We start from the raw sequence: 89,748 nt of genomic DNA, 5'->3' as shown, positions 1-89,748 counted from the left end.
CAGAAACGCAGATGCTTTCATTGCCTTCTTGGGAATGGATTTGCGAGTGTCGAAATCAGGACAAAAAGACGGTCGCCGCAGCTTGAGTAAACGAGGCGACCCGGAAGTACGCCGGCTTTTGCACAATGCCGCCATGTCGGCTAGTCGCACATCTGCTTGGAAAGGCTTCTATGAAAAGCAAAGAGCTCGCGGTTTCACTACCACTCAGGCGTTGGTAATGCTGGCTCGCAAGCTTGCCCGGATCGTATTCGCTCTGCTGAAAGGGCAAAGCGAATACCAACCAAAAGCGGCTTGAGGGCTTCCCCTCAACCATAGAATCTCCCACAGTGGATTGGTGTTGTTCACAGAACTTGTGATCCACACCCTACCCTGTGGGAGCGGGCTTGCTCGCGAAGACGTCATCCCTGACGCTACCAAACTTAGGGATACTTACGCTTATCCGGCGCCGGCGGGAAGTACTGGTACAGCCAGGTCTCGCTCAAGGTCCGGTCCTGGGTGCGCAGGAACAGGCGCATCTCCACCGGGTCCACGCGGTCGTCGGTCGGGTACCAGTCGAAGGTGATGCGGTAACCCTTGATCGCGTCCAGCACCAGCACGTTGAAGTCCTTCACCTCGCCGTGGGAGCAGGTCACGACCGGTTCGATACCGGTGCCGGGGGGAAGCTGGTCGAGACCGCCGCCGTTGAAGTCCACGGCAAAGCGTCGCGCCCAGACGGTGGGGTAGTGCTCGCCCGGTGCCCAGCCTTCGATGAAACCGCCCATGCCTGAACGGGTCGCGTTGACCTGGGCCAGCTCGGTGCTCACCGGTGGCAAGGCGCTCCAGTAGAGCTTGTAGCCGTAGTTCAACGACTCGCCGGCAGCGACCGGCTTTTTCGGCGTCCAGAATGCGACGATGTTGTCCAGGGTTTCACCGGTGGTAGGAATCTCCAGCAGATCCACCGAGCCTTCGCCCCAGGCCGTTGTCGGTTCGACCCACAGGCTTGGGCGCTTGCTGTACCAGTCCACGGTGTCCTGGTAGCTGGCGAAGTCGTGGTCGGTCTGCACCAGGCCGAAGCCTTTGGGGTTGTTGTCGGCGAAGGCGTTGAACTGCAGGGTGGCGGGGTTGTTCAGCGGGCGACAGACCCATTCGCCATTGCCGCGCCACATCGCCAGGCGGTCGGAATCGTGAATTTGCGGGTGGATGGTGTCGCACATGCGCCGCTCAACCGTGCCGCAGCTGAACATGCTGGTCATCGGTGCGATGCCCAGTTGCTCGATGGCGGTACGCGCATTGATGTGCGCATCGATCTCCATCACGACACGGGTGGGCTGGCAATCGATGTCAAAGCGATAGGCACCGGTGGCGCTGGGGGAGTCGAGCAGGGCGTAGACCACGAAACGGGTGCTGTTCTTGTCCGGGATTTCGAACCAGAACTTGGTGAAGTCCGGAAACTCCTCACGCTTCTTGGCGTACGTGTCGATGGCCAGGCCCCGGGCCGACAACCCGTACTGGCCGGTGTTGTCCACGGCGCGGAAATAACTGGCCCCCAGAAACGAAACGATATCGTGCCGGTCCAGCTCCGGCGCCTTGAACACCCTGAAGCCTGAGAAGCCCAGATCACCGGTCAGTTGCGAAGTGTTGACCGTGGTTTTCTCATAGTTGAACAACTCCGGGCGGAAGTGCACTTCACGGGCCATGCGGGTCTTGGCGTCGACACTGTACATGCGCACCGGTTGCTTGAAGCCCATGCCGACGTGGAAAAACTGCACGTCCAGCTGACCGTCCAGCTCATTCCATAGCGAGTGGTTGGCGTCATAGCGGATGGCGTTGAATTGCAACGGGGACATCATCGCCAGTGTCGGCGGCAAGACTTGCTTGGTGTCGACGTAACGGCTCTTGGCCAGTTCGCGGGCCTGTTCTTTCAAACCATTGAAATCGAAAGGACGTGCCTCGCCGTCGGCGGTCCGGTCAGCAGCCCAGGCGCGTGCGGCCATGAGTCCTGAGGCCGAAAGCCCGGTGTAGGCAGCGAAAGCCATGGAGGCCTTGAGCAGATTCCTGCGGTGCATAAATACAACCTTTCTGGAGACAATCCCGAGCCTTTCCTGGCAACAGAGACTGGTAAAGAAGTTCGGACATGCCTTTGGCCAAACGCGACAGACGTTAGAACAGATGCCTGAGAGCTGGATCGGTTCACCGAGGCGCAAAATCATAGGGGATACGCAGGTCGGGCGAGAGAAGAAAGCGTGATTTGGTTAAATTTCCTTACAGATATTTCCTTTTTTATCGGCTAACTCTGCTTTTTTTGACTAATTACTCTAAAACTCTCTTTCCACGGCGTGAATCATCCCTATCCTTTAGCGTGATAGACGTTGAACCGCGGATTCAGCAGGCGTTATCAGGTCAATTCGACGTACCAGAAGGACATGGCTCAATGACAAAAATACAGGGCATCACCCAATTGCTGGGGATCCTTCCATGCTTGACGAACGCGCGCAGGACACGGCCGCTCAGCATGGACGAATTAAGGCTGGTGGAACGCTATCGGGAGCTGTCGGAAAACGACCGGATCGCCATGCGTTGCCTGATGGATGCAATGCGCAGTGTTTCGAGGTTTTGAATAGTTGCGGATCAGCGGCGGTTGCACCCCCAGGCATGAAGTATTACTTTTCAGGCAAAGGTAATACTTCAAAGGAGAACATTGTGTCGACAACGATGACGAGCAAGGGGCAGGTCACCATTCCTAAGCCAATTCGCGATGCGCTGCATTTGATTCCGGGTTGTGCAATCGAGTTTAGTGTCAACGCGCAGGGTGAGGTGGTGCTCCATGCCGGTAAACCCCAAGCAGCGAAGAAAACAGTCCATGATCGTTTCGAGGCTGCCCGTGGTAAGGCGGATATCAAATGGCGCACGGATGAGCTGATGGCGCTCTTGCGTGGTGAAGATTAATGATACTGGTCGACACCAACGTTTTGATTGATGTCCTGGAAAACGATCCCGTTTGGGCTGATTGGTCTATCCAGCAACTGCGGGCCCAATCGCAAGCCCATGACCTTGTCATCAACCCGATTATCTATGCCGAACTGTCTCAGACTTTTTCCACCTTTGAAGCGTTGGATGAGGTTGTTGCTGAGCTCGGGCTGCTGATGCAGGAAGTACCTCGACCGGCATTGTTCCTCGCAGGGAAGGCTTTTGTGCGTTACCGAAAGGTAGGGGGCGGAAAAAATAACGTGTTGGCCGATTTTTTTATCGGCGCCCATGCTGCTGTGAATGGCCTGCCCTTGCTCACCCGCGATGCCAAACGTTACCGAAGCTATTTTCCTTCAGTGGCGTTGCTAGTGCCGTCATGACACTTGAACCGCCACGACCAGACTCTGCCGTCCGGCCATGGTAGTCGTTCTTTGGCTCAATGCTTGAACATCACATGCCGCACCACCGTGTAGTCCTCCAGCCCATACATCGACATGTCCTTGCCATAACCAGAACGTTTCTGACCGCCATGGGGCATTTCGCTGACAAGCATGAAGTGGGTATTGACCCAGGTGCAGCCATATTGCAGGCGTGCCGCGAGGCGATGGGCGCGGCCGATGTCGGCGGTCCAGACTGAAGACGCCAGGCCGTAGTCCGAGTCGTTGGCCCAGGCCAGCACCTGCGCTTCGTCGATGAACGGCGTGACGGACACCACCGGCCCGAAAACCTCGCGGCGCACGATTTCGTCGTCCTGCTGGGCGTCGGCCAACACCGTTGGTTCAAAGAAGAATCCGTTGCCGTCCACGGCCTTGCCACCGGTAATCAGGCGAATATGCGATTGGGCGATGGCCCGTTCGACAAAGCCGGCCACGCGGTCGCGGTGCTGGGCAGTGATCAGCGGACCCATCTCGGTGTCCGGGGCGGTTTGCAGGCCGTACTTGATGCTGGCCACCGCCGCGCCGAGTTTCTCGACGAACCGGTCATAGATGCCTTGTTGGGCATAAATACGGCAGGCAGCGGTGCAATCCTGGCCGGCATTGTAGAAACCGAAGGTGCGGATGCCTTCTACGGCCGCGTCGATGTCGGCATCGTCGAAAATGATCACCGGGGCCTTGCCGCCCAGTTCCATGTGAGTGCGTTTGACGCTGTCGGCCGTGCTGGAAATGATGTTCGCGCCCGTGGCGATGGAGCCGGTCAGTGACACCATGCGCACTTTTGCGTGGGTGACCAACGGTTGGCCGACGGTCTGCCCACGCCCGAACACCACGTTCAGTACGCCAGCGGGGAAAATATCCGACGCCAGTTCCGCCAGGCGCAACGCTGTCAGCGGGGTCTGCTCCGAGGGTTTGAGCACCACGGTATTACCGGCGGCCAGGGCCGGGGCGATTTTCCAGGCGACCATCATCAGCGGGTAATTCCACGGCGCGATGGAGGCGATCACGCCCACCGGGTCGCGGCGGGTCATCGACGTGTGCCCCGGCAGGTATTCGCCTCCTGCCGAGCCGCTCATGCACCGGCTGGCGCCGGCAAAGAAACGGAACACGTCGGCAATGGCCGGAATCTCGTCGTTGAGCACGGCGTTCAAGGGCTTGCCGCAGTTGTCCGATTCCAGCTTCGCCAGTTCTTCACCGTGGGCTTCGATGGCATCGGCCAGCCTGAGCAGCAGCACAGACCTATCCTTGGGCGGAACCTGAGACCAGTTTTCGAAGGCATTGTCGGCCGCGCGCACGGCGGCATCGACCTGGGCTTCGCTGGCTTCGTTGATTTCCACCAGCACCCGCCCCAGCGCGGGGTTGAACACGGCTTGGCCGGGCCCGTCGCCGTTCACCAGTTGGCCATTGATCAGCAGTTTGGTTTGCATGTCCAATCCCTCGTCAAAGCTGTTTTGCGGCGGTTTTTCAGTTGATTCGAGTCTATATCGTTTTATCGGGTTCGCCGCAGCCACATGAAAATCGGCAAGCAACATCTCGAAGCACTCTCACCGACAGGCGCGGGCACTTTCGAACTAGGCTGATTGCCTTAATGATCCGGTTACCCGAATGCGTGGAGGCAGCAAATGAACACCCGTGGATTGCTCGATCAGCTTCTCAAGTCCGGTCAGGAAATGTTGCAGAACAAGGCTGGCGGTGCCCAAGGCAAGTCATCCGGCGGCCTGGGCGGTTTGCTCGGCGGTGGTGCTGGCAATTTGGGCGGGATGCTCTCCGGCGCGGGTGGCGGGGCGCTGGCCGCTGGCGCCATGGGCCTGTTGCTGGGCAACAAGAAGGCTCGCCAGTTTGGCGGCAAGGCCCTGACCTACGGTGGTCTGGCGGCATTGGGCGTGATTGCCTACAAGGCCTATGGCAATTGGCAAGCCCAGCAGGGCAGTGCGCCGAAAACTGAACCGCAGACGCTGGATCGTCTCCCCCCGGCCCAGGTTGAGCAGCACAGCCAGGCAATCCTCACGGCCCTGGTGGCCGCCGCCAAGGCCGATGGCCACGTCGACGAGCGTGAAAAGCAGTTGATCGAAGGCGAATTCACCAAGCTCGACAACGATCAGGAACTGCAACACTGGCTGCACGCCGAGCTCAACAAACCCCTGGACCCCACCGACGTCGCCCGGGCCGCCAGCACGCCGGAAATGGCCGCCGAGATGTACATCGCCAGCGTGATGCTGGTGGATGAGGAAAACTTCATGGAGAAATCCTACCTCGATGAACTGGCGCGTCAGCTCAAACTGGAGCCGGGCTTGAAGACCGAGCTGGAGAAGCAGGTACGTCAGGCGTCTCTTTGAGTCAGGCCTGACCCCAGGGGAACCATCCTCCCTTGTGGGAGCGAGCCTGCTCGCGATAGCGGTATGTCAGTCGACACTATTATTGACTGATGCACCGCAATCGCGAGCAGGCTCGCTCCCACACAGCTTTTGCATCGACTGCCGTATCGATTGAGCTGTTTGAACAATTGGGCGAATCGCCAAACTCTTCCCACACCGCCATACAGACGCCACACCGCCCTCGGCTATACTCCCCAGCATTTCAAATGCCTGAGGTTTCTCTGTGAAGAACTGGACGTTGCGCCAACGCATCCTGGCGAGTTTTGCGGTGATCATCGCCATCATGCTGCTGATGGTGGTCGTCACGTATTCGCGGTTGTTGAAGATCGAGGCCAGTGAAGAAAAAGTGCGCGTCTACGCGGTGCCGGGGGTGTATTACAGTTCCATGATTCGCGGTGGCTGGGTCGACAGCTACGTCAAGACCCAGCAGATCGTCGGCCTCTCGGGACAGCGGGAAATCACTGCCGAGAACAAGGCGCTCTACCAGGGTTACGAGCAGCATCTGCGCGAGGAAATCCAGCACTATCAAAAGCTGATCCAGGACCCTGCCGACCAAGTCTCCTTCGACGAGTTCGAGGTCAATCATCAGGACTTCAACAAGGCCCTGGCGAAGGTTCTGGACCTGTATGAACGCAAGGATTATGACGGGGCACAGCTGGCGCTGGAGAAGGAGCTGACCCCGGCATGGCTCGACGGTCGCGGGCATTTGAACCAGATCATCGAACGCAACCGGGAGCTGGCGGAAAAAGCTGCCCTGACCATCAGTCAGTCGGTGAGCGCCGCTGAGGTTGCCATGGGGTTGTCGTTTCTCGTGGCGGTGCTCATTGCCATGCTCTGCGGCCTGTTGTTGATGCGTGCGATCATGGCGCCGATGAATCGCATTGTGGAAATCCTCGGCGTCATGCGCAGCGGCGACCTGAGCGGACGCCTGAACCTGGCGCGCAAAGACGAGTTCGGGGCCGTGGAAACCGGCTTCAACGACATGATGGCCGAGCTGACCTCGCTGGTCTCCCAGGCCCAGCGTTCTTCGGTGCAGGTCACCACATCGGTGACCGAGATCGCTGCCACTTCCCGCGAGCAACAGGCCACCGCCACGGAAACCGCCGCTACCACGACGGAGATCGGCGCGACCTCTCGAGAAATCGCCGCCACGTCCCGGGATCTGGTGCGCACCATGACCGAAGTTTCCAGTGCTGCCGATCAGGCTTCGGTGGCCGCCGGTTCCGGCCAGCAAGGCCTGGCGCGCATGGAAGAAACCATGCACTCGGTGATGGGCGCCGCGGATCTGGTGAATGCCAAGTTGGCGATCCTCAACGAGAAGGCCGGCAACATCAACCAGGTGGTGGTGACCATCGTCAAGGTGGCCGACCAGACCAACCTGTTGTCCCTCAATGCCGCCATCGAGGCCGAGAAGGCGGGTGAGTACGGTCGCGGTTTTGCCGTGGTCGCCACTGAGGTGCGGCGCCTGGCGGATCAGACGGCCGTGGCAACCTACGACATCGAGCAGATGGTGCGCGAAATCCAGTCCGCCGTATCCGCTGGCGTGATGGGCATGGACAAGTTCTCCGAAGAAGTGCGCCGTGGCATGGCCGAGGTGCAGCAGATCGGCGAGCAACTGTCGCAGATCATCCATCAGGTGCAGGCGCTGGCGCCGCGGGTGTTGATGGTCAACGAAGGCATGCAAGCCCAGGCCACCGGCGCTGAGCAGATCAACCACGCCCTGGTGCAACTGGGCGATGCCAGCAGTCAGACGGTGGAGTCGCTGCGCCAGGCCAGTTCCGCCATCGATGAACTGAGCCAGGTGGCCGTGGGGCTGCGCAGCGGCGTCTCGCGTTTCAAAGTCTGATGAGCGAGTTCGAGGCCAGACGTGGCGCCGTGCCGGCGGCCCGTCAGTCGTTGTTCCTGGTGTTTTGCATCGGCAACGAACGCTACGCCCTGCAAGCCATCGATGTGGTGGAAGTGCTGCCGCGCCTGCCCCTCAAGCCGATTGCCCGGGCACCGTCCTGGGTGGCGGGCGTGTTTGCCTGGCGCGGCGCGGTGGTGCCCGTGATCGATCTGTGCTGGCTGACCTTCGGTCAGAGCGCCCAGGCGCGTACCAGTACGCGGCTGGTGCTGGTGCATTACCGCCCCGACGCGCAGCAGGCGGGGCAGGTTCTGGGGCTGATTCTGGAACAAGCCACCGACACCCTGCGTTGCGATCCGGCGGATTTCCGACCCTATGGCTTGGATAATCCACAGGCGCCGTACCTGGGGCCGGTGCGCGAAGACGCGCAAGGCCTGTTGCAATGGGTGCGGGTCAATGACCTGCTCGACGAGTCGGTCCGTGCCGTGCTGTTTCCCACGCCGCCCTTGAGCTTCGATGACATCGAGGGTCGGCCATGAGCAACGACCAGCGGTTTTTCGATTTTCTCAAGGAGCGCATCGGCCTGGATGTCACCTCCGTTGGCACCGCCATCATTGAGCGGGCCGTGCGCCAGCGCATCATTGCCGTGCCTGGGCGAGCCGCAGATGAGTACTGGCAGTGCCTGCAACATTCGGCCCAGGAGCAACAGGCGCTGATCGAAGCGGTGATTGTCCCGGAGACTTGGTTCTTCCGTTATCCCGAGTCCTTCGCCACCCTCGCCAGGCTGGCCATCAAGCGCTTGGCCGAGATCAAGCACCTGCGCGCGCTGCGCATTCTCAGCTTGCCGTGCTCCACCGGCGAAGAGCCTTACTCCATTGCCATGGCCTTGCTCGACGCGGGCCTGGGGCCGCATCAGTTCAAGGTGGACGCGCTGGACGTCAGTCCGCTGTCGATAGAGCGTGCCAGGCAAGCGCGTTATGGCAGAAACTCTTTCCGTGGCGCCGACCTTGGTTTTCGCGAGCGACATTTCAACGCCGAGGCAGAGGGTTATCGCCTCAGCGAGCGGGTGAGTGAACAGGTACGTCTGCAAGTGGGCAACCTGCTGGATCCGACCTTGCTGGTGAATGAGGCCCCTTACGACTTTGTGTTCTGCCGCAACCTGCTGATCTATTTCGACCAGCCAACCCAGCAGCAGGTGTTCGAGGTGCTCAAGCGCCTGACCCACCAGGACGGCGTGCTGTTTATTGGTCCCGCCGAGGGCAGTTTGCTGGGGCGGTTGGGCATGCGTTCGATCGGGATTGCCCAGTCTTTCGCTTTCAGTCGCCAAGGCGCCCCGGAGCCACAACCGCTCTCCGCGTTGATGTCGACTCCGCTGCCGGCCCCGCTGCCGCTTGGTCAGGTCGCGTCTCGCGTCATCCCTCCAGTGGTCCGGCCCCGGCCGTTCGCAGCAAGGGTAACCCCGATCACTGAGCCGAAAAACAGCGACGCCGCTACCTTGCTGGCCAATATCGCCGCGCTGGCCAATGCTGGCAAAAGCGCCGAAGCCCGTGCTGCCTGCCAGCAATACTTGAGCAGTCATGCGCCGGCGGCCCAAGTGTTCTACTGGCTGGGACTGCTCAGTGACATGGCCGGTAGCGCACTGGAGGCCCAGGGTTTTTATCGCAAGGCGCTCTATCTTGAACCGCAACACGCCGAGGCCCTGGTGCATCTGGCGGCGCTGCTGGCTTCCCAGGGAGACGCGGCCGGTGCCCGTCGATTGCAGGACCGCGCCGCTCGTAGCGGGCGCATGGCTGACAGTGAGCGTAAACAATGAGTGGTTCGGCTAATGACAAACTGACCCATGACGATGCCCAGGCCATCGACGACTGCTGGAATCGCATCGGGGTGCATGGCGATAAATCCTGTCCATTGCTGGCCGAGCATATTCACTGCCGCAACTGCTCGGTGTATTCGGCGGCGGCCACCCGCTTGCTCGACCGCTACACTTTGCAGCGCGACGACCGGGATCTGACCCTCGTGCCGCTGGACAGCGATATCGTCACCCGATCGCTGTTGATGTTCCGACTGGGCGAAGAGTGGCTGGGCCTGACCACCCGCAGTCTGGTGGAAGTGGCGCCGTTGCAGCCGATTCATTCGCTGCCCCACCAGCGTTCGCGGGCCTTGTTGGGCGTGGCGAATGTGCGCGGGGCCCTGGTGGCCTGCCTCTCGCTGGTGGACCTTTTGGACCTGGAGCCCGGCGGGGCGGTGGTTGCCGGTGCACGGGTCATGCCGCGCATGTTGATCGTCGCGGCCCAGGGCGGTCCGGTGGTGGTGCCGGTGGACGAGGTGGACGGCATTCACGCCATCGATGAACGCGTCCTGAGTGCAGCCTCGCAATCGGCGGCCAAGTACACCCGTGGCGTATTGAAGTTCAAGGGCCGCAGCCTGCGCTGGCTGGACGAAGAACAGTTGTTGTCCGCCATGACCCGGAGCCTGTCATGACCCCTGATCAAATGCGTGACGCCTCGTTGCTGGAGTTGTTCAGCCTGGAAGCCGAAGCCCAGACTCAGGTGCTCAGCGCCGGCCTGCTGGCCCTGGAACGCGACCCGACCCAGGCCGATTATCTTGAGTCGTGCATGCGCGCGGCTCATTCCCTCAAGGGCGCGGCGCGGATCGTTGGGGTGAACGCCGGGGTCAGCGTGGCGCATGTCATGGAGGATTGCCTGGTCAGCGCCCAGGAGCGCCGCCTGGTCCTGCGCGCCGAGCATATCGATGCCTTGCTGCAAGGCACCGACCTGTTGACGCGAATTGCCACGCCTGGCAACAGCATCGCGGCCCAGGACGTCGATACATATGTGGCGTTGATGGGGCAACTGCTCGATCCCGCCGCTGCGCAGACGCCTGTCGTGCCACCGCGAATCGAGATGCAAGCCGAGGCCTTACGCGTTGAGCCGGCCGAGGCAGAACCGCTGGCGTCAACGGAAGCGGTCCCCAAGGGGAAACGGGTCACCGAAGGGGGCGAGCGGGTGTTGCGGGTCACCGCCGAGCGCCTCAATAGCCTGTTGGACCTGTCCAGTAAATCCTTGGTGGAAACCCAGCGCCTCAAGCCCTGGCTGGCGACGATGCAACGGCTCAAACGCCAGCAGAGCAACGGCTTGCGGGCCTTGGAAGAGCTGAATGTGCACCTCAAGGAGCACGCGTTGAGCTTGCAGGCCGAGGAAGCGCTCAACGACGCCCGCCGTTTGCTGGCCGAAACCCAGCAACTGTTGGCGCAGAAAACCGCAGAGATGGATGAGTTCGCCTGGCAGGCCGGTCAGCGAGCACAGGTGTTGTACGACACGGCGCTGGCCTGTCGCATGCGACCGTTTGCCGATGTGTTATCCGGCCAGGCCCGCATGGTCCGAGACCTGGGCCGCAGCCTGGGCAAGCAGGTGCGCCTGGAGATTGAGGGCGATAAAACCCAGGTCGACCGCGACGTGCTGGAAAGGCTCGAAGCACCGCTGACCCATCTGCTGCGCAACGCCGTGGACCATGGCATCGAATCCCCGGAGCAACGGGTGCTCGCCGGCAAGCCCGCCGAAGGTTTGATCCGCTTGCGCGCGTCCCATCAGGCGGGCCTGCTGGTGCTGGAACTGGCGGACGACGGCGCCGGTGTGGACCTGGAGCGGGTGCGGCGCAGCGTCGTCGAACGAGGGCTTTCCCCTGAGCAGACCGCCGCCAACTTGAGCGAAGAGGAACTGCTGACGTTCCTGTTCCTGCCCGGCTTCAGCCTGCGCGACACCGTCACTGAAGTGTCCGGGCGCGGCGTCGGCCTGGACGCCGTCCAGCATATGGTCCGGCAACTGCGCGGCGCGGTGGTGTTGGAGCAGACAGCGGGTGAGGGCAGCCGCTTCCATCTCGAGGTGCCGCTGACACTCTCGGTGGTGCGCAGTCTGGTGGTGGAAGTCGGCGGTGAAGCCTACGCCTTTCCCCTGGCTCACATCGAGCGCATGTGCGACCTCGCTCCTGAGGACATTGTGCAGGTCGAAGGGCGCCAGCACTTCTGGCACGAAGGGCGGCATGTCGGACTGGTCGCGGCCAGTCAGTTGCTCAATCGCCCGGCATCACAGAACAACAACCAGGCGCTCAAGGTCGTGGTGATCCGTGAGCGCGAGGCAATCTACGGGGTGGCGGTCGAACGCTTCATTGGCGAGCGCACGCTGGTGGTCCTGCCCCTGGACGAACGCCTGGGCAAGATCCAGGACATCTCCGCCGGGGCCTTGCTGGACGATGGTTCGGTGGTGCTGATCGTCGATGTCGAAGACCTGCTGCGCTCGGTGGACAAGTTGCTCGACACCGGGCGCCTGGAACGCATCGCCCGCCAGAACCAGACGCAGACACCGCGTAAGCGGATCCTGGTGGTGGACGACTCCCTGACCGTGCGCGAGCTGCAACGCAAGCTGTTGCTCAATCGCGGCTATGACGTGGCGGTGGCCGTGGACGGCATGGACGGCTGGAACGCGCTGCGAGCGGAGGATTTCGACCTGCTGATCACCGACATCGACATGCCGCGCATGGACGGCATCGAGTTGGTGTCGCTGTTGCGGCGCGATAACCGTCTGCAGTCGCTGCCGGTGATGGTGGTGTCCTACAAGGATCGTGAAGAAGATCGTCGCCGTGGCCTGGACGCCGGCGCTGACTATTATCTAGCCAAGGCCAGTTTCCATGACGACGCCCTGCTCGATGCCGTCGTCGAATTGATCGGAGGAGCACGCGCTTGAAGATCGCCATCGTCAATGACATGCCCCTGGCGGTCGAAGCCCTACGCCGTGCCCTGGCCTTCGAGCCGGCGCACCAGTTGGTCTGGGTGGCCGCCAACGGTGCCGAGGCGGTCCAGCGTTGCGCCGAATACACCCCGGACCTGATTCTGATGGACCTGCTCATGCCCATCATGGATGGCGTGGAGGCGACCCGGCGAATCATGGCCGAAACCCCGTGCGCCATTGTGATTGTCACCGGTGACAGCCAGCAGAACGTTCACCGGGTGTTCGAAGCCATGGGGTATGGCGCGCTGGATGTGGTTGATACCCCCACCTTGGGGGTCGGCAACCCCGCGGACGCGGCGGCACCGCTGTTGCGCAAGATCACCAACATCGGCTGGCTGATCGGTGAGCGCAATCACCGTGAACGCGCGGCACCGGCTGCGCAGCGTGTTTCGTTGTCACGCAACAGCCTGGTTGCCATCGGATCGTCGGCGGGTGGGCCGGCGGCGCTGGAGATCCTGCTCAAGGGCCTGCCACGGCATTTCGCCCCGGCCATTGTGCTGGTCCAGCATGTGGACGAGGTGTTTGCCGCAGGCATGGCGCAATGGCTCAGTAGTGCGTCAGGCCACAAAGTCCGCCTGGCCCGGCACGGCGAGCCGCCGCAAAGCGGTACGGTGCTGCTGGCCGGCACCAACCACCATTTGCGCCTGTTGAAAAACGGCACCCTGGCCTACACCGCCGAGCCGGTCAACGAGATCTACCGACCCTCCATCGACGTGTTTTTCGAGAGCGTCGCCCACTTCTGGAATGGTGACGCGGTGGGCGTGTTGCTCACGGGCATGGGCCGCGACGGCGCCCAAGGGCTTAAACTCATGCGCCAGCAGGGCTATCTGACCATCGCCCAGGACCAGCAGAGCAGCGCGGTGTACGGCATGCCCAAAGCGGCTGCGGCCATCGACGCGGCTGCGCAGATTCTTGCGCTGGACCAGATAGCGCCACGGTTGGCGGAGATTTTTACCCCATGAAGAACCCCGGCAACCTTGTCCACAGCCGTATTCAGGTGAGCTCCCATGAATGATTTACAACTCGACGATTTCAAGCGCGATGAGAATGCCGCCATGGTCTTGCTCGTCGACGACCAGGCGATGATCGGCGAGGCGGTGCGGCGCGGGCTGTCAAAGGAAGATAACATCGACTTCCATTTCTGCGCCGACCCACACCAGGCCATCGCCCAGGCGGTGCGCATCAAACCAACGGTGATTCTCCAGGACTTGGTGATGCCCGGTCTTGACGGCCTGAGCCTGGTGCGCGAATACCGTAACCATCCGGCGACCCGGGATATTCCGATCATTGTCCTGTCCACCAAGGAGGATCCGCTGGTCAAAAGCGCGGCGTTCGCCGCCGGGGCCAACGATTACCTGGTCAAGTTGCCGGACAACATCGAACTGGTGGCGCGCATTCGCTATCACTCGCGGTCCTACATGATGCTGCTGCAGCGCGATGCGGCCTATCGCGCCCTGCGGGTCAGCCAGCAGCAATTGCTCGACACCAATCTGGTGCTGCAGCGACTGATGAATTCCGACGGCCTGACCGGGTTGTCCAACCGCCGGCACTTCGATGAATACTTGGAGCTGGAGTGGAGAAGGGCGCTGCGGGACCAGTCCCAGCTATCGCTGTTGATGATCGACGTGGATTACTTCAAGTCCTTCAACGACAATTTCGGCCATTTGGAGGGGGACGAAGCCCTGCGCAAGGTCGCCACGGCGATCCGTGATGCGTGCAGTCGTCCGTCCGACCTGCCGGCCCGTTACGGCGGCGAGGAGTTCGCCCTGGTACTGCCCGGCACCTCGCCTGGCGGTGCCCGATTGATGGCCGAAAAGCTGCGCCAGAGCGTCGTGGCCCTGAACATCCCCCACATCACACCTCATGAGGGGGCGAACCTGACCGTCAGCGTTGGCGTCTCGACCTTCACGCCGCAACAAGGGGGCGATTGCCGGCAGCTGATTTCGGCGGCGGACAAGGGGTTGTACATGGCCAAGCACAATGGGCGTAATCGGGTGGGGATCGAATAGGCCTCGGCCTAGCAGAGGTTTCTTTATGGCAAAGGGATTTATTTGTGGCGAGGGGATTTATCCCCGCTGGCTGCGAAGCAGCCCTTGGTAGCCAACTCAATTTGCCTGGCACACCGAGTTGTCGGGTTTTAGGGCTGCTTCGCAGCTCAGCGGGGATAAATCCCCTCGCCACAGGTTAGGTGGCGGACTCATTACCCCTAAAGCCGCCAGGCGGGCTGCCGCTGGCGCTTGATTACGTTATACTCGCCGGCTTTCAAAAGTTCGCCAACGAGTGCTGCCCGCCATGGAAATCAACCCGATCCTGAACACCATCAAGGACCTGTCCGAGCGCTCCGAAACTATTCGGGGGTATCTTTGACTACGATCAAAAGCATGAGCGTCTGACCGAAGTCAATCGCGAGCTTGAAGATCCGAATGTCTGGAACAACCCGTCGTATGCCCAGGAGCTGGGCCGCGAGCGTGCCGCGCTGGCGCAGATCGTCGAGACCCTGGATGAAATGTCCAGCGGCCTGGCCGACTGCCGCGACCTGTTGGACATGGCTGTCGAAGAAAACGATGAAGGCGCCGTCGGTGATGTCGTCGCCGAGCTGACACGCCTCGAGGAGGCGTTGGCCAAGCTGGAATTCCGGCGCATGTTCAGTGGCGAGATGGACGCCAATAACGCCTACCTGGACATCCAGGCCGGTTCCGGCGGCACCGAAGCCCAGGACTGGGCCAACATCCTGCTGCGCATGTACTTGCGCTGGGCCGACAAACGCGGCTTCGACGCGACCATCATGGAACTGTCGGCCGGTGAAGTCGCCGGGATCAAGGGTGCCACCGTGCACATCAAGGGCGAATACGCCTTTGGCTGGCTGCGTACCGAAATCGGCGTGCATCGCCTGGTGCGCAAAAGTCCGTTCGACTCCGGTAACCGTCGTCACACGTCGTTCTCGGCGGTGTTCGTTTCGCCGGAAATCGATGACAACATTGAAATCGACATCAACCCGTCCGACCTGCGCATCGACACCTACCGTTCCTCCGGGGCCGGTGGCCAGCACGTTAACACCACGGATTCGGCCGTACGGATTACCCACGTACCGACCAACACCGTGGTCAGTTGCCAGAACGAACGCTCCCAGCACGCGAACAAGGACACCGCGATGAAAATGCTGCGGGCCCGTTTGTACGAGCAGGAAGTGCAGAAGCGCAACGCGGCGTCCCAGGCCCTGGAAGACACCAAGTCGGACATCGGCTGGGGTCACCAGATCCGTTCGTATGTACTTGACGCCTCGCGGATCAAGGACCTGCGCACCAGCATCGAACGCAGCGACTGCGACAAGGTGCTCGATGGCGACATCGACGAATACCTGATCGCCAGCCTCAAACAAGGGCTGTAACGCGACACCCATGCGGCGGGCAGGCACGCTTCCACCCAGGAGCGAGGCCTGGCCGCAAACTCCGGCCCGGGGCCGGGGGCAACGAACCTGTGATGGAAACCTTAAAGACATGAGCGACCTAGAACTCGACCCGCAAGCCCTGCAACAGGAAGAAAACTCCCTGATCGCCCTGCGCAAGGAAAAGCTTGCTGCCGAGCGCGCCAAGGGCCAGGCCTTCCCCAACGACTTCCGCCGCGACGCGTACTGCGACGTTCTGCAGAAGAAGTACGCGGACAAGACCAAGGAAGAGCTGGCCGAGGCCGCGATTCCCGTCAAGGTTGCCGGTCGTATCATGCTCAACCGTGGTTCTTTCATGGTGATCCAGGACATGACCGGGCGCATCCAGGTCTACGTCAACCGCAAGACCCTGCCGGAAGAAACCCTGGCCGCCGTCAAAACCTGGGACCTGGGCGACATCATTGCCGCCGAAGGCACCCTGGCCCGTTCCGGCAAGGGCGACCTGTACGTCGAAATGACCAGTGTGCGCCTGCTGACCAAGTCCCTGCGCCCACTGCCGGACAAGCACCACGGCCTGACCGACACCGAGCAACGCTATCGTCAGCGTTACGTCGACCTGATCGTCAACGAAGATGTGCGCCAGACCTTCCGCGTGCGCTCGCAGGTCATCGCTCACATCCGCAGCTTCCTGATGAAGCGTGACTTCCTCGAAGTCGAAACACCGATGCTGCAGACCATCCCCGGCGGTGCGGCGGCCAAGCCGTTCGAAACCCACCACAACGCCCTGGACATGGAAATGTTCCTGCGTATCGCGCCGGAGCTGTACCTCAAGCGCCTGGTTGTGGGTGGCTTCGAGAAGGTCTTCGAGATCAACCGCAACTTCCGTAACGAAGGCGTTTCGACCCGGCACAACCCCGAGTTCACCATGCTCGAGTTCTACCAGGCCTACGCCGACTACGAAGACAACATGGACCTGACCGAGGAGCTGTTCCGCGAGTTGGCGCAGTTGGTGCTCGGCACCACCGACGTGCCGTACGGCGACAAGGTGTTCCATTTCGGCGAACCGTTCGTGCGCCTGTCGGTGTTCGACTCGATCCTCAAGTACAACCCGGACATCACCGCGGCCGATCTGCAGGACATCGAAAAGGCCCGTGCCATCGCCAAGAAAGCCGGCGCCAAGGTGCTCGGCTTCGAGGGTCTGGGCAAGCTGCAAGTGATGATTTTCGAAGAGTTGGTCGAGCACAAGCTGGAGCAGCCGCACTTCATCACCCAGTACCCGTTCGAAGTGTCGCCGCTGGCCCGTCGCAACGACGAGAACCCAAGCGTGACCGACCGTTTCGAGCTGTTCATCGGTGGCCGCGAAATCGCCAACGCCTACTCCGAGCTCAATGACGCCGAAGATCAGGCAGAGCGTTTCATGGCCCAGGTGGCCGACAAGGACGCCGGCGATGACGAGGCCATGCACTACGATGCCGACTTCGTTCGCGCCCTTGAGTACGGCATGCCGCCGACGGCCGGCGAAGGCATCGGCATCGATCGCCTGGTGATGTTGCTGACCAACTCTCCGTCGATCCGGGATGTCATTCTTTTCCCGCACATGCGGCCCCAAGCGTAAGTGTTTCAATTAAAAAGCCGCCTCGAACAGGCGGCTTTTTATTGCCTGTCTGGTACAAACGTATCAATTGGTTACTTTTGAAATAGCGAGGAAAGACCTGTCGTGAATCGTGCAATGGCTCCAGAAGGTGCGGCGGGCGTCGCCACTGCTGTCGCTGAAAGTGTTCAGTACCAGGGTCGCAAGGCCAGCCGGCAGGGCAGTGAACAGCGTCGCCAGGAGATCCTCGACGCGGCCATGCGCATTGTGGTGCGCGATGGTGTGCGGGCGGTACGCCACCGCGCCGTGGCCGCCGAAGCGGGTGTGCCGCTGTCGGCCACGACGTATTACTTCAAGGACATCGATGACCTGCTGACCGATACCTTCGCCCAGTACGTGGAGCGCAGCGCGGCGTTCATGGCCAAGCTGTGGACCAACAACGAAGGCCTGCTGCGGGAGATGGTTGCCTACGGAGACGGCAGCGCCGAATCCCGCTCGCAACTGGCGGATGACATCGCCCGGATGACCGCCGACTACGTGCAGCATCAATTGCACAGCCGGCGCGAATACCTGATGGCGGAACAGGCTTTTCGCCAGGAAGCGCTGCTCAACCCGCGCCTGGCGGAGCTGGTGCGCTCCCACCAGCAGATCCTGTTGCACGGCACTTGTCAGTTTTTCCAGGTTTTGGGCTCGCGTGAACCCCAGCAGGATGCCAAAGTGTTGACGGCGATTATCGGACGGATGGAATATCAAGGCTTGCTCAATGGCGCCGAGCCGGTAGCGGCAGAAGAAATGCTCGGCATCCTGACCCGCTACATGCATCTGGTATTGGCGTCGGTGTAACCTTGGTGGAACACGCATTTGTGGCGAGGGGATTTATCCCCGTTGGGGCGCGCAGCGGCCCTACAACCAGACAACTCAGCGTGCCAGGAAAATTGAGTTGACAGCCTTTGGGTCTGCTGCGCAGCCCAGCGGGGATAAATCCCCTCGCCACATTTGCATAGGGAGTTCAAATGAAAGCCTGGCGTGCCGTTGTAATGGCCGTGTCGTTGCTGCTGCTCAGTGGCTGCCTGGTGTCCTTCAAGGCGCCGTTGCCCGACAGCGAAGCCGCGCCCCAAGGCCTGGTCGGCCACTGGACCAGCACCAACGCCTGGGGCGAGCCGCTCAACCTGGAGTTGGTCGAAGTGGGCCCGCGCCGTTATCAAGCCGTCACCTACTTCAGGGCCAGGCCTCTGGAGCGCGAAGCCATCCCGGTGACCGTCTCCCGTCACGGCAGCCGCTGGTATCTGTCGGCCAAGGTGCCGGCCCGCTTTGGGGGGCATTTCGTGATCGCCGGTTTTGAACTGACCGACAAGCAGGAACTGGTGATCTATAACCTGGATATGGATCAGATCAACCAGGCCATCGGCCAGAAGATTCTCAGCGGCCAGCCGAACCAGAGCGAAGAAGGTGACGGCGTGCTGGTGGACAGCGACATGAACACGGTTTTCCGTTACCTCGACGACCCGGCCAACTCCGATGTGTTCTCGGAGGCCGTGCGCTACCAGCGGTTGGTCAAATCCCAATAATTGTTGCAACAAGCGGACGTTTTTTCACAGGAGTTCCGGGTGGACGATTACCAGCAGACGATACGCACCTTGTCCGATCGCATTGTGCTGGCGCAAACGCCGATTCGCATTCTCGACGCAGTAAAGTGGGACGAAAGCATCCGCAAGGGTTTCCTCAAGGCCAAGGGCAAGGAAATGCCCGCCGTGGACCGCGACTATTACCTCAACCGGCCCCTGTCCTTCGATTCCAGCAAAGTGAAGCTGGAATTCCAGAACATCGAACGCGACATCACCCGTCAACTCGGGCAGTTCAACCCCGTCGGCCAGATCATGCGTCGCATGTGCAAGGAATACCGCATGGTGGTGCGCATGCTCGAAGCACGCGGCACCGAGGATTTCGGGCTGATCTCCCAGGAGCTGTACGGCGCCGCCTCCGATGCGTTCCATGCCGGTGATCCGACCCTGGCTGACCTGGGGCTGATGCTCTCCGATTACCTGAACAACATTGACGGCCGTGGCGACCTGAAGGATGAGCCGAAGATCCTGACCGCCCAGGACGCTGTCAGCCTGCTGCAGCATCGTCTCAACCGGGTCTTTGGCGAAGCCGAGGAAACCATCCGGGTGTTCGAGTCGGACGGGATCGTGGCCGATGCGGCGGCTGGTGCCGATTACATCAAGATTCGCACCGATGCGATGTTCAACGACCGTGACGTCCGGGCCCTGGAAGTCCATGAGGGCCTGGTGCACGTCGGCACCACCCTCAACGGCCTGAATCAGCCGATCTGCACCTTCCTGTCCAAGGGCCCGCCCTCGTCGACGGTGACCCAGGAAGGCCTGGCGATCCTGATGGAGATCATCACCTTCGCCTCTTACCCAAGTCGCCTGCGCAAGCTGACCAATCGCACCCGGGCCATTCACATGGTGGAGGAGGGGGCGGACTTTCTGCAGATATACGAGTTCTTCCGTGAGCAGGGCTTTGAGATGGGCGAAAGCTACGGCAACGCCAGCCGGGTTTTCCGGGGTTCGGTGCCGACCGGTCTGCCATTCACCAAAGACTTGTCCTACCTCAAGGGCTTCATCATGGTTTACAACTACATTCAGTTGGCCGTACGCAAAGGCAAGCTGGAACAGGTGCCGCTGTTGTTCTGCGGCAAAACCACCCTGGAAGACATGCGCACGATGCGCCAACTGGTGGACGAAGGCCTGGTCGTGCCACCCAAATACCTGCCGGAACAGTTCCGCGACATGAACGCGCTGTCGGCCTGGATGTGTTTCTCCAACTTCCTGAACCACCTGAGCCTGGACCGGATCGAAGCGGATTATTCCAATATCCTTTGAGCACAACACCGTCCAATTGTGGGAGCGGGCTTGCTCGCGAAAGCGGAGGGTCAGATAACGATGATGTCGACTGACCCACCGCTTTCGCGAGCAAGCCCGCTCCCACAGGGGACGGTGTTTCATTTATTTTTTGCGAGGTTTCACCGGATGCGAACCCTCGGCATCATTTGCCTTTTACTGTCTCTGAGCGGGTGCAGCTCGCTGCTGTTCTACCCCGAACGCGGCCTGCCTTTTACCCCCGAGCGGGCCAAACTCGAGTATCGCGACGTCACCTTGACCACGGCCGACGGTCTCAGGCTCCACGGCTGGTGGTTGCCGGTCAAACAAGGGGTGGAGGTTAAGGGCACCGTCCTGCACTTGCACGGTAACGGCGGCAACCTGGCCTGGCATCTGGGGGGGAGTTGGTGGTTGCCCGAGCAGGGTTATCAGGTATTGATGGTGGATTACCGCGGTTATGGCCGGTCCGAAGGCGAGCCGAGCCTGCCGGCGATCTATCAGGACATCGACGCGGCGTTCAAATGGCTCGACCAGGCGCCTGAGGTTCAAGGCAAGCCGCTGGTGCTGCTCGGCCAGAGCCTGGGCGGTGCGCTGGCGGTGCATTATCTGGCCGATCATCCCGAGCGTCAGCCGCAACTCAAGGCCTTGGTGCTCGATGGCGTGCCCGCCAGTTATCGCGACGTAGGGCGTTTCGCCCTGAGCACGTCCTGGCTGACCTGGGCCTTGCAAGTGCCGCTGTCCTGGCTGGTGCCCGACGGTGACAGTGCAATCGGTTCGGTGGCGCAATTGAAGGGCGTGCCGAAATTGATCTACCACAGCCTCGATGATCCCATCGTGCCTCTTTCCAACGGCATCCGTCTGTATCAAGCTGCGCCGCCGCCCCGGGTCCTGCAACTGACTCGCGGTGGGCATGTGCAGACATTCGCCGACCCGGTCTGGCGAACGGTGATGCTGCGCTATCTCGACGACCCCTGGCACTTCGACGGCTTGCGCCGCCTGGGCGAGATCCCGAATTATCCGAAATCATCCGTTGAATCTTCAGAGAGCCCGCAATGAGCGAAGAACGTAACGCCATCCCCCTGATCATCACCGGTATCTGCAGCATCCTCGGCACCGTCGCGGTGCTCTGGTACTACGGCTACCTGCACTTCGCCAAGCCCGAGGATGCGTTGCTGCTCAACGAGTTCACTATGCTCAAGACTGTGCCGGGTGAAGACTACAAAGTCGCTCTGGAACCGGCCCCACAGGTCGCCCAGTGCATCGATGGTGTGCTGGTGCTGTTCGACACCGAACAGAAAGGCCTGACCGGCGTGCTGATCAACGAGAAGAAGCGGGCGGTGCGGTGCATGGGGCAGGAGACGCCGCAGAAGCTTGAGCCGTGAGCTATTCCTAAGGGCGCCGGCAATCCCCTGTGGGAGCGGGCTTGCTCGCGAAGGCGTCGGATCAGTTACCTATCTGGAGACTGACACACCGCTTTCGCGAGCAAGCCCGCTCCCACAGGGGGAATGTGTATAGCCAATGAAAAGCCCCGCCTGATTCACTCAGGCGGGGCTTTTCAGTTGCAGTCAGCCGATCAGTTGGCGCTCATGGTCGAGCGCGGGGCGACGGGTTGGTTGTCGTTGGAGATGGTCACCTCCACCCGACGGTTCATGGCACGGCCCGAGACGCTGGTGTTGTCCGCCACCGGGAATTCCTTGCCGTAACCCTGGGTCACGATGCGGGATTGGTCTACGCCCATTTTTACCAGCTCGCGTTGTACGGAAGCGGCGCGGCGCTCGGACAGCGACTGGTTGTAGGCGTCCGAACCGGTGCTGTCGGTGTAGCCTTCGATGATCACTTTACGATCGGGGTTTTCCTGGAGGAACTGGGCCAGTTTATTCACGTTGACCAGGCCGCTGGAACGCAGCTCGGACTTGTTGGTGGCGAACAGCACGTCACCGAAAGTCACCAGCGTGCCGCGTTCGGTCTGCTTGGCGTTGAGGCTGTCTTGCAGTTGCTTGATCTGCGCATTCCGCGCTTCGAGCAGAGCACGGGCGCGTTCGTCGCCGGCGTTTTTCAGTTCGGCCTCGGCATTGCGCAGGGCGATGGTCTGCTTGGCCACTTCCACGCGCTGGTTGGTCAGATAGGCCAGTTGGTCCACCTTGGCTTCGTCTTCCTTGTCCATGTAAGCCTTGTCGGCTTTGGCCAGGAAGTCGGCGGCGTCCTTGGTTTCCAGAGCGGCAACCTTGGTCGCGGCCGGGTCGGCCTGCAGACCGTTGTAGTTGGTACGGGCCTGTTCCAGGTTCACGTTCGGATCTGTGGAACACGCGGCCAGCGAGACGCAGGCGGCCAGCAGGGCGGGGATCATCAAGTGTTTGTGCATCATAGTCTGTCGTCCTTTTATCAATGAGAAGTACGTCGCGGCGTGAACGGCTTACTGAAGCTTGTTCATGCCTTCCTGACGCAGTTCCTGAACCCCTTTCTGGGAGTCCTTGAGAGCCTGTTCGGCCTTGGCGGCCTGGGCCTTGCGCTCAGCGACACGGGCGTCCCACTCGGCCTGCTCGGCCAGACGCTTGGCTTCTTCGTAGTTCTTGTCGTGCATCGCGATCTCGGCCTGCTTGAGCTTGTCCTGGGCCGACTTCATTTCCACGGCGGCGAATTCGGTACCGCCGGCGCTGACGGCGCTGTTGACCGCCGATTGGGTCACCGCGTACTGCTCCGAAGGCGGGTTGCCGGCGCAACCGGCGAGAATGAAGCTGCTACCGATAGCCAGGGCAGCCAACTTCAGGCCGCGCAGGCCAGTGGATGAGGGTTTGGCAGTGCAGGTATTCATAGGCTTCAACTCCATTGGAAAACTCCTGAAAAAACTACAGATCCATGCTGGGACCGAAGCCGGGACGTCTGTTTCGGCGCTGGCGCCGGGGCACGTTTATTTAAACGACCGTTCCAGTATGGTTACTCGGTGTGACCTGAGGCGTTTTTCAAAAGTTCAGCGAGGATGGCCAATCGCCAAAAGTTTTACTGACTGATCGGTCAGCGCCAAAAAAGCTGAACTTTCAAGGCGCGCAGCGGTATTCCCAGCCTTTCCCGAGCATGTTTATTTTTGGCGTATACCTGTAGGAGCTGCCGCAGGCTGCGATCTTTTGATCTTCGGCTGGAGAACTGAAAAAGATCGCAGCCTTCGGCAGCTCCTACGCAAGAGGTGTATCAGTGTTTGGCTTTGTCGTTGCGCGAGGAGAGTTCGTGCAGATGACGGCGGGACAGGGCGAGAAATCGCGGGGTCGGGCCGACGTCTTCGTACAGCGGGTCACCTTCTTCATCGGTGGCCACCACTTGCGAACCCTTGATGTAAGGGAAGCTGGCTTCCAGTTCTTCCAGCGCCGCCCCGATCAATTCGCCCAGCAGTTCCTCGGGTTGGCGCTTGGGGTACATCTCGCAGATCGCCGCCAGGCGCGCGGCGGCCTCCACGTCCAGATGAATGGTGTAGCCGGTCTGAGTCAGGCGACCCTTGGCATTTTCTTCCCAATGCTGGGCGAGCTCACGGATTTTCATGATGGCCTCAATAGCCCGCGGATGGCAGGCGCGCAGAGTGACAAGCCTTTGTGTGGCTTATCCATGAGACTAGCTTTGTCCGACAAGGTTTAAAGTCTCTTCGTCGCTTGTCATAAACGACTTGCGTCGGCACTCTCTCTTGATCGTGTAACCCAAGAGCTGTCCGGACCTTTTGCTGGAGAACTGCTGATGACCGATATCGATGCACGCTTGCGCGAGGATGTTCACCTGCTCGGCGAGCTGCTGGGCAACACCATCCGCGAACAGTACGGGGACAGGTTTCTCGACAAGATCGAGCAGATCCGCAAGGGCGCCAAGGCCGATCGACGCGGCTCCATGGACGCCGAACTCAGTGCCAGCCTCAATCAGTTGGGCGAGGACGAACTGCTGCCGGTGGCGCGGGCGTTCAATCAGTTCCTCAACCTGGCCAACATCGCCGAGCAATACCAACTTATCCACCGGCGCGAAGAGTCCAAGCCGGCACCGTTCGAGGCGCGGGTGTTGCCCGAACTGCTTGCTCGGTTGCGGGCCGAGGGCCATGGCGCCGAGTCCCTGGCGCGGCAATTGGGACGGCTGGAAATCGAGCTGGTGCTCACCGCCCACCCCACGGAAGTGGCCCGGCGCACGCTGATCCAGAAATACGATGCCATCGCCGCGCAACTGGCGGCCCAGGACCACCGCGATCTCACCAGCGCCGAGCGCGCGCAGATCCACGAGCGTCTGCAACGGCTGATCGCCGAAGCCTGGCACACCGAAGAAATACGCCGCACCCGGCCGACCCCGGTGGACGAGGCCAAGTGGGGCTTTGCGGTGATCGAGCATTCGCTGTGGCAGGCCATTCCCAATTACCTGCGCAAGGCCGATCAGGCCCTGCATGCCGCCACCGGCTTGCGCCTGCCGCTGGAGGCTGCACCGATCCGCTTTGCCTCGTGGATGGGCGGCGACCGGGATGGCAACCCCAATGTCACCGCTGCGGTGACCCGCGAAGTGCTGTTGCTGGCACGGTGGATGGCGGCGGATCTGTACCTGCGCGACGTTGACCACCTGGCGGCTGAGCTGTCCATGCAAAAAGCCAGCGAGGCTTTGCGCGCCCAGGCCGGTGACAGCGCGGAACCCTACCGTGCCGTGCTCAAGCAATTGCGTGAACGCCTGCGCGCCACGCGCAATTGGGCCCAGGCATCCCTGAAAGTCACCACCCCAGCCTCTGCCGATGTGTTGCAGAACAATCGCGAACTGCTGGACCCGCTGGAGCTTTGCTACCAGTCCCTGCACGAGTGCGGCATGGGCGTGATCGCCGACGGGCCGCTGCTCGACTGCTTGCGCCGGGCCGTGACATTCGGGTTGTTCCTGGTGCGGCTCGATGTGCGCCAGGACTCCACGCGCCACAGCGCAGCCATGACTGAAATCACTGACTACCTGGGCCTGGGCCGCTATGAGGACTGGAGCGAGGAGCAGCGCATCGGCTTTTTGCTGGAGGAGCTGAACAACCGGCGTCCGCTGCTGCCCGCCCATTTCAAACCGTCGGCCGATACGGCGGAAGTCCTGGCCACGTGCCGGGAAGTGGCGGCGGCGCCGGCGGCGTCCCTGGGCTCGTACGTGATCTCGATGGCGGGGGCTGCTTCCGATGTGCTCGCGGTGCAGCTCTTGTTGAAAGAGGCCGGCGTGTTGCGACCCATGCGGGTGGTGCCGCTGTTCGAGACCCTGGCCGACCTGGACAACGCTGGGCCGGTGATCGAGCAACTGTTGCTGTTGCCGGGCTATCGCTCACGGCTGCAAGGGCCTCAGGAGGTGATGATCGGCTATTCCGATTCGGCCAAGGATGCCGGCACGACAGCGGCGGCCTGGGCACAGTATCGGGCCCAGGAACGGCTGGTGGACATTTGTCGCGAACAGCAAGTCGAACTGTTGTTGTTCCATGGCCGCGGAGGCACTGTGGGGCGTGGCGGCGGTCCGGCTCACGCGGCGATTCTGTCGCAACCGCCGGGTTCGGTGGCCGGGCGGTTCCGTACCACTGAGCAGGGTGAAATGATTCGTTTCAAATTTGGCCTGCCGGACATCGCCGAACAGAATCTCAATCTGTACCTCGCCGCAGTGTTGGAAGCGACACTGCTGCCACCGCCGCCGCCCACACCTCAGTGGCGTCATCTGATGGATGAACTGGCTGCCGACGGGGTCAAGGCTTATCGCGCCGTGGTGCGGGAAAATCCGCAATTCGTCGAGTATTTCCGCCAGTCCACACCGGAGCAGGAACTCGGCCGTCTGCCGCTGGGCAGCCGCCCGGCCAAGCGCCGGGCCGGAGGCATCGAAAGCCTGCGGGCGATCCCATGGATCTTCGGCTGGACCCAGACGCGCCTGATGTTGCCGGCCTGGCTCGGTTGGGAGACCGCCCTGAGCAAGGCGCTGGCGCGCGGCGAGGGCGAGTTGCTGGGGCAGATGCGCGAGCAATGGCCGTTTTTCCGCACCCGCATCGACATGCTGGAGATGGTGCTGGCCAAGGCCGACGCGGACATCGCGCGCTCCTACGATGAACGTTTGGTCGAACCTGTGTTGCTACCGTTGGGCGAGCATTTACGCGACCTATTGTCGCAGGCGTGCTCGGTGGTCCTGGGGTTGACTGGCCAGTCGCAGCTACTGGCACATAGCCCTGACACCCTGGAATTCATTCGCCTGCGCAACACCTACCTGGACCCCTTGCACCTGTTGCAGGCTGAACTGCTCGCCCGCTCGCGGCAGCAGGACGTTGCCCAGGGCAGCCCCGTGGAACAGGCGCTTCTGGTGTCTGTGGCGGGGATTGCCGCCGGTTTGCGCAACACCGGCTAAGGTTAAGCAGCGTACCGAAACGGCCCGTCCGGTATCCCCCAAACGGGGGCCGGGTGGGCAGGGAGGAGGTCGGGTGGGCGACAGTTTGTTGTCCGGTTGCGACGATCGCCACCTCCTCCAAAGGTCGCGTCGGGCGCGGGTTCCTTCGACTTTCGGCGGCTTGTGTGGGTCGGGCCTGCTGTGTATCTTGATCAGCCTTTGGCCGTTTGGGCGGTCACGATCCTGTTTTCCGAGATTGGCCCCACGAGGCGAATCCGAGCGTTTACATAAAAAAATTGAGGAGCACATCGATGCGCGTCATTCTGCTGGGAGCTCCCGGGGCCGGTAAAGGTACTCAGGCAAAGTTCATCACCGAAAAATTCGGTATCCCGCAAATCTCCACTGGCGACATGCTGCGTGCCGCGGTCAAGGCCGGCACCGAGCTGGGTGTCAAGGCCAAGAGCATCATGGATGCCGGCGGCCTGGTGTCGGATGACCTGATCATCGCGCTGGTCCAGGATCGTATCGCTCAAGCCGATTGCGCCAACGGCTTCCTGTTCGACGGTTTCCCGCGCACCATTCCGCAGGCCGAAGCCTTGGTTACGGCTGGCGTGGAGCTGGACCACGTTGTCGAAATCGCCGTCGACGACGAGGAGATCGTTCAACGCATTGCCGGTCGTCGTGTCCACGAGCCGTCCGGCCGTGTCTATCACACCGTTTATAACCCGCCGAAACTCGCTGGCAAGGACGACATCACCGGTGAAGCACTGGTGCAGCGCAAGGACGATACCGAAGAAACCGTGCGCCATCGCCTGTCGGTCTACCACTCCCAGACCAAGCCGCTGGTGGAGTTCTACCAGAAGCTGTCCGCCAAGACCCAGGGCAAGCCCAAGTACAGCTACATCGCGGGGGTTGGTTCGGTTGAAGCGATCACCGGCAAGGTGCTTGAAGCACTGAGCTGAAAAGTCTGCTGTGCAGCAACCAACTACGGCCCGCTTGCGGGCCGTAGTTGTTTATACTGGCGCACTTTTTCCCATCTGATTTACGGACACACCGATGAGCACCTTGCTGGCCCTGGATACCGCGACTGAAGCTTGTTCCGTTGCCTTGCTGCACGACGGCAAGGTCACGAGCCATTACGAGGTGATCCCGCGCTTGCACGCCCAGAAGCTGCTGCCGATGATCCAGCAATTGCTCAGCGATGCCGGCACCACTTTGCAGGCTGTGGATGCGATTGCCTTTGGTCGTGGGCCGGGAGCGTTTACCGGCGTGCGCATCGCCGTCGGCGTGGTGCAGGGCCTGGCGTTTGCCCTGGAGCGACCGGTGTTGCCGGTGTCCAACCTGGCGGTACTCGCCCAGCGCGCCTTGCGTGAACAGGGCGTCAGCCAGGTCGCGGCGGCCATTGATGCGCGCATGGACGAGGTGTATTGGGGCTGCTACCGCGAAACCGATGGTGAGATGCGCCTGGTGGGCGTCGAAGCGGTACTCCCCCCCGAAGCGGCGGCTTTGCCTGCCGACGCCAGCGGCGACTGGTTCGGCGCCGGTACCGGTTGGGGCTACGGCGAGCGGATTGCCGTCCCCCTGAGCGGCCAGGACGCCTCGATGCTGCCCCATGCCGAAGACCTGCTGACCCTGGCCCGCTTCGCCTGGGAGCGCGGCGAAGCCATCCCGGCCGACGATGCCCAACCGGTGTATCTGCGGGACAAGGTTGCAACACCCAAATCCGAACGGTAAACCCAGGCTGAACCGAACTCCCCAGTGGGCAGCGTTGTAGGAGCTGCCGAAGGCTGCGATCTTTCCATTGACACTTGAATCCTAAGTGCAAAATCAAAGATCAAAAGATCGCAGGCTTCGCCAGCTCCTACACTCAGTCGTGTTGAATTCTTTTGTCAAAAAAGTTATTTCCCCACCCCAAAGTCACACCCAATATTACCAGTCGTCATTTTTTCTCCCCGTTTTTAAACCTTTTTGACTTTATGTGCTCTAGTTATCACTTGCGCATTTGCGCGGCTGCGAAAGTGCCGCTAAATTGCCATCATTGATACCGAGCATTCTGTTATGCGTATAGACGGCGTTTCATCCCAGTCCTACCCCATCAAACGCAGGCCTCGTGCCGGCAAAGTTGCTGCGGATGAGTCTTTCGATGACATCGATGGCGAACTGGAATTCCCGTCCGAAGAGCAGCTGGCTGCCCGCGCTGCCAAAGCCTCTGCGCAACGCCTGAGCAATCTGCCGGCCCGTCAGCAAGACATGCTGTATCACCGCGCCATGAGCCGCAGTGTATCCGCGGCCCTGGCCAGCTACCTGAGCACAGCCGGTTTCGTTGATTGGGATATGGAAGTGCTGGGACTCGACCTCTACATCTGATGGGGTTGCCTTACTACCTGGGCTGTCCGTCCTGGAGCGAAAACGCCTGGCGCGATTATCTTTATCCGCAAGACGCCAAAAGCTCCGAATTCCTGAAACTCTATTCTCAAGTGTTCAACGCCGTGGAAGGCAATACGACCTTCTACGCCAGCCCCTCTGCGGCCATCGTTCAGCGCTGGGCCGAGAGCATGCCCGAGCAGTTCCGCTTCACCGCCAAGTTGCCCGGTGACATCAGCCACAACGGCGATTTGCGTGAGCACCTGACGGCCATCGAAACTTTCGTGAAGTTGCTCAGCCCCCTGGGCGAACGGGTTTCACCGTTCTGGTTGCAGTTATCCAAGGCCTTTACCCCGAACCGATTGCCGGAGCTGGCGGGCTTCATCGATGCCTTCGAGCGACCCCTGGCCGTGGAGGTCCGTCACGGTGACTTCTTTGCCAAGGGCGATGCCGAACGGCAGCTCAACCGCCTGCTCCTTGATCGCGGAGTAGAACGCATCTGTCTGGATCCCCGGGCATTGTTCAGTTGCACCTCGACCGATCCAGCCGTGCTCCATGCTCAATCGAAGAAACCGCGCGTACCGCCCCGGCCGACCGCGTTCACCCACTGCCCGCAGGTCCGTTTCATCGGCCATCCGATACTGGAAGCCAACGAACCGTTCCTCACGCCCTGGGTGGAAAAAATCGCCGGGTGGATCGAAGAGGGGCGCACGCCTTATATCTTTCTGCACACCGCCGACAACGTACTGGCGGCCAAACTCGCGCAACACTTTCATAGCCGATTGATGAGCCGTTTGCCTGGCTTGCCGGCCCTGCCTGAGCTATACAGAGAACCCGCCGCCGAGCAACTGGGTTTGCTCTGAGGCGAAAATTTCCTCTGCCAAGGAGTGATTTCCATGGATGCGCAAACCCGTCGAGCCCAGGCGTTCAAAGCCTTGCATGAACGCGAAGGTGCGTTCGTCATTCCCAACCCGTGGGACGCCGGTTCGGCAAAAATGCTTGCCAGCCTTGGCTTCGAGGCCCTGGCCACCACCAGTGCCGGTTACGCTTTTTCCCTGGGACGGCCCGATGGTGCGGCGGGGCTGGATGACACCCTGGCCAATGTCCGGGCGATTGTAGCGGCCACTGACCTGCCCGTGGCGGTCGATCTGGAGAACGGCTTCGCCGATGCCCCCGAGGCGTGCGCCAGCAGCCTGATCCGCGCGGCGCAGGCCGGCGCGGTGGGTGGCTCGATCGAAGATGCCACGGGGCGCGAAGACCGTCCGATCTATGGCTTCGAGCATGCCGTGGTGCGGGTTAAAGCCGCAGCCGACGCGGTGCGCAGTCTGCCGTATCCCTTTGTGCTGACCGCCCGGGCGGAAAACTTCCTCCACGGCAATCCCGATCTGGATGACACGATCCGCCGCCTGAAGGCGTTCGCCGATGCCGGTGCCGACGTGCTGTATGCCCCAGGCTTGAACTCGGCCGAACAGGTGCTCGCGGTGGTCCAGGCGGTGGCGCCGAAACCGGTGAATGTGTTGATGTCCGGGGCGCTGGACCTCACGGTCGCACAGTTGAGCGAGATGGGCGTCAAGCGCATCAGTGTCGGCTCCGCGCTGGCCCTGGCGGCGTATGGCGAGTTCTTCCGTGCCGCCGAGGAAATCCGCGAGCAAGGCTCGTTCACCTTCACCCGTCGTTCGATGCCTTTCAACCAGGCTAACCAGCTCTTCAAGGGTTGAGACCCGAGGCATTGTCGTGCGGGTTTTAAAAGGTCTTACGTTCTTGCTGCTGGTCGTTGGCGTCGCGGTGCTGGGCGTATGGCGCGGCTGGCTGGCGGTGCCACCGCAGTGGAATCCCTGGGCGCCCCTGGACGTCAACGTGCCGCCGAACCTGCTGACCCGATACAAACTCATGGCCCTGCGCAACGATCCGCAACTGTGCGACCAAGCGCTCGCGACCTCGGGGCTACGGGCCACTCGCCAGGCCGACAGCAGTCCCCAGGCCAGTTGCCCGCTGAGCAATGTGCTGAGGGTGCAGGGCGGCGAGGTGGCGTTGAGCAGCGGTTTCCTGGCCAGTTGTCCGCTGGCGGTTGCGTTTGCCTTATTTGAACGGCATGCGCTGCAGCCGGCGGCGCTGGCGACCTATGGGCAGAAAGTGGCGCGGGTCGATCATCTGGGCAGTTTCGCCTGTCGCAACCTGTACGGTCGTGAGAGCGGGGCGCGCAGCCAGCATGCCACGGCCAGTGCGCTGGATATCGCCGGCTTTCGCCTGGCGGACGGTCGCAGCGTGAGCGTGCTCAAGGACTGGCCGAAGGACAACACCCACGCCCAATTTCTGCGCCAGGTGCGCGACGGGGCCTGTGACGTGTTCAATGTGGTCTTGAGCCCGGATTACAACGCGGCGCACCGCAACCATTTTCATCTGGATGTCGGGCCCTGGTGGATTTGCCGTTGATTCAGGCGGCGATGCGCAGGTTCTGCAACACGATCGGGCGTGCCCAGCGGGTATCGAAGTCCAGTTGCTTCTGCTGTGCCACCAACTCCTCTTCCGGGAACGGTGGGAACGGCTTGTCCAGCAGGTCCAGTTCGAATTCGGCAATCGGCAGGTGCAATGGACGTGGCTGAGGCGCTGGGCCCGGTTCTGGCAGCGGTTGGCCGGCGGCAAGAACCAGAGGGCGAACCCAGTTGCTTTCGAAGGTCTGCTGTTTTTGCTGGGTGGCGATTTCTTCCGGCGGGAACGGCGGGAAGGGTTTATCCAGCAGGTCGAGTTCAAATTCAGCGATTGGCAGGAACAGCGGCTCAGGCGGTTTGACTGGGGTTTCTGTCACCTGGCAGTTGCGCTGGCTGACAATGTGCTCGAGCAATTCGGCGCCGAGGGTCGGTTCAACAGCCTCATCGAGGGCGACTGGCTGATAGCTGCCAGGCGCCGGTGCGTTTTCACCCAGTTGATCGGCCAGGGCCCGGGCAAAAAAATCCTGCCACAGGTGACTGACGCCGCTCAGGGCTTGGGTGTTGCGCAGGCTGTAATCGCCGTAAGGGGAGATGACGCCTATCGATGTGGATTGAATGTCTGACATTTTTCTCGGTCGACGCTCAGCTCTGGCAAAATGCCGTTCACCGTTGTTATCGGCCGTTTTTGCCGATCCTTAATTTTTTGAGCATGTTTCCATGAATGAGCAACCTGCGGTCTGCCGCATCCATGTCGAGGCCCTGGCCCCGGCCTTCCAGCTGCAGGCCGAGCACTGGGCACAGCGCCTTGACCTGCCGTTGCAGGTGGACGATGGCGAGTTTGCCTTGCAGGTCGGTGAGCAGGGGCTGCAATTGCAGCAACTGGGGCCGGACGCGCCGGGACCGGTGCGGGTGGACTTCGTCGAAGGAGGCGCGGCTCATCGCCGCTTGTACGGCGGCGGCAGCGGCCAGATGATCGCCAAGGCCGTCGGTGTCGCCCAGGGCGTACGTCCGCGTGTGCTGGATGCCACGGCCGGGTTGGGCAAGGATGCGTTTGTGCTGGCCAGCCTGGGCTGTGAAATGAGCCTGATCGAGCGCCAGCCGCTGATCGGCGCATTGCTTGAGGATGGCCTGGCCCGAGCAGCGGAGGATTTCGATGTGGCGCCGATCGTCGCCCGCATGCGTTTGCTCAAGGGCAACTCCATCGAGGTGATGCGCAACTGGCAGGGCGAGCCGCCCCAGGTGATCTACCTGGACCCGATGTTTCCTCATCGTGAGAAAACGGCCCTGGTGAAGAAGGAAATGCGCCTGTTCCGGCCGCTGGTGGGCGACGACCTGGACGCTCCAGCGCTGCTGGCCGCGGCCCTGGCCCTGGCCACCCACCGGGTTGTGGTCAAGCGCCCGCGCAAGGCACCGTGCATCGAGGGGCCAAAACCCAGTCATGGGCTGGAGGGTAAGTCCAGCCGCTACGATATCTATCCCAAGAAGGCGCTCAAGGCCTGAGATCGCGTCGCCTGCATCGCGAGCAGGCTCGCTCCCACAGCGGATGTGTGTCGGTCACAGAACGGGTGATCAACACCTTACCCTGTGGGAGCGAGCCTGCTCGCGATGAGGCCCGCCCAGTCGACGAAAATCTATCAGCTGATCTGCGGTCGATAAGCCCGCATAAACAACCCCACCACTTCCTCGACATGCGCCTCGGCTGCTGCGGCTTCCAACGGTGCGCCGCAGCCATACAGCAAGCGGAAATTCGCCGCGCCCTTGATCAGGCAGAAGAAGTGTTCCGCCGCATTGCGCGGTTTGTCGATGCTCAGGGCGCCGCTCTGGTTGACCTTGGTCAGCAGCCTTTCCATGCCTGAGAGCATCCGTTGCGGGCCGGCTTCAAAGAAGATCGTCGACAACTGCGGGTCCTGGCTGCCCAAGGCCATGATCAACCGATGCAGGTTCACCGATTCATCGCTGTTGATCAGTTGGTGAAAACCACGGGCAATGTTCAACAACACATGTTCGATCGGCACCCCGTCAGGCCATTCGAAGAAAAGCGGCGGCACTTGCTCTTCGCACTTGGCCACCACGGCAGCGGAAAACAGCGTTTCCTTGTCGTTGAAGTGGCTGTAGACCGTCAGCTTCGACACTCCGGCCTCGGTGGCGACCGCGTCCATGCTGGTGTTGGCATACCCCAGGCTCACGAAGAGTTTTTTTGCCGCGTCGAGGATGGCCTGGCGCTTGGCCAGATCCTTCGGACGGCCTGGGCCGTTGGGAGGTGAAAGATTGTTCGACATTATTCGCTTTTAATACTGGACTGGTGAGTTTGCTATTAATAACATACTCGCCAGTATAATTATTCCAAGCACCATTAGCGAAAGGTCACTCGCCATGTTCCGCTATGCCTTGCCCCTCGCCCTGCCAGTGAGCCTGGTTTTTTTATTGTCTGCGTGTGGTCAGGACGAACCCGTGTCCCTGGCCGTGCGCCCCGCCATGGTGGTGCAGCCAGAGCCTTCGGGCCAAGCGATGGAAAGTTACCCGGGTGAAGTCAGGGCGCGATTCGAGCCAGACCTGGCCTTTCGCATCGGCGGCAAAGTCAGCCGACGACTGGTCGAAGAGGGCCAGCGAGTCAAGGCCAACCAGCCCCTGGCTGAGCTCGATCCCCAGGATGTGCGCCTGCAGCTGGAAGCCACCCGTGCCCAGGTCGCCGCCGCCGAAGCCAACCTGAACCTGGTACGCGCTGAACGTGATCGCTACAAAACCTTGATGGAGCGGCAGATGGTCAGCCGCTCCCAGTATGACAACGCAGAAAACCTCTACCGCTCCGGTGCCGCGCGGCTCAAGCAGATCAAGGCTGAATTCGATGTCGCCAGCAACCAGGCCAGTTACGCGGTGTTGCGCGCGCCTCAGGATGGCGTGGTGGCCCGGCGTTCCGTGGAGGTAGGGCAGGTGGTGTCGGCCGGTCAAACGGTCTTCACCCTCGCCACCGACGGCGAGCGTGAAGTGCTGATCAGCCTGCCGGAGCAGGGCTTTGGCCGGTTCAAGATTGGTCAGCCGGTCTCTGTGGAGTTATGGAGCCAGCCCGATCAGCGTTTCAGCGGACGTATTCGCGAACTGTCGCCAGCCGCCGATCCCAGATCCCGCACCTTCGCCGCTCGCGTTGCCTTCACTGCCGGCAGTGTTCCGGCTGAGTTGGGCCAGAGTGCCCGAGTGTTTATCCAGACCGGCGACCAGGTGTCGCTGTCGGTGCCACTGTCTGCACTCACCGCCGAGAACGGCGCCACTTACGTGTGGGTAGTCAACGGCAATAACACCTTGAAAAAAGCCCCGGTGCGCGTCGGCCCGTTTGGCGAAAAAACCGTTCCGGTGCTTGAAGGGCTGAGCCCCAATGACTGGGTCGTCGCAGCCGGTGTGCACGTGCTCCTCGACGGTCAGCAGGTGCGGCCGGTGGATCGCTCCAACCGCGTGGTCAATCTGGCGGTCAAGGAGTAATTCCCGATGGGCTTCAATCTTTCCGAATGGGCGCTGCGTAACCGCCAGATCGTCCTGTTTCTGATGTTGCTGCTGGCAATCGTCGGCGCGCTTTCCTACACCAAGCTCGGCCAGAGCGAAGACCCGCCGTTTACCTTCAAGGCCATGGTCATTCGCACCAACTGGCCGGGGGCTACGGCCGAGGAGGTGTCTCGCCAGGTCACCGAACGCATCGAAAAGAAACTGATGGAAACCGGCGATTACGAAAGAATCGTCTCGTTCTCCCGCCCGGGCGAATCCCAGGTGACTTTCATGGCTCGCGATTCCCTGCATTCGGCGCAGATTCCCGAGTTGTGGTACCAGATCCGCAAGAAGGTCAGTGACATCCGTCACACCTTACCGCCGGGGATCCAGGGGCCGTTTTTCAACGATGAGTTTGGCACCACCTTCGGCAATATCTATGCGCTGACGGGGGACGGTTTTGACTACGGCGTGCTCAAGGATTACGCCGATCGCATCCAGATCCAACTGCAACGGGTCAAGGATGTGGGCAAGGTCGAGTTGCTGGGCTTGCAGGACGAAAAAATCTGGATCGAACTGTCGAACGTGAAGCTGGCGACTCTCGGCGTGCCGCTGGCGGCAGTCCAGCAGGCGTTGGAAGAGCAGAACGCGATATCGACCGCAGGCTTTTTCGAAACCGGCAGCGAGCGAATCCAGTTACGGGTATCGGGAAACTTTCAGACAGTAGAAGAGATCCGCGACTTCCCCATTCGTGTCGCTGATCGCACGTTCCGTATCGGCGATGTCGCGGATGTGCATCGCGGTTTCAACGATCCGCCAGCCCCGCGCATGCGCTTCATGGCCGAAGATGCCATCGGTCTGGCCGTGGCGATGAAGGACGGCGGCGACATTCTGATTCTGGGCAAGGCCCTGGAGGCCGAGTTTGCCCGTATTCAGAACAACCTGCCGGCCGGCATGCAATTGCGTAAGGTCTCGGACCAGCCGGCGGCGGTGAAAACCGGTGTTGGCGAGTTCGTTCAGGTGCTGGTGGAGGCCCTGACGATCGTGTTGCTGGTGAGCTTCTTCTCCCTCGGGCTGCGGACCGGGATGGTGGTCGCCCTGGCGATTCCGCTGGTGCTGGCGATGACCTTCGCCGCGATGTATTACCTGGGCATCGGCCTGCACAAGATTTCCCTTGGCGCGCTGGTGTTGGCGTTGGGTCTACTGGTGGATGACGCGATCATCGCGGTCGAGATGATGGCGATCAAAATGGAGCAGGGCTTCGACCGAATCAAGGCCGCCAGCTATGCCTGGACCAGCACCGCATTCCCGATGCTCACCGGTACGCTGATCACCGCTGCGGGTTTCCTGCCGATCGCCACAGCGCAGTCAGGCACCGGCGAGTACACCCGTTCGATTTTCCAGGTCGTCACCCTGGCGCTGCTGGCCTCCTGGGTGGCCGCGGTGGTGTTCGTGCCGTATCTGGGGGAGAAACTGCTGCCGGACCTGGCGAAAATTCATGCCGCCAAACACGGCACCGCTGATGGCCAGTTCGACCCCTACGGCACGCCGTTCTACCAGCGTGTCCGGCGCTTGGTGGAGTGGTGCGTGCGGCGGCGCAAAACCGTCATCGTGCTGACCGTGCTGTTATTTGTGGGCTCCGTGGCGCTGTTTCGTTTCGTGCCGCAACAATTCTTCCCGGCCTCGGGGCGACTTGAGCTGATGGTCGACCTGAAGCTGGCCGAAGGCGCGTCCCTGAGCAACACCGCCGAGCAGGTCAAGCGCCTTGAAGCGCTGCTCAAGGACCACGCGGGCATCGACAACTACGTGGCTTATGTCGGCACCGGTTCACCGCGTTTCTACCTGCCGCTGGATCAACAACTGCCGGCACCCAGCTTCGCCCAGTTCGTGGTGCTGGCCAAGACCATCGAAGACCGCGAGCCCCTGCGCAGCTGGTTGATCACTACGTTGAACGAACAGTTCCCGGCCCTGCGCTCGCGGGTCACGCGCCTGGAAAATGGCCCGCCAGTGGGTTATCCGGTGCAGTTTCGCGTGACCGGTGAGCACATCGAACAAGTCCGGGCCCTGGCGCGGAAAGTGGCGACCAAGGTTCGTGAAAACCCCTACGTGGCCAACGTGCATCTGGATTGGGAAGAGCCGAGCAAGGTGGTGTACCTGAATGTCGATCAGGACCGCGCCCGAGCGTTGGGCGTGAGTACGGCTAACCTGGCGAGCTTTTTGCGCAGCTCCCTGACCGGCTCCAGCGTCAGCCAGTACCGGGAAGACAACGAACTGATCGAGATTCTGCTGCGCGGTACGCTGCACGAGCGTAGCGAATTGTCGCTGCTGCCGAGCCTGGCGGTGCCGACCGACAATGGTACAAGCGTTGCGCTGTCGCAGATCGCGACGCTGGAATACGGCTTCGAAGAAGGTGTGATCTGGCACCGCAATCGCCTGCCCAGTGTGACCGTGCGGGCTGATATCTATGGCAAGGAACAACCGGCGAGCCTGGTACAGCAGATCTTCCCGACCCTGGACCCGATTCGCGCCGAGCTGCCGGACGGTTATCTGCTGGAAGTAGGCGGTACGGTAGAGGATGCCGCCCGTGGTCAGGCGTCAGTGAATGCCGGGGTGCCGCTCTTCATCGTCGTGGTGCTGACGTTGCTGATGCTGCAACTGCGCAGTTTCTCCCGCACGGCCATGGTGTTTCTCACCGCGCCCCTGGGGTTGATCGGCGTCACGCTGTTCCTGCTGGTGTTCCGCCAGCCGTTCGGTTTTGTCGCCATGCTGGGCACCATTGCCTTGTCGGGGATGATCATGCGCAACTCGGTGATCCTGGTGGACCAGATCGAACAGGACATCAAGAGTGGGCTCGCGCCGTGGCAGGCGATCATCGAAGCCACTGTGCGACGCTTCCGCCCGATTGTGCTCACCGCGCTGGCGGCGGTGCTGGCGATGATCCCGCTTTCACGCAGCCTGTTCTTTGGCCCGATGGCGGTGGCGATCATGGGCGGGCTGATCGTGGCGACGGCGTTGACGCTGTTGTTCCTGCCGGCGCTGTATGCGGCGTGGTTCAGGGTCAAGAAGACCTGACACGATTCTGATAACGCTGAAGATCGAATGTGGGAGCGAGCCTGCTCGCGATAGCGGAGTATCAGTCAATACAGATGTTATGGCTGATACCGCTATCGCGAGCAGGCTCGCTCCCACAGTGTTTTGTGCTGAGTCTTAGAGCGTTCCAAACACCTTCTTCGCCAAGCTGGTCGCCGCCGCCGCAGGGTTCTGGCGGATGGTGGCTTCCTGTTTACCGATCATCTCGAACAAACCGTCCAGCGCTTGTTCGGTCACGTAGTTTTCGATGTTGGCGCTTTTGGCGTCCAGCACACCGAAGGTGGCCGCCTGGCCTGCGAACGTGTTGTATTTCTGCGCCAGGCCAACCTTGTCGGTGGCTTGCTTGACGATGGGCAGGAACTTGGCGCGAATCTGCTCGCGGCTGCTCTTGTTCAGGTACTGCGTAGCGGAGTCGTTGCCGCCGCTCAAGATCCCCTTGGCATCGCTCACACTCATGTTCTTCACAGCATTGACCAGGATCGGCTGGGCCTGGACCACAGCGGCTTCAGCGGCCTGGTTCATGCTGGTTTCCAGTTGTTCGACTTGATCGCCCATGCCAAAGGCTTTCATCTTGCTGGCGACTTTACCGAGTTTGCCCGGCAGTTCGATCTTCACTTCGGGGTTGTTGCTGAAGCCACCGGGTGTGCCCAGCTGCTTGACCGCTACTTGGGCGCCCTGGGTCAGGGCGTCCTTGAGGCCGCCAGTGGCGTCCTTCTGCGAGAGGTCGGCCAGGGACAGGGCCATGGTGTTGGCGCAGAACAACAGGCCGGCGCACAGGCTGGTGAAACGGAGCGTAGAGCGGAGCATGGCAGCTTCCTTGAAGAAAATTAGAAAGAGAAATCAGCGTGCGGCGTTGACGCGGATCTTCAGCGGCTGTGGATCTTTGCCATCGAGCTGCACGGTGTGTTGTTCGGTGGTGATGAACATCAACTGGCCGTCCACTTCAATGCGCGCGCTCACGGCATAGCGATGGCCGGGTTTGACCTGGGCCGGATCATAGCTGAGGTGAAACGGCAGCGGGACCTGGCCCTTGACCGGACCGCTCTGTTCATCGAGCACCACCGCAGGGGCGTCGGCCAGGGACACATCCTGCAGGCTCACGCTCAAGACAGCGGTGGGCGGCAGGGCGATGCGCTGCAGGTAGAACACTTCACCGTCGAGACTGTTTTTGCTCGCCAGCGGTGCGCTGGAGCAGGCACTGAGTAACGTGGCAACGGCGACGAGAAGAAGCTTTTTCATTGGGGGGCATTTCCATATTGAGGGCGCCAGAGAAAACCTGGCGCCTGTGGGGTCAGTCCGCAGCCACCGGGGTGACCTGATCTGCCGCATCTTCACTGCGATGCAACGCCACCTGACGGATCGACAAACGGATCTCCGCCGGCAGGACGCGCTTGGCCGCACCTTCGGCCAGTTCACCCAGCAGCTCGTGATAGCTTAGCTTGCCCGCTTCGTCCCGGCGCAGTACGTCCAGGTCCAGCATGGTCTGGATGAAATGCCGGAACAGACTCTTGTCGAAGAATTCCGGTGCGTTCAGGCCGTGCAGGATCGACAGGCGCTGGGCCATGACCGTGCAGAGGTCTTCCAGTTCTTCAGCGCTGATGCTGTTCTGGCCGCTGTTGAGCAGCAGGGAGACGGTCATGTAGAAGCGCTGCAAGGTCTGCGCGATGCTCTTGGACAACAGGGTCAGCAGCACGAAATGCCGCGAACTCGGGGCTGGGCGCAGGTACAGGTCTTTTTCGAAACGCAGCAGGCCCTGTTCGACGAACGCGTCGAGCCATTGGTCGACCACGGCGTCCAGTTCTTCCAGTGACCAGCGAATGAACAGCTCCGATTGCAGGTAGGGGTACAAGGCGCGGGTGTAGCGCAGGAGCTGTTCGCGGCTCATGCGCGAGGTGCTCTGGAAGAAACTCGCCAGCAACGCCGGCAGGGCGAAGATGTGCAGCACGTTGTTGCGGTAGTAGGTCATCAGCACCGCGTTCTGCTCGTCCAGATACAGAATCTTGCCCAGGGCATCGCTCTGTTCTGACAGCAAGTGCATGCCTTTGACGTGCTCGATCAGCGCACGCCCATCGCCCTCGGGCAAGGTGGTGTGGGGCGAGTACGGCACTTTGCGCAGCAACGCCAGGTACAGGTCCAGCACCCGGGCCATGGCACGGTCGTCCAGGGCCAGGCGGCTGGTGGACAGCAGCGCCAGGGCGACCAGGTTGACCGGGTTGATGGCCGCCGCTTCGTTCAGGTGTCGGGCCACCCGCTCGCCGAGGCGGTGGGTGGTTGCGTTGAGCCAGGCCGGCTTGAATTGCGGGCCCAGCTCCTGTTGGCGCCAACCCGGCTGTTCGCCGTCGAGAAACTCCGCCAGTTTGATCGGCTCACCGAAGTTCACCGCTACTTGGCCGAAGCGCTGCTTGAGGGCGCCGATAACCTTGAAAATGTCGAAGATCGATTCTTTCTTCTTGCTCGCCCCACGCAGTTCACCCAGGTAGGTGCGGCCTTCCAGGACACGCTCATAGCCGATGTAGACCGGCACGAACACGATGGGCATGCGCGAGGAGCGCAGGAAGCTGCGCAAGGTGATGGCGAGCATGCCGGTCTTGGGTTGCAGCATGCGCCCGGTGCGCGAGCGACCGCCCTCGACGAAATACTCCACCGGGAAGCCTTTGGTGAACAGCGTGTGCAGGTACTCGTTGAATACCGCGGTGTAGAGCGGGTTGCCCTTGAAGGTGCGGCGCATGAAAAACGCCCCGCCCCGACGCAGCAGGCCGCCGATCACCGGCATGTTGAGGTTGATGCCGGCGGCGATGTGCGGAGGGGTCAGGCCGTTGCGAAACAGCAGGTACGACAGCAGCAGGTAGTCGATATGACTGCGGTGGCACGGCACGTAGATGACTTCGTGGCCCTGGGCGACCTTCTGCACGCCTTCGATGTGGTTGACCTTGATGCCGTCGTAGATCTTGTTCCAGAACCAGCTCAGCACCACTTCCAGGAAACGGATCGCGGTGTAGGTGTAGTCCGAGGCGATTTCGTTGCCGTAGCGCAGCGCTTGAGCCTTGGCTTTTTCCGGGGTGATTTTTTCCCGCTCGGCCTCGTCGGCAATCGCCTGTTTGACCAGCGGCTGGTTCAGCAGCCCCTTGACCAGGTTGCGTCGGTGGGAAATGTCGGGGCCAATGACCGCCGCTTTCAAGTTGCGAAAATGCACCCGCAGGATCCGCTGGGTCATGCGCACGGTGCGTTCGTGGCCCTTGTCGTGCTCGATCAGTTCGCGCAAATGGATCGGCGCAGAAAACTGCACGCGGGTCTTGCGTCCCAGGATCATGATGCTCAGCAAGCGCCGCAGGCGGCCAGTGACGGCCCAGCTGTCGGCGAACAATAGCTTCCATGGGCTGGACTCGCTGTCGGGCGACTGCCCCCAGAACACGCTGACCGGGATGATCTGCGCATCTTCGGCAGCGTTGTGGGTCAGGGCATTGACCAGTCGCGTCAGGGTCGGCGGCGCGCCGCGTTTGTCCTGCCGGCCGAGCCAGTCCGGCGCCGGGGTCAGGTAGAAAAACGCCGCCGGTTCCAACAGGTTGCCCACGGACACCGGCAGTACCGGACGGGGCAGGCCAGCCTTGGTGCACTCGGTGTCGAGCACTGCCAGGTCAGTGAGCGAAGGGTTTTGCAGGACGTAGAACACCGGACGACTGCGGTCGAGGTTGAGGGTGAAGGACGACTGGTTGATCGTCTCGGAGCGAACCCAGAGGTACAACAGTCGGCGCAGGGTGCCAAACACAAGACGGCGGAACGGGGAACGGGTCATACGGCTTCTGCATGAGTGGATAAGATAAAGCGGCGGCTAGTGTGCCGGATTCGTCGAAAATCGGCAAAAAAGCGCCGAAGTAAAGTCAGTTGAGAGTTTTTGCGTCTGTCATATACTCGGGCGGCTGACTGCCTCTGCCTTCCTCGTGGACGGCTGGACGGCGGCGAAGATCGTACGGCTTTGCCCTTTGCCGTTAATGGGAAAGGCCGACTTAAAAATAAGAAATGGGAGTGAGCAATCATGGCAGCACGCGAAACCGGCAATGTGAAGTGGTTCAACGACGCCAAAGGCTATGGCTTCATCCAGCGTGAAGGCGGGGCGGATGTATTCGTGCATTACCGCGCGATCCGCGGTGAGGGGCACCGTTCCCTGACGGAAGGCCAGCAGGTCGAGTACGCGGTGGTGGAAGGGCAGAAGGGCTTGCAGGCTGAGGATGTGGTGGGGTTGTAACCCGCGTTCAGGGCTATACAAAACCCATTGTGGGAGCGAGCCTGCTCGCGATAGCGGTGTATCAGGCAAATACATCATTGACTGCCACACCGCTATCGCGAGCAGGCTCGCTCCCACATGGGTTCTGCTTTTACCTTTTTATCTGCGGCGGTCATCGCAATGGTGGCAGGCCCTCAGATAGTTACGCCGTCTTCCAGGTAATCTCTTCTTCCCCATCAACGCTGATGCGAATCCAGCGATCGGCCGATTCCTCACCTTCTTCTTCCACCCACGAGCCGGGCGCGCAGCGCACTTCGACGTTTAGCGCGGCAAAGGCTGCACGGGCGCAGGCAATGTCGTCTTCCCACGGGGTCTGGTCGCTTTCCAGGTACAGGCTGTTCCATTTGCCCACGGCCTTGGGCAGCCAGGTCACCGGGATGTTGCCGGCCTTGCACTTGTAGGTCTGGCCTTTCTGCACCCAGTCGCTGCACGGGCCCAGGGCCTGGCCGAGCCAGGCGGCAATGGCCTTGTGATCGACGTCGGCGTCTTTGAGGTAAATCTCGATATCGGGTTGGCGCATGGATGTCCTCACTGCGGTCTTGAAAAATCCATTCGCGGATTTAACTGGCCTCTGGCGGTTGCCCGAGGCCGGGAATCAAAAGGTTATTGAAGAACGAAATAATCGTAGCGCATCGACACCGTGACCTCGAACGGCTCGGCCTGCTCGATCACGCTGGCGCGGCGTTCGGCACTGGCGCGCCAGCCATGGGGCGTCATCGCCAACAGGTTGGCGCGGTCCTGGGCACTTGTGAGCATGAGCTTGAATTCGAGGGTTTCGCTGTGATCGAGCACCATGCCCGCCGGCACCAGGGCCAGGTGTTTGTCATCGGTGTACTGGCGCACTTCGTCGTACAGCCGTTCGCGCAACTCCATCAGGTGGCCGCTGGTCGGGCCCACCTTCATCAAGCCGCCACCGGGGCTGAGCAGGCGTTTGGCCTCTTGCCAGTCCAGCGGGCTGAACACGCTGGCCAGGAACTGGCAGCAGCCGTCCGCCAGCGGTACGCGGGCCATGCTGGCGATCAACCAGGTCAGCCGGGGATCGCGTTTGCAGGCGCGTTTGACCGCTTCCCGGGAGATGTCCAGGGCGTAGCCATCGGCATCCGGCAAGGCGTCGGCAATCTGTGCGGTGTAATAGCCCTCGCCACAGCCGATGTCCAGCCAGCGACTGGGCGCGCGCTCGGCGGCCAGTTCGGCCAGACGCCGGGCGACAGGGGCGTAATGCCCAGCGTTGAGGAAGTCGCGGCGGGCTTCGACCATCGCCTGATTATCGCCGGGATCACGGCTGTTCTTGTGCTGCACCGGCAGCAGGTTCAGGTAACCCTGCCGCGCGCGGTCGAAGCGATGGCCGGCCGGGCACACCACGCCGTTGTCCACGGCGTTCAGCGGTTCACTGCAGATCGGACAGGCGAGCATCAGGCGAGCAACTTGATCAGCGTCTTGTAGTAGATCTCGGTCAGCACGTCGAGGTCAGCCGCCAGCACGCGTTCGTTGACCTGGTGAATGGTCGCGTTGACCGGCCCCAGTTCCACCACTTGGGTGCCCATGGTGGCGATGAAACGACCATCGGAGGTGCCACCGCTGGTGGAGGCTTTTGTTTCGCGGCCGGTGACGTCCTTGATGCTCGACGAAACGGCGTCCAGTAGCGCGCCCGGTTCGGTGAGGAACGGCAGACCTGACAACGCCCAATCGATGTGCCAGTCCAGTTGATGCTTGTCGAGGATATCGGCGACGCGTTTTTGCAAGCCTTCGACGGTGGACTCGGTAGAGAAGCGGAAGTTGAACACCGCCACCAGGTCGCCGGGGATCACGTTGGTTGCGCCAGTGCCGGAGTTGAGGTTGGAAATCTGGAAACTGGTGGGCGGGAAGAAGTCGTTGCCGTGGTCCCAGTGCTCGGCGGCCAACTCTGCCAGCGCTGGAGCCGCCAGGTGGATGGGGTTCTTCGCCAGGTGCGGATAGGCCACGTGGCCTTGCTTGCCGCGCACCGTCAGTTTGGCGCCGAGGGAGCCACGGCGGCCGTTCTTGACCACGTCACCCACCAGGGTGGTGCTCGACGGCTCGCCGACGATGCACCAGTCCAGGCGTTCCTGGCGGGCCTTGAGGCGCTCGACCACGGCCTTGGTGCCGTGGTGGGCCGGGCCTTCTTCGTCGCTGGTGATCAGAAAGGTGATCGAGCCCTTGTGGTCCGGGTAGTCGGCGACAAACCGTTCCGCTGCCACCACCATCGCCGCCAGGCTGCCTTTCATGTCTGCCGCGCCACGGCCACAGAGCATGCCGTGTTCATCGATGACCGCATCGAACGGGTCGAGCTGCCAGGCCTGTACTGGACCGGTCGGCACCACGTCGGTGTGCCCGGCGAAACACAGCACCGGGCCGTCATGCTTGCCATGGCTGGCCCAGAAGTTATCCACATCCTCGATGCGCATCGGTTCGAGCGTAAAGCCCGCGCTGCCCAGGCGCTGCATCATCAGTTTCTGGCAATCGGCATCCACCGGCGTCACGGACGGACGGCGGATCAGGTCGCAGGCGAGTTGCAGGGTCGGCGAGAGGTCGGCGTGGGCCGTCATGGAGAACTCCGAAAGCATGGAATAAAGGCGCGGACCTGTGGGAGCGGGCTTGCTCGCGAAGGCGGTGTGTCAGTAGCGAAGGTATTGCCTGACACCCCGCTTTCGCGAGCAAGCCCGCTCCCACAGATCCTGAGGTCAGCCATTGGGTTGTATTTGGCCAAGGCTCACAAAATGGCGGTTATCTTATAGCAAAACGACCCCCATGGGCCCCTGGTGCTGGTCAGTTGGAACACGAAACCTGTGGGAGCGAGCCTGCTCGCGCTGCGGTGGATCGGTCGACATTGATATTGACTGAACTGAAGCCATCGCGAGCAGGCTCGCTCCTACAGAGGTTTTGCTTAAATTGTTACGACAAAGCCCTATAATGCGCGCCGGTTTTTGGGGTAATGGTCATGAGTACAGAAGATCCACGGTTTGCCGGTATCGCCCGTTTGTATGGCATCGAAGGCCTGGAGCGCCTGCGGGCGGCCCATGTGGCGATTGTCGGGGTGGGCGGCGTTGGTTCCTGGGCGGCGGAAGCCATCGCTCGGTGCGGCGTGGGTGAGATCTCCCTGTTCGACCTGGACGATGTCTGCGTCAGCAATGCCAACCGTCAACTGCATGCCCTGGACAGCACCGTCGGTAAACCCAAGGTCGAGGTGATGGCCGAGCGCCTGCGCGGCATCAACCCCGACTGCACGGTGCATGCCGTGGCGGATTTCGTCACCCGCGACACCATGGCCGAATACATCACGCCGAACATTGACTGCGTGATCGATTGCATCGACAGCGTCAACGCCAAGGCGGCGCTGATCGCCTGGTGCAAGCGCCGCAAGATCCAGATCATCACCACCGGTGGCGCGGGCGGGCAGATCGACCCGACGCTGATCCAGGTCTGCGACCTGAACCGCACGTTCAACGATCCGCTGGCCTCGAAAGTGCGTTCTACCTTGCGCCGCGACTACGGTTTTTCCCGCACGGTGACCCGCCACTACAGCGTGCCCTGCGTGTTCTCGACCGAACAACTGCGCTACCCCAAACCCGACGGCAGCATTTGCCTGCAGAAGAGTTTCGTCGGCGATGGCGTCAAGCTCGACTGCGCTGGTGGATTTGGCGCGGTGATGATGGTCACGGCGACGTTCGGCATGGTCGCGGCGACCAAGGCTGTGGATAAGATTGTGGCGGGTGTTCGGCGTCCGGCTGACAGGATCAAGCCTGGGCAGTGAGCGCTTTATGTGGCGAGGGGATTTATCCCCGCTGGGCTGCGAAGCAGCCCTCAAACCTAACAATGCGCTGTGTCAGACAGCTTGAGTTGACTGCTTTAGGGCTGCTTCGCAGCCCAACGGGGATAAATCCCCTCGCCACAATCATTGAGTCAACTCAAGCATCCGCTTCAACACCGCATTCAAACCATTGCTACGCGACGGCGACAGCTGCCGGGACAATCCCAGCTGGTTGAACCAATCCGGTAAATCCACCTGACGCAACTCCACGGCAGACAACCCATTGACCCGCGCCAGCAGCAACGCCACCAGCCCTCGGATCAATCGCGCATCGCTGCTGGCGCAAAACTGCCAGTGCCCTTCATGCAAGCGACCCACCAGCCATACCTGACTCTCACAGCCGTGGACGAGATTGGCATCGCATTTGTCCGCATCACTCAAGGGCGCTAGACGCTCGCCCCATTGCATCAGCAGCCGGGCGCGCTGTTCCCAACCCGATGCGTCCTGAAAAACTTGCAGCGCTGTGGCCGCGTCGGCCGGCAGGTTCATCGGAGCACCTCCAGGGCCTGGTCCAGCGCTTCGAAGAAGCGTTCGATATCGGCGGAGTCGTTGTACAGCGCCAGCGACACGCGAATCGCCCCCGACAGCTTCAGATGCTTGAACAGCGGCATGGCGCAGTGATGCCCGGCGCGTACAGCGATGCCTTGTTCGGTCAGCAAGTGGGCCAGGTCAGCGTTGTGCACGCCTTCGACCACGAAGCTGACCAGGGCCAGGCTCGGCTTGCCCACCAGGCGGACGCCGTTGCGCGCCAGCAGCCCGTGGAGCAGGTAGTCATGCAATGCAGTTTCATGGTCGCTGACAGCCTGCTGGTCGAGGCCGGACAGGTAGTCGAGGGTCGCGCCCAGGCCGATCACACTGGCAATCGGCGGCGTGCCGGCTTCGAAGCCCAGTGGCGCAGGACGGAACGTGGCGCTGTGGTAGTCGGCTTGTTGCACCATCTCGCCGCCGAACTGCCAATGACGCAGTTGATGAAGCGCGTCGGTGCGGCCGAACAACACGCCCAGTCCTTCGGGGCCATAGAGCTTGTGGCTGGAAAATACATAAAAGTCGCAGCCCAGTGCCTCCACATCGTGACGGCCATGAACCACGCCCTGGGCGCCATCGATCACCGTCAGCGCGCCCTGGGCCTTGGCCAGGGCCAATAGCGCTGGTAAGGGCTGCCAAGTACCCAGCACGTTGGACAACTGGCTCACTGCCAGCAGGCGCGTACGTGGGCCGATCAGTTCGGCGGCGGCGCTGATATCGATCACCCCGTCGGCATCCAGCGGCAGCACCACCAGCGTCAGCGCACGACGCTCGGCCAGTTGTTGCCACGGCAGCAGGTTGGCGTGGTGTTCCAGGGCGCTGATGACGATTTCATCGCCCGGATTGAACAGATGTTCCAGCCCATAGGCCAGAAGATTCAGCGCCGAAGTGGCGCCATGGGTGAAGACGATTTGCCCGCAATCCCCTGCATTGAGCCATTGCGACACTTTGAGTCGGCTGTCTTCGAAGGCCTGGGTCGCATGGGCGCCCGGCAGATGCTGCGCGCGGTGCACGTTGGCCGCGCCATTGGCATAGTAATGCGCCAGAGCGTCCAGTAGGGCCTGGGGTTTTTGCGTGGTGGCGGCGTTGTCCAGGTAGGTCTGGCCTTGCCGTTGCAAGGCGGCGATGGCCGGGAAGTCGGCGCGCCAGGGAGAGGGAATCAACATGCTTTCGGGCCCTGCTGGAGTTACGCCGGACCTTGTGGGAGCGGGCTTTTTTGGGGGAGCCGAGCTTGTTCGCGATGGCAGCGACACGGTTTAACTGCAAGACCGCGTCATCGTTCATCGCGAGCAAGCTCGGCTCCCACACAGGCTCGCCCCCACAAGTGGTGGTGTGAAGCTTAGTTGTGGGCGTGCAGTGCTTCGTTCAGCTCGATGGCCGATTTATGGGTTTTGCATTCCACCGCGCCGGTCTCCGAGTTGCGGCGGAACAGCAGATCGGGCTGGCCGGCCAGTTCGCGGGCCTTGACCACCTTGACCAACTGGTTGTTCTCGTCCAGCAGCGCCACCTTGGTGCCGGCGGTCACGTACAGGCCCGACTCCACGGTGTTGCGATCGCCCAGCGGGATACCGATGCCGGCGTTGGCGCCGATCAGGCAGCCTTCGCCGACCTTGATCACGATGTTGCCGCCGCCCGACAGGGTGCCCATGGTGGAGCAACCGCCACCCAGGTCCGAGCCTTTGCCGACGAACACGCCTGCCGAGACACGACCTTCGATCATGCCCGGGCCTTCGGTGCCGGCGTTGAAGTTGACGAAACCTTCGTGCATCACCGTGGTGCCTTCGCCCACGTAGGCGCCCAGGCGGATCCGCGCGGCATCGGCGATACGCACGCCGGCCGGGACCACGTAGTCAGTCATTTTCGGGAACTTGTCCACCGAGAACACTTCCAGCAACTCGCCGCGCAGACGGGCTTCGAGCTGGTGCTCGGCCAGTTCGCTCAGGTCGATTGCGCCCTGGCTGGTCCAGGCCACGTTCGGCAGCAGCGGGAAAATGCCGGTCAGGTTCAGGCCGTGAGGCTTGACCAGGCGGTGGGACAACAGATGCAGCTTGAGGTAGGCCTCGGGCGTGGAGCTCAGTTGTGCGTCTTCAGCCAGCAGGGTGGCGACCAGCGGCTTGTGGCTCTCGGCCAGGCGGGTCAGCAATGCGGCTTGCGCGGCATCGACGCCCTTGAGCGCGTCAGCCAGTTGCGAGGCCTGGGCGGTGGTGAAGGTGATGGCCTGGTTGCCTTCGCTATAGCCCAGAATCGGCGCGATGGCCTTGACGATCTCGGCCGAAGGGTTGAGCAATGGTTGGGCGTAGAACACTTCCAGCCAGGTGCCTTGACGGTTTTGCGTGCCGACACCGAAGGCCAGGCTGAACAGAGTACTGGACATGAAATTACCTCTACAAAATGGACTGGGCAGGCTTACTTGATCTCTGCCGCATAAATATCTGGCTTGAAGCCAATCAGGGTTCGGTCACCGAGATCAAGCACCGGGCGCTTGATCATCGAGGGTTGGGCGAGCATCAGTTCGATGGCTTTCGTCTGGTCGAGATCGGCTTTGCGTTCGTCGTCGAGTTTGCGAAAGGTCGTACCGGCACGGTTCAACACCACTTGCCAGCCATGCTCGTTGCACCATTGGGTCAGGTGCTCACGGTCAATGCCGACGGTTTTGTAATCGTGAAAGTCATAGTTGACAGCGTGTTCATCGAGCCAGGTGCGCGCCTTTTTCATCGTGTCACAGGCTTTGATGCCGAAAAGGTGCAACGTTTTGCTTGAATCGGTCAAGGAATTGCCCCCTTTGCAGGTGCTGGAAATAAAAGGTGAAGGATTATGCCATGACCGGACAGTTGTGGGAGCGAGGCTTGCCCGCGATGAACGATAACGCGGTCTTCTGGCAGACCGAGGTGTTTTCATCGCGAGCAAGCTTTGCTCCCACAGCTTGCTCACTAAAGAGCTGCTGCGACATAGGTGTAACGGCCAAGTTAATGCTAGGCGGTTAATATGGCACTTCAACGGCAAGCTGTTGCCGGATGTGTGTGGCTGTAATTGGAAACCGTTTTATGCAAAGCGCTTATACCGTCCTGATCCTGTTAACGCTGGTGAGTGTGTCGCGGCTGATCGGACGGTTGGTCCCGCTGCCGTTGCCCTTGGTGCAGATCGGCGCAGGGGCGTTGCTGGCCTGGCCCTCCCTGGGGTTGCATGTAACGCTTAACCCGGAGTTGTTTCTGTTTTTGTTCCTGCCGCCTCTGCTGTTCTCCGACGGCTGGCGCATGCCCAAACGCGAATTCTGGCGCCTGCGCGGACCGATCCTGACGTTGGCGGTGGGGCTGGTGCTGTTTACGGTAGTGGGCGCCGGTTATTTCATTCACTGGCTGCTGCCGAGTATCCCGCTGCCGGTGGCGTTTGCCCTGGCGGCGGTGCTGTCGCCGACCGACGCGGTGGCAGTGTCGGCGATTGCCCGCGATCGGCTGCCCGGGCCCCTGATGCATATGCTCCAAGGCGAAGCGCTGATGAACGACGCCTCGGGCCTGGTGACGTTCAAATTTGCCTTGGCGGCGGCTATTACCGGCGTGTTTTCCCTCGCTAACGCCAGTCTGGCCTTCGTGCTGGTGGCAATCGGCGGTCTGCTGGTCGGCGTGGCCTTGAGCTGGCTGGTGGGGCGTTTGCGCGCCTGGATGGTCGCCCGGGGCTGGGACGACCCGGCGACCCATGTGGTGTTCATGTTGCTGTTACCTTTCGCCGCGTATGTGCTGGCCGAGCGGTTGGGTGCATCAGGCATTCTCTCGGCGGTGGCGGCCGGGATGATGCAGAGCTGGCTTGATCTGCTGCCGCGTCAGACGGGCACACGGCTGCTCAATCGCAGTGTCTGGTCATTGCTGGAGTTTGCCTTCAACGGCTTGATCTTCCTGCTGCTGGGCTTGCAATTACCGGACATCGTCAAGGCGGTGACCAGCCACGAAGCCACGTTGTGGCCGACGCTGTTCTACCGCTGCCTGGACGTGGTGGCGATTTTCCTGGTGTTGCTGGTGCTGCGGTTTGTCTGGGTGCAAAGCATCTGGCGTCTGTCTGGGTGGTTGCGCCGTTGGCGTGGCAAGGGCGAGCTGACTTTGGTGCCGACTGCGCGCTCCTGCTGGTTGCTGACCTTCGGCGGCGTACGCGGTGCAGTGACGCTGGCGGGCGTGATGTCGGTGCCGTTGCTGTTGGGCGCGGGGGGTGTGTTTCCCGAACGAGACTTGCTGATCTTCATTGCCGCCGGGGTCATTCTGCTGTCGTTGATTGCGGCCTGCATCGCCCTGCCTCTGCTGCTACGGGGCATCGAGAAGAGCCCCGACGACAAGCGCCGCAACGAAGTTCGCGATGCCTGGCGCAAAACCGCTGAAGCGGCGATCCATGCACTGGAAGTGGAGGAATCGACCGAGGCGACCAGTACCCCGGATGCAGCACAGGCGGCGCTGGCGGCCGAGGTCAAGGCGCGGTTGATGTCTGAGTATCGTCATCAGCTCGACGTATTCAACGACTCCGCCGAAGCCCAGGCGTTGGCATTCGAGATGGACCTGCTGGAGCGCCGGCTGCGCCTGAAGGCTTTTCGGGCGCAGCGCCTGGAGTTGTATCGCCTTAGTCGTCATCACCAGATTGGCGATGATGTGCTGCGTGAGGTGCTGGGGGAGTTGGATCTGGCGGAGGCGAATTTGGGGTTGGGTAAATAGTAATGATGCGCAGGACATATTGTGGCGAGGGGATTTATCCCCGCTGGGCTGCGAAGCAGCCCTAAAATCTAACAACGCGTTGTGTCAGACAGCTTAAATTGACTGCTTTGGGACTGCATCGCAGCCCAGCGGGGATAAATCCCCTCGCCATAGGAGAGATCACCACCACCTTGCGGACCTTCAGCATTTCAGGCGCAACAAAGCCCCGCGTGAAGTCGCAAAGAAGAACATCGCCTTGCTTGGGATGGTAATAAAGAGGCATTCCTTATCCTCATAAAAAAGCAAAGCCGCCCGAAGGCGGCTTCAATCGACACGCAGTTGAGCTTGCTTCGCCCTTTCTGCGCCGCTGGGTCAACCTCGAGAGGGACCCAGACTCCTGCCAGCTTTCGCTGGTGACGGGGAGGATTATGGCTACAGGGGATAGCGAATTCAAGCCAGCTTGAACCTTCGTAACAGGGTTGAATGAGATCTTTCGGTGTACAAAGTAAGCAAAATCAACGGCTTGGCGTTCGCGGTAGGTTTTATGTCTTTTCTTTTCTGATCAGACATACCGCGGTCTGTCAGACGCACCGAAGTTTCCGACAAGTTTTTAAGGTTGTCCGTCGGAAGCGAGGGCTCTAGCCTCTGGGTGTCGCTGCCAATTCAGCGACCGGACGTGAGAATCCGAACATCCTCTAGGAGCACTGGCTTCTGCACAATCCAAGTGCAGGGCTTACATCTTCAGCTCTAGGGAGCAAGCAATTCGATGAACAAAGAACCCCAAAATCCACCAAAACCTGCCTCTACTTTCCCTTATGGCGATTACGCCCCCGAAAAGCTGCAAGAGGCCGCTGACCGTGTGCTGGATCAATACCTCAAACCCGACGACAGCAAGCCAGAACCCAAGCCTTCAGTACATCTGTTCACTGTGGCTGAAGGTATCGACACCGAAGTGTTGCTGGCCAACCTCAGTGAAACCCTGGCTTCGGCCAATGCAATGCTCAACGACCTTGCCTTCGATCAGGACGGCTCGCGACGACATGTAGCATTGGGAGTGGCCCAGATGATTGAGTTGGGGATGTTGTTGGCGAACAAGTGCCTGGATCGGGTAGAGCTTCGGACTTGATGCAATAAGTGCCGGCCTCATCGCGAGCAAGCTTTGCTCCCACAGGGACTGATGTTGATCACAAGTCCTGTGAGCAACACAAATTCACTGTGGGAGCGAGCCTGCTCGCGATAAATCGAAAGACCAACACATAATCCCAGTGAACACAGAGCCCTATGTGGCGAGGGGATTTATCCCCGCTGGGCTGCGAAGCAGCCCTAAAACCGGATGATGCGGTATGTCAGGCAAATTGAGTTGACTGCCTTGGGGGCCGCTTCGCAGCCCAGCGGGGATAAATCCCCTCGCCACAACAGCAGTTCGCTCAAGTTCTGGTGCAGCCATCAACCCCGACGCTGAATGAACGCCCGAATCCGCTCCGCCGCTTCCACGCACTCGGCCAGCGGCGCGACCAGGGCCATGCGCACGCGCCCGGCACCCGGGTTGACGCCATCCACATCGCGGGACAGGTAGGAGCCCGGCACCACGGTGACGTGTTCCTGTTCGAACAGGTCCCGGCAGAATGCTGCGTCATCGCCGGCCACATTCGGCCACAGATAGAAGCTGCCATCAGGACGTTGCACGTCCAGCACCGGGCTGAGGATCTCCAGCACCGCGTCGAACTTCTCCCGGTACAGCGCACGGTTGGCCCGTACATGCTCTTCGTCGTTCCACGCGGCGATGCTTGCCAGTTGGGTCTGAACCGGCATCGCGCAGCCGTGGTAGGTGCGATACAGCAAGAAGCCCTTGAGGATGTCCGCATCGCCGGCGACGAAACCGGAGCGCAGGCCTGGCAGGTTGGAGCGTTTGGACAGGCTGTGGAACACCACGCAGCGCTTGAAATCCTGGCGGCCGAGCTCGACGCAGGCGCTGAGCAGGCCTGGCGGCGGGGTCTGTTCGTCGAAGTACAGTTCGCTGTAGCACTCGTCCGCGGCGATGACGAAGTCGTGCTCGTCGGCCAGGGCGATGAGTTTCTTCAGGACGTCCACCGGGATCAGCGCGCCGGTCGGGTTGCCAGGCGAGCACAGGAACAGGATCTGGCAGCGTTTCCAGATGTCCGGCGAGACGGCATCGAAGTCCGGGTTGAAGCCGTTTTCGTCCAGGCAGGGCAGGTAATGCGGCTTGGCCCCGGCCAGGAACGCTGCGCCTTCATAGATCTGATAGAACGGATTCGGGCTGACCACCAGCGCATCGTCGCCACGGTTGACCACGGTTTGGGTGAAGGCAAACAGCGCTTCACGGGTGCCATTGACCGGCAGCACGTTGCGCGCCGGGTCCAGCCAGCCGTTCGGCACGTTGAAGCGACGTTCGCACCAGCCCGCGATCGCTTCACGCAACTCCGGGATACCGAGGGTGGTCGGGTACACGGCCATTTTTTCCAGATTGCTGGCCAGGGCGTCGGCTACAAAGCTCGGCGAGCGGTGCTTGGGCTCACCGATGGACAGGGCAATTGGCCGCTTGTCCGGGTTTGGCGTGACGCTGCCCAACAGGGCGCGGAGCTTTTCGAACGGGTAGGGCTGGAGCTGGTTCAGAGCGTTGTTCATCGAGGGCCTCGTTCAATGTGGGAGCGGCGGAGCGGCGATCCGACTTGCTCGCGAAAGCGGTGGGTCAGTGAAGGATTATGCTGACTGACCCACCGCTTTCGCGAGCAAGCCCGCTCCCACATGGGGAAATTTGTTCGTTCAGATGCTGATGCGTGTCAGATGAGTATCAGGTTCCTGGTTGACGCTCAGCTGCCGGACAATCGCGTCCTGCAAGCGGCTGCACAACTGCGGATCGGACAGCGGCTGGTTATGCGCGTCGGTGATGAAGAACACGTCTTCCACCCGCTCGCCCAGGGTGGCGATCTTGGCGTTCTGCAGCGACAGGTCGAACTCCAGGAAGATATGCCCGACCCGCGCCAGCAGGCCCGGGCGGTCCGGGGCGCTGAGTTCCAGCACCGTGACCTGGCGCTGGGCGTCGTTGTGGATCGTCACCTGGGGCGCAAACGCAAAATGCTTGAGCTGGCGCGGGACCCGACGCTGGATGATGGTCGGGTAATCGGCCGGGTTGCGCAGGGCCTCGGTGAGACCGTCGCGGATCTGTTTGACCCGCGCCGGGTTGTCGCCAATCGAATCGCCATCGGTGTCGAGCACGATGTAGGTGTCGAGGGTGAACTGGCTGCTGGACGTAATGACCCGGGCGTCGTGAATGTTGAGGTTGAGCTGGTCCATCGCCGCCACGGTCACGGCGAAGAAGTCGTGCTGGTCCGGGGCGTAGATGAAAATCTGCGTGCCGCCCTCGAACTCGCGCTGGGTGGTTTCCTTGATCAGCACCAATGGCCCGCCATCGGCCGGTTGCTGCAAAATCGCATCGCTGTGCCAGGCGACGTCGCCGGCAGTGTGGCGCAGGAAATAGTCATCGCCCAACTGCGACCAGAGCTGCTCGACGTCGTCCGGATCGGTGCCGCCGCGCACCAGGATGTCCAGTGCGGCAGTTTGGGTGCGACGGATCTGCTCTTCGCGGTCCACCGGGTTTTCCAGGCCACGGCGCAAGGCACGCTTGGTCTCGGTGTAGAGCTGGCGCAACAGGCTGGCGCGCCAGGAATTCCACAGGCTCGGGTTGGTGGCGTTGATATCGGCCACGGTCAGCACATAGAGGTAGTCCAGTCGTGTTTCATCGCCGACGGTCTGGGCGAAGTCGTGGATCACCTGCGGGTCGGACAGGTCCTTGCGCTGGGCGGTGGTCGACATCACCAGGTGATTCTGCACCAGCCAGACGATCAGCCGACTGTCCCACAGCGGCAATTGATGGCGCTGGCAGAACGCCTCGGCATCCACCGCGCCGATCTCGGAGTGATCGCCTTGGCGACCCTTGCCGATATCGTGGTAAAGCCCCGCCATGTAGATCAGTTCGGGCTTGGGCAGCTTGCCCATGAGCTTGCTGGCCAGCGGGAATTTTTCCGATACCTGGGTGTATTGCAACTTACGCAGGTGCTTGATCAGGTTCAGCGTGTGGGCATCGACCGTATAGATGTGGAACAGGTCGTGCTGCATTTGACCGACGATGAAGCCGAACTCCGGCAGGTAGCGCCCCAGAATGCCGTAACGGTTCATACGCCGCAGGTTGCGATGCACCCCGATCCTGCACTTGAACAGCTCGATGAACAGGCTGGTGTTACGGATATCGTGGCGGAAATCGTCATCGATCAGATGACGGTTTTCCCGCAGCAGGCGAATCGTGTCGGCTCGTACGCCTTTGATTTCCGGCTGCTGGGCCATGAGCACGAAGATCTCGAGCATGGCAAAAGGTGTGCGGCGAAACACATTGGCGTTGCGTGCTTCGATGTAGCCGTCATGCAGTTGGAACCGGGAGTTGATCGGCTGAGGCGGTTCTTCGTCTTCGGGGGCGAGGATGACCTCCTCGAAGTGCTGGATGATCAGTTCGCTGAGCTGGGCGATGCTCATCACCACCCGGTAGTACTGCTGCATGAAGTTTTCGATGGACTGCTTGGCATCCTGGCCCTCGAAGCCCAGCAAGCCCGCGATGGAGCGCTGGTGATCGAACAGCAAGCGGTCTTCGGAGCGCCCGGCAAGCATGTGCAAGGCGTAGCGCACTTTCCACAGGAACTCCTGGGACGAGGCCAGCAGGGCGTTTTCGCTTTCCACCAGGAAGCCTTCGCCCGCCAGGGCTCGCAGGTTCAGGGTGCCGTACTGGCGACGGGCAACCCACAGGATCGTCTGGATGTCCCGCAATCCGCCAGGGGAGCCTTTGACGTTGGGTTCCAGGTTGTATTCGGTGTCGTTGTACTTGTGGTGGCGGGCCTTCTGCTCGGCGTGCTTGGCCAGGAAAAAGTCCTTGCTGGGCCACATGTGCGCCGTGCTGGTGACCTCGAGCATGCGTTGGCGCAGGCGCTCGGGGCCGGCGATGGTGCGGCTTTCCATCAGGTTGGTGATCACCGTCAGATCGGCGCGGGCCTCGTCGGCGCATTCCTGCACCGAGCGAACGCTTTGACCGACTTCCAGGCCGATGTCCCACAGCAGGGTCAGGAAACGCTCGATGGAATCGCGGAAAACTTCATGGTCGGCGCTGTCCAGCAGGATCAGCAAATCGATGTCGGAGTAGGGATGCAGTTCGCCGCGCCCGTAGCCACCCACCGCCACCAAGGCGATGTCGGCGTCTTCGCTCCAGTCGAACTGCTCCCAGGCCTTTTGCAGGATGTTATCGACGAACCAGGCACGGTCTTCGATCAGCCGGCGAATATCCCGGCCACTGCGAAAGCGCTGGTCGAGCACTTCGTGAGCCTGGCGGATCGCCTTCTTGAAGGCCGATATGGGGCTTGCCTTCAGGGCCAGTTCAGCCTGGAACTGGCCGCGGTCGAAGAGTTCGGGATCCACCTGCGGCATCGAATGGCTTTCCTTTCTTTCTATCTATAGCTGGGTTGTGGATCAGGCGGAAACGCGAGCGATGGTGTCATCGCTGCGCAGGGTGAAGATCTCGTACCCAGTCTCGGTCACCAGCAAGGTATGTTCCCACTGGGCCGACAGCTTGCGGTCCTTGGTGATGGCGGTCCAGCCGTCGCCCAGTACCTTGGTGTCGGCGCGCCCCTGGTTGATCATGGGCTCGATGGTGAAGGTCATGCCCGCTTGCAGCTCCATGCCGGTGCCGGCACGGCCGTAGTGCAGGATCTGCGGTTCTTCATGGAACACTTTGCCGATACCGTGGCCGCAGAATTCGCGCACCACCGAAAAGCCGTTCTTTTGCGCGTGTTTCTGGATCACTTCACCGATGTCTCCCAGGCGGCAGCCCGGTTTCACCAGTTCGATGGCCATGTACATGCATTCCTGGGTGACTTTCGACAGGCGCTGGGCCCATTCCGGCACGTTGCCGACATGGAACATGCGGCTGGTGTCGCCGTGGTAACCGTCCTTGATGACGGTAACGTCAATGTTCAGGGTGTCGCCATCCTTCAACGGCTTTTCGTTGGGGATGCCGTGGCAGACCACGTGGTTGATCGAGGTGCAGATCGACTTGGGGAAGCCTTTATAGTTGAGCGGGGCAGGGATGGCTTTCTGCTCGTTGACAATATAGTCGTGGCAGATCCGGTCCAGCTCTTCGGTGGTAACGCCCGGCTTGACGTGTTCGGCAATCATTTCCAGCACATCGGCGGCGAGTTTGCCGGCGACACGCATTTTTGCGATGTCCTCGGGGGTCTTGAGGGTGACGGTCATACAGGCTCTCTCTGCGCCCGGCGGCGCTGTTCAAAACGAAATAGGCGGCGGATGATGATCCGGGCGGCCCTGAAAAACGCAATTCTAACAGACGATCAGTGCAATGAGCTCTTCAGCCTGGAACTCTGTGGTGAGGGGATTTATCCCCGTTGGGCTACGCAGCAGCCCCAAATCAGGCAGCATGGTGTATCAAGTCGATTGAATCGCCTGGTATGGGGCCGCTACGCGCCCCAGCGGGGATAAATCCCCTCGCCACAAGAGGTTTTCAGAATCCGTGTTCCGTTTTCGCCCTTGCTGTGGTATAAAATGCGCCGCTTTCCGGGGATGACCCCGCAAGCTTAAATCCACACACGTGTCGACACGATGACCTGGGTGCCTTCGGCTTATATAGGCCGCTGGTTGGTCATTGGGATACGTGGAGGCCAAACCCGACTTATCAAGGAACTATCATGTCCCAAGTCAACATGCGCGATATGCTGAAGGCCGGTGTGCACTTCGGTCACCAGACCCGTTACTGGAACCCGAAAATGGGTAAGTACATTTTCGGCGCGCGTAACAAGATCCACATTATCAACCTTGAAAAAACCCTGCCGATGTTCAACGAAGCACTGACCTTCGTAGAGCGCCTGGCCCAGGGCAAAAACAAGATTCTGTTCGTCGGCACCAAGCGTTCCGCTGGCAAGATCGTTGCTGAAGAAGCAGCACGTTGCGGTTCTCCGTACGTCGATCACCGCTGGTTGGGCGGCATGCTGACCAACTTCAAGACCATTCGCGCTTCCATCAAGCGTCTGCGTGACCTTGAAGTGCAGTCCGAAGACGGTACTTTCGCCAAGCTGACCAAGAAAGAAGCGCTGATGCGCACTCGCGATCTTGAGAAGCTGGACCGCTCCCTGGGCGGTATCAAGGACATGGGCGGTCTGCCTGACGCACTGTTCGTGATCGACGTTGACCACGAGCGCATCGCGATCACCGAAGCCAACAAGCTGGGTATCCCGGTCATCGGCGTTGTCGATACCAACAGCAGCCCGGAAGGCGTTGACTACATCATCCCAGGCAACGATGACGCCATTCGCGCCATCCAGCTGTACATGGGTTCGATGGCTGACGCTGTTATCCGTGGTCGCAACAATGTTAATGGCGGCACCGAAGTCTTCGCTGAAGAAGCTCCGGCAGCAGCCGCTGAGTAATTGACGCCCTGGCGTTGACTCAGTAAGCAAAAAGGGGGCTTGGCCCCCTTTTTGCCACCTCGAAAACCATTTGTAAGCAGCGCAGCTACAGCATCTGTAACGTGCAGCGGCTAACAAGGGTGGCTCGGGAAGAATTGCACGCCCGTTCAATCGGGTGGAATGGTTGAAAACCTATCCAAGAGGATTTTGAAATGGCAGAGATTACTGCAGCGTTGGTCAAAGAACTGCGCGAGCGTACCGGCGAAGGCATGATGGACTGCAAGAAGGCCTTGACCAAGGCTGGCGGCGACATCGAGAAAGCCATTGATGACATGCGTGCTTCGGGCGCCATCAAGGCTGCCAAGAAAGCTGGCAACGTCGCCGCTGAAGGCGCCATCGCCATCAAGGACGACGGCAAGGTCGCCGTTCTGCTGGAAGTCAACTCCCAGACCGACTTCCTGGCTCTGCAGGATGACTTCAAGGCATTCGTCGCTGCCAGCGTCGAAAAAGCCTTTGCTGACAAGCTGACTGATGTCGCTCCGCTGATCGAAGCGCGTGAAGCTGATCGTCTGGTTCTGGTCGGCAAGACCGGCGAGAACGTCAACATCCGTCGTCTGGCTCGCGTTGAAGGTGACGTGGTCGGTACTTACCTGCACGGTAACAAGATCGGTGTTGCAGTTGTCCTCAAGGGCGGTTCTGTTGAACTGGCCAAGGACATCGCCATGCACGTAGCGGCCAGCAACCCTGAGTTCCTGCTGCCATCGCAAGTTTCCGCTGAAGCCATCGAACGCGAAAAAGCCGTGTTCATGAGCCTCAACGAAGACAAGATGAAAGGCAAGCCAGCTGAAATCGTTGAAAAAATGATCGGCGGCCGCATCAGCAAGTTCCTGGCTGAAGCCAGCCTGGTCGAGCAAGCTTTCGTCAAGGACCCGGAAATCACCGTGGGTGCCCTGGCCAAGAAAGGCGGCGCTGAAATCGTTTCCTTCACTCGCTTTGCGGTCGGTGAAGGCATCGAGAAGCCAGTCGACAACTTCGCTGACGAAGTTGCTGCTCAGGTAGCGGCTGCTTCCAAGCAATAAGACGGTTTTTCTAACTGTCGCCCAGAAGAGGCTGCCCGCTTAACGCGCGCAGCCTCTTTTTGGATGGGGATGCCGATTTATATTGGTTTCCTGTCGGAACTGGCTTACAAAGCCGTGTTTCGATGACGCTGTGTCAGCGTCAAGCTAGAGTGAACCCAGGCTGCAAACAGCCTGAAAGAATTTTCGAAAATACGCCGCAGGAGAGATTCGCAATGGCTCAGCAGGGCAGTGGTTATCAGGCTCGCTATAAACGCATTCTACTCAAGCTTAGCGGCGAGGCCCTGATGGGCTCGGAAGAGTTCGGGATCGATCCGAAAGTGCTGGATCGCATGGCGCTGGAAGTCGGCCAACTGGTCGGTATCGGTGTTCAGGTCGGCCTGGTCATCGGCGGCGGCAACCTGTTCCGCGGCGCTGCGCTGAGCGCGGCCGGGATGGATCGGGTGACGGGCGACCACATGGGCATGCTGGCCACTGTGATGAACGCCCTGGCTATGCGCGACGCGCTGGAGCGTGCCAATATCTCGGCCATCGTCATGTCGGCCATTTCCATGGTCGGTGTGACCGATCACTACGACCGCCGCAAAGCCATGCGCCACCTCAATGCCAAGGAAGTGGTGATTTTTGCCGCCGGCACCGGTAATCCGTTCTTCACCACGGATTCGGCCGCCTGCCTGCGAGCGATCGAGATCGATGCCGATGTCGTGCTCAAGGCAACCAAGGTCGATGGCGTCTATACCGCTGACCCGTTCAAAGATCCGCATGCCGAGAAGTTCGATCATCTGACCTACGATGAAGTACTGGATCGCAAGCTGGGTGTCATGGACCTGACGGCTATCTGTCTGTGCCGCGACCACAAGATGCCGCTGCGCGTCTTTAACATGAACAAGCCCGGCGCCCTGCTGAATATCGTGCATGGCGGCGCCGAAGGAACACTGATCGAGGAAGTACAACAATGATCAACGAAATCAAGAAAGACGCTCAAGAGCGCATGCAGAAATCCGTGGAATCGCTGGCACACAACTTCGGTCGCATTCGTACCGGCCAGGCGCACCCAAGCATTCTCGAAGGTGTGATGGTGCCGTACTACGGCGCTGATACGCCGATCAAGCAAGTGGCCAACATCACCGTCAAGGATGCCCGGACCCTGCAAGTCGTTGCCTTTGAGCGCAACATGCTGGGCGCGGTCGACAAGGCCATCGGCAGTGCCGGCCTGAACCTGAACCCGACCAACCTGGGTGAGTTGCTGCTGATTTCCATGCCGGCCCTGACCGAGGAAACCCGTAAGGGCTTCACCAAGCAGGCCCGTGATGTAGCTGAAGACGCTCGCGTCGCCGTGCGTAACATCCGTCGTGATGCCAACAGCCAGCTCAAGGATCTGGTCAAGGAAAAGGAAATCAGTGAGGACGAAGAGCGTCGCGCCGCTGGCGAGATTGATGATCTGACCAAGAAGTACGTGGCTAAGATCGATGCGGATTTGGCGCAGAAAGAAAAAGACCTGATGGCCGTATAAGGGTCTCGTTTTCATGGAAAAGACCAAGCAGGCCGTGCCGTTTGCGATTCCGCGTCACGTGGCGATCATCATGGATGGCAATAATCGCTGGGCCAAGAAGCGCTTTATGCCTGGCGTGGCCGGGCACAAGGCGGGGGTCGATGCAGTTCGCGCGGTCATTGAGGTGTGTGCCGAGGCCGGGGTCGAGGTACTGACCCTGTTCGCTTTCTCCAGTGAGAACTGGCAGCGTCCGGCCGATGAAGTCAGCGCCTTGATGGACCTGTTCCTCAAGGCTTTGCGGCGTGAGGCCAAGCGCCTCAACGACAACAGCATCAGCCTGCGCATCATTGGTGACCGCTCGCGCTTTCATCCCGAGTTGCAGGCTGCGATGCGCGAAGCCGAGGCTGCCACGGCGGGTGCTAATCGGTTCGTCCTGCAAATTGCCGCCAACTATGGCGGCCAATGGGACATCGCCCAGGCCGCCCAGCGGCTGGCGCGGGAGGTCCAGGCAGGGCATCTGCGGCCGGAAGACATCACTCCCGAGCTGCTGCAGACCTGTCTGGCCACCGGTGACTTGCCGTTGCCGGATCTGTGCATTCGTACCGGTGGCGAGCATCGCATCAGTAACTTCCTGCTCTGGCAGCTGGCTTACGCCGAGCTGTACTTCTCCGACCTGTTCTGGCCGGACTTCAAACACGAAGCCATGCGCACCGCGCTGGCCGATTTCGCTTCCCGTCAGCGTCGTTTCGGTAAAACGAGCGAACAGATCGAAGCTGGAGCCCGGGTTTAATGCTTAAACAACGAATCATCACCGCCCTGATCCTGTTACCCATCGCCCTGGGTGGATTTTTCCTGCTTGAAGGTGCCAGTTTCGCGCTGTTCATCGGGTTGGTCGTGACCTTGGGGGCGTGGGAGTGGGCGCGCCTGGCGGGTTTTCCTGCGCAATCTGCGCGCGTGGCCTACGCCGTGGCCGTGGCGGCGATGCTGTTCGTCATGTACCTGGTGCCGGGACTCGCGCCCTGGGTGCTGGGAGCATCGGTGTTGTGGTGGGCCACGGCGACCTTCCTGGTGTTGACCTATCCGCAGACCACGCATCATTGGGCAGGCGCTGCCGCGAAGCTGGTGATTGGCCTGCTTATCCTGTTGCCGGCCTGGCAAGGGCTTATCTGGATCAAGCAAGGCTCGTTGGGCAATTGGCAGATCATGGCCGTGATGGTGTTGGTCTGGGGGGCGGATGTCGGTGCCTATTTCTCCGGACGGGCGTTTGGCAAGCGCAAGCTTGCCCCCAAGGTCAGTCCTGGCAAGAGCTGGGAAGGGGTCTATGGAGGCTTGGCCTTGAGCCTGGTGATCACAGCGGTGGTCGGCGTCGTGCGGGAGTGGAGTGCCGGGCAGTTGCTGATGGGCCTGTTTGGCGCCGCCCTCATCGTGTTTGTATCGGTGGTCGGCGACCTGACCGAAAGCATGTTCAAGCGTCAATCCGGCATCAAGGACAGCAGTAATCTGCTGCCCGGCCATGGTGGCGTGCTGGATCGCATCGACAGCCTGACCGCTGCGATTCCGATCTTTGCCGTGTTGCTGTGGATGGCGGCATCGTGAGTCGCCCTCAACAAATTACCGTCCTGGGGGCTACCGGTTCGATCGGTCTGAGTACACTTGATGTCATCGGGCGTCACCCGGAGCGCTATCAGGTATTTGCCCTCAGTGGTTTTACTCGCTTGAGTGAGCTGCTGGCGCTGTGCATACGCCACACCCCGCGTTTCGCCGTGGTGCCTGAGGCTGGCCTTGCCCGAGCCTTGCAGGACGACTTGCGCGCGGCAGGCTTGCCTACCCATGTGCTGGTGGGGGAGGAGGGGCTGTGTCAGGTCGCCTCCGATCCTGAAGTCGACGCGGTGATGGCGGCGATTGTCGGCGCGGCGGGGTTGCGCCCGACGCTGGCGGCGGTGGAGGCAGGCAAAAAAATCCTGCTGGCCAATAAAGAAGCACTGGTCATGTCCGGCGCGCTGTTCATGCAGGCCGTGCGCAAAAGCGGTTCGGTGCTGCTGCCCATCGACAGCGAGCACAATGCGATTTTTCAATGCATGCCGCAGGACTTTTCCCGCGGCCTGGGCGCAGTGGGGGTCCGGCGGATTTTACTGACGGCTTCCGGCGGTCCGTTCCGGCAGACGCCGCTGGAAGAGTTGGTGCATGTTTCACCCGAGCAGGCTTGTGCTCACCCGAACTGGTCCATGGGGCGCAAGATTTCCGTGGATTCGGCCAGCATGATGAACAAGGGCCTGGAACTGATCGAGGCCTGTTGGTTGTTCGATGCCAGACCGTCCCAGGTGGAAGTGGTGATTCACCCGCAGAGCGTGATTCACTCCCTGGTGGATTACATAGACGGTTCGGTGCTGGCCCAATTGGGCAACCCGGACATGCGTACGCCGATCGCCAATGCGTTGGCCTGGCCTGCGCGGATTGATTCGGGCGTGGCACCGCTGGACCTGTTCGCCATCGCCCGCCTGGATTTCCAGGCGCCTGATGAGCAGCGCTTTCCATGCCTGCGTCTGGCGCGACAGGCGGCTGAGGCAGGCAACAGTGCTCCGGCCATGCTTAATGCCGCCAATGAAGTGGCGGTTGCAGCGTTTCTCGACGGACGTGTCCGTTACCTCGAGATCGCGAGTATCATCGAGGAGGTCTTGAACCTCGAGGCTGTGGTTTCGCTCGATGACCTCGATGCAGTATTCACGGCGGACGCCAGGGCTCGTGAGCTGGCGGGGCAATGGTTGAAGCGCCACGGGCGTTGAGGCTGCGGTACGTTAGCCAGGGTTGTCCTGGACAGGATTGCGGAGAAAACAGATGAGCGCGCTCTATATGATTGTCGGCACCCTGGTTGCATTGGGGGTGTTGGTCACTTTTCACGAATTCGGTCATTTCTGGGTCGCGCGTCGCTGTGGCGTCAAGGTTCTGCGTTTTTCCGTCGGTTTCGGCATGCCCCTGCTGCGCTGGCATGACAAAAAAGGCACCGAATTCGTTGTGGCTGCCATTCCGCTGGGCGGCTACGTGAAGATGCTCGACGAGCGTGAAGGTGAAGTGCCCGCCGATCAGCTCGACCAATCCTTCAATCGCAAGACCGTCCGTCAACGCATTGCCATCGTGGCGGCCGGGCCGATAGCCAACTTTTTGCTGGCCATGGTTTTTTTCTGGGCCCTGGCCATGCTGGGCAGCGAGCAGGTACGGCCGGTCATCGGCGCGGTCGAGGCCGGCAGCATAGCCGCGCGGGCCGGGTTGGGCGCTGGTCAGGAGATCGTCGCCATCGATGGCGAGCCCACCTCGGGTTGGGCGGCGGTCAATCTGCAATTGGTGCGGCGTCTGGGTGAGAGCGGCTCGCTGCAACTGATGGTGCGTGAGCAGGGCGCCACGACGCAGTCGCCTCGCGAACTGGTGCTGGATAACTGGCTCAAGGGGGCCGACGAGCCGGATCCGATCCGTTCCCTGGGTATCCGGCCCTGGCGACCGGCGTTGCCACCGGTGCTGGCCGAGCTTGATCCGAAAGGCCCGGCCCAGGCAGCAGGCCTGAAGACCGGTGATCGGCTGCTGGCGCTCGATGGTCTGCCGGTCAGTGACTGGCAGCAGGTGGTCGATTCGGTTCGTGTACGTCCAGATAGCAAAATAGTGCTGCGCGTCGAGCGCGATGGTGCGCCAATCGACCTCCCGGTAACCCTGGGCGCCCGTGGCGAGAGCAAGGCGCCGACCGGCTATCTGGGGGCCGGCGTCAAGGCTGTCGACTGGCCGCCGGAAATGATCCGCGAGGTCAGTTTCGGTCCTTTGGAGGCGATTGGCGAGGGCGCGCGTCGTACCTGGACCATGAGCATCCTGACCCTCGATTCGCTCAAGAAAATGTTGTTCGGCGAGCTCTCGGTAAAAAACTTGAGTGGACCGATAACCATTGCTAAAGTGGCGGGCGCTTCTGCCCAGTCGGGCGTCGCTGATTTCCTGAATTTCCTTGCTTATCTGAGCATTAGCCTGGGGGTTCTGAATTTGCTGCCTATTCCGGTACTGGATGGGGGGCATCTGTTGTTTTATCTGATCGAGTGGGCGCGTGGTCGTCCCTTGTCGGATAGGGTGCAAGGTTGGGGGATACAGATCGGTATCAGCTTGGTGGTCGGGGTGATGTTGCTTGCCTTGGTCAACGATCTGGGTCGTCTGTAACGCTTCGCTGAATTGCGAATCTGCCGCATTTTGCGGCAGTTTGTTTATTGCCAGTTGGAATAAGAAAGGACTTCATGAAACGTCTGCTGCTAACTGCGGTTCTCACCGTATTGATGATCGCCGAAGTTCACGCCGAGTCCTTCACTATCTCTGATATTCGCGTCAATGGCCTCCAGCGGGTCTCCGCGGGTAGTGTCTTTGGTGCCTTGCCGTTAAACGTCGGCGAGCAGGCGGATGATCGGCGTCTGGTGGAATCCACTCGTGCGCTGTTCAAAACCGGCTTCTTTCAGGATATCCAGCTGGGTCGTGATGGCAATGTACTGGTCATCACGGTAGTCGAGCGTCCATCGGTCGCCAGTATCGAGATCGAAGGCAACAAGGCGATCTCCACTGAAGACCTGATGAAGGGCCTTAAACAGTCCGGCCTGGCCGAAGGCGAGATCTTCCAGCGCGCCACCCTCGAAGGCGTTCGTAACGAGCTGCAACGCCAGTACGTTGCCCAGGGCCGTTACTCGGCCACCGTCGACACCGAAGTGGTGCCGCAGCCACGCAACCGCGTAGGCCTGAAGGTCAACATCAATGAAGGCACCGTGGCGGCGATCCAGCACATCAACGTGGTGGGCAACACCGTTTTCCCTGATGAAGACCTGATCGACCTGTTCGAGCTCAAGACCACCAACTGGCTGTCGTTCTTCAAGAACGATGACAAGTACGCCCGAGAAAAGCTCTCCGGTGACCTGGAGCGCCTGCGTTCCTACTACCTGGACCGCGGCTATATCAACATGGACATCGCTTCGACCCAGGTGTCCATCACCCCGGACAAGAAGCACGTCTACATCACCGTCAACGTCAACGAAGGCGACAAGTACACCGTTCGTGACGTCAAGCTCAGCGGCGACCTGAAGGTCCCTGAAGACCAGGTCACGTCGTTGCTGCTGGTGCAGAAGGGCCAGGTGTTCTCGCGCAAGCTGATGACCACCACCTCCGAACTGATCACCCGTCGCCTGGGTAACGAGGGTTACACCTTCGCCAACGTCAACGGCGTGCCGCAACCGCACGATGAAGACCATACCGTCGACATCACCTTCGCCGTGGATCCGGGCAAGCGTGCCTACGTCAACCGCATCAACTTCCGCGGCAACACCAAGTCCGAGGACGAGGTGCTGCGCCGTGAAATGCGCCAGATGGAAGGTGGCTGGGCGTCGACCTACCTGATCGACCAGTCCAAGACCCGTCTGGAGCGCCTGGGCTTCTTCAAGGAAGTCAACGTCGAGACGCCGGCAGTACCGGGCGTCGATGACCAGGTCGATGTGAACTACAGCGTCGAAGAGCAGGCGTCCGGCTCGATCACCGCCAGCGTCGGTTTCGCCCAGAGCGCCGGCCTGATCCTCGGCGGTTCGATCACCCAGAACAACTTCCTGGGTACTGGTAACCGTGTCAGCGTTGGCTTGACCCGCAGCGAATACCAGACCCGCTACAACTTCGGCTTCGTGGACCCCTACTGGACTGCGGACGGTGTGAGCCTGGGCTACAACGCCTTCTATCGCACCACTGACTATGACGAGCTCGATGCTGACCTGACCAGCTATGCGGTCGACAGCATGGGTATCGGTGCGAACGTCGGCTATCCAATCAGTGAGACCTCGCGTCTGACCTTTGGTCTGACCGCCCAGGCAGACAAGATCAATACCGGCCTCTATACCGTTGACGAGATCTTCGACTTCGTAAACAAGGAAGGCGACAACTACCTGAACTTCAAGGCGTCCGCCGGCTGGTCCGAGTCGACCCTGAACAAAGGTGTGCTGGCGACCCGTGGCCATTCCCAGAGCCTGGTACTGGAAGCCACTACCCCTGGCAGCGACCTGTCGTTCTTCAAACTCGACTACCGTGGCCAGTTGTTCCAGCCACTGACCGACAACTACACCATGCGCTTACATACCGAGCTGGGTTACGGTGACGGTTACGGTTCGACTGAAGGCCTGCCGTTCTACGAGAACTACTATGCCGGTGGTTTCAACTCGGTACGCGGCTTCAAGGACAGCACCCTGGGTCCTCGCAGTACGCCAAGTCGTGGCGTAGGAGCAACGGGTAATGCCGGTACCGCGCTTGACCCGGACCAGGACCCACTGCCATTTGGTGGTAACGTTCTGATCCAGGGCGGTGTCGAGCTTCTGTTCCCGATGCCGTTCGTCAAGGACCAACGCTCCCTGCGTACCTCGGTATTCTGGGATGTGGGTAACGTATTCGATTCCAAGTGCGAGACCACCACCAACACCAACGGCACCAAGTCCAACACTCAGTGCAACGACATCGGCCTGAGCAACCTGGCCAGCTCCGTGGGCGTGGGTGTGACCTGGGTCACCGCGCTGGGGCCTTTGAGCTTCGCCCTGGCGATGCCGATCAAGAAACCGGATGACGCTGAAACCCAAGTGTTCCAATTCTCCCTCGGCCAGACGTTCTAAGCGTCTGACCCAAGATAACGACAATGGATTTTGTAGGAGTACATCGTGCGTAAGTTGACTCAATTGGTTCTCCTGGCGACCTTGATGGTCGCAGGTCCGGCTTTTGCCGACATGAAGATCGCCGTACTGAACTATCAGATGGCCCTGCTGGAATCCGACGCGGCGAAGAAATATGCCGTGGATGCCGAGAAGAAGTTCGGCCCACAACTGACCAAGCTCAAAGGCCTGGAGAGCAGCGCCAAGGGTATCCAGGATCGCCTGGTCTCCGGTGGCGACAAAATGGCCCAGGGCGAGCGTGAGCGTCTGGAACTCGAGTTCAAGCAAAAGGCCCGTGATTTCCAGTTCCAGTCCAAGGAGCTGAACGAAGCGAAAGCCGTTGCCGACCGCGAGATGCTCAAGCAGCTCAAGCCAAAGCTCGACAGGGCAGTGGAAGAAGTCATCAAGAAAGGTGGTTTTGACTTGGTGTTCGAGCGTGGCGCTGTGATTGATGTCAAACCTCAGTACGACATCACGCGCCAGGTTATCGAGCGCATGAATCAGCTGAAGTAATCCATGACAGCGACTATCAAGCTCGGCCAGTTGGCCGAGTTCCTTGGCGCCACCCTGCGTGGCGACCCGGAGAAGGTCATCACTGGGCTAGCCACTTTACAAGAGGCTGGCCCAGCTCAGTTGAGCTTCCTGGCAAATCCTCAATATCGCAAATACCTGGCTGAAAGCCGGGCCGCCGCGCTGTTGCTCAAGCCCGCCGATGCCGACGGGTTTGCAGGCGATGCGCTGATCGTGCCGGATCCCTACCTGGCGTATGCGCGGATTTCCCATCTGTTCGACCCCAAACCCAAGTCGGCCTCCGGTATCCATCCCAGCGCGGTCATTGCGGCGGATGCGGTGGTTGATCCCACGGCCAGCGTCGGTCCTTTTGTCGTCGTCGAAAGCGCAGCGCGGATCGGCCCGGGCGTCACGCTGGGTGCCCATTGCTTCATAGGCGCGCGCTGCGAGATCGGTGAGGGTGGCTGGCTGGCTCCGCGGGTCACGTTGTATCACGACGTGCGTATCGGCAAGCGCGTGGTGATCCAGTCGGGCGCGGTATTGGGCGGTGAAGGTTTCGGTTTTGCCAAGGAGAAGGGGATCTGGCAAAAGATCGCCCAGATCGGCGGCGTTACTGTCGGCGATGACGTGGAAATCGGCGTCAACACCGCGATCGACCGGGGTGCCCTGGCTGATACGGTCATCGGCAACGGCGTCAAGCTCGACAACCAGATCCAGATTGCCCACAACGTCCAGGTTGGTGATCACACCGCCATGGCCGCCTGCGTAGGCATTTCCGGCAGCACCCGGATCGGCAAGCATTGCATGCTCGCCGGTGGAGTGGGGCTGGTGGGACACATTGATATTTGTGACAACGTATTCCTCACCGGGATGACCATGGTGACCCATTCGATCACCGAGCCGGGTGCTTATTCTTCCGGCACGGCGATGCAACCGGCGGCCGAATGGCGCAAGAGCGCGGCCCGAATCCGCCAGCTCGATGACATCGCGCGGCGTTTGCGTCAGTTGGAAAAGCGTGTAGGGGACGTGACCCCTGACGGTAATGCTTCATCAGATGGCTGATACCATTTCCATATCAAGTGTGCACAGCCGCTAGACTGCCTCCTTGATTTGCTAGAGAGGCGCGCGTCGATCGTGCGCTTCCAATCTTTACATAGGCTTCCCCCCGAAATGATGGACATCAACGAGATTCGCGAATACCTGCCTCACCGTTACCCGTTCCTGCTGGTGGACCGGGTGGTGGAACTTGACGTTGAAGGCAAGCGGATTCGCGCCTACAAGAATGTCAGCATCAACGAACCGTTCTTCAATGGTCACTTCCCCGCGCATCCAATCATGCCCGGCGTGCTGATCATCGAGGCAATGGCTCAGGCTGCCGGGATCCTTGGTTTCAAAATGCTTGACGTGAAGCCTGCCGACGGCACGCTTTACTACTTCGTCGGCTCCGACAAGCTGCGTTTTCGCCAGCCGGTCACCCCGGGCGATCAACTGATCCTCGAAGCCACGTTCATTAGTTGCAAGCGCCAGATCTGGAAGTTCGAATGCCAGGCTTCGGTCGACGGCAAGCCGGTCTGCTCCGCTGAAATCATCTGTGCGGAACGCAAACTATGAGTTTGATTGACCCTCGCGCAATCATCGATCCGGCGGCAGTCCTGGCCGCCGATGTCGAGGTCGGCCCATGGTCGATCATCGGCCCAGGTGTGGAAATCGGCGAGGGTACGGTGATCGGGCCCCATGTAATTCTCAAGGGTCCGACCCGGATCGGTCGGCACAACCGCATCTACCAGTTTTCTTCGGTAGGCGAGGACACGCCCGATCTCAAGTACAAAGGTGAAGAAACCCGTCTGGTCATTGGCGATCACAACGTGATCCGCGAAGGCGTGACGATTCACCGTGGCACCGTTCAGGATCGTTCCGAAACGACCCTGGGCGACCATAACCTGATCATGGCCTACGCCCACATCGGTCATGACAGCGTCATTGGCAACCATTGCATCCTGGTCAACAACACCGCGTTGGCTGGCCACGTGCATGTGGACGACTGGGCGATCCTGTCCGGTTTCACGCTGGTCCATCAGTATTGCCATATCGGCGCCCACAGCTTCTCGGGCATGGGCACCGCCATCGGCAAGGACGTACCGGCCTATGTCACTGTGTTTGGTAACCCGGCCGAAGCCCGCAGTATGAATTTCGAAGGCATGCGCCGTCGTGGTTTTAGCGAAGAGGCGATCACGGCATTGCGGCGCGCCTACAAGGTTGTGTACCGCCAGGGGTTGACCGTCGAACAGGCCCTTGTCGAGCTGGCCGAGGCTTCGGCGCAGTTCCCGGAAGTTGCGATATTCCGTGACTCCATCCAATCCTCGACTCGCGGCATCACTCGCTAACCATGGCTAACTTGCGTATAGCACTGGTGGCGGGAGAGGCTTCCGGTGACATTCTGGGTGCCGGTCTGATGCGCGCGCTCAAGGCACAGCACCCAGCAGTGGAGTTCATCGGTGTCGGTGGGCCCTTGATGCAGGCCGAAGGGCTGACGTCATATTTCCCCATGGAACGCCTGTCGGTGATGGGGCTGGTTGAAGTGCTCGGACGCCTGCGCGAACTGCTGGCTCGGCGCAAGAAGCTGATCGCGACCCTGATCGGCGAAAAACCGGATGTGTTCATCGGCATCGATGCGCCGGATTTCACTCTCAATATCGAACTCAAGTTGCGTCAGGCCGGTATCAAGACGGTGCACTACGTCAGCCCCTCGGTCTGGGCCTGGCGGCAGAAGCGCGTGTTGAAAATCCGCGAAGGCTGCGACCTGATGCTCACGCTGCTGCCGTTCGAAGCCCGATTCTACGAAGAGAAGGGCGTGCCGGTGCGGTTTGTCGGCCATACCCTGGCCGATACCATTCCCCTGGAAGCGGATCGTGACGCGGCGCGTCAGGCGTTGGGCCTGCCCGACGGCCCGCTGGTGGCCTTGATGCCCGGTAGCCGTGGCGGGGAGGTGAGTCGCCTGGGAGGCTTGTTCTTCGACGCCGCCGAGCGTCTGCGAGCGATGCGTCCCGGCGTGCGTTTTGTTCTGCCCTGTGCCAGCCCGCAGCGACGGGCTCAGCTTGAAGCGCTGCTGGTCGGGCGCGATCTGCCTGTCACATTGCTCGATGGCCGCTCTCATCTCGCACTGGCTGCGTGTGACGCCGTGTTGATTGCGTCCGGCACTGCTACCCTTGAAGCGTTGTTGTATAAACGCCCGATGGTGGTCGCCTATCGCCTGGCGCCGTTGACGTTCTGGATCCTCAAACGCATGGTCAAGAGCCCTTACATCTCCTTGCCCAATCTCTTGGCCCAGCGCTTGCTGGTGCCTGAATTGCTGCAGGACGAAGCAACCGCTGATGCACTGGCCCGTACGCTGTCGCCCTTGATCGACGGTGGCCAGGAACAGACCCGGGGGTTTGACGAAATCCACCGTACCTTGCGCCGCGATGCCTCCAATCAGGCCGCCGACGCAGTATTGACCCTGATCGGCGCCAAACCATGAGTCACGTGAAATTGCAGATGGGCCTGGACTTCAATCTGGTGGCTGAAGTTGAAGAACTGGTGGCCGGTGTTGATGAGGTCGGTCGTGGTCCGTTGTGCGGCGCAGTGGTGACGGCAGCGGTGATTCTCGACCCGAACCGGCCCATTCTGGGCCTCAACGACTCCAAGAAGCTCACCGAAGCCCGTCGCGAAAAGCTCTACGACGAAATCTGTGAGAAAGCCCTGAGCTGGTGCATTGCCCGGGCTGAAGTGGAAGAGATCGACGAGCTGAATATCCTGCACGCCACCATGCTTGCGATGCAGCGTGCCGTGGAAGGCCTGCACATCACCCCGAAACTGGCGATGATCGATGGCAATCGCTGTCCGAAGCTGTCGATGCGCGCCGAAGCGGTCATTCAGGGGGACGGCAAGGTGCCGGCCATTGCGGCGGCATCGATTCTGGCCAAGGTCAGCCGTGACCGGGAAATGAGTGCCTTCGAGTTGATCTATCCGGGCTACGGCATCGGCGGCCACAAGGGTTACCCGACGCCCGTTCATCTGGAGGCCCTTGCGCGCCTTGGGCCAACGCCCATCCATCGGCGTTCGTTCGCGCCGGTGCGGCAGGCTTATGAAGCACGTGAAGGGCTGATGGAGCGCTCGCCCATCAAGGGAACCCCGGCCCTGTAGGAGCTGCCGCAGGCTGCGATCTTTTGATCCTGGTTTTCAAGATCAAGATCAGATCAAGATCAAAAGATCGCAGCCTTCGGCAGCTCCTACATGTTTTACCCAAGGCCCGGTACAATCCGGGCCTTGTTGTTTTCATGACTTAACGCAGGATCACTATGCCGGCTTCATTCGTTCATCTACGCCTGCACACTGAATACTCCCTGGTCGATGGCCTGGTGCGGATCAAGCCACTGGTCAAGACCCTGGTGGGCATGAACATGCCTGCTGTGGCGGTCACCGACCAGAACAACATGTGTTCGCTGGTCAAGTTCTACAAAAATGCCATGGGCGCCGGGATCAAGCCGATCTGCGGGGCTGACCTGTGGCTGTCGAACAAAGACCCGGACGCGCCGCTGAGCCGGATCAGCCTGCTGGTGATGAACGCCGTGGGCTATCGCAACCTCACCGAGTTGATCTCCCGCGGCTTTATCGATGGCCAGCGCAATGGCTCGATCATCATTGAGCGCGAATGGGTAGCCGAGGCCAATGAAGGTCTGATCATGCTGTCAGCGGCCAAGGAGGGTGAAATCGGCCTGGCCCTGCTCAGTGGCAATCCAGAAGAAGCCGAGACCCTGGCCCGCGATTGGATGGCGGTGTTCCCGGACCGCTTCTACATTGAAGTGCAACGCACCAATCGCCCCAACGACGAAGAACACCTGCATGCCGCCGTGGCCTTGGCCGACCGGATCGGCGCGCCGCTGGTGGCGACCAACGATGTGCGTTTCATCAAGCAGGAAGATTTCGAAGCCCACGAGACCCGCGTCTGCATCGGTGAAGGCCGCGCGCTCGATGATCCGCGTCGTCCGAAGAACTACAGCGATCAGCAATACCTCAAAAGCGCCGAGGAAATGGCCGAGCTGTTCAGTGACCTGCCCGAAGCGCTGGAAAACACCGTCGAGATTGCCAAGCGCTGCAACATCGAAGTGAAACTGGGCAAGCACTTCCTGCCCAACTTCCCGATCCCCGATGGCATGACCATCGACGAATATTTCCGCAAAGTGTCCTTCGATGGCCTGGACGAGCGCCTCAGCGTTCTTTTGCCCAAGGACACCACCGAAGATTACGAAGCCAAGCGTCAGGTCTATGTCGACCGGTTGAATTTCGAGCTGGATATCATCATCCAGATGGGCTTCCCCGGTTACTTCCTGATCGTGATGGACTTCATCCAGTGGGCCAAGAACAACGGCGTGCCGGTGGGGCCAGGCCGGGGGTCGGGTGCAGGCTCCCTGGTGGCTTACGTCCAGAAGATCACCGACCTCGACCCACTGGAATATGACCTGCTGTTCGAACGTTTCCTCAATCCGGAACGGGTTTCCATGCCCGACTTCGACGTCGACTTCTGCATGGACGGTCGCGACCGGGTGATTGATTACGTGGCCGAGAAGTACGGCCGCAACGCGGTGAGCCAGATCATTACCTTCGGTTCCATGGCCGCCAAGGCTGTGGTGCGTGACGTGGCGCGGGTGCAGGGCAAGTCCTACGGTTTGGCGGATCGTCTGTCGAAGATGATTCCGTTCGAAGTCGGCATGACCCTGGAAAAAGCCTACGAGCAGGAAGAGATCCTGCGGGACTTCATCAAGGTCGATGAAGAAGCCGCGGAAATCTGGGAAATGGCCCGCAAGCTTGAAGGCGTGGTGCGTAACGTCGGCAAGCACGCCGGGGGCGTGGTGATCGCACCGACCAAGCTGACTGACTTCTCGCCGATCTATTGCGATGAAGAAGGCGACGGCCTGGTGACCCAGTTCGACAAGGACGACGTCGAGGCAGCGGGCCTGGTGAAGTTCGACTTCCTCGGCCTTCGCACCCTGACGATCATCGACTGGGCGCTGAAAACCATCAACCGTGATCGGGCCAAGGTCGGCGAAGCGCCGCTGGACATCGCGTTTATTCCGCTGGATGACAAACCGACCTACAGCCTGTTGCAAAAAGCCGAAACCACGGCGGTGTTCCAGCTTGAATCCCGGGGCATGAAGGAGCTGATCAAAAAGCTCAAGCCCGACTGCCTCGAAGACCTGATCGCACTGGTGGCCCTGTTCCGTCCGGGCCCGCTGCAATCGGGCATGGTGGATGACTTCATCAACCGCAAGCACGGGCGCGCCGAGCTGGCGTACCCGCACCCGGATTATCAGTACGACGGCCTCAAGCCGGTACTGGCACCGACCTACGGCATCATCCTGTACCAAGAACAGGTGATGCAGATTGCCCAGGTCATGGCCGGCTACACCCTCGGCGGCGCGGACATGCTGCGTCGGGCGATGGGCAAGAAAAAACCCGAGGAAATGGCCAAGCAGCGCGGTGGTTTCATCGAGGGTTGTGCTAACAACGGCATCGACGCGGACCTGGCCGGTAACATCTTCGACCTGGTGGAAAAATTCGCCGGTTACGGCTTCAACAAATCCCACTCGGCCGCCTACGGCCTGGTGTCGTACCAGACCGCCTGGCTGAAGGCGCACTACCCGGCGCCGTTCATGGCCGCGGTACTGTCGGCGGATATGCACAACACCGACAAGGTCGTGACCTTGATCGAAGAAGTGCGGACCATGAAGTTGCGCCTCGACGCGCCGGACGTGAACGCTTCGGAGTTCAAGTTCACGGTAAACGACGAAGGCCGCATCATTTATGGACTGGGGGCGATCAAGGGCGTGGGTGAAGGGCCGGTGGAAGCCATCACCGAAGCCCGTCAGGACGGGCCGTTCAAGGACCTGTTCGATTTCTGCGCGCGGGTCGATCTCAAACGCATCAACAAACGTACCCTCGACGGCTTGATCCGCAGTGGCGCGCTGGACCGTCTGGGCCCGTATTTCCAGGATGAACCCAAGGCCTACCAGGCCAACATTGACCGCAACCGCGCGGTGCTGCTGGCGGCCATGGAAGAAGCGATCAAGGCCGCTGAGCAAACCGCCCGGACCCACGACAGTGGCCATGCCGACCTGTTCGGTGGCCTGTTCGTCGAGGAAGATGCCGATGTCTACGGCAATCATCGCAAGGCCAAGGAGCTGACCCTCAAGGAACGCCTCAAGGGTGAGAAGGACACCTTGGGCCTGTACCTGACCGGGCACCCGATCGACGAATACGAAGGCGAGATCCGTCGCTTCGCCCGCCAGCGCATCATTGACCTGAAACCGGCTCGTGACACGCAGACCGTCGCCGGTATGATCATTGCCCTGCGGGTCATGAAAAACAAAAAGGGCGACAAAATGGGCTTCATCACCCTCGACGACCGCTCCGGGCGCATCGAGGCGTCGTTGTTTGCCGATGCGTTCCATTCGGCCCAGTCGCTGTTGCAGACCGACGCGATGGTGGTGGTGGAAGGCGAAGTCAGCAACGACGATTTTTCCGGTGGCCTGCGGCTGCGGGTCAAGCGGGTGATGAGCATGGAAGATGCCCGGACCAACCTGGCCGAGAGCCTGCGCCTGAAGTTGCAGACCCAGGATCTCAAGGGCGATCAGCTACGCTGGCTGGGGGAGTTGTTCAAGCGCCATCGCGGTGCTTGCCCGATTACCATGGAGTACGTGCGCCCCGACGCCAAGGCTGTGTTGCAGTTCGGCGAAGGCTGGCGGATCGATCCGGCGGATGCGTTGATTCAAGCCTTGCGTGACCAGTTCGGCAAAGACAACGTCTTCCTCCAATACCGTTGACGGCCAGGTGCCACTCTTGAACCTTGGAGCGGCCCTGATCTCGACCCGAATTTTTAATCTCGACCTGAACGCGCCTCTCCCTTAAGGTAGGGCGCGAATAGACAACCGGCCGGCCCAAGCTCTCTTGGACGTCGACCCCAGACGGACGCCTATGAACCCGAATTTTCTAGATTTCGAACAGCCGATCGCCGACCTGCAAGCCAAGATCGAAGAGTTGCGCTTGGTCGGTAATGACAATTCGCTGAATATCGGCGATGAAATCTCTCGTCTGCAGGACAAAAGCCGCACGCTGACCGAAGACATCTTCGGCAAGCTGACCAGCTGGCAGATCGCCCGCCTGGCGCGTCATCCGCGTCGTCCATACACCCTGGACTACATCGAGCACATCTTCACCGAGTTCGATGAGTTGCATGGCGACCGCCACTTCTCCGACGACGCCGCGATCGTCGGCGGCGTTGCCCGTCTGGACGACCAGCCGGTGATGATCATCGGCCATCAGAAGGGCCGGGAAGTCCGCGAAAAGGTGCGCCGCAACTTCGGCATGCCGCGGCCGGAAGGCTATCGCAAGGCGTGCCGCCTGATGGAAATGGCCGAGCGCTTCAAAATGCCGATCCTGACCTTCATCGACACACCGGGCGCCTATCCGGGCATCGACGCCGAAGAACGCAACCAGAGCGAAGCGATCGCCTGGAACCTGCGCGTAATGGCACGGCTGAAAACTCCGATCATCGCCACCGTGATCGGCGAAGGCGGTTCCGGCGGTGCGCTGGCCATTGGTGTCTGCGATCAACTGAACATGCTGCAATATTCCACCTACGCGGTGATCTCGCCGGAAGGCTGCGCCTCGATCCTGTGGAAAACCGCCGAGAAGGCGCCGGATGCGGCCGAAGCCATGGGCATCACCGCTGAGCGCCTCAAAGGCCTGGGCATCGTGGATAAAGTGATCAGCGAGCCTGTAGGCGGCGCTCATCGTGATCCGGCCGAGGCAGCGGCGTTGATTCGTGCCGAGCTGAGTTCGCAACTGTCGATGCTCAAGAAGTTCGACAATGACGCGCTGCTGGCCCGTCGCTATGAGCGGCTGATGAGCTACGGCCTCTAAGTCGAGCGCGATACCCATGTGGGAGCGGGCTTGCTCGCGAAGGCGGAGTGTCAGTCGACATAATCGTTAACTGATGCACCGCATTCGCGGGCAAGCCCGCTCCCACATTTGATTGGTGTGTAGGCCAGTTTCTATGAATCAGCCCAGGATTGATCTGCCAAACCGGCTCCTCACACAACTGTCCCCCTGGCGCGCCGCTACCACCTGGCGCATCGCCTTCTCCGGTGGCCTCGATTCCACCGTCCTGCTGCACCTGCTCGCGTCTCTCTCCAAAACCCAAACCCTGCCACCGCTATGTGCTATCCACGTTCATCATGGCCTTCAGGCTGTGGCCGATGCATGGCCGGACCATTGTCACTCGGTCTGCAAGGCCCTTGGGGTGCCGCTTGAAGTCGTGAACGTGCAAGTCCCGCCCGGCGCCAGCGTCGAGCGTGCCGCCCGGGAGGCGCGTTATGGTGCCTTCGTGGCGCGGCTCCACAGCAATGAAGTGCTGCTCACTGCCCAGCACCGTGACGATCAGGCTGAAACCCTGTTGTTTCGTTTGTTGCGCGGGGCAGGGGTGAGGGGCTTGTCGGCGATGCCGAGGCAGCGTCCTTTGGGCCAGGGGTATTTGCTGCGACCCTTGCTCGATGTGTCCCGGGCGGAGCTGGAGGCCTACGCAACGCAACAGGGCTTGAGCTGGGTCGAGGACCCTTCCAACGACGATCATCGCTACGCGCGCAATTTCCTGCGCCAGCGAGTTTTCCCGGTATTGACCGAGCAGTGGCCTCAGACCTCGGCGACCCTGGCCCGCAGCGCTGCTCATCTGGGTGAGGCCCAAGGCTTGCTGGATGACCTGGCGCGAATCGATCTGCACCGAGCCATCACGCCCAGTTCGTTCGACTGGCTTGGGTTGCGGTCGCTTGAGTTGGCCCCGTTGCGAGCCTTGTCGCCGGCCCGTCAGCGTAATGCGTTGAGTCATTGGCTGGTTTCGATGACAACGCTGCCTGACAGCGATCATTGGTCTGGCTGGGATTCGTTGCGCGATGCAGCGGACGATGCCCGGCCGATCTGGCGGCTGGCCGGTGGTGAACTGCACCGCGCCGTCGGGCGCATCTGGTGGTTATCCGACCGCTGGCTGCGACCGGCCGCAGGCCCCGTAGAATGGCCGCTGACTGCTCAAGCATTGACCCTGCCAGACAACGGCACGGTGACCCTCGACGGTAAAATGCCCGACGGACCGCTCTGCGTCCGCTATCGTCAGGGAGGTGAAACCATGATGTTGCCCGGCCGTGGCCACCGGGATCTCAAGCGTTTGCTCAACGAAAGTGGCGTGCCGGCGTTTGCGCGCGGTCGATTGCCGCTGCTGTATCGGGACGAGCAATTGCTGGCAGTGGCTGGCTTACCAGGACTCGACAACGGCATTGATGGCAACTGGCAACTGATCTGGCAGCCATGAAACCAAGATCTGGGTTTGAGCTGAAAGGGGCTTTCCGGTAGACTACGCTCCCTTCTTGATACAACTTCTGTGGATTCGCCTGAATTGCAGGAGTTGCCGATTACCAAGCAGTCTTTGCTGGGCGATTCCAAAAAATGTGTAGCGAGCAACGTACCGGTGATTTCACTTCCGGTCTGTCCCAACGCGGCGGTTTTTTTGAAAGGTGCACTGTGATTAATGCAGGTGATCGGGGGCTTCGGCCTTCCTTCGCTTTCCCCGGCGGCTCGGACCGCTTTAACGCAGACTTCTAGGGTTTTTCATGACGCGCTACATATTCGTCACGGGCGGTGTTGTTTCTTCATTGGGGAAAGGCATTGCCTCGGCTTCATTGGCGGCCATCCTGGAGGCGCGGGGACTTAAGGTCACCATGCTCAAGCTGGACCCGTACATCAACGTCGACCCGGGCACCATGAGCCCGTTCCAGCACGGTGAAGTGTTCGTCACCCACGACGGCGCCGAGACCGACCTGGACCTGGGCCACTACGAGCGGTTCATCCGCACGACCATGACCCAGAACAACAACTTCACCACCGGCCGTGTCTACGAGCACGTGCTGCGCAAAGAGCGCCGTGGTGATTACCTGGGGGCGACCATCCAGGTCATCCCGCACATCACCGACGAAATCAAGCGCCGCATCATCAAGGGTGCCGGCGACGCCGACGTGGCGATGGTCGAAATCGGCGGCACCGTGGGTGACATCGAATCCCAGCCGTTCCTCGAAGCCATCCGCCAGTTGCGTTTCGAAATCGGCGCCAAGCGCGCGATGCTGATGCACCTGACCCTGGTTCCGTACATCGCCACCGCTGGCGAGACCAAGACCAAGCCCACCCAGCACTCGGTCAAGGAACTGCGTTCCATCGGCCTGCAGCCAGATGTGCTGATCTGCCGCTCCGATCACCCGATCGATATTTCTTCGCGTCGCAAGATCGCCCAGTTCACCAACGTTGAAGAGCGTGCGGTGATCGGCCTGGAAGATGCTGACACCATCTACAAGATCCCGGGCATCCTGCACTCCCAGGGCCTGGACGATTTCGTCGTCGAGCGTTTCGGCTTGCAGTGCGCCAGCGCCGACCTGTCCGAATGGGAAGCGGTGGTCGATGCCAAGCTCAACCCGGAACACGAAGTCACCATCGCCATGGTCGGCAAGTACATGGAGCTGCTGGATGCCTACAAGTCGCTGATCGAGGCGATGAGTCACGCCGGCATCAGCAACCGTACCAAGGTCAATCTGCGCTATATCGACTCCGAAGACATCGAGAACCAGGGCACCGGTCTGCTCGAAGGCGCCGATGCGATCCTCGTGCCGGGCGGCTTTGGCCTGCGCGGCGTGGAAGGCAAGATCACCGCTGTTCAATACGCTCGCGAAAACAAGGTGCCGTACCTGGGCATCTGCCTGGGCATGCAAGTGGCGGTCATCGAGTTCGCCCGTAACGTGATGGGCTGGAAGGACGCCAACTCCACCGAGTTCGATCGCGCCAGCGGTCACCCGGTCGTGGGCCTGATCACCGAGTGGGAAGATGCCACCGGCGCTGTGGAAGTGCGCACCGAAACGTCCGACCTGGGCGGCACCATGCGCCTCGGCGCCCAAGAATGCCTGCTTGAAGCCGGCTCCAAGGTGCACGATTGCTACGCCAAGGACGTGATCGTCGAGCGTCACCGTCACCGCTACGAAGTGAACAACAACCTGCTGCCGCAACTGATCGAAGCCGGCCTGAAAATCTCCGGCCGTTCCGGTGACGGCGCGCTGGTGGAAGTGGTGGAAGCTCCGGATCATCCATGGTTCGTCGCTTGCCAGTTCCACCCCGAGTTCACCTCGACGCCCCGGGACGGCCACCCGCTGTTCAGTGGTTTCGTGAAAGCCGCTTTGGCTCAACACCAGAAGAAGGCATAAAACGATGGCCCAGAAGATCATTCGCGTCGGCGACATCGAGATTGCCAACGACAAGCCCATGGTGCTGTTCGGCGGCATGAATGTACTGGAAAGCCGCGACATGGCGATGCAGGTCTGCGAGGAGTACGTGAAGGTCACCCAGAAACTGGGCATCCCTTATGTCTTCAAGGCCAGCTTCGACAAGGCCAATCGCTCGTCCGTGAGCTCTTACCGTGGCCCGGGCCTGGAAGAGGGCATGCGCATCTTCCAGGACATCAAGCAAGCCTTTGGCGTGCCGATCATCACCGACGTCCACGAGCCTGCCCAGGCCGCCGTGGTCGCCGAGGTCTGCGACATCATCCAGTTGCCGGCCTTCCTGTCGCGCCAGACCGACCTGGTGGTCGCGATGGCCAAGACCGGTGCGGTGATCAACATCAAGAAAGCCCAGTTCCTCGCGCCCCAGGAAATGAAGCACATCCTGAGCAAGTGCGAAGAGGCCGGCAATGACCAGTTGATCCTCTGCGAGCGTGGTTCGAGCTTCGGCTACAACAACCTGGTGGTGGACATGCTCGGCTTCGGCATCATGAAGCAGTTCGAATACCCGGTGTTCTTCGACGTGACCCACGCGCTGCAAATGCCCGGTGGTCGTTCCGATTCCGCTGGGGGGCGTCGCGCCCAGGTCACCGACCTGGCCAAGGCCGGCATGAGCCAGTCCCTGGCAGGTCTGTTTCTTGAGGCCCATCCGGACCCGGACAATGCCAAGTGTGACGGCCCTTGTGCCTTGCGCTTGAACAAGCTGGAACCGTTCCTGTCTCAGCTCAAGGCGTTGGACGAACTGGTCAAGAGTTTTCCGACGATAGAAACCGCGTAACGCGGTTTTCTCCGGTAAAGTACCGCTCGATTATCGCTTTGGCCCGCTGGCCGCACTGCTTTTGTGGGAGCATGGCTTGCCAGCGATGACGTCTTTCGGGACCGTCGTCGGCAAGCCTTACTCCTTGTGGCGAGGGAGCTTGCTCCCGCTGGAGCGCGGAGCGCTCCCCATCCAGGCTCTTGGCTGCATCGCAGCTGAGCGTGAGCAAGTTTTCTGCAACGTTCTAGTCAACTTTGGAGTGTTTACAACAATGGCAAAAATCGTCGACATCAAAGGTCGTGAAGTTCTCGACTCCCGTGGCAACCCCACTGTTGAAGCGGACGTGCTTCTCGACAACGGTATCATCGGCAGCGCCTGCGCGCCGTCCGGTGCTTCCACTGGCTCGCGCGAAGCGCTGGAGCTGCGTGATGGCGACAAGAGCCGTTACCTGGGCAAGGGCGTGCTCAAAGCCGTCGCCAACATCAACGGTCCGATCCGCGACCTGTTGCTGGGCAAGGATCCTGCCGACCAGAAAGCCCTCGATCACGCGATGATCAAGCTCGACGGTACCGAAAACAAAGCCACGCTGGGCGCCAACGCGATCCTCGCCGTGTCCTTGGCCGCTGCCAAGGCTGCCGCCCAGGACCAGGACCTGCCGCTGTACGCACACATCGCCAACCTCAACGGTACCCCGGGTGTCTACTCGATGCCGGTGCCGATGATGAACATCATCAACGGTGGCGAGCATGCCGATAACAACGTCGACATCCAGGAATTCATGGTCCAGCCGGTGGGCGCCAAGTCCTTCTCCGAAGGCCTGCGCATGGGCACCGAGATTTTCCATCACCTCAAGGCTGTGCTGAAGGCCCGTGGCCTGAGCACTGCCGTTGGCGACGAAGGCGGTTTCGCACCGAACCTGGCGTCCAACGAAGACGCGCTGAAAGTGATCTCCGAAGCCGTGGCCAACGCCGGTTACACACTGGGCACCGACGTGACCCTGGCCTTGGACTGCGCCGCCAGTGAGTTCTACGAAGACGGCAAGTACAACCTGTCCGGCGAAGGCCAGATCTTCACCGCCGAAGGTTTCGCCGATTACCTCAAGGGCCTGACCGAACGCTACCCGATCATCTCCATCGAAGATGGCCTGGACGAGTCCGACTGGGCTGGCTGGAAAATCCTCACCGACAAGATCGGCGAAAAAACCCAGCTGGTGGGCGACGACCTGTTCGTGACCAACACCAAGATCCTGAAAGAAGGCATCGACAAGAAGATCGCCAACTCGATCCTGATCAAGTTCAACCAGATCGGCACCCTGACCGAAACCCTGGAAGCCATCCAGATGGCCAAGGCTGCTGGCTACACGGCTGTGATCTCCCATCGCTCCGGCGAAACCGAAGATTCCACCATTGCCGACCTGGCCGTGGGCACTGCGGCAGGCCAGATCAAGACCGGTTCGCTGTGCCGTTCCGATCGCGTCTCCAAGTACAATCAACTGCTGCGTATTGAAGAGCAGTTGAACGGCAAGGCCAAGTACAACGGTCGTGCCGAGTTTCGCGGCTAAGCAGTAAATGGTAAAAAGACAGCGGATTGTGTCGAAAAGGTCGCCCTGGCGGCGGTTTTGCCTCTAATCTGATGCCTTATCAAGCACAAGCCTGGTTTTTCCAGGCTTCGTGCTATCAGACGCTTCAAAGTGTGGCATGGCTGTCTTTTTCACTGGATACCTGAGATTCGATGCGCAGTCCCAATTGGTTGTTTCTTGTCTTGCTCCTGTTGCTGGCTGGCCTGCAGTACCGCCTATGGGTGGGTAATGGCAGTTTGGCGCAAGTGGCGGACCTGACTCAGCAGATTGCCGAACAGCATGCCGAAAACGAGGCGTTGCTGGAGCGTAACCGGGTGATGGACGCCGAAGTCAGTGAGCTGAAAAAAGGCATGGAGACCGTTGAAGAGCGGGCTCGCCATGAACTGGGCATGGTTAAAGAGGGCGAAACCCTCTACCAGTTGGCCCAATGAGTATCCGTTTGCCGGCCTTCTGGGCCGTGATTCCTGCCGCGGGCGTTGGAGCTCGTATGGCCGCGGACCGTCCCAAGCAATACCTGCAACTGGGCGGGCGCACAATTCTTGAACACAGCCTTGGCTGTTTCCTCGATCATCCGACCGTAAAAGGCGTGGTGGTCAGTGTTGCACACGACGACCCTTATTGGCCGACCCTGGCCTGTGCCAGTGATACGCGTATCCAGCGTGTGGATGGCGGCGAACAGCGTTCGGATTCGGTGCTCAATGCCTTGCTGCATCTTCACGGGCAGGGTGCCGATGATCACGACTGGGTATTGGTGCACGACGCCGCCCGGCCCAACCTGGCCCGGGACGATCTGGACACATTGCTCAGGGAACTGGCGAATGATCCGGTCGGCGGTCTCTTGGCTGTGCCGGCGCGTGACACCCTCAAGCGAGTCGACAAACACGGCCGTGTAGTGGAAACCGTTGACCGCAGCGTTATCTGGCAAGCCTACACACCGCAAATGTTTCGTCTCGGTGCCTTGCACCGGGCCCTGGCTGACAGCCTGGTGGCCGATGCGCTGATTACCGATGAAGCGTCCGCCATGGAATGGGCGGGGCAAGCGCCACGGCTGATCGAAGGGCGGGCCGATAACCTCAAGGTCACACGCCCTGAAGATCTGGAGTGGTTGCGCCAGCGTTGGGCGAATCGCCATTAAGTGAAATCGCCATCGCGAGCAGGCTCGCTCCCACAAGGGACTTTGGCTGTACACAAAATTTGTAGCCGCTGAAAATCCAGTGTGGGAGCGAGCCTGCTCGCGATAGCAATCGCTCAGATAACATAAAAACCAGTGTTACCCCCGATACTCCGGCCGCTGGGCCAACCCCTCCTTCAAGTAATCCACCAACTTGCGCACCTTCGGCGACAAATGCCGTTGCTGCGGATACAGCGCCCACACCGCTGTATTCGGCGGCTGGTGAGCCTCTAACAGCGATATCAACGCCCCGCTGTGCAAATGCTCCAACACGTAATAGTCCGGCAACTGACACAACCCCACCCCTTGCAAAGCTGCATCCAGCACCGCCTGCCCGCTGTTACAACGCCAGTTTCCCTGCACTCGTTGGGAAAATTCCCGCCCGTTTTGCTCCAGTTGCCAGAGATCGGAGCTGCCGATCAGGCAGTTGTGGCGGCTCAATTCCGACAAGCTATGGGGGCGACCGTAGCGCTCCAGGTAGGACGCCGATGCGCACAGGTACATGCGCCGTGGCGCCAGGCGCGTGGCAACCAGGCGTGAGTCCTGCAAACGGCCCAGGCGAATCGCCAGGTCCAGGCCTTCGTGAACCAGATCGAGGGGGCGGTTGCTCAACTCGATGTCCACCCGCAATTGCGGATAAAGCGTCATGAACCGCGTCACCAGCGGCACGATGAACCGCTCGCCGTAGGCCACGGCACAGGTCATGCGCAACATGCCCTTGGGTTCGCTGGTGAGGTCGCCCACCGCTCGCAGTGCTTCTTCGCGTCCATCCTGCAAACGCTGGCAATGCTGCAAGAACGTCTGGCCGGCCTCGGTCAGGGTGACCCGGCGGGTACTGCGATACAGCAGTCGTGTCTGCAGACGCTCTTCGAGCCGTACGATTTGTCGACTGATGTGAGAAGACGAAACGCCCAGGCGTTCTGCGGCAGCGGTGAATTGGCTGCATTCGGCCACGGCGACGAACTCGTCAATCCCCTCCCAGCGGTTCTCGGACATGAATGATTATCCCTGTACAGCAATAATGTTTTGCTTTTGGTTGGATTATTCATCGTCCGGTGAGGGATTACACTCCCTGTCTTGTTTTTATTTGCTGGAGACTCCCATGATCAAGTCACGCGCGGCCGTTGCCTTCGAGGCCAAGAAACCCCTGGAAATCGTTGAAGTCGACGTCGCCATGCCCAAGGCGGGCGAAGTGTTGCTGCGTGTGGTGGCCTCGGGTGTCTGCCACACCGATGCCTACACCTTGTCGGGCGCTGACCCGGAAGGGATCTTTCCCTCGATCCTCGGCCATGAAGGCGGCGCAATTGTCGAAGCCATCGGCGAAGGTGTGACGTCGGTTGCGGTGGGCGATCATGTGATTCCGCTGTACACGCCTGAGTGCGGGCAGTGCAAGTTCTGTAAGTCGGGCAAGACCAATCTGTGTCAGGCGATTCGCGCCACCCAAGGCAAAGGCCTGATGCCGGATGGCACCTCGCGCTTTTCCTACAAGGGTGAGACGATTTTCCACTACATGGGGACCTCGACGTTCTCCGAATACACCGTATTGCCAGAAATTTCCGTGGCGAAAATCCCCAAAGAAGCGCCGCTGGAAAAAGTCTGCCTGCTGGGTTGCGGCGTCACCACCGGTATTGGTGCGGTCCTCAACACCGCCAAGGTCAAGCCAGGTGACACCGTGGCGATCTTCGGCCTGGGCGGCATTGGCCTGTCGGCAGTGATTGGTGCGGTGAAAGCCAAGGCATCGCGCATCATTGCCATCGACATCAACCCGGCCAAGTTTGAAATCGCCAAGCAACTGGGGGCCACCGATTGCGTCAACCCGAAGGATTTCGACCGTCCGATCCAGGAAGTCATCGTCGACATGACTGACGGTGGCGTGGACTTTTCCTTCGAGTGCATCGGCAATGTCCAACTGATGCGCGCCGCGCTGGAATGCTGCCACAAGGGCTGGGGCGAGTCGGTGATCATCGGTGTGGCCGGGGCGGGTCAGGAAATCGCCACCCGTCCGTTCCAGTTGGTGACCGGTCGCGTCTGGCGCGGTTCGGCGTTTGGCGGCGTGCGCGGGCGCAGCGAATTGCCAAGCTACGTAGAAATGGCCGAGAAGGGCGAGATTCCGCTGGATACCTTCATCACCCACACCATGGGCCTGGAAGATATCAACAAGGCGTTCGACCTGATGCATGAAGGCAAGAGCATCCGTACCGTTATTCATTTCTGAGGTCGGTCATGAGCCTTGAAAATATCTCCTGCCAGAAAAGCTTCGGCGGCTGGCACAAGCGTTACCGGCATCGTTCCGAAGTGCTTGGTTGTGACATGGTGTTTGCCGTGTACCTGCCGCCCCAGGCCGAGCAGGGCGGCAAGTTGCCCGTGGTGTATTGGTTGTCCGGATTGACCTGCACCGACGAGAATTTCATGCAAAAGGCCGGCGCCCAGCGCATGGCCGCCGAACTGGGCCTGATTATTGTTGCGCCGGACACCAGCCCACGCGGCGCCGACGTGCCGGGCGATCCGGACGGTGCCTGGGACTTCGGCCTGGGGGCGGGGTTTTATCTGAATGCCACGCAGGAACCGTGGGCGCGGCACTATCGGATGCATGACTACGTGGTGCAGGAATTGCCCGCCTTGGTCGAAGCGCATTTCCCGGCCTCGGATAAGCGCGGCATCAGTGGTCACTCCATGGGTGGCCACGGCGCGTTGGTCTGCGCCTTGCGTAACCCAGGGCGTTACCACTCGGTGTCGGCCTTTTCGCCGATCAACAATCCGATGGATTGCCCGTGGGGTCAGAAGGCGTTTTCTCGTTATCTGGGGGACGACCGCTCGAAGTGGCGTGAGTGGGATGCTTGTGCATTGATCGCCGAAGCCGACGAGAAGCTGCCGTTGCTGGTGGATCAGGGCGACCGCGATGATTTCCTGGCCAACCAGCTCAAGCCCGAAGCCCTGCAGCAAGCGGCCAGGGCCGCGGGTCATCCGTTGGAACTGCGCTTGCAGCCGGGCTACGATCACAGCTACTTCTTCATCGCCAGCTTCATTGAGGATCACTTGCAACATCATGCCCACGCTTTAGGGGGCGCTTAGTCGGTTTCCCCTTGGCGGGGGAGCTAATTGAGGGCGCTCCCTACGCTGAATGCAGGTAGAATCACGCCCTGACAAAAATCGGGGCGTTTTTTATATGCGTATTGGCCACGGCTACGATGTTCACCGTTTCGCTGAAGGCGACTTCATTACTCTGGGCGGCGTGCGTATTGCACACAGCTTCGGGCTGCTCGCGCATTCTGACGGTGACGTCCTGCTGCACGCCTTGAGCGACGCCTTGCTGGGCGCGGCCGCGCTGGGTGATATCGGCAAACATTTCCCCGACACCGACCCGCAATTCAAGGGCGCCGACAGCCGGGTGCTGCTGCGCCATGTCGTTTCGCTGATCCACGCCAAGGGCTGGACAGTCGGCAATGTCGATAACACCATCGTCGCCCAGGCACCGAAAATGGCGCCGCACATCGAAGCGATGCGTCGGTTGATTGCCGAGGATCTGCAAGTCGAGCTGGACCAGGTCAACGTAAAAGCCACCACCACCGAGAAGCTGGGTTTCGTCGGTCGCGAAGAAGGCATTGCCGTTCATAGCGTTGCCTTGTTGCTGCGCCCATGACCGAACTTGAACTATTGGGCCCCCGTGCCTACGGCGAGTCGCTGGGCAGCGCCGTACTCAAGGCCACTGCTGAAGACTTCCAGGTCGATGAAGTGCTCGACATCCCGCTGACGGGCGAAGGCGAGCACTTATGGATCTGGGTTGAAAAACGCGGTTTGAACACTGAAGAGGCGGCCCGACGAATTGCCAAGGCCGCCGGCGTATCGTTGCGCACCGTCAGTTATGCCGGTCTCAAGGACCGCCAGGCGCTGACCCGCCAGTGGTTCAGCGTCCAGTTGCCGGGCAAGGCCGACCCGGACCTGTCGGCGGCAGAAAACGAAACGCTGAAGATCCTCAAGACCGGTCGCCATAAACGCAAGCTGCAACGCGGCGCGCACTCGGCCAATGGCTTCACTCTGCGCCTGACCCAGTTCAAGGGTGACGTGGCCGCCATCGAGGCGCGGCTGCAACAGATTACGCGCCAGGGCATCCCCAATTATTTCGGCGCCCAACGGTTCGGGCATGACGGCGGTAACCTCGTCGATGCCCGCGCCTGGGCGGTGCGCAAGGCTTTGCCGGAACAGCGCAATGTGCGTTCACGGCTGTTGTCCACCGCCCGCAGTTTTCTGTTCAACCGGGTGTTGGCGGCGCGGGTTGCCGACGGCACCTGGCAGCAGGCGCAGGTCGGCGACTTGCTGGCCTTCACCGACAGCCGCAGCTTTTTCCCGGCGGGTGAAGCTGAATGCAGCGATCCACGCCTGGCGATCCTCGATCTGCACCCGACCGGGCCGCAGTGGGGCGAGGGACCTTCGCCTGCCGCCGGCGCGACCTTTGAGTTGGAACAGGCCATCGCCGAGAGCGAAGCCGACCTGCGCGACTGGTTGATAAACGCGGGAATGAGTCACGAACGTCGCATCCTGCGACTGCCCATTGGCGGCCTGTCGTGGCATTATCCCCAGCCTGACATTCTGCAACTGGAATTCGTCCTGCCGGCCGGATGTTTCGCCACTGTCTTGGTGCGCGAACTCGTCGATCTGGTGCCGGTGGGGCAGACGGACAGCCCATGCGTATTCTGATTTCTAACGACGACGGGGTGACAGCACCCGGCCTTGCCGCGCTTTATGCTGCGCTGGCGGATTTTGCCGAATGCGTGGTCATTGCCCCGGACCAGGATAAAAGCGGCGCCAGCAGTTCGCTGACGCTCGACCGACCATTACACCCGTGTTATCTGGATAATGGTTTCATCAGCCTCAACGGCACCCCGACCGACTGCGTGCACCTGGGCCTCAACGGCTTGCTGGAGCGTGAGCCGGACATGGTGGTTTCGGGCATCAACCTGGGTGCTAACCTGGGCGATGACGTGCTTTATTCCGGCACCGTGGCCGCCGCCCTTGAGGGACGTTTCCTCGGGCATCCGTCGTTTGCCTTTTCGTTTGTTTCGCGGCAAGTCGATAATTTGCCTACTGCCGCGTACTTCGCCCGCAAGTTGGTCGAGGCCCATGGCGAATTGGACCTGCCTCCGCGCACGGTGCTGAACGTGAACATTCCGAACTTGCCACTGGATCACATCCGAGGCATCCAGCTCACTCGCCTGGGGCATCGTGCCCGAGCGGCCAAGCCCATGCAGGTGGTCGATCCCCGGGGCAAGGCCGGTTACTGGATCGCCGCGGCTGGTGATGCCGAGGATGGCGGGCCGGGCACCGATTTTCATGCAGTGATGCAAGGCTATGTCTCGATCACGCCGTTGCAGCT

The 89,748-nt window shown here is 60.8% G+C and carries 82 protein-coding genes and 1 pseudogene (1 of these 83 running past the window's edge); 61 read left to right on the top strand and 22 right to left on the bottom strand.

Annotated elements, in window-relative coordinates:
- A partial coding sequence (locus BMY45_RS21770) for a transposase (RefSeq protein WP_143071683.1) occupies positions 1-295 on the top strand: 295 nt, incomplete at its 5' end.
- 124 nt (positions 296-419) lie between these two features.
- Here the strand turns inward: BMY45_RS21770 and BMY45_RS21765 are convergent.
- Positions 420-2,045, bottom strand: coding sequence for a glucan biosynthesis protein D (locus BMY45_RS21765; protein ID WP_092401336.1), 1,626 nt, complete (start codon positions 2,043-2,045; stop codon positions 420-422).
- A 365-nt stretch (positions 2,046-2,410) separates the two neighbouring features.
- On the opposite strand from BMY45_RS21765, the gene BMY45_RS21760 reads away from it, so the two are divergent.
- The 3 genes from BMY45_RS21760 to BMY45_RS21750 are packed head-to-tail and all read left to right on the top strand — an operon-like array spanning position 2,411 to position 3,326.
- The gene (locus BMY45_RS21760) at positions 2,411-2,596 is read left to right on the top strand and encodes a hypothetical protein (protein ID WP_092401333.1); all 186 of its coding nucleotides are present in this window, start codon (positions 2,411-2,413) and stop codon (positions 2,594-2,596) included.
- A gap of 35 nt (positions 2,597-2,631) precedes the next feature.
- Complete coding sequence (locus tag BMY45_RS21755; protein ID WP_189674082.1) at positions 2,632-2,925, top strand: AbrB/MazE/SpoVT family DNA-binding domain-containing protein; 294 nt, start codon at positions 2,632-2,634, stop codon at positions 2,923-2,925.
- Positions 2,925-3,326: a type II toxin-antitoxin system VapC family toxin gene (locus BMY45_RS21750; RefSeq protein ID WP_092401327.1), complete on the top strand. Its 402-nt coding sequence runs from the start codon at positions 2,925-2,927 to the stop codon at positions 3,324-3,326. Before BMY45_RS21755 ends, BMY45_RS21750 begins: the two co-directional genes overlap by 1 nt.
- A 56-nt stretch (positions 3,327-3,382) precedes the next feature.
- Here the strand turns inward: BMY45_RS21750 and BMY45_RS21745 are convergent, their stop codons facing one another.
- Positions 3,383-4,807: a gamma-aminobutyraldehyde dehydrogenase gene (locus BMY45_RS21745; RefSeq protein WP_092401324.1), complete on the bottom strand. Its 1,425-nt coding sequence runs from the start codon at positions 4,805-4,807 to the stop codon at positions 3,383-3,385.
- A gap of 195 nt (positions 4,808-5,002) precedes the next feature.
- Here BMY45_RS21745 and BMY45_RS21740 point away from each other — a divergent pair, with 195 nt between their 5' ends.
- The 13 genes from BMY45_RS21740 (at position 5,003) to BMY45_RS21680 (ending at position 20,243) form a co-directional block, all read left to right on the top strand.
- Positions 5,003-5,716, top strand: a complete 714-nt coding sequence (locus tag BMY45_RS21740) for a tellurite resistance TerB family protein (RefSeq protein WP_092401321.1) — start codon at positions 5,003-5,005, stop codon at positions 5,714-5,716.
- 262 nt (positions 5,717-5,978) lie between these two features.
- Positions 5,979-7,601, top strand: a complete 1,623-nt coding sequence (locus tag BMY45_RS21735; protein ID WP_092401318.1) for a methyl-accepting chemotaxis protein — start codon at positions 5,979-5,981, stop codon at positions 7,599-7,601.
- Complete coding sequence (locus BMY45_RS21730) at positions 7,601-8,137, top strand: chemotaxis protein CheW (RefSeq protein WP_092401315.1); 537 nt, start codon at positions 7,601-7,603, stop codon at positions 8,135-8,137. The genes BMY45_RS21735 and BMY45_RS21730 overlap by 1 nt, the downstream gene beginning before the upstream one ends.
- A complete protein-coding gene (locus BMY45_RS21725; protein ID WP_092401312.1) occupies positions 8,134-9,411 on the top strand; it encodes a CheR family methyltransferase in 1,278 nt (425 codons plus the stop codon). Before BMY45_RS21730 ends, BMY45_RS21725 begins: the two co-directional genes overlap by 4 nt.
- On the top strand, positions 9,408-10,079 hold the full coding sequence (locus BMY45_RS21720) for a chemotaxis protein CheW (protein WP_092401309.1): 672 nt from the start codon (positions 9,408-9,410) through the stop codon (positions 10,077-10,079). Before BMY45_RS21725 ends, BMY45_RS21720 begins: the two co-directional genes overlap by 4 nt.
- Entirely contained in the window at positions 10,076-12,337 is a 2,262-nt protein-coding gene (locus BMY45_RS21715) for a hybrid sensor histidine kinase/response regulator (protein ID WP_092401306.1), read from the top strand. Before BMY45_RS21720 ends, BMY45_RS21715 begins: the two co-directional genes overlap by 4 nt.
- Entirely contained in the window at positions 12,334-13,344 is a 1,011-nt protein-coding gene (locus tag BMY45_RS21710; RefSeq protein ID WP_092401304.1) for a chemotaxis response regulator protein-glutamate methylesterase, read from the top strand. Before BMY45_RS21715 ends, BMY45_RS21710 begins: the two co-directional genes overlap by 4 nt.
- 45 nt (positions 13,345-13,389) lie before the next feature.
- Positions 13,390-14,391: a diguanylate cyclase domain-containing protein gene (locus BMY45_RS21705; RefSeq protein WP_092401301.1), complete on the top strand. Its 1,002-nt coding sequence runs from the start codon at positions 13,390-13,392 to the stop codon at positions 14,389-14,391.
- 283 nt (positions 14,392-14,674) lie between these two features.
- A protein-coding gene (prfB, locus tag BMY45_RS21700; RefSeq protein ID WP_107321555.1) for a peptide chain release factor 2 occupies positions 14,675-15,770 on the top strand; the annotation gives its coding sequence in 2 pieces (ribosomal slippage) (positions 14,675-14,746 and positions 14,748-15,770; 1,095 coding nt in all).
- A 109-nt stretch (positions 15,771-15,879) separates the two neighbouring features.
- Positions 15,880-17,382 (top strand): lysine--tRNA ligase, encoded by a 1,503-nt coding sequence (gene lysS / locus BMY45_RS21695; protein ID WP_092401298.1) that lies wholly within the window; start codon positions 15,880-15,882, stop codon positions 17,380-17,382.
- Between the two features lie 102 nt (positions 17,383-17,484).
- Positions 17,485-18,201 (top strand): TetR/AcrR family transcriptional regulator, encoded by a 717-nt coding sequence (locus BMY45_RS21690; protein ID WP_092401296.1) that lies wholly within the window; start codon positions 17,485-17,487, stop codon positions 18,199-18,201.
- Between the two features lie 170 nt (positions 18,202-18,371).
- Positions 18,372-18,926 carry a hypothetical protein gene (locus tag BMY45_RS21685; protein WP_092401293.1) on the top strand — a complete coding sequence of 185 codons (555 nt, stop codon included), beginning with the start codon at positions 18,372-18,374 and terminating at the stop codon, positions 18,924-18,926.
- A 39-nt stretch (positions 18,927-18,965) separates the two neighbouring features.
- The gene (locus BMY45_RS21680) at positions 18,966-20,243 is read left to right on the top strand and encodes a flavohemoglobin expression-modulating QEGLA motif protein (protein WP_047227529.1); all 1,278 of its coding nucleotides are present in this window, start codon (positions 18,966-18,968) and stop codon (positions 20,241-20,243) included.
- Here the strand turns inward: BMY45_RS21680 and BMY45_RS28460 are convergent.
- A pseudogene (locus BMY45_RS28460) lies at positions 20,242-20,370 on the bottom strand (metal ABC transporter ATP-binding protein); the annotation flags it as partial. The gene BMY45_RS21680 and the pseudogene BMY45_RS28460 overlap by 2 nt on opposite strands.
- A gap of 20 nt (positions 20,371-20,390) precedes the next feature.
- On the opposite strand from BMY45_RS28460, the gene BMY45_RS21675 reads away from it, so the two are divergent.
- Both BMY45_RS21675 and BMY45_RS21670 read left to right on the top strand, forming a co-directional pair.
- On the top strand, positions 20,391-21,296 hold the full coding sequence (locus tag BMY45_RS21675) for an alpha/beta hydrolase (RefSeq protein WP_092401290.1): 906 nt from the start codon (positions 20,391-20,393) through the stop codon (positions 21,294-21,296).
- Positions 21,293-21,622, top strand: a complete 330-nt coding sequence (locus tag BMY45_RS21670) for a PA3694 family proteiin (RefSeq protein WP_047227531.1) — start codon at positions 21,293-21,295, stop codon at positions 21,620-21,622. The genes BMY45_RS21675 and BMY45_RS21670 overlap by 4 nt, the downstream gene beginning before the upstream one ends.
- Before the next feature lie 191 nt (positions 21,623-21,813).
- Here the strand turns inward: BMY45_RS21670 and BMY45_RS21665 are convergent, their stop codons facing one another.
- The 3 genes from BMY45_RS21665 to BMY45_RS21655 all read right to left on the bottom strand — a co-directional run bounded on the left by BMY45_RS21665 (position 21,814) and on the right by BMY45_RS21655 (position 23,771).
- A complete protein-coding gene (locus BMY45_RS21665) occupies positions 21,814-22,602 on the bottom strand; it encodes a lipotoxin F family OmpA-related lipoprotein LptF (RefSeq protein ID WP_092401349.1) in 789 nt (262 codons plus the stop codon).
- Positions 22,603-22,653: 51 nt separating this feature from the next.
- On the bottom strand, positions 22,654-23,067 hold the full coding sequence (locus BMY45_RS21660; protein WP_047227532.1) for a DUF4398 domain-containing protein: 414 nt from the start codon (positions 23,065-23,067) through the stop codon (positions 22,654-22,656).
- 359 nt (positions 23,068-23,426) lie between these two features.
- Positions 23,427-23,771: a pilin assembly protein gene (locus BMY45_RS21655; protein ID WP_092401287.1), complete on the bottom strand. Its 345-nt coding sequence runs from the start codon at positions 23,769-23,771 to the stop codon at positions 23,427-23,429.
- Between the two features lie 189 nt (positions 23,772-23,960).
- On the opposite strand from BMY45_RS21655, the gene ppc reads away from it, so the two are divergent.
- The 7 genes from ppc to BMY45_RS21620 all read left to right on the top strand — a co-directional run bounded on the left by ppc (position 23,961) and on the right by BMY45_RS21620 (position 31,367).
- Positions 23,961-26,591 (top strand): phosphoenolpyruvate carboxylase, encoded by a 2,631-nt coding sequence (ppc, locus tag BMY45_RS21650; protein WP_092401284.1) that lies wholly within the window; start codon positions 23,961-23,963, stop codon positions 26,589-26,591.
- A gap of 290 nt (positions 26,592-26,881) precedes the next feature.
- Positions 26,882-27,532 (top strand): adenylate kinase, encoded by a 651-nt coding sequence (gene adk, locus BMY45_RS21645; RefSeq protein WP_047227535.1) that lies wholly within the window; start codon positions 26,882-26,884, stop codon positions 27,530-27,532.
- 94 nt (positions 27,533-27,626) lie between these two features.
- Positions 27,627-28,304 (top strand): tRNA (adenosine(37)-N6)-threonylcarbamoyltransferase complex dimerization subunit type 1 TsaB, encoded by a 678-nt coding sequence (tsaB, locus tag BMY45_RS21640; RefSeq protein ID WP_092401281.1) that lies wholly within the window; start codon positions 27,627-27,629, stop codon positions 28,302-28,304.
- Positions 28,305-28,628: 324 nt separating this feature from the next.
- Positions 28,629-28,937, top strand: a complete 309-nt coding sequence (locus BMY45_RS21635) for a hypothetical protein (protein ID WP_047227537.1) — start codon at positions 28,629-28,631, stop codon at positions 28,935-28,937.
- Positions 28,937-29,797: a DUF72 domain-containing protein gene (locus BMY45_RS21630; RefSeq protein ID WP_092401278.1), complete on the top strand. Its 861-nt coding sequence runs from the start codon at positions 28,937-28,939 to the stop codon at positions 29,795-29,797. The genes BMY45_RS21635 and BMY45_RS21630 overlap by 1 nt, the downstream gene beginning before the upstream one ends.
- A 33-nt stretch (positions 29,798-29,830) precedes the next feature.
- Complete coding sequence (locus BMY45_RS21625; RefSeq protein WP_092401275.1) at positions 29,831-30,652, top strand: isocitrate lyase/PEP mutase family protein; 822 nt, start codon at positions 29,831-29,833, stop codon at positions 30,650-30,652.
- Between the two features lie 16 nt (positions 30,653-30,668).
- Entirely contained in the window at positions 30,669-31,367 is a 699-nt protein-coding gene (locus BMY45_RS21620; RefSeq protein WP_092401272.1) for an extensin-like domain-containing protein, read from the top strand.
- A 1-nt stretch (position 31,368) separates the two neighbouring features.
- Here the strand turns inward: BMY45_RS21620 and BMY45_RS21615 are convergent, their stop codons facing one another.
- The gene (locus BMY45_RS21615) at positions 31,369-31,989 is read right to left on the bottom strand and encodes an energy transducer TonB (RefSeq protein WP_092401269.1); all 621 of its coding nucleotides are present in this window, start codon (positions 31,987-31,989) and stop codon (positions 31,369-31,371) included.
- Between the two features lie 91 nt (positions 31,990-32,080).
- Between BMY45_RS21615 and BMY45_RS21610 the strand changes: the two genes are divergently transcribed.
- Positions 32,081-32,863, top strand: coding sequence for a class I SAM-dependent methyltransferase (locus BMY45_RS21610; protein WP_092401266.1), 783 nt, complete (start codon positions 32,081-32,083; stop codon positions 32,861-32,863).
- Between the two features lie 134 nt (positions 32,864-32,997).
- On the opposite strand, the gene BMY45_RS21605 is transcribed toward BMY45_RS21610, so the two are convergent.
- The gene (locus BMY45_RS21605) at positions 32,998-33,642 is read right to left on the bottom strand and encodes a TetR/AcrR family transcriptional regulator (protein ID WP_092401263.1); all 645 of its coding nucleotides are present in this window, start codon (positions 33,640-33,642) and stop codon (positions 32,998-33,000) included.
- Between the two features lie 94 nt (positions 33,643-33,736).
- Between BMY45_RS21605 and BMY45_RS21600 the strand changes: the two genes are divergently transcribed.
- The gene (locus tag BMY45_RS21600; protein WP_092401260.1) at positions 33,737-34,837 is read left to right on the top strand and encodes an efflux RND transporter periplasmic adaptor subunit; all 1,101 of its coding nucleotides are present in this window, start codon (positions 33,737-33,739) and stop codon (positions 34,835-34,837) included.
- A 6-nt stretch (positions 34,838-34,843) separates the two neighbouring features.
- Entirely contained in the window at positions 34,844-37,909 is a 3,066-nt protein-coding gene (locus BMY45_RS21595; RefSeq protein ID WP_092401258.1) for an efflux RND transporter permease subunit, read from the top strand.
- Positions 37,910-38,044: 135 nt separating this feature from the next.
- Here the strand turns inward: BMY45_RS21595 and BMY45_RS21590 are convergent, their stop codons facing one another.
- From BMY45_RS21590 to plsB, 3 genes are read right to left on the bottom strand one after another with little or no spacing between them, the layout of a single operon-like run.
- Entirely contained in the window at positions 38,045-38,734 is a 690-nt protein-coding gene (locus BMY45_RS21590; RefSeq protein WP_092401255.1) for a DUF4197 domain-containing protein, read from the bottom strand.
- 33 nt (positions 38,735-38,767) lie between these two features.
- A complete protein-coding gene (locus tag BMY45_RS21585) occupies positions 38,768-39,166 on the bottom strand; it encodes a YbaY family lipoprotein (RefSeq protein WP_047227547.1) in 399 nt (132 codons plus the stop codon).
- A 52-nt stretch (positions 39,167-39,218) separates the two neighbouring features.
- A complete protein-coding gene (plsB, locus tag BMY45_RS21580) occupies positions 39,219-41,720 on the bottom strand; it encodes a glycerol-3-phosphate 1-O-acyltransferase PlsB (RefSeq protein ID WP_092401252.1) in 2,502 nt (833 codons plus the stop codon).
- A gap of 240 nt (positions 41,721-41,960) precedes the next feature.
- On the opposite strand from plsB, the gene BMY45_RS21575 reads away from it, so the two are divergent.
- The gene (locus tag BMY45_RS21575) at positions 41,961-42,170 is read left to right on the top strand and encodes a cold-shock protein (RefSeq protein ID WP_003184959.1); all 210 of its coding nucleotides are present in this window, start codon (positions 41,961-41,963) and stop codon (positions 42,168-42,170) included.
- Positions 42,171-42,351: 181 nt separating this feature from the next.
- Here BMY45_RS21575 and BMY45_RS21570 read toward each other — a convergent pair whose 3' ends face one another.
- The 3 genes from BMY45_RS21570 to dapE all read right to left on the bottom strand — a co-directional run bounded on the left by BMY45_RS21570 (position 42,352) and on the right by dapE (position 44,773).
- Positions 42,352-42,729: a hypothetical protein gene (locus BMY45_RS21570; RefSeq protein WP_063322778.1), complete on the bottom strand. Its 378-nt coding sequence runs from the start codon at positions 42,727-42,729 to the stop codon at positions 42,352-42,354.
- 83 nt (positions 42,730-42,812) lie between these two features.
- Positions 42,813-43,622 (bottom strand): putative RNA methyltransferase, encoded by an 810-nt coding sequence (locus BMY45_RS21565; protein WP_092401249.1) that lies wholly within the window; start codon positions 43,620-43,622, stop codon positions 42,813-42,815.
- Entirely contained in the window at positions 43,622-44,773 is a 1,152-nt protein-coding gene (dapE, locus tag BMY45_RS21560) for a succinyl-diaminopimelate desuccinylase (protein WP_092401246.1), read from the bottom strand. Before dapE ends, BMY45_RS21565 begins: the two co-directional genes overlap by 1 nt.
- A 386-nt stretch (positions 44,774-45,159) precedes the next feature.
- On the opposite strand from dapE, the gene tcdA reads away from it, so the two are divergent.
- Positions 45,160-45,978 carry a tRNA cyclic N6-threonylcarbamoyladenosine(37) synthase TcdA gene (gene tcdA, locus BMY45_RS21555; RefSeq protein WP_092401243.1) on the top strand — a complete coding sequence of 273 codons (819 nt, stop codon included), beginning with the start codon at positions 45,160-45,162 and terminating at the stop codon, positions 45,976-45,978.
- A gap of 141 nt (positions 45,979-46,119) precedes the next feature.
- Here the strand turns inward: tcdA and BMY45_RS21550 are convergent, their stop codons facing one another.
- The 4 genes from BMY45_RS21550 to BMY45_RS21535 all read right to left on the bottom strand — a co-directional run bounded on the left by BMY45_RS21550 (position 46,120) and on the right by BMY45_RS21535 (position 49,329).
- Complete coding sequence (locus BMY45_RS21550) at positions 46,120-46,524, bottom strand: SufE family protein (RefSeq protein ID WP_092401240.1); 405 nt, start codon at positions 46,522-46,524, stop codon at positions 46,120-46,122.
- Positions 46,521-47,726 (bottom strand): aminotransferase class V-fold PLP-dependent enzyme, encoded by a 1,206-nt coding sequence (locus BMY45_RS21545; RefSeq protein WP_092401237.1) that lies wholly within the window; start codon positions 47,724-47,726, stop codon positions 46,521-46,523. Before BMY45_RS21545 ends, BMY45_RS21550 begins: the two co-directional genes overlap by 4 nt.
- 173 nt (positions 47,727-47,899) lie before the next feature.
- Positions 47,900-48,934 carry a 2,3,4,5-tetrahydropyridine-2,6-dicarboxylate N-succinyltransferase gene (gene dapD, locus BMY45_RS21540; RefSeq protein WP_092401234.1) on the bottom strand — a complete coding sequence of 345 codons (1,035 nt, stop codon included), beginning with the start codon at positions 48,932-48,934 and terminating at the stop codon, positions 47,900-47,902.
- Between the two features lie 32 nt (positions 48,935-48,966).
- A complete protein-coding gene (locus tag BMY45_RS21535; protein WP_256244164.1) occupies positions 48,967-49,329 on the bottom strand; it encodes an ArsC family reductase in 363 nt (120 codons plus the stop codon).
- Positions 49,330-49,604: 275 nt separating this feature from the next.
- Here BMY45_RS21535 and BMY45_RS21530 point away from each other — a divergent pair, with 275 nt between their 5' ends.
- Together BMY45_RS21530 and BMY45_RS21520 are read left to right on the top strand one after the other, a co-directional pair.
- A complete protein-coding gene (locus BMY45_RS21530) occupies positions 49,605-51,251 on the top strand; it encodes a Na+/H+ antiporter (protein WP_092401231.1) in 1,647 nt (548 codons plus the stop codon).
- A 745-nt stretch (positions 51,252-51,996) separates the two neighbouring features.
- The gene (locus BMY45_RS21520; protein ID WP_092401225.1) at positions 51,997-52,356 is read left to right on the top strand and encodes a DUF6124 family protein; all 360 of its coding nucleotides are present in this window, start codon (positions 51,997-51,999) and stop codon (positions 52,354-52,356) included.
- Between the two features lie 320 nt (positions 52,357-52,676).
- Here BMY45_RS21520 and dapC read toward each other — a convergent pair whose 3' ends face one another.
- The 3 genes from dapC to map form a co-directional block, all read right to left on the bottom strand.
- Positions 52,677-53,876, bottom strand: coding sequence for a succinyldiaminopimelate transaminase (dapC, locus tag BMY45_RS21515; protein WP_092401222.1), 1,200 nt, complete (start codon positions 53,874-53,876; stop codon positions 52,677-52,679).
- A 138-nt stretch (positions 53,877-54,014) separates the two neighbouring features.
- Positions 54,015-56,717: a [protein-PII] uridylyltransferase gene (locus BMY45_RS21510; RefSeq protein WP_092401219.1), complete on the bottom strand. Its 2,703-nt coding sequence runs from the start codon at positions 56,715-56,717 to the stop codon at positions 54,015-54,017.
- A gap of 42 nt (positions 56,718-56,759) precedes the next feature.
- Positions 56,760-57,542 carry a type I methionyl aminopeptidase gene (gene map / locus BMY45_RS21505; RefSeq protein WP_047227560.1) on the bottom strand — a complete coding sequence of 261 codons (783 nt, stop codon included), beginning with the start codon at positions 57,540-57,542 and terminating at the stop codon, positions 56,760-56,762.
- A 449-nt stretch (positions 57,543-57,991) separates the two neighbouring features.
- Here map and rpsB point away from each other — a divergent pair, with 449 nt between their 5' ends.
- The 23 genes from rpsB (at position 57,992) to ispD (ending at position 84,341) form a co-directional block, all read left to right on the top strand.
- Entirely contained in the window at positions 57,992-58,729 is a 738-nt protein-coding gene (rpsB, locus tag BMY45_RS21500) for a 30S ribosomal protein S2 (RefSeq protein WP_003198231.1), read from the top strand.
- A 191-nt stretch (positions 58,730-58,920) separates the two neighbouring features.
- Entirely contained in the window at positions 58,921-59,787 is an 867-nt protein-coding gene (gene tsf / locus BMY45_RS21495; protein ID WP_047227561.1) for a translation elongation factor Ts, read from the top strand.
- A gap of 212 nt (positions 59,788-59,999) precedes the next feature.
- Entirely contained in the window at positions 60,000-60,743 is a 744-nt protein-coding gene (pyrH, locus tag BMY45_RS21490; RefSeq protein WP_024779012.1) for a UMP kinase, read from the top strand.
- Positions 60,740-61,297 (top strand): ribosome recycling factor, encoded by a 558-nt coding sequence (gene frr, locus BMY45_RS21485; protein ID WP_047227562.1) that lies wholly within the window; start codon positions 60,740-60,742, stop codon positions 61,295-61,297. The genes pyrH and frr overlap by 4 nt, the downstream gene beginning before the upstream one ends.
- Positions 61,298-61,310: 13 nt before the next feature.
- The gene (uppS, locus tag BMY45_RS21480; RefSeq protein ID WP_047227563.1) at positions 61,311-62,066 is read left to right on the top strand and encodes a polyprenyl diphosphate synthase; all 756 of its coding nucleotides are present in this window, start codon (positions 61,311-61,313) and stop codon (positions 62,064-62,066) included.
- On the top strand, positions 62,066-62,872 hold the full coding sequence (locus tag BMY45_RS21475; RefSeq protein ID WP_092401216.1) for a phosphatidate cytidylyltransferase: 807 nt from the start codon (positions 62,066-62,068) through the stop codon (positions 62,870-62,872). The genes uppS and BMY45_RS21475 overlap by 1 nt, the downstream gene beginning before the upstream one ends.
- Positions 62,869-64,059 carry a 1-deoxy-D-xylulose-5-phosphate reductoisomerase gene (ispC, locus tag BMY45_RS21470; protein ID WP_092401213.1) on the top strand — a complete coding sequence of 397 codons (1,191 nt, stop codon included), beginning with the start codon at positions 62,869-62,871 and terminating at the stop codon, positions 64,057-64,059. Before BMY45_RS21475 ends, ispC begins: the two co-directional genes overlap by 4 nt.
- Before the next feature lie 52 nt (positions 64,060-64,111).
- Positions 64,112-65,464: an RIP metalloprotease RseP gene (gene rseP, locus BMY45_RS21465; RefSeq protein ID WP_092401210.1), complete on the top strand. Its 1,353-nt coding sequence runs from the start codon at positions 64,112-64,114 to the stop codon at positions 65,462-65,464.
- Positions 65,465-65,538: 74 nt separating this feature from the next.
- Positions 65,539-67,926 carry an outer membrane protein assembly factor BamA gene (gene bamA / locus BMY45_RS21460; RefSeq protein ID WP_092401207.1) on the top strand — a complete coding sequence of 796 codons (2,388 nt, stop codon included), beginning with the start codon at positions 65,539-65,541 and terminating at the stop codon, positions 67,924-67,926.
- A gap of 45 nt (positions 67,927-67,971) precedes the next feature.
- On the top strand, positions 67,972-68,475 hold the full coding sequence (locus tag BMY45_RS21455) for an OmpH/Skp family outer membrane protein (RefSeq protein ID WP_092401204.1): 504 nt from the start codon (positions 67,972-67,974) through the stop codon (positions 68,473-68,475).
- A 3-nt stretch (positions 68,476-68,478) separates the two neighbouring features.
- Positions 68,479-69,534: a UDP-3-O-(3-hydroxymyristoyl)glucosamine N-acyltransferase gene (gene lpxD, locus BMY45_RS21450; RefSeq protein ID WP_092401201.1), complete on the top strand. Its 1,056-nt coding sequence runs from the start codon at positions 68,479-68,481 to the stop codon at positions 69,532-69,534.
- A gap of 108 nt (positions 69,535-69,642) precedes the next feature.
- Complete coding sequence (fabZ, locus tag BMY45_RS21445; RefSeq protein WP_047227569.1) at positions 69,643-70,083, top strand: 3-hydroxyacyl-ACP dehydratase FabZ; 441 nt, start codon at positions 69,643-69,645, stop codon at positions 70,081-70,083.
- Entirely contained in the window at positions 70,080-70,856 is a 777-nt protein-coding gene (lpxA, locus tag BMY45_RS21440; RefSeq protein WP_092401198.1) for an acyl-ACP--UDP-N-acetylglucosamine O-acyltransferase, read from the top strand. The genes fabZ and lpxA overlap by 4 nt, the downstream gene beginning before the upstream one ends.
- A 2-nt stretch (positions 70,857-70,858) precedes the next feature.
- Complete coding sequence (gene lpxB / locus BMY45_RS21435; RefSeq protein ID WP_092401195.1) at positions 70,859-71,989, top strand: lipid-A-disaccharide synthase; 1,131 nt, start codon at positions 70,859-70,861, stop codon at positions 71,987-71,989.
- An 11-nt stretch (positions 71,990-72,000) separates the two neighbouring features.
- Entirely contained in the window at positions 72,001-72,654 is a 654-nt protein-coding gene (rnhB, locus tag BMY45_RS21430; protein WP_256573675.1) for a ribonuclease HII, read from the top strand.
- A gap of 155 nt (positions 72,655-72,809) precedes the next feature.
- Positions 72,810-76,331 carry a DNA polymerase III subunit alpha gene (gene dnaE / locus BMY45_RS21425; protein ID WP_092401189.1) on the top strand — a complete coding sequence of 1,174 codons (3,522 nt, stop codon included), beginning with the start codon at positions 72,810-72,812 and terminating at the stop codon, positions 76,329-76,331.
- A 151-nt stretch (positions 76,332-76,482) separates the two neighbouring features.
- Positions 76,483-77,430 (top strand): acetyl-CoA carboxylase carboxyltransferase subunit alpha, encoded by a 948-nt coding sequence (locus BMY45_RS21420; protein ID WP_092401185.1) that lies wholly within the window; start codon positions 76,483-76,485, stop codon positions 77,428-77,430.
- Positions 77,431-77,563: 133 nt separating this feature from the next.
- Positions 77,564-78,868: a tRNA lysidine(34) synthetase TilS gene (gene tilS, locus BMY45_RS21415; protein WP_092401182.1), complete on the top strand. Its 1,305-nt coding sequence runs from the start codon at positions 77,564-77,566 to the stop codon at positions 78,866-78,868.
- 298 nt (positions 78,869-79,166) lie between these two features.
- Positions 79,167-80,798, top strand: a complete 1,632-nt coding sequence (locus BMY45_RS21410) for a CTP synthase (protein WP_092401179.1) — start codon at positions 79,167-79,169, stop codon at positions 80,796-80,798.
- Between the two features lie 4 nt (positions 80,799-80,802).
- On the top strand, positions 80,803-81,648 hold the full coding sequence (gene kdsA, locus BMY45_RS21405; RefSeq protein ID WP_092401176.1) for a 3-deoxy-8-phosphooctulonate synthase: 846 nt from the start codon (positions 80,803-80,805) through the stop codon (positions 81,646-81,648).
- Between the two features lie 250 nt (positions 81,649-81,898).
- On the top strand, positions 81,899-83,188 hold the full coding sequence (gene eno / locus BMY45_RS21400) for a phosphopyruvate hydratase (RefSeq protein WP_092401173.1): 1,290 nt from the start codon (positions 81,899-81,901) through the stop codon (positions 83,186-83,188).
- 170 nt (positions 83,189-83,358) lie between these two features.
- Complete coding sequence (ftsB, locus tag BMY45_RS21395; RefSeq protein WP_047227579.1) at positions 83,359-83,637, top strand: cell division protein FtsB; 279 nt, start codon at positions 83,359-83,361, stop codon at positions 83,635-83,637.
- Positions 83,634-84,341: a 2-C-methyl-D-erythritol 4-phosphate cytidylyltransferase gene (ispD, locus tag BMY45_RS21390; RefSeq protein ID WP_092401169.1), complete on the top strand. Its 708-nt coding sequence runs from the start codon at positions 83,634-83,636 to the stop codon at positions 84,339-84,341. Before ftsB ends, ispD begins: the two co-directional genes overlap by 4 nt.
- A 135-nt stretch (positions 84,342-84,476) precedes the next feature.
- Here the strand turns inward: ispD and BMY45_RS21385 are convergent, their stop codons facing one another.
- On the bottom strand, positions 84,477-85,373 hold the full coding sequence (locus BMY45_RS21385) for a LysR substrate-binding domain-containing protein (protein ID WP_092401166.1): 897 nt from the start codon (positions 85,371-85,373) through the stop codon (positions 84,477-84,479).
- Between the two features lie 106 nt (positions 85,374-85,479).
- Between BMY45_RS21385 and BMY45_RS21380 the strand changes: the two genes are divergently transcribed.
- From BMY45_RS21380 to surE, 5 genes are all read left to right on the top strand, one after another.
- Positions 85,480-86,592, top strand: coding sequence for an S-(hydroxymethyl)glutathione dehydrogenase/class III alcohol dehydrogenase (locus BMY45_RS21380; RefSeq protein WP_025212132.1), 1,113 nt, complete (start codon positions 85,480-85,482; stop codon positions 86,590-86,592).
- Between the two features lie 8 nt (positions 86,593-86,600).
- Positions 86,601-87,449 (top strand): S-formylglutathione hydrolase, encoded by an 849-nt coding sequence (fghA, locus tag BMY45_RS21375; RefSeq protein WP_092401163.1) that lies wholly within the window; start codon positions 86,601-86,603, stop codon positions 87,447-87,449.
- 94 nt (positions 87,450-87,543) lie between these two features.
- Positions 87,544-88,017: a 2-C-methyl-D-erythritol 2,4-cyclodiphosphate synthase gene (gene ispF / locus BMY45_RS21370; protein ID WP_092401342.1), complete on the top strand. Its 474-nt coding sequence runs from the start codon at positions 87,544-87,546 to the stop codon at positions 88,015-88,017.
- Entirely contained in the window at positions 88,014-89,072 is a 1,059-nt protein-coding gene (gene truD / locus BMY45_RS21365) for a tRNA pseudouridine(13) synthase TruD (protein WP_092401160.1), read from the top strand. The genes ispF and truD overlap by 4 nt, the downstream gene beginning before the upstream one ends.
- On the top strand, positions 89,060-89,748 hold the 5' portion of the coding sequence (surE, locus tag BMY45_RS21360) for a 5'/3'-nucleotidase SurE (protein WP_047227585.1). It continues 61 nt past the right edge of the window; only the first 689 of its 750 coding nucleotides appear in the window; the start codon lies at positions 89,060-89,062; the stop codon falls past the right edge of the window. Before truD ends, surE begins: the two co-directional genes overlap by 13 nt.

Source organism: Pseudomonas sp. NFACC39-1, assembly GCF_900110355.1.
Lineage (GTDB): Bacteria > Pseudomonadota > Gammaproteobacteria > Pseudomonadales > Pseudomonadaceae > Aquipseudomonas > Aquipseudomonas tehranensis.
The sequence above is the reverse complement of the archived record's forward strand: the minus strand, read 5'-3'. Positions and strand labels throughout refer to the sequence as shown.

Excerpts from the sequence above, each read along its gene's own strand:
- BMY45_RS21765 (WP_092401336.1), bottom strand. The coding sequence starts at position 2,045 with ATGCACCGCAGGAATCTGCTCAAGGCCTCCATGGCTTTCGCTGCCTAC.
- BMY45_RS21760 (WP_092401333.1), top strand. The coding sequence starts at position 2,411 with ATGACAAAAATACAGGGCATCACCCAATTGCTGGGGATCCTTCCATGC.
- BMY45_RS21755 (WP_189674082.1), top strand. The coding sequence starts at position 2,632 with ATGAAGTATTACTTTTCAGGCAAAGGTAATACTTCAAAGGAGAACATT.
- BMY45_RS21750 (WP_092401327.1), top strand. The coding sequence starts at position 2,925 with ATGATACTGGTCGACACCAACGTTTTGATTGATGTCCTGGAAAACGAT.
- BMY45_RS21745 (WP_092401324.1), bottom strand. The coding sequence starts at position 4,807 with ATGCAAACCAAACTGCTGATCAATGGCCAACTGGTGAACGGCGACGGG.
- BMY45_RS21740 (WP_092401321.1), top strand. The coding sequence starts at position 5,003 with ATGAACACCCGTGGATTGCTCGATCAGCTTCTCAAGTCCGGTCAGGAA.
- BMY45_RS21730 (WP_092401315.1), top strand. The coding sequence starts at position 7,601 with ATGAGCGAGTTCGAGGCCAGACGTGGCGCCGTGCCGGCGGCCCGTCAG.
- BMY45_RS21725 (WP_092401312.1), top strand. The coding sequence starts at position 8,134 with ATGAGCAACGACCAGCGGTTTTTCGATTTTCTCAAGGAGCGCATCGGC.
- BMY45_RS21720 (WP_092401309.1), top strand. The coding sequence starts at position 9,408 with ATGAGTGGTTCGGCTAATGACAAACTGACCCATGACGATGCCCAGGCC.
- BMY45_RS21715 (WP_092401306.1), top strand. The coding sequence starts at position 10,076 with ATGACCCCTGATCAAATGCGTGACGCCTCGTTGCTGGAGTTGTTCAGC.
- BMY45_RS21705 (WP_092401301.1), top strand. The coding sequence starts at position 13,390 with ATGAATGATTTACAACTCGACGATTTCAAGCGCGATGAGAATGCCGCC.
- lysS (WP_092401298.1), top strand. The coding sequence starts at position 15,880 with ATGAGCGACCTAGAACTCGACCCGCAAGCCCTGCAACAGGAAGAAAAC.
- BMY45_RS21685 (WP_092401293.1), top strand. The coding sequence starts at position 18,372 with ATGAAAGCCTGGCGTGCCGTTGTAATGGCCGTGTCGTTGCTGCTGCTC.
- BMY45_RS21675 (WP_092401290.1), top strand. The coding sequence starts at position 20,391 with ATGCGAACCCTCGGCATCATTTGCCTTTTACTGTCTCTGAGCGGGTGC.
- BMY45_RS21670 (WP_047227531.1), top strand. The coding sequence starts at position 21,293 with ATGAGCGAAGAACGTAACGCCATCCCCCTGATCATCACCGGTATCTGC.
- BMY45_RS21665 (WP_092401349.1), bottom strand. The coding sequence starts at position 22,602 with ATGCACAAACACTTGATGATCCCCGCCCTGCTGGCCGCCTGCGTCTCG.
- BMY45_RS21660 (WP_047227532.1), bottom strand. The coding sequence starts at position 23,067 with ATGGAGTTGAAGCCTATGAATACCTGCACTGCCAAACCCTCATCCACT.
- BMY45_RS21655 (WP_092401287.1), bottom strand. The coding sequence starts at position 23,771 with ATGAAAATCCGTGAGCTCGCCCAGCATTGGGAAGAAAATGCCAAGGGT.
- ppc (WP_092401284.1), top strand. The coding sequence starts at position 23,961 with ATGACCGATATCGATGCACGCTTGCGCGAGGATGTTCACCTGCTCGGC.
- adk (WP_047227535.1), top strand. The coding sequence starts at position 26,882 with ATGCGCGTCATTCTGCTGGGAGCTCCCGGGGCCGGTAAAGGTACTCAG.
- tsaB (WP_092401281.1), top strand. The coding sequence starts at position 27,627 with ATGAGCACCTTGCTGGCCCTGGATACCGCGACTGAAGCTTGTTCCGTT.
- BMY45_RS21635 (WP_047227537.1), top strand. The coding sequence starts at position 28,629 with ATGCGTATAGACGGCGTTTCATCCCAGTCCTACCCCATCAAACGCAGG.
- BMY45_RS21630 (WP_092401278.1), top strand. The coding sequence starts at position 28,937 with ATGGGGTTGCCTTACTACCTGGGCTGTCCGTCCTGGAGCGAAAACGCC.
- BMY45_RS21625 (WP_092401275.1), top strand. The coding sequence starts at position 29,831 with ATGGATGCGCAAACCCGTCGAGCCCAGGCGTTCAAAGCCTTGCATGAA.
- BMY45_RS21615 (WP_092401269.1), bottom strand. The coding sequence starts at position 31,989 with ATGTCAGACATTCAATCCACATCGATAGGCGTCATCTCCCCTTACGGC.
- BMY45_RS21610 (WP_092401266.1), top strand. The coding sequence starts at position 32,081 with ATGAATGAGCAACCTGCGGTCTGCCGCATCCATGTCGAGGCCCTGGCC.
- BMY45_RS21605 (WP_092401263.1), bottom strand. The coding sequence starts at position 33,642 with ATGTCGAACAATCTTTCACCTCCCAACGGCCCAGGCCGTCCGAAGGAT.
- BMY45_RS21600 (WP_092401260.1), top strand. The coding sequence starts at position 33,737 with ATGTTCCGCTATGCCTTGCCCCTCGCCCTGCCAGTGAGCCTGGTTTTT.
- BMY45_RS21595 (WP_092401258.1), top strand. The coding sequence starts at position 34,844 with ATGGGCTTCAATCTTTCCGAATGGGCGCTGCGTAACCGCCAGATCGTC.
- BMY45_RS21590 (WP_092401255.1), bottom strand. The coding sequence starts at position 38,734 with ATGCTCCGCTCTACGCTCCGTTTCACCAGCCTGTGCGCCGGCCTGTTG.
- BMY45_RS21585 (WP_047227547.1), bottom strand. The coding sequence starts at position 39,166 with ATGAAAAAGCTTCTTCTCGTCGCCGTTGCCACGTTACTCAGTGCCTGC.
- plsB (WP_092401252.1), bottom strand. The coding sequence starts at position 41,720 with ATGACCCGTTCCCCGTTCCGCCGTCTTGTGTTTGGCACCCTGCGCCGA.
- BMY45_RS21575 (WP_003184959.1), top strand. The coding sequence starts at position 41,961 with ATGGCAGCACGCGAAACCGGCAATGTGAAGTGGTTCAACGACGCCAAA.
- BMY45_RS21570 (WP_063322778.1), bottom strand. The coding sequence starts at position 42,729 with ATGCGCCAACCCGATATCGAGATTTACCTCAAAGACGCCGACGTCGAT.
- BMY45_RS21565 (WP_092401249.1), bottom strand. The coding sequence starts at position 43,622 with ATGCTCGCCTGTCCGATCTGCAGTGAACCGCTGAACGCCGTGGACAAC.
- dapE (WP_092401246.1), bottom strand. The coding sequence starts at position 44,773 with ATGACGGCCCACGCCGACCTCTCGCCGACCCTGCAACTCGCCTGCGAC.
- tcdA (WP_092401243.1), top strand. The coding sequence starts at position 45,160 with ATGGTCATGAGTACAGAAGATCCACGGTTTGCCGGTATCGCCCGTTTG.
- BMY45_RS21550 (WP_092401240.1), bottom strand. The coding sequence starts at position 46,524 with ATGAACCTGCCGGCCGACGCGGCCACAGCGCTGCAAGTTTTTCAGGAC.
- BMY45_RS21545 (WP_092401237.1), bottom strand. The coding sequence starts at position 47,726 with ATGTTGATTCCCTCTCCCTGGCGCGCCGACTTCCCGGCCATCGCCGCC.
- dapD (WP_092401234.1), bottom strand. The coding sequence starts at position 48,934 with ATGTCCAGTACTCTGTTCAGCCTGGCCTTCGGTGTCGGCACGCAAAAC.
- BMY45_RS21530 (WP_092401231.1), top strand. The coding sequence starts at position 49,605 with ATGCAAAGCGCTTATACCGTCCTGATCCTGTTAACGCTGGTGAGTGTG.
- BMY45_RS21520 (WP_092401225.1), top strand. The coding sequence starts at position 51,997 with ATGAACAAAGAACCCCAAAATCCACCAAAACCTGCCTCTACTTTCCCT.
- dapC (WP_092401222.1), bottom strand. The coding sequence starts at position 53,876 with ATGAACAACGCTCTGAACCAGCTCCAGCCCTACCCGTTCGAAAAGCTC.
- BMY45_RS21510 (WP_092401219.1), bottom strand. The coding sequence starts at position 56,717 with ATGCCGCAGGTGGATCCCGAACTCTTCGACCGCGGCCAGTTCCAGGCT.
- map (WP_047227560.1), bottom strand. The coding sequence starts at position 57,542 with ATGACCGTCACCCTCAAGACCCCCGAGGACATCGCAAAAATGCGTGTC.
- rpsB (WP_003198231.1), top strand. The coding sequence starts at position 57,992 with ATGTCCCAAGTCAACATGCGCGATATGCTGAAGGCCGGTGTGCACTTC.
- tsf (WP_047227561.1), top strand. The coding sequence starts at position 58,921 with ATGGCAGAGATTACTGCAGCGTTGGTCAAAGAACTGCGCGAGCGTACC.
- pyrH (WP_024779012.1), top strand. The coding sequence starts at position 60,000 with ATGGCTCAGCAGGGCAGTGGTTATCAGGCTCGCTATAAACGCATTCTA.
- frr (WP_047227562.1), top strand. The coding sequence starts at position 60,740 with ATGATCAACGAAATCAAGAAAGACGCTCAAGAGCGCATGCAGAAATCC.
- uppS (WP_047227563.1), top strand. The coding sequence starts at position 61,311 with ATGGAAAAGACCAAGCAGGCCGTGCCGTTTGCGATTCCGCGTCACGTG.
- BMY45_RS21475 (WP_092401216.1), top strand. The coding sequence starts at position 62,066 with ATGCTTAAACAACGAATCATCACCGCCCTGATCCTGTTACCCATCGCC.
- rseP (WP_092401210.1), top strand. The coding sequence starts at position 64,112 with ATGAGCGCGCTCTATATGATTGTCGGCACCCTGGTTGCATTGGGGGTG.
- bamA (WP_092401207.1), top strand. The coding sequence starts at position 65,539 with ATGAAACGTCTGCTGCTAACTGCGGTTCTCACCGTATTGATGATCGCC.
- lpxD (WP_092401201.1), top strand. The coding sequence starts at position 68,479 with ATGACAGCGACTATCAAGCTCGGCCAGTTGGCCGAGTTCCTTGGCGCC.
- fabZ (WP_047227569.1), top strand. The coding sequence starts at position 69,643 with ATGATGGACATCAACGAGATTCGCGAATACCTGCCTCACCGTTACCCG.
- lpxA (WP_092401198.1), top strand. The coding sequence starts at position 70,080 with ATGAGTTTGATTGACCCTCGCGCAATCATCGATCCGGCGGCAGTCCTG.
- lpxB (WP_092401195.1), top strand. The coding sequence starts at position 70,859 with ATGGCTAACTTGCGTATAGCACTGGTGGCGGGAGAGGCTTCCGGTGAC.
- dnaE (WP_092401189.1), top strand. The coding sequence starts at position 72,810 with ATGCCGGCTTCATTCGTTCATCTACGCCTGCACACTGAATACTCCCTG.
- BMY45_RS21420 (WP_092401185.1), top strand. The coding sequence starts at position 76,483 with ATGAACCCGAATTTTCTAGATTTCGAACAGCCGATCGCCGACCTGCAA.
- tilS (WP_092401182.1), top strand. The coding sequence starts at position 77,564 with ATGAATCAGCCCAGGATTGATCTGCCAAACCGGCTCCTCACACAACTG.
- BMY45_RS21410 (WP_092401179.1), top strand. The coding sequence starts at position 79,167 with ATGACGCGCTACATATTCGTCACGGGCGGTGTTGTTTCTTCATTGGGG.
- kdsA (WP_092401176.1), top strand. The coding sequence starts at position 80,803 with ATGGCCCAGAAGATCATTCGCGTCGGCGACATCGAGATTGCCAACGAC.
- eno (WP_092401173.1), top strand. The coding sequence starts at position 81,899 with ATGGCAAAAATCGTCGACATCAAAGGTCGTGAAGTTCTCGACTCCCGT.
- ftsB (WP_047227579.1), top strand. The coding sequence starts at position 83,359 with ATGCGCAGTCCCAATTGGTTGTTTCTTGTCTTGCTCCTGTTGCTGGCT.
- ispD (WP_092401169.1), top strand. The coding sequence starts at position 83,634 with ATGAGTATCCGTTTGCCGGCCTTCTGGGCCGTGATTCCTGCCGCGGGC.
- BMY45_RS21385 (WP_092401166.1), bottom strand. The coding sequence starts at position 85,373 with ATGTCCGAGAACCGCTGGGAGGGGATTGACGAGTTCGTCGCCGTGGCC.
- BMY45_RS21380 (WP_025212132.1), top strand. The coding sequence starts at position 85,480 with ATGATCAAGTCACGCGCGGCCGTTGCCTTCGAGGCCAAGAAACCCCTG.
- fghA (WP_092401163.1), top strand. The coding sequence starts at position 86,601 with ATGAGCCTTGAAAATATCTCCTGCCAGAAAAGCTTCGGCGGCTGGCAC.
- ispF (WP_092401342.1), top strand. The coding sequence starts at position 87,544 with ATGCGTATTGGCCACGGCTACGATGTTCACCGTTTCGCTGAAGGCGAC.
- truD (WP_092401160.1), top strand. The coding sequence starts at position 88,014 with ATGACCGAACTTGAACTATTGGGCCCCCGTGCCTACGGCGAGTCGCTG.